The sequence below is a fragment of the Mycobacterium sp. genome, from assembly GCF_032159765.1.
Taxonomy (GTDB): Bacteria; Actinomycetota; Actinomycetes; order Mycobacteriales; family Mycobacteriaceae; genus Mycobacterium.
Genome location: NZ_JAVHWM010000144.1, coordinates 1 through 97,234 on the forward strand (window position 1 = coordinate 1; position 97,234 = coordinate 97,234).

Genomic DNA, 97,234 nt, shown 5'->3' on the forward strand with positions numbered 1-97,234 from the left:
GTTGATGAACGCGACCCGCGCACCCGCTTCGGCGATGCAGGCCTTGAGGTTGACGCTGGTGCGGCGCTCCTCGTCCATGATGCCGAGCTTGACGGTGTTCTGCGCCAGTCCGAGCATCGATTCGACGCGGCCGAACAGCTCGCTCGCGAAGGCCACTTCCTTCGGGCCGTGCATCTTCGGCTTGACGATGTAGATCGAGCCGGCGCGCGAGTTGCCGCGGCGCTTCAGGTCGACCATCGCGATCGTCACCGTGACCACCGCGTCGAGGATGCCTTCGGGGATTTCCTTGCCGCCGTCCCAGAGGATGGCCGGGTTGGTCATCAGGTGGCCGACGTTGCGGACGAACATCAGGCTGCGGCCGGGCAACGTGAATTCGCTGCCGTCGGGAGCCTTGTATTGACGGTCGTCGCTCAGCACCCGGGTGAAGCTTTTGCCGCCCTTGCTCACTTCTTCGGTGAGATCACCTCTGTTGAGCCCGAGCCAGTTTCGGTACCCGAGCACCTTGTCGTCGGCGTCGACCGCGGCGATCGAGTCCTCGAAGTCCATGATCGTGGTGACCGCGGACTCCAGGACGACGTCCTTGATGCCTGCTTTGTCGGTCTTGCCGACCGGGGCCTCCGGGTCGATGAGGATCTCGATGTGCAGCCCGTGATTGGCCAACAGCACCGACCAGGACGGGGAACCGAGCTCTCCGGTGTAGCCGACGAACTTCTCCGGGTCGGCCAGGCCGACGGTTTTGTCGCCTGAGTCACTTTCTGCTCCTCGCGTCCGCACGGCGACGTGCAGCTGGCCGTCCTCCAGCGACAGACCCGTGATATCGACCCATGACCCGGACTCCAGCGGAGCGGCATCATCGAGGAATTTGCGGGCGTACGCGATCACCTTGTCGCCGCGCACCGGGTTGTAGCTGTCGCCCTGTTCGGCGCCGTCGGTCTCCGGGATCACGTCGGTGCCGTACAGCGCGTCGTAGAGCGAGCCCCACCGCGCGTTGGCGGCGTTGAGCACAAACCGCGCATTGAGGATAGGGACCACCAGCTGCGGCCCGGCGGTCGACGTGATCTCGGCGTCCACGTTTGCCGTGGTCACCGCGAAATCCGCAGGCTCAGGCTGCAGATAGCCGATCTCTTCGAGGAACTGGCGGTAGGCGTCCTGGTCGATCGGCTCGATGACGCGCTGCCGGTGCCACTTGTCGATCTGGGCCTGCAGCTGGTCGCGGCGGGCCAGGAGATCCTGGTTCTGGGGGCCGAGATCGGCCACCACCTTGTCCACGCCGGCCCAGAACGAGTCGGGATCGATGTCAGTGCCGGGCAGCGCCTCGTTGTTGATGAAGTCGTACAACACCTTGGCCACCCGCAGGTTGCCGGTCGCCACCCGCTCGGTCATGAATCCTCCCCGAAGCTCGACAGGGTTGTCGTATCGACATAGCTTACCCAGCGGTAACGTCGTGTTATCCGACACGCCGCCGCGAGAGAGGCGTATGAACGCCAGGGATAAATGCGAGGCGTATTTCTTCTGCGCGGAGTGCGGCGAACTGGCGGGGCGTCTTGTGCTGTTACGCGGCGGCGAGCCGTCGACCGAACGGTCCCGGCCGGTCCTCGAGGCGCTCGCGGAAATCGACGCGATCGTCCGGCCCAGGGATCAGGCCGCGCTGGTCATCGATGCGATGTTCAGTCCGGAAAGCCTGCCCGTACTCGACCACAAACTGCCGGGTGTTGCCGCCGCGCTCGACTCGGGTGACGCCGCGGCGCTGTATGCGCTCAGCATGTCCTATGTGCCCTTCTACTGCGACCACTGCGAGGTGTCCTATTGCCAGTGGCACTGGTCGCCGCGCCGGTTCGAGGACGGCGACATCGAAGGCATCGAGGGCAATTGCCCGAAGGGCCATTTCCGCCTGTTCCGCTATTGAATCCGGTTGGCTTCCAACAGAGTCCGGCAGCGGGTGATCAACGCTTGCCGCAGCTCCGCGGCGCGTTCGGCTATCGCCGCCTGGTCGCGAACGTATTCGGCTCGGCCCGAGGCTGATTCGACGCAGATCGGCTGGTAGCCGAATTCGCGCAGGTCGTATGGGCTGGCGCGCATATCGAGAACCCTTGCATCATAGGCTAATTCGAATGCATCCAGCACCACGCCTGAGTCGATCAGCGGAAGGAGCTTGACGCCCCACTTGTAAAGGTCCATCGATGCGTGTACGCAGCCCGGCTGCTCGGTGGCGGGCTGCGCCTGCCGGGTGAGCTCGATGTTGTTGCGCGGGCGCGCGGCGTCGGTGAAGAAACGGAATGCGTCGAAATGGGTGCACCGCAACGGAAGTGACTCGACAACCGCGTCGGTGCCGCCCGCGCCGAGCCGCAAGGGCACCCCGCGATGCCTGACGTCGTCGGCGGGGGACCGGTACACCATCGCCCACTCGTGCAGCCCGAAGCAACCGAAGTGCGGGGCTCGGCCGGCGGTTGCCTCGAGCAGCCCCGCCACGAACTCGATCGTTGCGCGCCGATGCAGCAACAACTTCGGATCGACGGTGATCCCTTGGTCGGTCCGCGTGTACCCGGTCATCACCGACGCGTGCCCGCTCAGAACGACACCGAAGCCGGGGTGCCAGCGCTCGAGTTGCCCGGGCCGCAGCGTGTAGTACGTGAACAGGAAGTCGACTACGGGGTCTGCGACGCCGCCGGACCGCCGCTGCCGGTAGGGCCCCAGGATCGTCGCCACGCGCTTTCGGTGAAGGTCGCGTCGCTGCGTCCAGTCGACCTCGTCGAGAACCTCAGACACGATGCGTTCCGTCGCGCACGGTGCCCACCAGGTCCTCCACCAGATTCTCCATCGTCACGATCGCGACCACGCCGTCCCCTTGACCGGTGACCAGTGCAAGGTGGGCATTGTTGCGACGCAGATGGGACAACGCATCGGGCAACGACAGCGCCTCGGACACCTCGGGCAGTGGCCGCACGGTCGAGCTGTCGACGACGGCGTCGGGATCGTCGACGGCGGGCAGTACATCCTTGATGTGCACGTAGCCCAGAAATTTTCCCGACGCGTCGACGACTGGGAAGCGGGAGTAACCGGTCTCCACGAGGGCGTCGGTGATCGCCGCGACAGTCGGGCCGTCGCTGCCCGGGTCGACCTTCACCGTCCGCATCTTGTCCAGTGGAATCGCGACGTCGGCGACCCTGCGGTTGCGGATCTGCAGTGCCCGGGACAGCCGCATGTGCTCTTCCTGGTCGAGCAGGCCCTCCGAGCGCGACTCGGCGATCATCTCGGACAACTCGACCAGCGAAACCGTGTTCTCGAGTTCGGTCTTGGGCTCGACCCGCAGCGCCCGCACCGCCACGTGCGCACACCAGTCGTAGATCGCGATCACCCAACGCGTCGCGCGCACCCACACGAGATAGGGCGGTACGAGCAGCATCGCGGCGGACTCCGGGCCGGCGATCGCGATGTTCTTGGGCACCATCTCGCCGAGCAGCACATGCAGCACGACGACGATCGTGATCGCGACGACGAATGACACCGTATGCAGCACCGCGACGGGCACGCCGACCAGGTCGAAGGGTTTCTCCAGCAGGTGCGCCACCGCGGGTTCGCCGACGCGGCCCAGCAGTATCGAGCACACCGTGATGCCGAGCTGCGCCCCGGCCAGCATCACGGAGAGGTCCTGCCCGGCGCGAATGACCGTCACGGCGCTGCGCTTGCCCTGTTCGGCAAGGGCCTCGAGCCGGTCGCGGCGTGCCGAGATCAGCGCGAACTCGGCGCCTACGAAGAATGCATTCGCGAGCAACAGCAGCAGCGTCAGCAGAACCGAAAGGATGTCAGCGGTCACCGGCACCGCTTCCGTTGCTCTTCGCGCAAGCGCTCATCGCTTCCTTTGCTCTTCGCGCAAGCGCTCATCGGCGCTCCTGCTTGCCCAGTTCGACGAGATCCAGCTGGTCGATGCGCCTGCCGTCCATTGTGAGCACGGTCGCGCGCCAGATGACGGGGTCGTCGCCCAGATCGGGATCGAAGGCCTTGAGGTCCACCGACTCGCCCGGCGTGGGAATGCGGCCGAGCTTCTCCATGACCAGCCCGCCGATGGTCTCGTATTCGCCCTCGTGACCGCGGAATCCCGTCTGTTGGGCCACTTCGTCGATGCGCAAGAGGCCGGACACCCGCCAGCCGTCGCCCGCGCGAACCACGTCAGGTGTCGGCTCGTCATGCTCGTCGCGGATGTCGCCGACGATCTCCTCGATCAGGTCTTCCATCGTCACCATGCCGGCGATCCCGCCGTATTCGTCGGCGACGAGCGCGGTCTGCAGCCCGTTGGCGCGTATCTGCGCGATCAGCGCGTCGCCGTCGAGCGTCGACGGCACCACCTCGAGTTTGCGGGCCACCGCGGACAGCCGGGTACGGGCAAGTTCGTCGTGCGGCACCAGGAAAACCTGCTTGATGTGAACGAGGCCGATGGTCTCGTCCAGATCGCCTTCGGTGACCGGGAACCGGGAATAGCCGGTCTCCCTTGACTTTGCGACGAGGTCGACCATCGTGTCGCCGGCGTCCAGCGACTCGATCTCGGTCCGCGGTGTCATCAGCTCCTCTGCGATGCGCGAGCCGAACTGCAGCGACCGGTCGACCAATGCCGCAGTGTCTCGATCAAGCGACCCGCGCTCTGCCGAATTCCGCACCAGCGAGCCGAGTTCCTGCGGCGATCGCGCTGAACGCAACTCCTCTGCAGGCACGACGCCGAGCCGGCGAAGGATCCAGTTCGCGGCGCCGTTCGTGAGATGGATCAGCGGCGTGGACAGCAGCGAGAACAGCAGTTGCGGGCCCGCGACAACGCGAGCGGTCGGCAGCGGCCGCGCCACGGCGAGATATTGGGCCATCAGCTCGCCGAAGACCATCGACACCGACGTGGCGATCAGCAGGGCCAGCGCCAACGCGGTCCCGTCGATCCAGTTCGGCGGCACCGACATGGCAGTCAGCACCGGTTGCAGGAGCCGGGCCAACAGCGGCTCGGCGAGGAAACCGGTGATCAACGTCGTGATCGAGATACCGATCTGCGCGCCGGACAACTGGAACGACAGTGTGCGGTGAGCACGCTGCACCAGTCGATCGCGGCGGTCGCCTGCGCGTGCGTTGGCGTCGACGGTGCTGCGCTCCAGCGAGGTGAGCGAGAACTCCGCGGCGACGAAAACGGCTGTCCCAGCCGTCAGAACGACGAACGCCAGCAGGCCGAGCAGGACGACGGTGACGCTCATCGCAGGCTCGGGGGATCGCAGCCGGGCTGCGGCACGTGGTCCCTTTCACTTGGTCACGACGACGCGTCCGCGGCGCCGACGAAGCACTTATGTTATCTCGGCGGGGGGCTCGCGCTCAGCGCACGTCGTCCTACTATCAGGCCATGGATGGCTCGTGACAGTGACGATGGCGGCGCCCCCCGACAAGATCTGGGATCTGGTGGCCGACGTACGCAACACCGGCAAGTTCTCGCCCGAGACCTTCGACGCGGAGTGGCTCGACGGCGCCACCGGTCCCGCACTGGGCGCGAAGTTTCGCGGGCACGTCAAGCGCAACGAGGTCGGGCCCACATATTGGACGACCTGCCGCGTCACCGCGTGCGAGCCGGGCAAGGAGTTCGGTTTCGAGGTGCTCCTCGGCGACAGGCCGGTCAACAACTGGCACTACGGGTTCACCGCGCGCGACGGCGGCACCGATGTCACGGAGTCGTTCCGGATGACCGAATCCGCATTCACCCGGCTGTACGGGCTGAGCCCGATCGGCTATCTACGACGGCGCCGCAACCTACGGGACATGCAGAAGACGCTCGAGGGCATCAAGGCCGTCGTCGAATCGGACTGACCGCCAGGGCGTCACCAACCGCTGGGCAGGGGGTGTCCCTCGGCGAAGCCGGCCGCGGACTGCACACCCACCAGGGCAAGCTCGTGCAGCTCCGCCAAGCTCGACGCGCCGACGTACGTGCACGTGCTGCGCAGCCCTGAGGTGATGTGGTCCAGCAAGTCCTCGACGCCGCCGCGGTCGGGGTCCAGGCCCATCTTCGACGTCGAGATGCCTTCCTCGAAAAGCGCCTTGCGTGCCCGCTCGTATGAGCTGTCAGCCGCGGTGCGCGCGGCCACGGCGCGCTTGGACGCCATCCCGTAGCTCTCCTTGTACGGCTGATCATCGCGGTCGACCAACAGATCGCCCGGCGACTCGTACGTGCCGGCGAACCACGACCCGATCATCACGTTCGACGCACCGGCTGCCAGGGCCAACGCTACGTCGCGGGGATGGCGCACGCCGCCGTCGGCCCAGACGAACCCGCCCAATTGCGAAGCCGCTTGGGCACATTCGTACACCGCGGAGAACTGTGGCCGGCCCACGCCGGTCATCATTCGCGTGGTGCACATCGCGCCGGGACCCACCCCGACCTTGACGATCGTCGCTCCCGCGGTGAGCAGGTCCGTCGTGCCTTCCGCAGACACCACGTTGCCCGCGGCCACCGGCACGCCGAGGTCCAGTGAGGTCACGGCTTTGATCGCGTCGATCATCTTGGCCTGATGGCCGTGCGCGGTGTCGATGACCAGCAAGTCGACGCCCGCCTCGACCAGCTCAATGGCCTTCGCGCCGACGTCGCCGTTGATGCCGACGGCCGCCGCGATCCGCAATCGGCCCTTGGCGTCAAGAGCCGGGGTGTACATCCCCGCGCGCAGCGCGCCTCTACGGGTCAGCACCCCCGCCAGCGTGCCGTCGGGCTCGGTGAGCACGGCAACATCGACCTGGGCGTGCTCGAGCAGGTCGAACACCTGCCGCGGGTCGGTTCCTGCCGGGGCGGTGACGAAGTCGTTGAGAAGGACGTCACGCACCCGGGTGAATCTGTCGACGCCCGCGCAGACGGCGTCGGTGACGAGGCCGATCGGGCGGTCCTCGAAAACCACCACCGCGGCACCGTGTGCGCGCTTGTGAATCAACGCGCAGGCATCGGACACGGAGTCGTCAGGCTCGAGCGTGACGGGGGTGTCGACGACGAGATCGCGGCTCTTGACGAAATCGACGGTGTGCTTGACCACGGTGATGGGCAGGTCCTGCGGTAACGCGACGAGACCGCCCCGGCGGGCGACGGTTTCGGCCATCCGGCGGCCCGCGACCGCAGTCATGTTCGCCACCACCACCGGGATGGTCGTGCCCGACCCGTCGACGGTGGACAGGTCGACGTCGAAGCGCGACGCCACGTCCGAACGATTCGGGACGATGAAGACGTCGTTGTACGTCAGGTCGTAGCGGGGCGGATGTCCCTCGAGAAATCGCACATTGAAGAGTCTAGTGGTGCGCTCCTACCACCGAGCAGACGCAAAATCGCACGATATGGACGCCGGAAGTGCGACTCTGCGTCTGCTCGCGGAGATCAGGCCTCGACCTCGCTGCGGTCGCCGCTCCACAGCGTGTGGAACTTCTTGTCGGGATCGGCGTCGATGCGGCCGTAGGTGTGCGCTCCGAAGAAGTCCCGAAGGCCCTGGGTGAGGGCAGCAGGCAGGCGCTCGGTGCGCAGCGCGTCGTAGTACGACAGGGCTGAGCTGAAGCCTGGGATCGGGATGCCGAGCTGGGTGGCGGTGACGACGACGCGGCGCCAGCTGTCGATCGCGGACTCGATCGCGTCGCGGAAGTAGGGCGCCACGATCAGCGTCGGCAGATCCGGGTCCTCGTCGAACGCTTCCTTGATCCGGTTCAGGAACTTCGCGCGGATGATGCAGCCGCCGCGCCAGATGGTGGCCAGGTCGCCGGGGGTGATGCCCCAGTCGTACTCGGCGCTGCCAGCCTGGATCTGGTTGAAGCCCTGCGCGTACGCGATGATCTTCGACGCGTACAGCGCCCGGCTGACATCGTCGGTGAACTTCGCGGCGTCGCTGGGCTTTTCGCCGAGATCACCGGACGCCAGACCGGTGGTGGCCTTTCGCTGTGTGACCGAACCGGACAGCGCGCGGGCGAACACGGCCTCGGCGATGCCCGTGACCGGGATACCGAGGTCGAGCGCGGACTTCACGGTCCAGCGGCCCGTACCCTTCTGCTCGGCCTCGTCCAGGATCACATCGACCAGCGGCTTGCCCGTCTTGGCGTCGGTTTGGCGCAGCACTTCGGCGGTGATCTCGATGAGGTAGCTGTCCAGATCGCCCTTGTTCCATTCAGCGAACACATCGGCGATCTGTGGGGCCGCCAATCCGAGCCCGTCACGCAGCAACTGGTACGCCTCGCCGATCAGCTGCATGTCGGAATACTCGATGCCGTTGTGCACCATCTTCACGAAGTGGCCCGAGCCGTCCGGGCCGATGTGTGTGCAGCACGGCACACCGTCGACGTGCGCGGAGATCTCCTCCAGCAGCGGGCCGAGCGACTTGTACGACTCGGCGGGGCCGCCCGGCATGATCGACGGGCCGTTCAGCGCGCCCTCCTCGCCGCCGGAGATCCCGGCGCCGACGAAGTGCAGGCCGCGATCGCGCATGGCCTTCTCGCGGCGGATGGTGTCGGTGTAGAGCGCATTGCCGCCGTCGATGATGATGTCGCCCTTTTCGAAGACGTCGGCGAGTTCGTTGATGACGGCGTCGGTCGGGTCGCCCGCCTTGACCATAATCAGGGCGCGCCTCGGCTTCTGCAGCGCCGCAGCGAATTCGGCCATCGTCTCAGTGCGCACGAAGTTGCCCTCAGACCCGTGATCCGCCAGCACCGCGTCAGTTTTTGCTACCGACCGGTTGTGCAGGGCGACCGTGTAGCCGTGATGGGCGAAGTTACGCGCGATGTTCGAACCCATCACCGCCATTCCGGTGACGCCAATCTGCGCGGTGCCGTTGGTGTCTGCGTCTGGAGGCGTCATCGGGTGCCTTTCGTGTTCGGTTGTGGTGCAGGGCTTCTGCGTCGGGAAGGGACTACACCGCGATAAGCCGGTGCAATTCGGTCAGCCAGGGGATCGCCAAAGCGATTGTCGGGACGACCAATACGGCGGCGGCGGCCAGGTACGCGCCCGTCGCCACCAACAGACTGTTCCCACGCCCCCCGAGTCGGCGCACCCGCACCACCGTGCTCGGACCGCCCGCGGCCAGCGCGCCGGACGGCGTCGGGCCTGCGGCGCACGTTACGAGCGCCCGGGCGAGGGGAGTGGGGCCGGCGGCGCGCACCGCGGCGTCGTCGGCCAGCATCTCGACCAGCAACCGCACCGCGTCGAGCGCCCTCGCGCTGCGGACGACGCGCGGAAATGCCGCGTGCACGGCGGTGAACATCTCCAGAACCAGGTCATGACGGGCACGCAGGTGCGCGCGCTCATGACGCAGGATCGCGGTGAACTCCTTGTCGCTCAACGTGTTCAGCGCGCCCTTGCTCACCACGACACGGCTGCGCACTCCGGGCAGGCAGTAGGCCAGCGGTAGCCCGACATCGAGAACCCGTAGATGGGCGGTGCCTAAGGCGCCCCCGTCGCGGCACTCGCCCAGCAGGTCGACGAGCATGCGATGGTGGGCGCGCCGGCGCCGCGTCGCGATCGCCACCTGCAGCACCGCAACGGCGAGCCGCGCGCCGATCAGCACGGTGATGGCGAAGACAGTGATGTAGGTCAGCCAGAGCGGCAGACCGAGTGCGGCGACCTCGCTGGTGATCGTTGCCGTCGGCCGCCCGTCCGGACCTGGCACCAGCAACCGGCTCGCGATCGCGATTCCCGCGCTGAACGCCGACAAGACCGCGGCCACCGCCACCGCCTGCCACAACACCACGGCGGCACGTGGCGCACGCATCGGCCACGACGCCCGCGCCAGCATCTCCGGCACTGGACCTACGAGGAGCAGCGCGAGAAGGGCGAAGGCCAGCGCGGACACGCGGTTAGTCTCCCTCAGCCGGTGTCGGGACTGCTACTCGACGGTTGGTGTTTTTCTTCGAGTTCAGCCAACGCTCGACGCAAGGCCGCGGCTTCGTCAGCGCCCACTCGCTCAACGAAGTAGACCAGCGCCGCCTCGCGACTTCCCGAGTCGGCCGCCTGATCGAGTGCATCGACCATCAGGCCGGCCACGAGTTCGTCGCGACCATGCGTCGGGGCGTAGCGGTGAGCGCGGTCGTCGCGGTGCTGCACGACGAGGTTCTTCTTGGCGAGCCGCTGCAGGACGGTCATGATCGTCGTATACGCGAGATCGCGCTGTGCAGACAGCGCCTCGTGCACCTGGCGGACCGTTTGGGGTTCGGACGACGACCACAGGTGGTCCATGACTGTGCGCTCGAGTTCACCCAACCGCATCAACTTAGCCATGTCGTATTGCTCCTCGCGCCAACAGGGTCATGTCCTGCACGCCTTCGCTCCCAAGCCTACTACTCGGTTACTACCCGGCGTCGTACCTGTCTAGGCCGACACTCTGGCAAAACCCATCGAGCTCCGTTATGGTTAGGCTACCCTAAATTATCATTCGCTCTGCGTAGGAGGTCCCGTGACCGTGCTCGTCGACGATCCACTCGTCGCCGCAATGGTGATCGCGGATCCGCTGCCATTGCACGAATCCAGCCGCCGGCTGCGGGAACTCAATCCGGTCAGTCCGCGGGTCTACGGGGTCGCGGTCATGGCCGACGTCGGTCGGCGGCGCTGGTGGCCGCTGGCGTCTGCCCTCACCTCCGACCGGCTGCGGACGATGTATCTGGGAGCGATCGAGGAAGTCGACGGCCGCGCCGCCGCATCTCAGCTCGCCGCGACGCTGGCGTACACCGTCGTCGGCCGGGTCGCCGCTCTCGTGGTTCTGGAGGGGCGCGCCTGGGATCCTGGTTTGGAAAATCTCTGGGTGCACTCCGACTCGGAAGACGCGATCGACTGGGCGGCCGTCGTCGACGCGACATTGCGGGTGCTGCCGGACGACCCCGCCGGAGACCACAGGGCCGTGCGGCTGCCGAGCGAAGCCGCGCTGGCAATGTGGACTGCGCATCGGTGCCACCGGGCGCTGCAGCCGCTGTTCGAGCATGTGCACGTGATCAGCCGCGGGGCGGTGCCGATTTCGGCGATGTGGGCCCAGGTCGGATCGGCGCTGGTTTCGATAGCGACGCAGATTCCGGTGCTGGCCGCTTCCTGCGAGGTCGCCGGGATGCGCCGGGCGCAGGCGATGCTGGATGCGTTCGTCTCCTTTGGGCTTCCGGTTCGCGGGATCGTGCGGAAGGGCTTGCTTAATTAGGCAAGCCTTACCTATTCTCAATCAAACTGAATCGAAAGGACCGCGCCGGAGTCCTGAGGGCTGCAGTGACTCCCGGTCCATCCAAACCGGGGCCCCGCGGCATTTTGTCGCGGGGTCCCGTCTTTCGGCCGTTCAGCGGCGGTGTAGAACTCCCATGTGTCAACTGCGCCGCCGCCCGACATCAACCGGGGCTTCGACAGCGAGATCGGCCTGGAATTTCTCGAGGTCACGCCCGATGCGGGTCGGGCCCGTCTGACGATCACCGACAAACTGTTGCAGCCGTGGGGGATCGTCCATGGCGGCGTCTACTGCGCGATCATCGAAAGCCTGTGCAGCGTATGTGGACACACGTGGCTGGCTGAGCATGGCGGCGGGACCGTGGTCGGGGTCAACAACAACACCGACTTCCTGCGCGCGATCCGAGGCGGCACAGTCCACGCCGTTGCGGTTCCAATTCATCGCGGCCGCCGTCAGCAGCTATGGGTGGTCACGATCACCGACGAAAACGAGAAGGTGGTCGCGCGAGGGCAGGTCCGGCTACAGAACTTGGAGACGGCCTAGCTCGCCGCCGCTTCGCTCTGCACCGATGCGGCGATCTCCTCCAGTGCCTCTATTCGCGTCCGCGCGAACGCCTGCTGCTCGGTGACCGTCAACTGACCGCGGTTGCGGCCCAGGAACGTCACGGTCCACGACATCAGCGTGGTGATCTTCGTCTTGAACCCGACCAGGTAGACGAGGTGCAGGCCGAGCCATGCCAGCCACGCCAAAAAGCCGCCGAATTCCAGCTTCCCGACCTTCGCGACCGCGTTGAAGCGCGACACCGTGGCCATCGAGCCCTTGTCGAAGTACTGGAACGGTTCGCGCTTGGTCGGGTCGGCGCCCTTGAGCTCCGACTTGATCGCTTTGGTTGCATATTTCGCACCCTGAATCGCGCCCTGCGCCATGCCAGGCACGCCTTCGACCGCCGCCATGTCGCCGATCACGAACACGTTGGGGTGGCCCGGAACGGTCAGGTCCGGCAACACTTTCACCCGCCCGGCGCGGTCGAGCTCCACCGACGACTGCTCGGCCAGCTGCTTGCCCAGCGGGCTGGCCGACACACCGGCCGACCACACCTTGCAGGCAGACTCGATGCGACGGGTCGTGCCGTCGGAGTCCTTGACGGTCAAGCCATTTCGGTCGACGTTGGTGACCATCGCACCCAGCTGAATCTCAACGCCCATCTTCTCCAGACGGGCCGCGGCTTTCTTGCCGAGCTTCTCGCCCATCGGGGGCAGCACCGCCGGTGCCGCGTCCAAAAGGATCACGCGAGCCTTCGTCGAGTCGATGCTGCGGAACGAGCCCTTGAGCGTGTGCTCCGCGAGCTCGGCGATCTGACCCGCCATCTCGACACCCGTGGGGCCGGCGCCGACGACGGTGAACGTGAGCAGCTTCTCGCGTCGCGACTGATCGCTCGATCGCTCGGCCTGTTCGAACGCAGACAGGATTCGGGACCGCAGCTCCAGCGCGTCGTCGATCGTCTTCATGCCGGGCGCGAACTCGGCGAAATGGTCGTTGCCGAAGTAAGACTGGCCCGCGCCGGCCGCGAGAATCAGCGTGTCGAACGGCGTCACGTACGTGTGGCCGAGCAGCTCGGACGTCACTTTCTGGTTCGCCAGATCGATGCCCGTGACGTTGCCGAGGAGCACCTGAGCGTTCTTCTGCCGACGCAGGATCACCCGGGTCGCGGGCGCGATCTCGCCCTCCGAGATGATCCCGGTCGCGACCTGATACAGCAGCGGCTGGAACAGGTGGTGCGTGGTGTTCGCGATCATCTTGATATCGATATCGGCACGCTTGAGCGCCTTGGTCGCGGTCAGCCCGCCAAAACCCGAGCCGACGACGACGACTCGGTGCTTCGGTGCCGCCGTGGTGGCGGGAGTGGCGTTCATGCTGGCTCCTCGACTGCGCAGAGACTGCTTGCACCCTCCACGGTAGTCCGGCCGTCATCGCCAGTCGCAGGCTTTGGCTGTGTGATCCGCCACCCCGAGAAGGTGGCGTGCAGAGGTCAGCTGACCAGCGCGTTGAGTGCCTTGCCAGTACTCGCCACGATGCCGGGTGAGTAGAACGGCATGTTGATGACGACGCCCTTGATCCCGACGTCGAAGACCTTGGTCTTGATCTGGTCGGCCACCGATTCGGCACTGCCGACCACCATGCGCTGAGTCATCTCGGCGGGGACCTGATCGGCTGAGGCGTTGTCGTCGACAAGCGCGGTGATCAGCATGCTGGTCTCGATGGTGTCGGGATCGCGTCCAACGTCCTCGCAGCGCTGCTTCAGTGCCTCGAGCTTGCGGGGGAGCTCGTCGAATCCGGCGATCACGTTGACGTGGTCGAAGTGCTGGGCGGCCAGCCGGAACGTCTTCTTCTCGCCGCTGCCGCCGATCAGCAACGGAATGTGGTCGCGGAAGCGGGGATTCGCCATCGCCTCTTGGGTGTGGTACCAGTCACCCGAAAACGTCGGCCGGTCCCCTTTGATCATCGGCAGGATGATCTGCAGCGCCTCCTCGAGCCGGTTGAACCGGTCGGTGAAGGTGCCGAACTCGAAGCCGAGCTGATCATGCTCGAGTTCGAACCACCCGGTGCCGATGCCCAGGATCGCGCGCCCGCCGCTGATGACGTCGAGGGTGGTGATGATCTTGGCCAGCAGCGTCGGGTTGCGGTAGGTGTTGCCGGTCACCATCGTGCCGAGCTGAACCTTCTCGGTGGCCGTCGCGAGAGCGCCGAGCGCGGTATAGGCCTCCAGCATCGGCTGGTCGGGGCTACCGAGCATCGGCAGTTGGTAGAAGTGGTCCATCACGAAGACGGAGTCGAATCCGCCTTCCTCTGCCTCTTGCGCCTGGCGGATGACCGTTGGGAAGAGCTCGGAGACAGGGGTGCCGTAGGAAAAGTTGGGGATCTGATAGCCGAGTCGAATCGTCACGCTTTCGACAGTAGTCCCGCTACGCAGGCGGCGTGTTGCGTGATCAGCGCCAGTTGGCCAGCGCGCCGTGGCTTGCGTGCAGGGTCTGGCCGGTGATGTGACGAGCCGCCGGCGTCGTCAAAAACAAAGCGAGCTTTGCGATTTCGGCAGCTGCGCTGGCTGGCATGCCGGTAGCGAGCCCGTCGTAGGAGGGCTGTGCGCTCCGGCCGGATGCGACGGTGTTGATCGTGATTCCGCGGGTGCCGAAGTACTCGGCCTGTCCGCTGGTCCAGTCCGACAACGCGGCCTTGACCGCCGCCTCGGCACTGCCAGGCCGCGGGTTCTCCTCGATCACGTTCACGATCGCGCCGCCGGCCTGGATGTGGTCACCGATGGCGTTCACCATCAGGACCGCGGCAAGCACGGTCGCGTCCAGGTTGTTCCGCCACGCGGCGGCGCGTTGACCCAGCGTGTACGCACGCGGATCGCCCGGGTCGAAGGCCGGAGCAGGCACGTTGATGACCGTGTCGAGATGGTGGGGCAGCAGCGGAATCGCCTCGGCCAGACTGGCCGGATCGGTGCAGTCGCACACAACGGCGTCGAGATCCAATTCCTTGGCTGCGACCTCCAGGTCGTCACGGCGAGCGCCGGTCAGGACCACGCGGTGGCCCTCGTCGCGAAAGCCCTCAGCGATCACCCGCCCGAGATCGGTATCGCCGCCGGTGACGAGCACCTCCATCGCATAGCCTCCTCAAACCACGCAAACAACACTGTCGACGCCTGATGTTACTGGACGGTAGCTTGTCCGTGCGTTCGGGCACAAGCGACGCGCCGGGCAGTTGTCGGCGACTCCGCGGCCGCAGGTCCTGATCTGCGCTTTAGGGTTGGTCCGTGACTCGGCTCCGGCTCCGCCGCGGCATCAGCCGATCCAGCCGGTTGCCGGCGTGGCTGTACGTTCCGGCCGCCTTGGGTGTTGCGTTCGTCGCCGTGCCACTGATCGCGATCGCGGTCAAGGTCGACTGGCCGCATTTCGGGGGCCTGATCGCGAGCCCGTCGTCGCGGCTTGCCCTGTTATTGAGCCTGCGCACCGCCGCCGCCAGCACAGCTCTGTGCCTGGTACTTGGGGTGCCGATGGCGCTGGTCCTGGCACGCAATGACGGACGACTGGTGCGTTTTGTCCGGCCGCTGATTCTGCTGCCGCTGGTCCTTCCGCCCGTTGTCGGCGGTATCGCGCTGCTCTACGCGTTCGGCCGGCTCGGATTGCTCGGCAAATACCTGGACGCGGCCGGTATCCACATCGCGTTTTCGACCACGGCGGTGGTACTGGCGCAAGCTTTCGTGTCGTTGCCGTTCCTGGTCATCGCCCTGGAGGGGGCGGCGCGCAGCGCCGGCGGGCGCTACGAGGACGTGGCAGCGACGCTGGGAGCGCGACCGACGACGGTGTGGTGGCGGGTGACGATGCCACTTCTGATCCCCGGCCTGACCGCTGGGGCCGTGCTGGCGTTCGCGCGATCGCTCGGAGAGTTCGGCGCGACGCTGACGTTCGCGGGCTCCCGCCAAGGGGTGACGCGCACCCTTCCGCTCGAGATCTACGTGCAGCGAGAGACCGACGCCGACGCCGCAGTCGCGCTGTCCGTGCTTCTCATCCTCGTCGCTGCGGTGGTCGTGATGGCCGTCGGCGCACGACGGCTCGGCGCGGGACAGCACGCGCAATGACGGGTCTGCAGGTCCGCGCCCAGGTGCGTCAGCGCGGCGTCGACGTCGAATTCGATGTGGCGCCGGGCGAGGTCGTCGCGCTGATCGGGCCGAACGGCGCAGGCAAATCCACGGTCGTGCACACGATCGCCGGCTTGCTGTGGCCGGATCGCGGTCGTGTCCAGTCGGGCACCCGGGTGCTCACCGACACCGATTCGGGAGTGTTCGTGCCCGCGCATGCGAGGCGGATCTGCCTGATGCTGCAGGACGCGCTGTTGTTTCCGCACCTGTCGGTCCTCGACAACGTCGCCTTCGGTCCGCGCAGCCGCCGCGTCGGCCGACGGCACGCGCGTCAGACAGCGCAGCGCTGGCTCGCGCAGGTCGACGCCGCAGAGCTGGCCGAACGGGCGCCGCGTGAATTGTCGGGCGGGCAGGCGCAGCGGGTTGCCGTCGCCCGCGCCCTGGCCGCCGATCCCGACGTCCTGCTGCTCGACGAGCCTCTCGCGGGTCTCGATATCGGGGCTGCCTCGGCGATCCGGACGGTGTTGCGGCCGGTGCTGACGCGCGAAAGCAAGGCCGCGGTGCTGATCACTCATGACCTGATCGATGTGCTGACCCTCGCCGACCGGGTGCTGGTGATGGAATCGGGACGGATCATCGAATCTGGGCCCGCCGCACAGATAGTCACAGCGCCTCGCAGCAGCTTCGCCGCCCGGATCGCGGGTGTGAACCTGGTCAACGGAACGATCTCACCCGACGGATCGCTGCTCGCCGCCGACGGCACTCGGTGGTACGCGCAGAATCCGCCTCCCGGCGGGGCGCGAGCGGTCGCGATCTTCACACCGTCCACGGTCGCCGTGTTCCGCGACGCGCCCCACGGCAGCCCCCGGAATTCGGTGCCGGTCATCGTGGCCGCGTTGGAGGTCAGCGGATCGAGCGTGCGGGTGCGGGCCACGGCGCAGTCCGATGGTTCGCCAGGACTGGCGGCCGACGTCACGGCCGAGGCGGCAGCGGAGCTGCGGCTCGCAACCGGCGACCGGCTGCATTTCGTCGTCAAGGCACATGAGGTCGCGATTCAACCGGTCTGACCCGCCCGGATTCACATCATCTCTTACTTGCGTCACGGCGGTAACACGGTACGTTCGTCATCATGAGAGACCCGGAGGGGAAAACACCACGCACGGGGGCGTGGCGAAGAGTTGCCGTCATTGCACTTGCCGCGGCAGTCACGCTGCCGATCGGTGTGGCCAGCGCTGATCCCGCGCCGCCACCGCCGCCGTCTGACACTGCGAACCCGCCGGCCGACCCGGGTGGTGATCCGCCACCGGCTCCCGGCGCGCCGCCGCCAGAGGTGCCTCCGGGCACCCCGCCGCCGGATGCCGGCGCTCCGCCGGCCGCCGAGCCGGGCCGCGTCAACGTGCCCGCGGGCGGATTCAGCTACGTCCTGCCTGCCGGCTGGGCCGCAGGCGACGCGACGCGAATCAGCTACGGACAGGCGGTGCTGCTGAAGGTGCCGCCGCAGGGCGGAACGCCTCCGGCCGACACCAGCGTGTTGCTTGGCAAGCTCGACCTGCGGTTGTTCGCCGGTGCCGAGCAGGACAACCAGAAGGCCGCGATCCGGCTGGCGTCGGACATGGGGGAGTTCTACATGCCCTTCCCCGGAACGCGGGTGAATCAGGCAACCGACACCTTCGATGTCGCCGGGATGCCAGGCGCCTCGGCGTACTACGAGGTGAAATTCACCGACACGAACAAACCCAACGGTCAGATCTGGGCTGGTGTGGTCGGCACGATCACGCCGCGCCAGGGGGCCCAGCCGGCGCAGAACAACCGCTGGTTCGTGGTCTGGCTCGGGTCGGCGACCAACCCGGTTGACGCGGCCGCGGCGAAGGCACTGGCACAGTCGATCAGGCCCTACACCGCACCCCCGCCGCCACCCCCACCAGAGCCGGGCGCTCCGCCGGATCCGAACGCGCCCCCGGCCGCTAACCCGCCGCCGCGAGTCGGGGTGCCCGTGCCGGTGAATCCGGATACCGCGCCGGGAATGGTCCCCGCGGGATAGCGCGCAGGTCGGCGACGCGTCGATGACGCGGACCATGACGGCCTGGCGGGTGCGCCTGCCCGGCCCCATGACGACCCGGCCGTTGGAGCGCGTCAGTGCTGACGTCCCGCGTCCTGGCAGCGACGAGCTCCTGGTCGCCGTGCGGGCCTGCGGGGTGTGCCGCACCGACCTGCACGTGACCGAGGGCGACCTGCCCGTGCATCGCAAGGGCGTGGTCCCTGGCCACGAGGTGGTCGGCGAAGTCGTCGAAGTCGGCGAGGCGGCTTCGGGCTTCTCAGTGGGTGACCGCGTGGGGATCGCCTGGCTGCGGCACACCTGCGGAGTGTGCAAGTACTGCGTGCGCGGAACCGAAAACCTCTGTCCCTATTCGCTTTACACCGGCTGGGATGCCGACGGTGGCTACGCCGAATTCGCCACTGTGCCGGCTGCGTTCGCCCTGCGGCTGCCCGACGGCTACTCCGACGCCGAGCTGGCACCGCTGCTGTGCGCAGGCATCATCGGGTATCGGTCCCTGCAGCGCGCCGACGTCGCCCCGGGCGGACGGCTGGGGCTCTACGGGTTCGGCGGCAGCGCGCACATCACCGCCCAGGTTGCGCTGGCACAGGGCATCGAGGTGCATGTGATGACGCGCGGGACCGCCGCGCAGGAGCTTGCGCGCGCGCTCGGCGCAGCCTCGGTGCAGGGTGCCGCGGACCCGCCGCCGGTGGCGCTCGACGCGGCGATTCTGTTTGCGCCGGTGGGCGATCTGGTCTTGCCTGCGCTCGAGGCGCTCGACCGCGGCGGCACGCTGGCGATCGCGGGGATCCACCTCACTGACATCCCGGCACTGAACTACCAGCGGCATCTGTTTCAGGAGCGACAGCTCCGGTCGGTGACGTCGAACACCCGGGCCGACGCGCGCGAGTTCCTGGCGTTCGCCCAGCAACACCGCATCGAGGTCAGCCACCCGACGTACCGGCTCGGTGACGCCAATCGAGCCCTCTCGGATCTGGCAGACGGCCGGATCGCAGGTGCCGCGGTGCTGTTGCCCTGACCTTGGGGTCAGGACGCCAAGTGAAACACGAACGCCGCGGCCAGTGCGCCCAAGCCGTTCAGCGACCAGTGCAGCGCGATCGGCGCGATCAGGCTGCCACTGCGCTTGCGCAGCCAGGTGAAGACGAAACCGGCGACCCCGGTCGCCACGACCGCTAACAGGATGCCGATCACCTCGCCGAGAAACCCAGCCCCGAACAGCCTGGTAAAACCCACGTTATTGCTGGTCAAGCCCAGTGACGTGGCGATATGCCACAACCCGAAGAGCATCGACCCGGCCGCCGCGACGCCGCGGAAACCCCACGCCCGGTCCAATGTCCCGTGCAGCGCTCCCCGGAACGCAATTTCCTCCGGAATCACTGTCTGCAACGGGATGATCACCATCGATGCGATCAGTGCACCCGACACCGTCGCGTAGTGGTTGTTCATGAACATCGGCCGCGTCAACGGCAGCAGCGCGCCCACCGCAAGCACCGTGAGGACCAGCACCACGGCACCGACCGCGTACCACACGCCGGTCTTCCAATGCTCTCGGCCCAGACCCAGCTCGGACCAGCCCAGCCCACGGGATTTCAGCAGCACGAGCAGACCCAGCGCGGCAGCAGGCACGGTGGCGACGCTCGCCCACGGCGTCGTGAAATGCGCGATGAGGTTCGTCAGCGCCAGCACCACGACGACCACGGCGATGTCGAGGTAGACACGGAAGTGGTGCAGCGCCGCCAGCTGTGAGACGACTGGGTGAGGCTGTTCAGCCATGCTGACGACGGACATGGTGGCGACGAGTTTACCTGCCCTTCACCATCGCGCGTGCCGCGGATTCACTCCCGCGGACGCAGATGGCGCTGCATTACGCTGACGAACCGTGCTGGAAGAGGCCGTGCCGCAGCCGGGCGATGTGCCGCTGGCCGGAGTACGCGTACTGGACCTCGCTACCGGCCACGGCGACGCGGTGACCCGCTTGTTCGGCGATCTCGGGGCCGACGTCCTCAAGATCGAGGCGCCCGGCGGCAGCCCCGCCCGCCATGCGCTGCCCGCGGTCGCCGGTGCCTCGATCGCGTTCGCACTGCACAACGCCAACAAGCGCAGCGCGATATTGGATCCCGCCCTCGAAGACGACCGCCGGCAATTTCTCGACCTTGTCGCGGGCGCCGACATTCTGGTCGACGACGGCATACCAGGGCAGGCGGCAGCCTTCGGAGCGGCATGCGCGCAACTGGCCCGGCAATTCGATCACCTCGTCGTGCTCTCGGTCACCGACTTCGGCACTACGGGACCGCATGCCGCGTGGCAGGCCACCGATCCTGTCCTGTACGCGATGTCGACCGCGCTGTCGCGGTCGGGCCCGCCGAACGGTGCGCCCGTTCTGCCTCCGGACGGTATCGCCTCGGCGACGGCGGCAGCGCAGGCCGCCTGGGCGACGCTGGCCGCGTACTACCATCGGCTTCGTTGCGGCACAGGCGATTACATCGACTTTTCGCGGTACGAAGGCGTGGTGCAGGCCCTCGATCCGCCGTTCGGCGCGATGGGTCAGGCGGCGTCGGGACAGAAACCGTCCGGCGCCTGGCGCGGCAGGCCGCGCAATCAGGACGTCTATCCGATCTTCGCGTGCGCCGACGGATACGTGCGGCTCTGTGTACTGTCGCCGCGGCAGTGGCACGCGATGCGCGCGTGGCTGGGCGAACCGGAAGAATTCCAGGACTCGCGGTTCGACACGATCGGCGCGCGGTTTTCGGCCACTCGCGAGATCGGCGCGCTCACCGCAAAGTTGTTCGCCGACAAGACCATGGACGAGCTCGTGGAATCCGGGCAACGGTACGGAATCCCGGTCGCGGCGGTGCTGACACCGGCAGAGGCCTTGTCGTCGGAGCACTTTCGCTCAGTGGGTGCGTTGACGACGGTGGAACTTGCGCCTGGGGCGACGGTCGACGCTCCCGCTGGGCCCTTCGTCGTCGATGGTCAGCGGATGGGTTTGCGGACCGCTGCGCCGTCGGTGGGAGCGGATACCGCCGCATGGGCTGGCGCGGCTGTATCAGCCACCGCCAGAGCTCAATCCGGCGACAGGCCGTTCGACGGACTACGGATACTGGACCTCGGAATCATCGTCGCCGGGGGAGAGCTCGGGCGGTTGTTCGCCGACCTCGGGGCAGAGGTGATCAAGGTCGAAAGCGCCGCCTATCCCGACGGTCTGCGGCAGTCCCGTGCGGGCCAGGCGATGAGTGAGTCCTTCGCCTGGACCCATCGCAACGAGTACGGCCTCGGTTTGGATCTGCGGAACCCCGCCGGCGCTGCGATTTTCGCTCGCCTCGTCGCAAAATCGGATGCGGTGTTGGCCAATTTCAAGCCGGGAACGCTTGCTGCACTTGGCTTTCCATACAGCAAGCTGCGAGAGATCAACCCGGGCATCGTTGTTGCCGAGAGCAGCGCCTTCGGCGACACCGGCCCGTGGAGCAACCGGATGGGATACGGACCGTTGGTGAGGGCGGTCACCGGTATCACCCGCCTGTGGACGGGCGACGACGCCCCCGACGGCAGACCGCCATTTCTGGACGCGGTCACGATCTTCCCCGACCATGTCATCGCACGCATCGCCGCGATCGCCGCGCTGGCCGCCGTGGTGCGCCGTGACCGCACCGGTAACGGCGCACACGTACACATTTCGCAGGCCGAGGTCGCGGTCAACCAGCTTGACACCACGTACGTCGCCGAGCAAGCACGGGTAGCCGGGTTTGCGGTGTCAGAGGACCCGACGACGCATCTGGTGTGTCCGTGTGCGGGCGATGACGAGTGGTGCGCGGTCTCGCTTACCGACGACGACTGGTCCGCCGCCGTGGACGCTGCGGGCGGCACCGACCTCGCCGCATGGGCAAAGTCGCTGGACAAGTTCGCTGTCGCCGAACGCCTGCAGGCAGCCGGCGTGCCTGCAGGCCCGATGAACCGAGCCGCCGATGTCCTCGAAGATCCGCAGGTGCGGCGCCGAAAGGTGTTTGCCGACATGGCACATCCGCTATTCGACGTGCCGCTGCCCGCCGAGGTCGGCCCCGCGCCGTTTTGCCACATCCCACCTGCCGAACAACGACCGGCGCCGATGCCCGGGCAACATACCCGTGAGGTGTGCCACAAGGTGCTCGGTCTCGACGCGGCCGAAATCGACAGCCTGATCGACGATGGCGTGCTGTTCGCACCGCCGCCACTACGGAAGTGAGTTGATGTCAATACAATCCAGGACACCGGTACTGATTGCCGCCGGGCAGGTGAACGAGCGCAGCGAGGACGAAGCGCCGGATCCGATCGGTCTCATCGCGGCCGCTGCGCGGGCTGCCGCGAAACCTCTTGTGCTGGAGTCCGTCGACTCCATCCGGATCGTGAGCATTCTGGGGTGGCGCTACCGCAACCCGGGTCTGCTGCTTGGCCCCCAGATCGGCGCGACCCGGTACACCTCCCATTACAGCGGCGCGGGCGGCAACGTTCCGCAGTCGCTGATGAACCAGGCCTGCTTGGACATTCAGCGCGGGGAGGCCGACGTCGTGCTGATCGGCGGAGGCGAAAGATGGCGTACGCGACTGCGTTTGCGCGCCGAGGGAAGAAAACCGGACTGGCCGGTACAGGACGACACGGTGCCGCTCGCCGAGGGCGGCGACGAACTGCAGATGTTCGGGGCCGCCGAAGAGCGGATTAAGCTCCTCCTGCCGGTCCACGTCTACCCGATGGTGGAGGAGGCTCTGCGGATCGCCGCCGGCGAGCGCCCGGATGACCACCGGCGGCGCATCGGCGAATTGTGGTCGCAGTTCAGCGCGGTCGCCGAACAGAACCCGAATGCGTGGGTGCGCCAGCGCTATACGGCGGAGGAGATCTGGCAGCCGCGGCCGGACAACCGGATGATCAGCTGGCCGTACACGAAGTTATTGAACTCCAACAACATGGTGGAGCAGGCCGCCGTCATGATCGTGGCCTCTGCCGATGCCGCCCGGCGGCTCGAGGTTCCATCCGACCAGTGGGTGTTCCCCTACGCGGGAACCGATGCGCACGACACCTACTCGTTCGCGGAGCGGTTCGACCTGCACACCTCGCCCGCGATCAGAATCGCGGGCCGGCGGGCGCTCGACCTGGCGGGCTGCGGTATCGGCGACGTAGAACACGTCGACCTCTACTCGTGCTTCCCGTCTGCGGTTCAGGTGGCCGCCGCGGAACTGGGCCTGCCCGTTGGCGATCCGAGCCGGCCGCTCACCGTCACCGGCGGCCTCACGTTCGCCGGAGGCCCGTGGAACAACTACGTCACGCACGCCATCGGGACGATGCGCGACCGGCTGATCGAGAAGCCCGGCAGCCTCGGCTTGATCACCGCCAACGGTGGGTTCTTGACCAAGCACAGTATGGGTGTCTACAGCACCACCCCGCCGGAGCATGAATTCCGTTGGGAGGACGTTCAATCGGAGGTCGACCGGGAACCGACTCGGCAAGCAGCCGTGGAATTCGACGGCATGGGCACCGTCGAGGCCTGGACCACGCCGTACGATCGCGACGGCAATCCGGAGAAGACGTTCGTCGCCGTGCGCACACCGGCAGACGCGCGAACACTCGCGGTGATGACGTCCTCGGCCGATGTCGAGGCGTCGATCAGCGAAGACATCGCGGGCGCCAAGGTCCAGGTGAACATCGACGGATCCGCGGCCCTGGCCTAAGGGATCAACCGGGCACCGGCGTGTATTCGGGAACGAAGCTCTCGGGCGAGAACGTAAAGCCCTGACGGCTGAATTCACTCTGGCAGGACACCCCCGACTCCTGCACGTTGCAGCGGAAACCGGCCGCCGCCAGCGTCGTGCCGAACGTCAACGTAAGCGGCTTGCTTGCCGGCGGAGAGAACCCGGGTGGTGGCAGCCGCACGAACTCGGGCGCCCCGTCGTTGCCGATTTGAACGGCATTGGGCGCGATGTCCTGGCCGTCGCCGTCGTGAACCGTGGCGGGAGCGCCCGTGATTCCAAGCGCCCCGGCCGCGGACTGACAGCCAGCAGACGAATGGGGGATGATCGCACAGTTCCACTTGCCGCTGGGCGTCGTGAAGTAGTAGCCGTTGACGGTGTCGGTGTTGACGTGGAAATCGAACGCGTTCGCAAGATGCGGATCGAGTCCTTGCGCGGGCTCAGGCTGCGGTGGCGGAGCGACAGCTTCGGGGCGCGGGCCTTGCGGTGTGTTGATGATATTCGAATTCGCGCACGCCGCAGCGAACGTGGCGGCCGCCATGTATACCGCGACTCGTGCTGAGACCACTGCTAGTCGCCGCCCGATGTCGTCAACGGGATCTGCAGGTCGGTCAGCTGCGTCACCGTCGCCGGCTGCCGCGAGCGGATCATTGCCTTGATCTCGTCGACGACGTCCCAGACGTTGACGTTCATCCCCGCCAAGACCCTGTTCTGGGCGTCGAGCCAGAACGCGATGAACTCGCGCTTTTCCACGTCACCCCGGAACACCACCTGCGCGTAGTCCGGCGCGTGACCGACGTACTCCATCCCGAGGTCGTACTGATCGGTGAAGAAGTAAGGCAGTTCGTCGTATTCGGCAGTCCCGCCCAGCATGTTCTCCGCAGCGATGGCGGGCTGATTGAGCGCGTTGGCCCAGTGCTCGGTGCGAATCCTGGTGCCGAAGAACGGGTGCTGCGCCGCTGCGATGTCACCCACCGCGAAGATGTCGGGATCGCTGCTGCGCAGTGCCGCGTCCACCAGGACACCACCGTCGCCGATCTCCAGCCCGGCCTGTTCGGCGATCTCGATATTGGGCGCGGCGCCGACCGCGACGAGCACCGCGTCGGCAGGAATCGTCGTTCCGTCGGCGAGCCGCAATCCCGTCGCGGTGCCAGATGAGGTGGTGATTTCGTCGACGTTGGTCTCGAGGTGCAGATGCACCCCGTGCTCGCGGTGCAGGTCGGCGTACACCTGGGCGGCCTCGGCGCCGAGTGCCCCCAACAGCGGAAGCCGCGCCGCCTCGACGACGGTGACGTCCACACCGTGGCTGCGAGCGCCGGCCGCCACCTCGAGACCGATCCACCCCGCGCCGACGATCGCGAGCGCGGAACCCTCGCGCAGAACCGATTTCAGCTCAGCCGCGTCATCGTAAGAGCGCAGGTAGTGGACACCGACGGCATCGGCGCCGGGAATCCGCGGGCGTCGCGACCGCGAACCGGTGGCAAGCAGCAGTTTGTCGTAGCCGACGGTGGCACCGTCGGCCAGCACGACCGTGTGCGTCGGCCGGTCGATCGCGGTGATCTCCGTGCGGGATCTGAACTCGACGTCCGAATCGCGGTACCAGGCCGAATCGTGAACGGTGAAGTCCTCGAGCGACTTCTTGTCTGCGAGAAACTCCTTGGATAGCGGTGGCCGCTCGTAGGGGAGATGATCCTCCATCCCCATTATCACGATGCCTCCGTCAAAATCGTTGGCCCGCAATGCCTCTGCTGCCTTAGCCGCCGCGAGGCCACCCCCGGCGATCACGAATGTCGACGTCGTTGTCATCTCAACGACGTTACTCGAAGAGCTATCGTTCGACGCGCGCGGACGGGTCCTTCCAGAACTCGCGGATGATGTCGGCGAGTTCGTCTGCGGCGGCCAGGATCGGTGCGATGTGTCCGTCGGCCCCCAGCTCGGCATACGCTGCGTGCGGCATTCGTGCGGCAGCGGTCCGGGCCTGCTCTGCGGTCAGCATCGGGTCCGATCGCGCTGCTAATACCAACGTCGGAACGTCGATCGTGGGCAGCACGTCGGTGATATCCGGGCGGTTGAGCATCACGGCGCGCATCGCGCGGTACATGCCGGTGCGCGGCGCGTTGCGCAGCGCCCGCATCACGAACTCGGTGTCGTCAGGCCGTGAGCGAATGAAGTCCGGTCCGAGAAGGGTTTTGGCCACGCCGTTGACGAGCAGTGGAATTGCGCCCACCCCTCGATACGCCCAGACCATCGGCACGATCTTCGCGCGGTCACCGCGGGTCAGCGCGTGCGCGGGTGTCCCGATGGTCACGAGACTGCGAACCCGCTGCGGGCTCCGCGCGGCGAGCATCAGGCCGACGTGGCCGCCCCACGCGTTGCCGACCCAGTCGACCGGCCCGTCGACGCCTAGGGCGTCGAGCACCTCAAGCGCCGCGTCGGGCACCGCGTCGAAGCTCAAATCCGCTGGGGGCGTGCCACTTTGGCCGTGGCCGGGCCCGTCGATCGAAATCAGGGTGCGATCTGACTGCAGCAGGGGCCGCAACCGGCACCAGGACGTCGAATCGACGAACAGACTGTGCCAGAGCACCGCGGGTGGCCCGTCGCCGTCGACCTCAACGTGCAACGTGCCCACACCGGTCGTCACCTGATCTCGCGTTCGCGTCATGGCCGCTCCATTACTTCGGAAACAGAAGCTTCGGCTTCCGTAGTATTATCCGCAGCCGTGGCAACGTCAAGGGCACTGCCCGCCGATCGGCACGCGATCGGACAGCTGCTGGTCAGGCTGCTCAGCGAGTTCCGCCGCGAACTCAGCGAGCCGATGGCCGAGCACGGCTATGGCGACATTCGCAGGCCGCACCTTCAGATCTGGGGCAACATCGGCTGGAACGGGATGCGGCTCACCGAGCTGGCCGCGAAGGCTGAGCTGAGCATGTCGGCCACGTCTGAACTCGTCAACGAACTCGAGACACTCGGATATCTCGGACGGGTGCCGGATCCCCGCGATGGTCGCGCCAAGCTGATTGTGCCCACCGATCGTGGTCACGAGGCGCTCATGGCCGCCGGGGTGCGTGTCTCCGAGATCGAGCAGCACTGGGGGAGGCTGGTCGGAGACCAGCGGTTCAACGATGCCTGCTACCTGCTCAACGAGCTGCTCAGTGAACTGGCCGCCGAGCGCGACGGCGGGGTCGACTAGACGCCCAGCATGGCCCGAAGCGAGCGTGCGTTGTTCACCGCGTAGCCATGTCCGTCGTTGTTGAAGTAGACGAGCACGTCGCGGCCCTGACCGTCCCACTCGGCGATGCGATCTGCCCACCATTGCAGGTCTGCGTCGGAATATGAACCGGCATAAAGCGATTCGACATCAGGACCGTGCATTCGCACGTACACGGTGTTCGCCGTCGCTCGCAGCACGCACGGCAGGCCGGCGCCACTCATCACCACATACGCTGCGCGGTGCCGCTGCAGCAACTCGTAGACGGCGTCGTCGTCCCATGACGGATGACGCAGCTCGACGGCGACCGGTATCCAGTCCGGCATCAGGGCGAGGAAGGCGTCCAGCCGCGCGTCGTCGCGCTGCTGTTGCGGATGTGTTTGCACCAGAAGCATTTCGCGCCGGTCGCCGAGCTCGCGCCAGCATCGTTCGAACCGCTCCACCCAGGCCTCCGGTGACTTCAGGCGGCGAAAGTGGGTCAGGCCGCGATGAGCCTTGACCGACATCGTGAAGCCGTCGGGAAGTCGCTCACGCCAGCCGGCGAACGTGGCATCCTTCGGCCACCGATAGAAGCTCGCGTTGAGCTCGACGGTGTTGAACTCGGCGGTGTACAACGCCAGGCGCTTGGCAACCGGCGTGCGCTCGGGATAGAGCAGGCCCATCCAATGGTCGTATGACCAGCCGGACGTGCCGATGCGGATCACGCCGCGGAGTCGGGTAGCGATGAGCCGCTTGCGCGAAGAGCAGAAGATTCGGTCAACTCGTCGAGGTCGGGAAGCGGCAGGCCGCAGATCTCGGCAGCCTCGGCCGCGGAAACGCCGAACATGATCAGCACGTCCTGCGTCACCCGGTCGGCGGCGGCGGCGTCGTCACGTTCGGGGTCGTCGGCAAGCAGCTGACCGAGCCCCATCAACGAACCGCCCGCGACCGCCAGCGCAAGAGCGGGATCGTCGACGGTGAACCGGTCCGCTTGTGTGGCAGAGACGATGTCGCGCAATGCCCGCGGCGCCAGCCCGCGGTCAGCCGATATCAATGTCAGCCCGCCGTTCAGCAGCACCCGGCTGAGATCGGGCCGGCGCCGGAATAGCCGGCCGGTGAGCCGGAAGCTGCGCGCGAACGTCAGCGCGGGGTCCTCGCCGTCGTCGGTGAGCCGGTCGAGCAACGCGCCGTGGGCGTCGAGCACCTCGTTCATCGCGGCCGAAAACAGCTGCTCTTTGCTGTCGAAGTGGTTGTAGAAGGAGCCCATGCCCACGTCGGCGGCTTGGGTGATCTCCAGCACGGGCACGTTGAACTTGCCCGCCGCCATGAAGACCTGGGCAGCGCGAACAAGCGCCGCTCGGGTCTGCATCTTGCGCCGTTCCAGGCGGCTCTCCCGAGCTGGGTTTACAGACGTCATAGGCAGATGTTAGCAAGGCATCCTCAATTCTGAGGATTTCGTCAAAACCCTTGACTGACGAGCCCCTCGTAAGTGACGATATCGTCAGTCAACAAAAGGAGAGCTGTGAGCACGTACGTCGACGCCCATTCGGGGCTGCACAGCGAGAAGGGCGCACGGCAGGGGGAACACCCCGGCCGCTCGAAGAATCCACTGATCAAGGTTCGCGACCTCGCCTGGCTGGAGTTCGAGAAGCCCGACCTCGACCGGGCCGAGGCGTTCGCCCACGCGTTCGGGTTCGGGGTGGTGTCGCGGACCGTGGACGAACTACAGCTGCGCGGGTCCGATGCCGGTTCGCCGTGCGTGATCATCCGCCGAGGTGCCAGATCGCGGTTCCTCGGTCCCGCGTTCGTCGTCGCGGACGACGCCGACATCAACCGGCTGGCGGCGGGGACGGGTGCCACGCCGCGCCCGCTTCCCGAATCGATCGGGGGGCTGACCGTGGATCTTGTGGACCCGAACGGGACACCGGTGCGCGTGGTCGCACCGACCAACCTCTTGGCCCAGCTGCCCGGACAGCAGCCGCACATGTTCAACTTCGGCGCCGAGGTGCGACGGGTCAACGCCACCCAGCGGCCGCCCCGCGAACCAGCGCGCGTGCAGCGGTTGGGCCACGTCGTGGTGCAGACGACGAAGTACGCCGAGTCGCTGAACTGGTACCTGGACCATTTCGGGCTGATCGTCAGCGATTTCCTTTTCTACGCCGGTCAGCGTGACCGCGGTCCGGTGATGAGCTTCATCCGCTGCGACCGCGCCTCGACGCCTGCTGACCACCACACGCTGGCGCTGGTTCTGGGCCCGGCGAGCCGCTACGTGCACTCGGCGTATCAGGTGTGCGACATCGACGCTGTTGCCGCTGGCGGGGAACACCTGAAAGCGCTTGGCTACCAGCGGTCGTGGGGGATCGGACGACACGTCCAGGGCAGTCAGATCTTCGACTACTGGCGTGACCCGGACGGCTTCATGGTCGAACACTTCAGTGACGGCGACATGTTCGACGCGTCGGTGCAGCCAGGGTGGGCGCCGATGACAGCATCGGGACTCGCCCAATGGGGACCACCGATCACCAAAGACTTCCTCGGGATCGCGCCGACAAAGGAGACGGCCCGGGAGCTGCGGTCGATGCTGACCGCGATTCGCGACGACAACGAGTTCGACTTCACCCGCCTGCGCGGACTACTGAAAGTGGCACGGACATGAGCATTTCGATTTACCACTCCTCTGACAGTTGGTGGGCGGGGACGCCCGATGGCGTCGCCAAGATCGACACCGCAGCGACGACCACCGCCCAGCTACTCGCCGACCGGCGGCCAATCGAGCAAGCGGCCGCCGGCACGTCGACCATCCCAGTGGAGAGCCTCGAGCTGCGCTCACCTGTGACGGCACCGTGCCGGGTGATCGCGCAGATGACGAACTTCGCGTCGCACGTCGTGGACGCGGGCATGAATCCAAAAGCTGTGCCGCTCACATTCTTTCGCAAAGCGTCGGGTTCCATCAGCGGGCCCGCCGACGACATCGTCAAGCCCGGGCACGTCCGGCTGCTTGACTACGAGGTCGAGATCGGGCTCGTCATCGGGCGCGACATCCCAGTCGGTACGGCGATTACTGCCGACAACCTAGCCGACTACGTCTGCGGGCTGGTGGTGACCAACGACGTGTCCGCGCGTGACGTTCAGTTGACGAAAACCCAGTTCTACGAAGCAAAGTCGTATCCGACATTCACTCCGGTCGGACCCGCGCTGGTACTCCTCGATGCCGACGAACTCAGCAGGTTCGGTGAGTTGCGAATGCGCCTGTGCGTGAACGGCGAACTGCGCCAGGACGCTGTCGTCGACGGCGACATGATCTATCAACCCGTCGAGGCGCTTACGGCGCTCACCCGCTTCCAGCGCATGTCCGTCGGTGATCTCGTGCTGACGGGCACCCCGGTCGGCACGGCGTTGTCCGCTCCGCCGAAACCGGTGCAGAAGATCGCGTCACTGTTGCCCGATGACATGAAGTGGAAGATGTTCTTCAAGGGGCAGGCGAAGAACACCAAGTATCTGCACGACGGCGACGTGGTCGAAGCAACCGTCGTCACCGACGACGGCAAGATCGATCTCGGCACGCAACGCAACGTGGTCAGGTACGGATGAGCCACGCCACCATGCCCGTCGTCATCGTGGGTGCCGGGCCCACCGGAGTCACGGCCGCTACCTTGCTCGCCCAGTACGGGGTGGAGTGCCTGGTGCTGGATCGGTGGGCTGAGATGTATCCGCAGCCGCGGGCCGTCCACCTCGACGACGAGGTGTATCGGATCCTCGGCCGGCTCGGCGTCGCCGACGGGTTCGCCGCAATCTCTCGGCCGACCCTCGGGCTTCAGCTGCGTGACCAGAACATGGCTGTGCTCGCTGAGTTCCGGCGCGATGCCGTCCTGAGCGCCAACGGATATCCGCAAGCCAACATGTTCGATCAGCCGCGCTTCGAAGCGCTGCTGCGAGAGAACCTCATGCGCTGCCCCAAGGCCACATTGCGCTGCGCCGCCGAGGTCACGGAGATCGCCGAGACCGATGGGAGGGTGCTGGTGACATACACCGACCGGGTCAGCGGCGACCAGCATCAGGTAAAAGCTGATTTCGTACTCGGGTGCGACGGCGCCAACAGCCTCGTCCGCACGGCGATCGGCTCGTCGATGGGAGACCTGAAATTTCAACAGCGCTGGCTCGTCGTCGACGTCGAGACCGAAGCCGAGTTGAACCAGTGGGAGGGTGTCCATCAAGTGTGCGATCCGCAGCGCGCCGCAACGTTCATGCGCGGAAGTGACACCCGCTACCGTTGGGAGTTCCGGTTGCTGCCCGGCGAGAAGGCCGCCGACTTCGACAGCGCCACGACGCTCTATCCGCTCGTTCGTCCCTGGATGAACGGCGTTGCGCCGGCTGAGCTGAGGATCGTCCGTGTCGCCGAGTACACCTTTCGCGCCCAGATTGCAGATCGATGGCGGCGAGGCAATGTCTTCCTGCTCGGCGACGCGGCGCATCTGACTCCTCCGTTCATCGGCCAGGGGATGGGCGCGGGTTTGCGCGACGCGATGAACCTGTGCTGGAAACTTGCGGCGGTGTGCAACAGTTGGCTCCCCGCGTCGGCTCTGGAAAGCTATGAGCAGGAACGCAAGCCGCACGTGCGGCACGTGATCCGATTCGCGCTGGCGGTGGGCAGGGCGATGACCGCAGGCGGCGAGGTTGGCAACCTCGTCCGGCGTGTCGTGGTGCCGCGGCTGCACCTGATCCCGGGAGTCCGCGCCAAGGTCGTCGACAGCACGACGCCGCGGCTTTCGCACGGCGCGCTGGTGTTGCCGGGACGCGGGCGACGGCACCTGGCCGGCCGCCTGTGCCCGAATCCCGTTTTGCCACACGGTGAACGCTTCGATGCGGTCGTCGGGCACCGGTTCGCCGTCGTCACCTGTACAGAGCCCAGCGAGAAGCAGCGTGACACCGTGACCCGGCGCGGCGCCGTCGTCGTGACTGCGGAAAAGGGCAGCGACCTCGCGCGGTGGCTGCACTCCGGACGCGCCACGGCGGCCGTCGTTCGCCCCGACGGGACCGTGATGTGTGCCGGTCGCGAGGTCGCCGACGTCTGTTCTGCCGTGCCCGTTTTCGCCCCTGAGAGGACGTTGGCCGATGCGTAGACCAACCGATGTGCCGGCGTACTCGCCCAACGTGTACTCACCGCAGGCGATCGTCGACCCGTACCCGCACTACACGCGTCTGCGTGAGCTGGGGCCGGTGGTATGGCTGCGCAAACAGCGGGTGTACGCGCTGCCGCGGTTCGCCGAATGCAAGGCCGTGCTGCGTGACGACGAGACGTTTATTTCGGGTAAGGGGGTGGCTCTCAATCCCTTTGCGAATAAACTCTCCAAAGGCACCACGCTCAACAGCGACGGCGACGAACACGGTCAGCGCCGTAAACTGGTGGCGCACCGGTTGCTGCCGCGCGCGTTGCGGGCGATGACCGACGACATCGAACGTCAGGCCGATCAGATCGTTGCAGCAGCGTTGGCTCGCAAAGAAGTTGACGGTGTCGCAGACCTCGCCCGCGCGCTGCCGCTGTCGATCGTTCCCGACCTCGTGGGTTGGCCGGAGTACGGTCGTGAGAATCTCCTGCGCTGGGGCGCAGCGACTTTCGACTTCCTCGGCCCACTCAACCGCTATTTTGCGGCGTCGACGGTTGCCAGTCTGCAGATGCTGCGCTTCTCCAACGAGGTGGTGCGGCGCAGGTCGGTGATGGCCGGAAGCATGGGCCACGACATACTCGCCGCGGCCGACGCCGGGGAACTTCCGCGTGATGAGTGCGCGAAGCTGATGGTCGACTACCTTGTGCCGTCGCTGGATACCACGATCAGCGGAATTGCCAATGCGTTGGCGTTGTTTGCGATGGACCCCGAGCAGTGGAAGCTTCTTCGCACCGAACCTGCCCTGCTGCCGAATGCGATCAACGAGGTCTTGCGGTTCGAATCGCCACTACGGGCGTTCACCCGAAAGGTGGCCCGTTCCTCCGGTATTGCGAATACGAGCCTTCCGGCCGGAGCTCGCGTGCTGGTGCTGTACGCGTCGGCGAATCGCGACGAACGGGAGTGGCAGGACCCCGACACGTTCGATATCACACGGGATGCCAACCGGCAGCTGGGGTTTGGGCATGGCGCTCATGCCTGCGCCGGTCAGGGCCTGGCACGCCTTGAGACTCAGGCGATGCTGACCGCGTTGATGAACAGGGTCGAGCGCATCGAGCTCACGGGTAAGCCCACGTGGGCGCTCAACAACATCATCCGGTGCCACAAAGAGTTGCCGTTGCGGCTCATTTCGGCTTGAGGGACTTCGCGTAGCCGGCGCCCCGCGAGACCCAGGTCTGCAGTTGACGTTTCGTCGTCACGCCCTCGGTGGCGACGCGCAGCCACCCGCGCGTCTGGCGGCCGGCCATCACCATGGGGCTGACGTGCTTGCCGTGCAGCAGGTTGGCGGTGTCCTCGGGCGGCACCCGCACCATCAGGCCGCCCTTGCCGCTGGCGGCCACCGCCATGTTGCCGTTGATCAGGAACGCGAGCCCGCCGAACATCCGCTTCTCCTCGACCCCGCGTTCACCGCTGATGAGTTCACGGATCCGGTCGGCGAGGTCCTCGTCGTACGCCATGTCTCCATTTTGCGCGAGCGTGCGTGTCTGCGGCCGACACGCCGACAAAACACCGAAGAATGTGCACGCTCGCGCAGGCAGCGTCTGGCCAGACATCGGTCGAGGGCCATCATCGCCGAGCAGACGCAAACGCCCCTAGTTCCCATCGGAAATAGGGGCGTTTGCGTCTTGTCGCGGTCAGGCAGCGGCTGTTGCCGCCTCAGTGGCCTCCAGCGCCAGCGCGACGATCTCGGCCACGTCGGTCATCGGTCGCACGTCGAGCGCCTCCAGCACTTCGGCGGGGACGTCGTCGAGGTCGGGCTCGTTGCGCTGCGGGATGAACACCGTCTTCAGCCCGGCGCGCTGGGCGGCCAGCAGCTTCTGCTTGACGCCGCCGATCGGCAGCACGCGGCCGTTCAGCGTGACCTCGCCGGTCATCCCGACATCGGAACGCACCTGCCTGCCTGTCGCCATCGACACCAACGCGGTGACCATCGTGACGCCCGCCGAAGGACCGTCCTTAGGCACCGCGCCCGCGGGCACGTGGACGTGGATCTTGCGGTCCAGCGCCTTCGGGTCGACACCCAGCGCTGCAGCATGCGAGCGCACATAGGAGAGCGCGATCTGCGCCGATTCCTTCATCACGTCGCCAAGCTGGCCTGTCAGCTGCAGCCCGGGCTCACCATCGGTCGCACCGGCCTCGATGTACAGCACGTCTCCGCCGAGTCCCGTCACCGCGAGGCCTGTCGCCACACCCGGAACCGCGGTGCGTTCTGCCGACTCCGGCGTGAACCGCGGCCGCCCGAGGTATCCGACGAGGTCGGGCTCATCGATGACGATCGCACTTGCGTCCTCGGCGAGCTTCGTCGTGGCCTTGCGCAGCGCCTTGGCCAGCAGCCTTTCGAACTGCCGCACCCCGGGCTCACGCGTGTAGTCCGCGGCGATCTTGCGCAGCGCGTCCTCCGTCACGGTCACCTCGTCGTCGGTCACTGCCGCCTTCTCCCGCTGCCGGGGCAGCAGGAAGTCGCGAGCGATCGCGACCTTGTCGTCCTCGGTGTAGCCGTCGATTTGCACGAGCTCCATCCGGTCCAGCAACGCCGACGGGATGTTCTCGATGACGTTGGCCGTCGCCAGGAACACGACATCGGACAGGTCCAGATCCAGGTCGAGGTAGTGGTCGCGGAACGTGTGGTTCTGCGCGGGGTCCAGCACCTCCAGCAGTGCCGCCGACGGGTCGCCGCGGTAATCCGAGCCGACCTTGTCGATTTCGTCGAGCAGCACCACCGGGTTCATCGACCCGGCCTCACTGATCGCGCGCACGATCCGGCCGGGCAGCGCGCCCACGTAAGTGCGCCGGTGACCGCGGATCTCGGCCTCGTCACGCACACCGCCAAGGGCGACGCGAACGAACTTGCGGCCCAATGCCCGTGCGACACTCTCGCCGAGCGACGTCTTACCCACGCCGGGCGGTCCGGCCAGTGCCATCACGGCCCCGGAACCCCGGCCGCCGATCACCTGCATGCCACGCTGAGCGCGACGCGCGCGCACGGCCAGGTACTCGACGATGCGGTCCTTGACGTCGTCCAGCCCGTGGTGGTCGGCATCGAGGATCTCTCGCGCGGCCTTCAGGTCCGTGGAGTCCTCAGTGCGGACGTTCCACGGCATGTCCAGCACGGTGTCCAGCCAGGTGCGGATCCAGCCGCCCTCGGGACTCTGCTCACTGGTGCGTTCCAGCTTGCCGACCTCCCGCAGCGCGGCCTCGCGCACCTTCTCGGGCAGATCGGCGGCCTCGACACGGGCCCGGTAGTCGTCGGAGCCGTCTGGCTCGCCTTCGCCGAGCTCCTTGCGGATCGCGGCCATCTGCTGGCGCAGCAGGAATTCCTTCTGCTGCTTCTCCATGCCGGTGCGGACGTCCTCGGCGATCTTGTCGTTCACCTCGGTCTCGGCCAGGTGGTCGCCGGTCCAGTCGATGAGCACGCGCAGCCGCTCGGCCACGTCGGGTGTCTCCAGCAGCTGGCGCTTCTGCTCGGCGGTCAGGTACGACGCGTAGCCTGCCGTGTCGGCCAGGGCCGACGGGTCCGTCAACTGATTGACCATGTCGACGATCTGCCACGCCTCACGCCGCTGCAGCATCGCGAGCAGCAGCTTCTTGTACTCGGCGGCCAGCGCGGTCGTGGACTCGTCTGCTGGGCCTTCTTCGACCTCGGTCACCTCGACCCACAATGCCGCGCCCGGTCCGCTGGCACCGGCGCCGATGTGCGCGCGTTGCTCGCCGCGGATCACTGCGGCCACACCACCGGCGATGCGTCCGACCTGCACGATCGACGCGATCACCCCGTACGACGGGTAGCGGTCGTCCAGCCGGGGGGCGATCAGCAATTTGCCGGAATCGGTGCCCCTGGCCGCCTCAACCGCAGCCCGGGCCGCGTCGTCGAGCGCGATCGGCACCACCATCGACGGCAGCACCACCTGGTCGCTGACGAACAGCACCGGGACGGTAATTGGTTCAGGCATTGGTCCTCCAAAGTTAAGCCTGTTGCGCTCAACCCCGGATACGCGTGGTTTGTTCCCTGCCGAACGCGGTTAGCGAACGGGTGCGGTCACCCGAAAGATCTCGATCTCCTCCGCGACGCCCTTAAGGCGATGGGCGCCGAGGCTATCGAAATGCAGGCCCGAGCCTGCCGACAGGTCGCGAACCGTTCGACTGACAAGCACTTCGTCGGCTCCCGCCATCGCCCCGATGCGCGCGCCGACGTGGATCGCGAGCCCGCTCCACTCGTCGCCGCGGCGCTCGCATTCGCCAGTGTGAACCCCCACCCGGACGCGAATACCTCTGGCGGCAAGCGCGGGAACCAGGTCGAGACTGCACCGCGCGGCCCTGGTCGGGCCGTCGAAAAGCGCGAAGACGCCATCGCCGGTGTGTTTGACGCGCCGGCCGCCGTACTTCTCCAACAGCCAGTCGACAAGCTTGTCGTGGGCGTCGAGCTGACGACGCCACTGGGCATCGCCTTGCGTGCTGATCTGCTCGGTGGAGCCGACGATGTCGGTGAACAACACAGTCGAGAGCACGCGTTCTCCGGTGTCGTCGGCAGGCTTGCCACTGACGAAGTTCACCACTTCGGCCGCCAACTGATCGTCCAACAGCGAGTGCGGGCCCGGTGGCAGCTCGAGGAACCGCGCATTCGTCATCGCCGAGGCAAGCGCTTTGGCACCTTCTATCGGGGCGACATCGTCGCCTTGCCTGCCCATGACCAGGGTCGGCGTGTGGACCGAACTCAGGACACCGCGCACATCGCTGTCCAACAGGGCCTGCCACAGCATGCGGCACATCGCAGGACTGACCCCTGACCGTTGGGCCCGACCGTAGAAGTCGCGGAATCCAGGTACGTCGGCGATCGGGCCGAAGAACAAATCGGCGAGCGCACCTTCACCCCAATGCAATTCGATTTCCTCGAGGATTTCGCGCGACGCGTCGGCCGTGAAGCCCCAGGGGTGGTCCGGTAACTCCTGGGAAAAACGCGCCAGCGCACCGTACAGCGCGAGCGAATCGACTCGTTGCGGATACGTCGCGGCGAACAGGATGCTCATCGGGCCGCCCTCCGACATACCGAACATCGACGCGGTATCCGCGCCGACCGCGTCCATCACCGCTCGCATATCGTCCATGCGCTCGTCGAGCGGCGGCACGTGCGTCACCGGATCCGACAGCCCCGTGCCACGCTTGTCCCACGTAATGAGCCGCGTGCCACGAGCGAGCGCTTCAACAAAAGTTATGAACGGCATCGAGGGGTCGGTCCACAGATCCACGTTGCTGAACCAGCCGGGGTTCCACACGAGTGTGGTGTCGCCCTCCCCAAACACGCGGTAAGCGAGTCGCACCGAGCCGTTTCGGGCGTAGTGCACACCGCCGTCTTTCATGTCCACATCCTGTCAGGCTGGGGTTATTTCGCGGCGGATGCACCGAAAGCCGATGTGACTCATGCCTGTGTCGATCATCTGCGGCCGACGCGCCGCGGGCCGGTAGCGGCGGCAGTAGCTGTCCGCACAGAGGAACGACCCGCCCTTGATCACCTTGCGCGGCACCTTGAACTGAGGTTGCTGTGGGTCGTAACTGTCTGCGGCACAACAGCTTTCGCCTGCACGCGTGTCGGCATACCAGTCAACCGTCCATTCCCACACGTTGCCGGCCATGTCGTACAAGCCGTACCCGTTAGACGGAAAGCTGGCGACGGGGGAGGTGCGCCCGTATCCCGGATCGGGTCGCCACGGGAACTCGCCGTGCCAGTAGTTGGCCAGCCGCTGATCTGGCGCCTCGGGATCGTCCCCCCACGTGAAGGCCGCGCCGGCCAGCCCGCCACGAGCCGCAACTTCCCATTCCGCCTCCGTGGGAAGCGTGAGACCTGCCCACCGTGCGTAGGATTCGGCGTCTCCGTACGCGATATGCACGACGGGGTGGTGCGCGCGTTTTTCAATCGACGAGTGCGGACCCGCAGGATGCCGCCACGACGCACCCGGTGTCCACGTCCACCACTGACTCAGATGCCGCAAATCAACGGGGCCGGCGGTCCGGGTGAAAACCATCGACCCCGGCTGCAGGTTCTCGACGGGCGCGCCGGGGTAGTCGGCCGGGTTCAGCGGACGTTCCGCGACGGTGACATAGCCCGTGGCGTCGACGAACTCTGCGAACTCCGCGTTGGTCACCGCGCAGGGCTGGATCCAGAATTCGTCGACACTGACCTCGCGCACGGGCGCCTCTTCGGGGTAATGCTCGTCGGATCCCACGACGGCGGTTTGCGCCGGAATGCGCACCAAGCCCCGAGACTGCTGGGAGATCGCGTTTTCGCGCCTCAACGCGATCTCCCAGCAGTCTCGAGGTAGGAGTCAGCCACCGAAGACCGTTGTCCAGTCGTTGCGCATGCTGACAACGGTCCAGCCATCCGTCGACGCCTGCTCCAGCGACTTCTCCGCGCCTGCGGTGTAGGCGAATTCGCGTTCGTCATCGTCGTGCAGCACCAGCATGCAGAGCGACGGGCCGGGGCCCGCGGCGGCGTGCTGGAGCATCTGGATGTCGCCGTTGGAGTTGCCCGCCGCCAGGATTGGCCGCCGCCCCGTGCGGCCCCAGATGCGCACGGGCTTGACCGGGCCGTCGTCGAGAAACTCCGGCGTGGACGTGGTCCGCAGGTGGCCGTCGACGAAATCCAGGCCCACCGAACTGCCGATCACCCGCTCGGGGGGAATGCCGTACATCGCACCGGCGACCGGCCGCATGAAGTCGCGTCCTCCGCCGGAGGCGATGTAGCAGGTGAACCCGTTGGACTCCAGGTAGCGCAGCAGCTCCACCATCGGAACGTAGCCGCACTCGGTGTACGGGCGGCCCAACGTGGGGTGCGTACCCTCGGCGAAGAAGTTCTTCACCCGCTCGGCGTGCTCCTCGACCGTCAGCCCTGCATAGGCCGAAAGTATCCCTCCGGCAAGCACTTTCATCGCCGAGTCGTCCCCGTTGTAGTGTTTGGTGACGGCGTCGCCGAACCAGGCCAGATCGCCGTCGGCGGCGGCCTTGTAGGGTTGCCGGTCCTTTAGAGACGGGTCGGCAGTGGCCTGTTCGGCCAGCCTGCGAACGAGGAAGTCCAACTGGATGTAGGCCGGCTTCTCACACCACAGAGTGCCGTCGTTGTCGAAAACCGCGACGCGTTGCTCGGGCGGCACGTCGGTGTTGACGCGCGCGACGAAGTCGACCACCGCCGACTTCGCCGGCCCGTCATTCCAGGACGCTAAGTCAGCCAACGTCAGCCGCCGCGAGACGCAAGGAAGGCCTCCAACTGTTCGACAGCGTGGTTGATGGTGAACGACGCCGGTTCCTGGCGTGGCGGGAACTCCTTGAAGGTCTCCAGGAACTGAGTCACGATCGCCGAGCCGTAGAACATCAAGTACAGACGGTCGATCAGCCAGTCCCAGTAGGTGTTCGACGTGACGTCGGCGTGTTCGAAGGGATCGGTCCGCAGATTGAACAACTTCGGCGCCCGCAACGCGGTGAACGGTTCGAACCACACTTGCAGCGTGCCGGGGCAGCGCTGCTCCATGAAAACGATCTTCCAGTGCTCGGCCCGGATGCCCAGTACGTCACCGTCGTCGGAGAAGTAGATCATCCCGCGCCGTGGGCTTTTCTCGACCTCACCCGTGAGGTACGGAATCAGGTTGTATCCGTCGATGTGGACCTTGTACGTCATGTCTCCGATCGTGAGGCCGGCCTTGAGCTTGTCGACGATGTCCGGGTCGCCCGCAGCCGCGAGGAACGTTGGCAACCAGTCATGGTGCTGCACAATCTCATTCGATACCGAACGGGGCTTGATTTTGCCCGTCCAGCGGATCATCTCCGGTATCCGGAAGGCGCCCTCCCAGTTAGTGGCCTTCTCGCTGCGGAAGGGCGTCGTCGCACCGTCGGGCCAGCTGTTGGCGTGCGGACCGTTGTCCGTCGAATAGATGACGATGGTGTCCTCGGCGATGCCGAGTTCGTCGACCAGGTCAAGCAACTGACCGACGTTGCGGTCGTGGTCGATCATCGTGTCGTGGTAGGGCGACTGCCAGCGTCCGGCCTGTCCCTTGCTCTCCGGCTTGGTGTGTGTCCGGAAATGCATGTGGGTCATGTTCATCCAGACGAAGAAGGGGGTACCGGCGTCGTGCTGGCGCTTGATGAAATCGATGCACGCGGAGGTGGTTTCGTCGTCGATCGTCTCCATGCGCTTCTTGGTCAGCGGTCCGGTGTCCTCGATGCGCTGCTTGCCGACGGGCCCGTACCTATCGTCTACCTCGCCGGAATCATCCTCGGTTGCCCAGGAATGGATCACACCGCGCGGTAGCAGCGCCTTGCGGAGCAGCGGCGCCTCCTCGGCGGTGGGGTAATCCTCGTGTTCGGGTTCCTCCTCGGCGTTGAGGTGGTACAGGTTGCCGAAGAACTCGTCGAACCCATGGGCGGTCGGCAGGTACTTGTTCAGGTCGCCGAGGTGGTTCTTGCCGAACTGTCCTGTGGCGTAACCCATCGGCTTGAGCAGTTCCGCGATCGTGGGGTCTTCCTTCTGCAGGCCGACATCGACACCCGGCATGCCGACCTTGCTCATTCCGGTGCGGTAGACGCTCTGTCCGGTGATGAACGACGACCGGCCCGCGGTACAGCTCTGCTCGCCGTAGGAATCGGTGAAAAGCATTCCCTCATCGGCGATCCGGTCGATGTTGGGCGTGAAGTAGCCCATCATGCCGCGGCTGTAGCAGCTGAGGTTGGAGATACCGATGTCGTCACCCCAGATGACGAGAATGTTCGGCTTTGAATCAGGCATGCGCAATCCCTTTCTTGAATTGTCGGACCTGTGGATGGGCGGCATGCCCTAGTCGGCCGCCAGGAATTCGTTGAGCTTCTTGACGATCTGATCGATGCTGAAGCTGGCCGGCTCGTGGCGCGGCGGGAACTCCTTGAACGTGTCGAGCTTCGGCACCCGCAGCGGTGTGAACGGCTCGGCCCAGATCCGCAGCGTGCCCTGGCAACGTCGCTCCGCGAACACGATCTTCCAGTTCTCGTAGCGCATCGCGACCAGTTCCGCGTCGTCGTTGAAGTAGAAGAACCCCCGCCTCGGGCTGTGCTCGACCTCGCCCATCAGGTACGGCATCAGGTTGAACCCGTCGATGTGGACCTTGTACTCGACGTGGCCGCTGATGAAGGCCGCACGCCTCGCAGTGCAGCTTTGCTCGCCGTAAGAGTCGGTGAAGCGCATGCCTTCGCTGGCGATGCGGTCGATGTTCGGAGTGCGATAACCCATCAGCCCATCGCTGTAGCAACTCAAGTTCGAGATCCCGATGTCGTCGCCCCAGATACGAGGATGTTCGGTTTCCCAGCTGGCATGGGGGACTCCTTCGAGAGATAACCGACCCGCCTACAAATCTACTGATGTATGTGGCTCTACCGCTGACGATTCGATGAGAGTTCGTCAGCCCCGCATCCGCGTGCGCAGATCGTCGTCGAGGGACACCCGGATCAGCGCAGCCGCGAGACGGGATTGACTTCTCGGCGCGAGTTTCGCTAGCTCCTCGGGGTCGGTCGGCAGCCCGAGTTTGCGCGCGGACGTGATGGCCTTCGTGTCGAAGTAGGGTCGCGCCCACGTCCACACGTCCTGTACTTCGCGCAAGAAGATGTCGGCACCCGTGTCGCCGATTCCCTTGAATTCCTTCAACAATTTCTTCGTCGCGGCCGGATCGCGGTGTGCTTCGTCGGCCAAGCGACGGAGGTCACCGCCGTATTTGTCCTTCGCCATAGCCGCCATCTCCGGGAGCCGGCTGGCGGTGCTCTCGTCGTAGCGCGCGTAGCTCGCCCGGCCGAACGCCTTGATCATCGCCGAGCGATCGGCCTTCGAAACGGCCGCAGGGCTACGCAGCCCCAGTGCGAATAATTCCTTTGCCGCCGCGACCGCGATCTCAGCGGAAATCGGCTTGCTCATCATCGAACACAACATCAGCAACTGGAACAGCGGCCGGGGAGTGTCCGTGAGAGTGATGCCCGCCGCAGTCGCGTACGTCGTGCCCGCGGTCTTCAGCAACTTCCGAGCAAGCCCACGTGGGTCGTCGACTGCCATGCGCCTGACGTACCCGGTCCTCGCCGGAGGTGAACCCCCGAAATCGCTCCGTCGTATCTAACGTGAGGGCCCGATGATCCGCCGAGGCAACCGAAAGTGGGTGCGCACCTGCTGCAGCACATCGCACGGATGGCCATCGCTGCGCCCCGACGGGTCGTCGCCGCCGCGGCGCTGCTGACGGTTGCGCTCGGCATCTTCGGTGTGCCCGTGGCTAAAAGCCTGTCCGCCAGCGGTTTCAATGATCCCACCGCCGAGTCCTCGAAGGCCACGGAACTGTTGGCCAACAAGTTCGGCCAGGGTGACGTCCAGCTACTCATCGTGGTGTCGACCCCCGCCGGTGTCGAATCCCAAGACGCCAGAGTGACAGGCTCCGACATCGTCGACCAGCTCCACCACTCATCGCACGTCGCCAGTGTCATCTCTCCGTGGACCTCACCCCCTGCGGAGGCCAGGACACTGGTCAGCAGGGACAACCGATCCGGCCTGATCGTCGCGGGCATTACCGGCGCCGAACGCGACCAGCAGACGTACGCCAAGGAATTGTCCGAAAAGGTGACACAACGCCGCGACGGTGTGACGGTCCAAACCGGCGGCGTCGCGATGCTCAACGTGCAGATCACCGAGCAGTCGCAGCGTGACCTTCTCCTGATGGAATCGATCGCGATTCCGCTCAGCTTCCTGGTGCTCGTCTGGGTGTTCGGTGGGCTGCTCGCGGCTGCGCTGCCCGTGGCCGTCGGCGGAATGGCGATCCTGGGCGCACTGGCCGTACTTCGAGCATTCTCGATCTTCACCGACGTGTCGATCTTCGCGCTCAACTTGAGCGCCGCCATGGGCCTGGCGCTGGCGATCGACTACACACTGCTGATGGTCAGCCGCTTCCGCGACGAGGTGGCCGACGGCGCAGCCACGAACGACGCCGTCATGCGCACCATGACGTCAGCGGGCCGGACGGTGGTGTTCTCTGCCACGACGGTCGCGTTGTCGGTGGCAGTGCTGGTGTTGTTCCCGATGCACTTCCTGAAGTCTTTCGCCTACGCGGGCGTCGCGACCGTCGCATTCGCCGCGGCGTCAGCACTCGTCGTCACGCCGGCCGCGCTGACGCTGCTCGGTGGCCGGCTGGACTCGCTGGACCTCCGGCGCGGCGCGCGTCGCCTCTTGCGCAGACCCGACCCTGCGCCAGTGCCCGTCGAGCACCTGTTCTGGTATCGGTGGACGAAAGTCGTTCTGCGCCATGCAATTCCCATCGGGCTGGCCACGACCGCGGTGCTCGTGCTGCTCGGCTTACCTTTCCTCGGAGTCCGGTGGGGGCTTCCCGACGAGCGCGTCCTTCCCCGTTCGGCGTCGGCTCACCAGGTAGGAGATCAGCTGCGCAACGACTTCGCCGAAAATTCTGCGACCGCTGTCACCGCCGTCATACCCGACGCCGCGAACCTCACCGCTTCCGACGTGGAGCGATATGCCGCCAACCTCTCCCGCGTGCAGGACGTGACGGCTGTCTCCGTCCCCACTGGCACCTGGGTCGCCGGGGCCCCGGTCGGTCCGCGCTCCGCTCCAGCGGGGGATGCTGACGGCAGCATGTTCCTCACAGTCGCCAGCTCGGCGCCGCTGTTCTCCTACCGATCCGAAGCCCAACTCGACCACCTGCACGCGGTGCCGGGCCCGGACGGTCGACACGTCCAGTTCACCGGCGCCGCGCAGATCAACCGCGACAGTGTGGACGCCATCACTTCACGGCTGCCGCTGGTGTTGGGCGCGATCGCCGTCATCATGTTCGTGCTGCTGTTCCTTCTCACCGGAAGTGTGGTGATGCCGCTGAAAGCGTTGGCGCTCAACGTCTTGTCGTTGACAGCCGCGTTCGGCGCCATGGTGTGGATATTCCAGGACGGACACCTGGGCGCGCTGGGAACGACGCCGACGGGCACGTTGGTGGCGAACATCCCGGTGCTGATGTTCTGCATCGCGTTCGGCTTGTCGATGGACTACGAGGTGTTCCTGGTCTCCCGGATCCGCGAGTTTTGGCTCGCATCTCGGCGGACCCGCCCGGACGATGATTCTTCTGCTCCTCGTGTCCGCGCCGACAACAGTGTCGCCCTCGGCATCGCCCGGACCGGGCGCGTGATCACAGCCGCGGCGCTGGTGATGTCGATTTCGCTCGCAGCGCTGATCGCTGCGCACGTGTCCTTCATGCGGATGTTCGGGCTCGGGCTGACGCTGGCCATCCTCGCCGACGCCACGCTGGTGCGCATGGTGTTGGTGCCCGCGTTCATGCATGTGATGGGGCAGTGGAACTGGTGGGCACCGAAGTGGATGACCGCGGTGCACGAGCGCCTTGGCCTCTCTGACGGTCACGCCGCCGGTATCCCGGAGAGCGGGCACATGCACGTCGCCGATTCCCGCCATAGCTAGCGATTGAACCAAGGCCAGCCTTACTACGTGTCCAAAGAGTGGACTCCATGTCTGTCATCGCTGGGGTGCAGGGTTCGCTACCACCCCATCGCTACACGCAGGATGAATTCGCCGATGCCATCACGCGATTCCCCGGCTTCGGGGAGCACGAGCAGATCATCCGCGCCCTGCACAAGAGCGCGAAGGTCGACACCCGCAACATCGTCGTGCCGCTCGATCGGCTCACCTCGCTGAACGACTTCGGCGACGCGAACGACATCTACATCGAGCGGGCGGTGGACCTTGGTTGCGAGGCCATCTCGGCCGCTCTCAACGAGGCCGGCCTGGACGCCGCCGACGTCGATCTTATTGTGACGACCACGGTGACCGGTCTGGCGGTGCCGTCGCTGGATGCCCGGATTGCGATGCGGCTCGGACTGCGACCCGATGTGCGACGGGTGCCGATCTTCGGTCTCGGTTGCGTTGCCGGCGCAGCGGGATTGGCGCGCCTGCACGATTACTTGCGGGGAGCTCCCGACGATGTCGCTGTGTTGCTGGCGGTCGAGATGTGCTCGTTGACGTATCCGGGAGCGGAACCGACGATGGCGACGCTGGTGGGAAGCGCGCTGTTCGCCGATGGCGCGGGAGCGGTGGTCGCGGTGGGCGAGCGTCGCGCCGAGAAGATCAACGCACACGGGCCCGACGTGCTGGCCTCGCGCAGCCGGCTCTACCCCGACTCCTTGGGCACGATGGGATGGAAAATCAGTGCCACCGGCTTCGAACTCCTGCTTCTCCCTGACCTGCCCGAGATCATCGAGCGCTACCTGGCCGACGACGTGACCGCATTCTTGTCGGATCACGATTTGTCGATCGCCGACATCGGCTCGTGGGTGAGCCATCCCGGCGGCCCCAAGGTGCTCGAGGCAATCAACGCCGCACTGGCGTTGCCCGACGACGCCCTCGAGTTGGCGTGGCGTTCCCTGGGCGAGATCGGCAATCTCTCCTCGGCATCGGTCTTGCACATCCTGCACGACACCATCGCCAAGCAGCCGCCCAGCCGCACTCCTGGGGTTCTGATGGCGATGGGTCCAGGCTTCTGCGCGGAGCTCGTGTTGCTGCGCTGGCACTGACGCCGCGATGGTCTGGTACGTACTGCTCATCGCCGCGGTCGCGGCGGAGCGCCTCGTCGAGCTGGTGGTCTCGAAACGAAACCTCAAGTGGAGCTTCGCTCGTGGCGGCAAGGAATTCGGCGCCGCCCACTATCCGGCGATGGTGGCTCTCCACACCGGCCTGCTCGCCGGGTGCCTGGCGGAGGCGATCGGGCTGCATCGGCCTTTCCTGCCGATGCTCGGCTGGCCGATGTTCGTCCTCGTGCTTGCGGCGCAGGGGCTGCGATGGTGGTGCATCGCGACCCTGGGCCGGCAGTGGAACACGCGCGTCGTTGTCATACCCGACGCGACCCGGATCACCTCGGGCCCGTACCGCGTTCTGCCCCACCCGAATTACGTCGCCGTGGTCGTTGAGGGCGTGGCGCTGCCGCTGGTGCACACCGCCTGGATCACCGCGCTGGTGTTTACGGCGGCCAACGCCGCGCTGCTGCACACACGGGTGAAGACAGAGAACGCGGCGCTCGCCGGGCTGCGATGATCGACCTGCTGATTGCCGGTGGAGGGCCGGCCGGCCTGGCCACTGCGTTGTACGCCGCGAAAGCCGGACTCGACGTGGTGGTGGTGGAACGCCGCGTCGGGCCGATCGACAAAGCATGCGGCGAGGGCCTGATGCCGCATGCCGTCGCGCGGCTCGATCGCCTCGGAGTCTCAGTGCACGGCAAGGCGTTTCGCGGCATCAGCTACCTGGACGGCACGCGTTGTGTCAGCGCACCGTTCCGCACCGGGGCCGGTCTCGGCGTGCGCAGGACCTCGTTGCATGCGGCGCTGCTGGACGCGGTGAACAAGGCTGGCGTGCGAGTGGTGCACGGCGAGGTGGGCGAGATCGGCCAGGACGCGGATTCGGTTCGCTGTGGCGAGTTTCGTGCGCGCTACCTTGCCGCCGCCGACGGCCTGCACTCGCCAATCCGAGCGGCCCTGGGCCTCGCTGGAACACCAAGCCGGGTGCGCCGCTGGGGAATTCGTCGTCACATCCAGATTGCACCCTGGAGTGACAATGTGGAGGTGTACTGGTCGGTCGACGCCGAAGCTTACGTGACGCCAGTGGCCGACGACTGCGTCGGCATCGCCGTTTTGACCTCGCGTCGAGGCAGATTCGATCAGCACCTCGACGCGTTCCCCGCGCTGCGCGATCGGATGCAAGACCTGCCGCACGACCACGACCGCGCGGCAGGCCCGCTACGTCAGAAGGCACGACGCCGCACGGCGGGACGCGTCATGTTGGTCGGCGATGCAGCGGGATACGTCGACGCACTGACCGGCGAGGGCCTCGGCATCGCGTTCAGCGCCGCCGAGCTTCTGGTGGACTGCGTCGCCTCGGACCGTCCCGCCGACTATGACCACCGGTGGCGCCGCATGACCCGCCGCTACCGCCTGCTCACGGCAGCGGTGTTGCACGCCAGCACGATTCCGCCGGTGCGCTCGCGCATTGTGCCCGCGGCATCGCGTTTGCCCAACCTCTTTAGTCAGCTGGTCAACCGCCTCGCCGAGTAACCGTCACTCGCGCGGCACGAGGCGCCGCAGCTGCGTCACATGCCGCGGCGAGAGCTCTTCCAGGCACGTCACGCCCAGCAGCTTCATGGTGCGGGCGACCTGGCCCGACAGGATCTCGATGGCCCGGTCGACGCCGGCCCGGCCGCCTGCCATCAGCCCGTACAGGTACGCACGCCCGACCAGGGTGAACCGCGCACCGAGTGCGACCGCGGCGACGACGTCGGCGCCGGACATGATGCCGGTGTCCAGCAGGATCTCGACGTCGCCGCCCACCTCCGACACGACCTGGGGGAGGAGATGGAAGGGCACCGGGGCCCGATCAAGTTGGCGGCCACCGTGATTGGACAGCAGGATTCCATCGACGCCGAGATCGGCCACGCGGCGCGCGTCGTCGACGTTCTGGATTCCTTTCACCACGAATTTTCCCGGCCATTGCGACTTCACCCAGGTGAGGTCCTCGAAGGTGATCGTCGGATCGAACATCGTGTCCAGCAGATCGGCGACAGTGCCCGGCCAGCGGTCGAAGCTGGCGAACGACAGAGGCTCTGTGGTCAGCAGGTCTATCCACCAGCGCGGCCGCCACGCCGCGTCGAGAACGGTTTTCGCCGTCAGCGTCGGCGGAATCGTCATGCCGTTGCGGGTGTCGCGCAACCGGGCTCCGGCCACCGGCACGTCGACCGTGGCAAGGAGTGTGTCGTACCCAGCGCGCGCCGCGCGTTCCACCAGCGCCATCGACTTGTCCCGGTCGCGCCACATGTAGAGCTGAAACCAGTTCCGCCCCTGCGGGTTAGCCGCAGCAACGTCCTCGATGGAGGTCGTCCCCATCGTCGACAGCGAAAACGGAATGCCCGCATGCCCTGCCGCGGTGGCGCCTGCGATCTCACCCTCGGTCTGCATCATCCGGGTGAATCCGGTGGGCGCGATACCGAACGGTAGCGCTACCTGTGCGCCGAGCACGTTCCACCCCGTGCGCACCTCCGACACATCTTGCAAGATCTCTGGATGAAACTCGATGTCGCGGAACGCCTGCCGGGCCCGTTCCAACGAGATCTCGGCTTCGGCGGCACCGTCGGTGTAGTCGAACGCGGCCTTCGGTGTGCGGCGCCGCGCGATCTTCTGCAGATCCTCGATCGTCAGCGCGGCGGACAGCCGCCGTTTGGCTGCGTCGAATTCGGGTCTCTTGAACCGGATCAGTGGCGCGAGATCCCGCGGTTTGGGCACGCGTCGCTTCATCGGTCCGCTCACCACTACTCGCTCGCGGCCAGCGTCCGAATCACACGGCCACGTCGTTCTTCGATGAGCCGGCCAAACTCTTGGAGCAGCAACGGCTTTTGCTGCAGCACACCTCCGATGTGCTCGCGGCCGATCTGCACCACGGTGACCTCCCCGAGCGCCTGAGTGTTGGCGATGACCGGCTGCCGGGTCAACGCCGTCTGCCCCAGGAACGAGCCCGCATTGAGTGTCGCCAGCGCCACCGGCGAGCCATCGTGACTCGGCACGGTCACCCGCACACGCCCTTTCACGATGAAGCTCATCTGCGCGGGCACATCGCCGACGTACTCGATGATCTCGTCGGCGCCGTACCTCACCACTGTCGCATGCGGCATCAGCTGCTCCTGATCGGCTGAACTCAGCCGCAGCGAGGGTGCCACCACGGTGCGCAGCGCATCCTCGACGGCGTCGGGAGTGCTGAAGTCGTCCTCGGCTTCGTCGAGGTGCAGCCCGTCGCGCCGCGAGGCATACCAGATCCATCGCAGGAACATCGCTTTGGCGTCTCCGTCGTCGCCGGGAGTCCGCAGTGGGATGCTGGTCCGGTATTCAAGGCCCCCCAGCGGCACCGATTTGGCTTGAGCTCCGGGTCGGAGGAAGGGAAGTCCGTCCGCCGCCCGAGAAAGCATGGCGCACACCCGGTCCGGCGGATCATTGATCGCAAAAGTGGTCGTGACCTTCAACTTGTAGGTCCCAGGGGGGCGGCTCAAGTTGGTGAACGAGGCGACCGCAAGGACCGCGTTCGGCGTGATCTGCAATCCGCTGCCGGTGTCGATATGAACTGCACGCCAATTGACTTCGATGACCCGCCCCCGTGCGGCAGAGGTTTGCACCCAGTCGCCGAGGCGGAATGGCTGCTCGAAGAGCATGAGTAATCCGGAGATGATCTGCCCCACGGAATTCTGCAACGTCAAGCCGATGACGATCGAGGTCACGCCCAACGCGGTGAACAGACCTCCGATGTGCGCGCCCCAGATGTACGAGAAGATGATTCCCAGGCCGACGGCAATCAGGACGAAGCGTGCGACGTCGACGAAGATCGTCGGCATGCGTTTGCGCCACGTCCCCTCGGGGGCCGCTTGGAACAACGCGGCGTTGACACCCGACAGCAACAGCACCAGCACCACGAAACCGAATAGTGTCGCCACCAGCTTGACCGGTGTATCTCCGGTGGGGATCCGAGTCGCGTTGACGAGCAGAAGAAGCAGCGCCCCCAGCGGCAGAAGATAATTACGCAATAGACCGACGGGCCTGGCCAGTCCGCTCTTCTTCCGGATCAGTGCGTTCTGCCATTCGGTGAGAACGACGAGACCGACGGGCAGCCCGATTGCGACGCCGACGGCCCAGTAGAACCACGGGGAGTTGAGGACGTTGGTCATTCTTCGCGCTCCCTGACCTGCCAGACGGTTTGCTCGGAGCCGTCCACGGTGATCGTGCCCGCCGGAGTGAATTCCCTAGTGTCGCCGATTGTCTCGTAGACCTGCTGGGTGACGTAGATTCCGGGCTGAGACGAGCCGCTTTGAATCTGGTACGCGAGATTGACTGCTGCGCCCCACATGTCGTAGAGGATCGAGGACTGGCCCACCAGCCCGCTGCTGACTCGTCCGGTGTCGATGCCGGCGCGCAAGCTCAGGCGATGGCCGGTTTCACCGTTGAACCGGTCGATGATGCGCTGCGTCTCCAGCGCGAAATCCACTGTCCGCCTGACATTGTCCAGGTGCGGGACGTTCAGCCCACAGCTGGCCAGGTAACCGTTGTGCACCGTGCGCACGCGTTCTACGCCCAGGTCTTCTGCGGCGGCGTCCATTTGACGGGCGAGCTCGTTGATGATCGACAAAGCCTCATCTGAGCTCAGTTCGGCCTGCAGCTCGTCCAAGCCGACGATGTCGGCGAAGATCACGCTGACGTCCTGGTGGTCTTGGGCGATGATCGCTTCGCCCTGCCGGTAACGCTCGACCACCCGCTCCGGCATCAGCGACAACAGCAACCGGTCGTTCTCCCGGCGCTGCTCGTTGAGCAGCTCCTCCTTGACGGCGAGATTGCGGCTCATTTCGTTGAAGGCCCTTGTCAGGTCGCCTATTTCGTCCCGTGTTTCCACCGGGATCTTGACTTCGTAGTCACCGGCACTGATATTCCGAGCACCCGCCTCGAGTCTGCGGATGGGTCGCACGAACACTTGGGCCGCGAACGTCGCAAGCAAGCAGACAACGAAAATGACTCCGACAGTGGACAACACCATGATTCTGGCGAACTCGGACTCACGCGCGAAGGCCTCCGAAGTGTCGATCTTGGCCACGATCGACCAATGCAGGCTGGTTCCTTGGATGTCAACGGGCGCATACGCCTGCAAGGTCTCCTGGCCGAGATAGTCGCGGGCGACCATGGTGCCCGACTGCCCACGTTGGGCGGCACGCGTGGCATCGCTCGATACAGGCTGAATCAGCGTGGTGCTGCCCAACCGGATCGCCGCATCGGCAACGTCGGGATGCGTTCCCGCCTGTACGACATCGCGCTTGTATTGGTCCGGGTTTTCAAGGAACAACCTGGAGTCAGACCGCATGAGGTCGTCGGGGCCGGCGAGGTAGGCCTCGCCGGTCTCACCCATGCCAGACTTGGCCCACTGCTTGTCGAAGGTCATCAGCCGGTTGATCTTCGTGATCGGGAATTGCAGTGCCATCACACCGTCGGTGTGACCGTCGACCCCGACCGGGGAAACCATCCAGGCCGTCGGTTGGCCTTCAGCAGGCTGGTAGATCTCGAAGTCGGTCATGGCGACGAAGTCGTCGGAATTCGATGCCATGGCTTTGTCGTAGGCGCCGCGCAGCAGCGAACCGCTGTACGGTCCGGTCAGGATGTTGGTGCCGAGATCCACGTCTTTGTAGGCGGTGTAGACGACATTTCCCTGAGTATCCAGGAGCAGGACGTCCTGAAATTCGAATCGGTTCACGATCTGCCGGAAGAAGTCTTGATACTTCTCGTTCGCCGCCGACCACGCGCTTCCGTCGCGCGCATCGTCCATCGTCAGAGCGAAATCGTCGTCTCTTCGCTGCGCGGTATAGTTCGCCTGCAGGTACCTCTGCGCGTTCGATTTCGGTAGCACTGCGTTCAGATCCGGCTTGATGTCGCTGTACTTCTCGACTTCCTTGATGAAGGTGTTGTTATAGAAGTCGACGATGGCCTGCTGCTGCTCCGGACCGATCGACGCGCTGGCGAGTTGGTCGAAGCCCGCGATGAAGGCCTGCAGGGCGGGCACAGCGACAGCCCCGTGGGAATAGACGATCAGCGAATTCTTCAGGTCGTTGATTTCACTCGCGAGCGTCCTCGACTGTGATTCGCGTTCCTCGGTCAACCGATTGAAGACCTGTGCCCGCATGGCTTCGCGGCCGGCGTGGTAGGCGATGAACATCACGACCGCGGCCGCAATGATCGTGCACAGCACCATCATCACGACCAACTTGGACTGGATGGACACCCGCGACAGCAGCCTGCGGGGCCGTAGCCGGCTCAACCGGCGCTGTTCCTCGCCAGCCGATTCTTCGGTGTCCGGCCCCCCGGTGGCCCGTTTCTCGGTCGGCGATTCGGTCACCGCGGCGTCGTCGTCAGACGATGACGGCATCAGTTTCCTTCCGCTGGCGGCGCGGCGCTTCCGCAGCAGACTAACTTGAAAACCAATCGCCGATATGGAGGACAGGCTGTGAATGGCGCCCGGGTCTTGCTCGACACACTGGTCGGCCGCGGAATCGACGTGTGCTTCGCCAACCCAGGCACGTCGGAAATGCATTTCGTCGCGGCCCTGGACGCTGTGCCAGAAATGCGCGGTGTGCTGACCTTGTTCGAAGGCGTCGCCACGGGAGCCGCCGACGGTTACGCCCGCATCGCGGGCAAACCCGCGGCCGTGTTGCTACACCTGGGGCCAGGGCTGGGGAACGGACTGGCCAACTTGCACAACGCCAGACGCGCACGCGTGCCGGTGATCGTCGTCGTCGGCGACCACGCGACGTATCACAAGCGCTACGACGCTCCGTTGGAGTCCGACATCGATTCGTTGGCACACACGGTGTCCGGCTGGGTACGGCGCAGCGGCGCCGTCGAGGACGTCGCGGGCGACACCCTCGAAGCGGTGACCGCCGCGACCGCGCCCCCGGGCCGGGTGGCCACGCTGATCCTGCCCGCCGACGTGTCGTGGACCGACGGCGCCGAACCAGCCTCTGCGGAACGCCAGGCGCACGCTCCAACGAACCCGCCCTTCGACGCGGCAGCATTGCGTGCCGCGGGGAAGGCATTGGCCGAAGGCTCGCCCGACTCTTGCTCTTCGCGCGAGCGCTCATCGACCATCTTGTTCCTTGGCGGCGACGCCACAGGCGAAGCGGGCCTGATCGCGGCGTCGCGTATCGCGGCGGCGACCGGATGCGGATTGCTGTGCGAGACCTTTCCCACCAGGCTGACCCGAGGCGCCGGCCTGCCTGCGATCGACCGGCTGGGCTACCTCGCGGAGGCCGCCACGGCGCAGCTCGACGGCGTCAAGCATCTGATCCTCGCCGGTGCCCGCTCGCCCGTGTCGTTCTTCGCCTATCCCGGCAAGCCGAGCGATCTCGTCCCGGCGGGTTGCGACGTTCACGTACTCGCCGAATCCGGACAGGCAACCGGTGCGCTGACCGCCCTCGCCGAGGAGATTGCCGCGGATGCGCAACCAGTCCTGGCAGCGGCAGCCAGGCCCGCTCTGCCCACCGGCGCGCTGACGGGCATGAGCGTCGCGGAGGCAGTCGGCGCGCTGCTGCCCGAGGACGCGATCGTGGTCGACGAATCCAACACCGCCGGCATGACGTTGCCTGCCGCGACGGCCGGGTCGCCTCGACATGACTGGCTCACGTTGACCGGCGGTGCGATCGGGTACGGCTTGCCCGCTGCCGTGGGCGCCGCGACCGCCGCACCGGGCCGCAAGGTGCTGTGCCTGCAAGCCGACGGCTCGGCCATGTACACCGTGTCCGCGCTCTGGACCATGGCCCGTGAGCAGCTCGACGTGACCACCGTGATTTACAACAACGGTGCGTACGACATCCTGCGAATGGAACTGGGCCGGGTCGGCGCGCAGGAAGACGGCAGCGCACCCGGCAAGAGGGCCGAGGCCCTGCTCGACCTCGACCCGCCCCGGATGGATTTCGTCGCGCTCGCCGGCGGTATGGGCGTGCCCGCCCGCCGTGCAACCAGCGCCGAGGAATTCGTCGCTGCCCTCTCCGACGCGCTGGCATCCCCGGGCCCGCATCTCATCGACGCGATGATCCCCTCGCTGTTTAGGTGAGAACGTGTCGGATCCATTCGATCTTCAGCGGTTCGTAGGCGCGCAGGCGCCCGTGTACGACACCGTTCTGCGTGAGTTGCGCGCCGGGTTCAAACAAAGTCACTGGATGTGGTTCATTTTCCCGCAACTCAAGGCGCTGGGCCGCAGCTCGACGGCGGTGTACTTCGGGATTTCGGCTCTCGCCGAAGCCCAGGCATACCTCGCCCACGCCCTGCTGGGCCCCCGCTTGCGCGAGTGCGCGCGGATCGTCACCGGGATCGACGGCTTGTCGGTCAACGATATCTTCGGATCGCCCGACGATCTCAAACTCCGGTCCTCGATGACTCTGTTCGCGCACGCGGCGACCGATGACGCCGACTTCGTTGGGGTGCTGGACAAGTTCTATTCCGGCGAGCAGGACCCTGCGACGCTTTCCCTGTTAGCTCAACGGCCGCAAAATTAGCCAGCCGTGAGGCGCGACTGCCGCCTCGTCGACCTCCGCCTGTGCAGGTGCAGAGTCGCCGCCGAGCACGTGCGCTGACCGAAACCCCAAGTCGCGCATGCTTACCGGCAATGGCTCGTCGTCGACGTTCAACGCGACGAGCAGCGACTCGTCGCCCGCCCGGGTGGAGTACACGTAACGGCGGTTGTCCAGCAGCAGCGACGTCGTCGTCGCCCGGTGCAGCCACGGGTGACGGCGCCGCAGCCCGATCAGGAACTGGTGCAGACGGAACACATCCTCGGCGGCGGGATCCACACGCGCCGGTTCCGGAGGGAATTCCGGCCGCACAGCGTCGTCGCCGCCGAATCGATCCTCTTTCACTGCGCGATAACCGTATTCGTCGCCGGCGTAGATACTCGGAATGCCGCCGGTGGTCATCAAAACCACGACGGCGTGGGGCAGATGTCGCGGGTCGGTCAATGTGCTCGCGATGCGCGTGACATCGTGGTTGCCCACAAACGTCAGCGGAGCGAAGACCTCGAGAAAGTCGTTCTGGCGCTGCAACGCCCAGTCGAGCTCGTGAAAGTTGCCGTCGTTCAGGGCACTCCAGATGGCCTTCCACAGCTCGTACTGTGTGACCGAGTCGAAACCGGCGTCGCGCACCCGCGCGGAGTAGTCGCCGTGAATGACCTCGCCGACGAACCAAGCGTCCGGATGCGTTTCGCGGACAGCGGGGATGACCGCCGACCAGAACCAATCCGGCATCGCATAGGCCGCGTCCAACCGCCATCCGTCGGCACCGCGGCTCAGCCAGTGGCGCATCACATCTGAGACGTAACCGACCACCTCCGGGTCTCGATGGTTGAGGGTGATCAGCTCGCCGTGTCCCTCAAACGTGTGAAAGCCGTTGCGGCCGTTGCGAAACCACGATGGATGAGAAAAGTCTTGACCGACGTGGTTGAACACGCCGTCCAGAAGGACGCGCAGACCGCGCCGGCGCGCCTCGGCGATGAGGAAATCGAAGTCGGCGTCATCGCCGAGCCGCGGATCAATGCGGTAGTGGTCGGTGGTGTCGTAACCGTGGGTGCGCGAAGCGAAAATCGGCCCCAGCGCGATGCCGGAAGCGCCCAGCTCGATGGCGTGATCGAACCACCCGGGAATGCGGCGCAGTCGGTGCTCATCGGGCGGGGGAGGTGGGTCGGCGGGGTACGCGCCGACAAAACCCAGCGGGTAGATCTGCCACCAGATCGCGTGCTCTACCCATGCAAGCGACACGGGTGCGCAGTTTACGCACCCAGCCGTCACCACCACCGCGAGCGTGCGAGTCTGCAGGCGACACGCCGCTTCTAGACGGGAGTCTGCGCACGCTCGGCTTGTCCGAGCGAGCAATGACATGTTCTAGTGCAGGAATGCTGGAGTTCACCCGAGAAGACCTGTCAGCGGCCGAAATGGACCGGCTACGACGGATCTACGAACCGCTGACGAAGTCGGTGCGCGCGTTGATCGACGCGACCATCAGAACCGAGATGGACGAAGCCACCGTGTCGGAAGTGACCGCGCAGATCGACGCCGCCACCACACAGTTACGCACCAGACAGCTGGATGGCCCCTACGGCGTGAGGTACACCTACGAAGGCACCGGCATGGCGTGGGGCAATCCGGTGATCGGGGTCCGTAACCCAATCGCCCCGCCGGTCGACCTCCAGTTCGGCGATCCAGGCAAGGTCTGGGCGGATTTCCACCTCGGCGCCGCGTACGAGGGACCACCGGGGCACGTCCACGGCGGCGTGTGCGCTTTAGTGCTCGACCATGTGCTCGGCGAGGTCGCAAGCGGCGGCCTGACCCGGCCTGCGTTCACGGGCACGATCAGTTGCCGGTACCTTCGCGCGACGCGGCTCGGCGATCTGCACACCGAAGCCACCATCGAGCGGATCGACGGGGTCAAGACGTTCGCGGTCGGACATCTCGCTGACGAGGAGGGCATCACCGTGGAGGCCGAGGGAGTGTTCATCATCCCGAAATGGGCTCGCTGAACGACGCGGAGGTTTCCATGGAGCCCGACATGGACGTGGTGCGTCAGGTCCGCAAGGCCGTCAACGACATTCGCGCCACGGTCCGACTACTCAGTGCCACAGGGCATTCCGGCGACGCCGCAACAATCGCGCGCAAAGCTAGCTATCAGCTCGACTGCCTCACGGAGATGCTCGACCTGCCTCCGCAGCGCCGCCAGCCGTGGTCCTACTTCCAGCCGCGCATTGCCGAAGAGTTCGGGGAATGACGGAAGTGATTGCTGTTCAATGGCTTTCAGCGAGCTCCAGCCGCTCGTCGAGTGCGCGATCCGGGTCCTCGCCATTGGTCGCAGCGATGATCGCGCGCACCGTGCGCCTGCAGCGCCCGCAGTCCGACCCCGCACCGCATGCTCTGGCGACCTCGTTGCACGTCCGCGCGCCGCATGCCACCACGTCAGCCACCATGTGGCTCGTCGCGCCGGTGCACAGACACACAAACATGGCTTAAGCCAACAGGTTAGGCTAACCTCTGTCAAGAAGACGGAGGACACCCGCGCCGAGAATGCGCCGCGGGGTGTTTGTGTGCACTAGATTTGTCTTCCATGCAAGGTGACCCCGACGTTCTGAAGTTGCTCAACGAGCAGCTGACCAGCGAGCTGACCGCGATCAATCAGTACTTCCTGCACTCCAAGATGCAGGACAACTGGGGCTTCACCGAACTCGCCAAACGCACGCGGGAAGAATCGATCGAGGAGATGCACCACGCCGAGTGGGTCACCGATCGCATCCTCATTCTCGATGGCCTGCCCAACTATCAGCGGCTGTTTTCGCTGCGGGTGGGGCAGTCATTGCGTGAACAGTTCGAGAGCGACCTCGCGGTCGAATACGAAGTGAAGGCACGCCTGGCACCGGGAATCATCATGTGCCGCGAGAAGCAGGACTCCACGAGCGCAATCCTGCTCGAGAAGATTCTCGACGACGAAGAAAAGCACATCGACTGGCTCGAGACCCAACTGCAGCTGATGGACAAGCTCGGCGAGCCGCTCTACGCCGCTCAGTGCGTTTCGCGACCGCCCGGCGCGATCGGATAGCAATTAGCCGGCGGGTATCGGCGATGCCCGGCCGGGCGCTAGCTTCTCAACGTCGGGTTGCGCTCGATCACCGCCTGGCGACGAGCACAGATGCAACCAACCACAGCGCGCCGCTGACTGGCCGGATCCCCGCCGGGAAGGACACCCAAACCTTTGCCCTATCGCGCCGCTGGCAGGAGACGACCGGATTCGTCGGACCAGTCCCGTTGCACGAGTATCCGGTGCGCGATCCGATCGAGCGCCGCCTGCACCTCGTCGCGGTCGGGCCTGCCCTCGAACGTCGGCGACTGCTCAAGCTTGTCCACCCAGTACTCGACGAGCCCCGACGACAACACGTCGACCTGGCTCCTACCGGCCTGTGTGAGCCACAGATTCTCGCCGTTGCGTAGCGCGTAGCCGCGCCCGACCAGCCGATCGAACGTCGGCTCAAGCACCTCCTGCGGTACCCGCAGCTGGTCGGCGATGTCGTTCAGCCGCGCCGCCCCGAGGACCTGGGCATGGCGGTTGATCCGCAGCAGCGCCCATGATTCCGCGATGTCGAGCTCACACCCGACGCGCTGACACAGCGCGCGCAACCGCACCGCCGGGCTGTTCCGCATCATCCGGCCGATCGCGTTCTCCAGCAGCACGTCCGGCGATTCGCTGGTGGGCATCGCGAAGCCCTCACCGAGATCGAGGGCGGAGACGGCTTCCCTGTCGTGCAGCGGCACCTCTTTGAGCATGAGTGCCAGCACAAAGCCGACCAGGGCCACCGGCGCCGCACACAGGAACACGAGATCCAGCGATTCCGCGTAGGCGTGCACCACCGGTGCGGCGACGTCGCGCGGCAGTTCATGCAGCGCCTTCGGGGACTGGGCCGCGGCCGCAGGGGCGCCGCTGGCCGCCAGGGCCGGGCCGATACGTTGCCCAAGGAAGTTGGTGAAGAGCGATCCAAAGATCGCCGCACCGAATGAGCTTCCGATGGTGCGGAAGAACGTGACGCCGGACGTCGCGACGCCGAGGTCGGCGAAATCGGACGTGTTCTGCACGATCAGGACGAGCACTTGCATGCACATGCCGATGCCGGCGCCCAGAACGAACAGGTACAGCGACTGAAAAAGTGTGGGTGTCGCCTCAGTCATCCGGGACAACAACACGAACCCGATACTCATGATCAGCGTGCCCGCGACCGGGAAGATCTTGTACCGGCCCGTGCGCCCGACGATCGCGCCGCTGCTGATCGACGTGAGCAACAAGCCAGCCACCATCGGCAACGTGCGCAGCCCCGATGTCGTGGCCGACACGCCGTCGACGAACTGCATGAAGGTCGGCATGAACGTCAGCGCGCCCAACATCGCGAATCCGACGACGAAGGACAACACGCAACACACGGTGAAGACCGGGTTGGCGAACAGCCGGGTCGGCAAGATCGGCTCCGCCACGCGAGTTTCGACCCAGACGAAGATCACCAATGCGAGCGCCGACGCCGCGAACAGCCCGATGATCACGGGCGAGGTCCACGGATAGGTGCTGCCGCCCCAGCTGGTGGCCAGCGTCAGACCCGACGCGCCGAGACCGACGGACAGGATGCCGGCGTAGTCGATCTTGGGCTTGCTCCGTTGTCCCAGAGCGGGAATCGCCGCCGCCGCCACCAGGAGGACGATCGCGCCCACAGGCACATTGATCCAGAACGCCCACCGCCAGGTCAGGTGGTCAGTGAAGAAGCCGCCAAGCAGCGGGCCGACCACGGTGGTCACCCCGAACACCGCGCCGAGGGCGCCCTGGTATTTGCCCCGCTCTCGCAGCGGGACCACCTCGCCGATCAGCGCGGCGGCGGTCACCATGATCCCTCCGCCGCCGATGCCCTGGAGGGCCCGCGACCCGACGAGCATCTCCATAGAGGTCGAAAGCCCGCACAACACCGATCCGATGAGGAAGAACACCACCGCGGCCTGGAAGACCAGCTTGCGGCCGAACAGGTCACCCAGCTTGCCGACCACCGCCGTGACGATCGTCGACGCAAGCAGGTAACTCGTCACGACCCACGATTGGTGACCGGCACCGCCGAGATCGGCGACGACGGTGGGCAGTGCGGTGGCGACGATGGTCTGGTCCAACGCGGCCAGCAGCATGCCTAACAAGATCGAGGTGAAGATGAAGTTCCGACGCTGAGGGTCGATCAGCGCGTTACCGGCAGGCTGGACCTGTTCGATAGCCGAGCTAGCCATATCGTGCAGCCTACGGGCCGGGCGTCGTCAGTCGCTGCTGCGCCAGCCCGCCACGCCGACCACGATCATCCGCAACTGCTTGACCGCGATGCGTTTGATCTCCTCCTGCGCGGCCACGTCCTGGGCATCCTCGATCGCCTCGGCCACCACGATCATCGCGTTGACGAACAGTCCGGCCAAGACATTCAGGTCTTCGGTGCTCCAACCGTTCAGCCCCGGGAAGCGGGCCAGGTCGGTCGCCAGCTCGGAGGTGATCAGCCGGATCTCGGTGCGGATCGCGTACCGCAGGACCGTCACGCCACTGGACCGCTCGCGGCCGATGAACCGCCAATGCTCGCGCTGGGCCGCGACGCTGCCGACGACGATCTCGACCGACGACTCGATCACCCGGTTCGGGTCGAGCTTGCCTGCGCGCGCCGAGCGCAGCATGTCGCGGAGCATGCGAAAGGATTCGTCGATCAGAACGAGGCCCAGCGCCTCCATCGACTCGAAGTGCCGATAGAACGCGGCAGGCACGATGCCCGCCTCACGGGTGACCTCGCGCAGGCTGAGTGCGCTGAAGCTCCGGTCGTCGAGCAGTTTGAGCGCGGCAGCCACGATCGCGCGGCGAGTGGCTTCCTTGCGTTCCTCGCGGGTGACTTTCGGGTGGGAAGTGGATCCGGATCGCCGGGATCGTGAAGTAGGCGTACGACTGTTCACTATTGTGAAGCCTACCACAACCTGGTGTTTTGCATTGACGTCATGGTAGTTCCTAACTCATGGTGTACATATGTTCACTCAAACGCTTTCCAGGCGGGTACTGGGTTCGCCCCTCCTCGACCTGCTCACCGGCCCACACGGGGTCGACCGCTACACCGAACTCGTCGAGCCGATCTGGTCGCAGGGCGACGCCCGCGCGCGGATCGTCTCTGTCCAACATCGCACACCTCGCAGTGTCACTCTGACGCTGGCACCCAACGGCGCGTTCAGTGGATTCAAGGCCGGCCAACACGTCAACCTCTCGGTCGAGATCGACGGCAGGCGCCGCACTCGCTGCTATTCGCCCGCGAGTGCCGAGGGCGCGCCGCTCATCGAGCTGACCGTCGGGCTGCACGACGGCGGCCTGGTGTCGACGTACCTGCACCGCCATGCCAGACCCGGCATGGTCGTCGGCCTCGACGGGGTCGGCGGAGAGTTCGTCCTGCCCGATGTGCGTCCACGCCGCATCTTGTTCGTGTCGGGCGGAAGCGGGATCACCCCGGTGATGTCGATGCTGCGGACGCTGGCCGCCGAGCGTTTCGACGGCGAGATCGCCTTCGTGCACTATGCCCGGTCGGCGGACGAGGCCTGCTACCGCGAGGAGCTTGCGTCCATTCCCGGCGTGCGCGTGTTGCACGGGTTCACCCGGTCGGCCGATCGCGGCGACCTGACGGGCCACTTCGATGCCAGTCATCTGGACGCAGCGATGGCGTCCCCGGATGCGGTCTTCGTTTGCGGGCCGCCCGCGCTGGCCGCCGCCGTGCGCGAATGCTGCGACGACGTCAGCGCCGAAACGTTCGTGCCACCCGTGTTCGATGCACCAGCAGACGGGGTGGGCGGCCAAATCACGTTCGCAGACAGCGGCATTGACCGCGTCGACGACGGCCGCCCGCTGCTGGAGCAGGCTGAGGCGGCCGGCTTGACACCCGAAAGTGGATGCCGCATGGGCATCTGCCATACCTGCACGCGCCGCAAGACCCGCGGTGTCGTGAGAAACCTCATCACCGGCGCGGTGTCGACCACCGACGAGGAGGACGTGCAGATCTGCGTGTCCGCTCCCGTCGGCGACGTCGAACTCGCGCTCTGACCCGGAAAGGACACACCAATGACGACACTTAACAACTCCCCGGCGCGAGCCCGCGCACCCCAGGGAACCCCCGAACAGACCGAAGCCTTTGGCCGTGAACTCGACGCGCTGAAGGAGCGAGTGATCGCCGATCTCGGCGAACGCGATGCCACCTACATCCGCCGAGTCATCAAAGCCCAGCGGGCACTGGAAACCGGTGGCCGGGCGCTGCTGATGGCGGGGATCCTTCCGCCCGCATGGCTTGCAGGCACCGCGATGCTCGCATTGTCAAAGATCTTGGACAACATGGAAATTGGCCACAACGTGATGCACGGCCAATACGACTGGATGGGCGACCCGGCCATCTCCAGCCGCAACTTCGAATGGGACACCGCATGCCCTTCCGATCAGTGGCGGCATTCGCACAACTACATGCACCACACCTACACGAACGTCGTCGGCATGGACCGCGACATCGGTTACGGCATCCTGCGGATGAGCGAACAGCAGCGCTGGCGCCCGTACTTTCTGGGCAACCCGGTCTACGCGTTCCTGCTGATGGTGCTCTTTCAGTACGGAGTGGCCCTGCACGAGCTCGAGACCGAACGCATCAAGTCCGGCGAGATCTCACTTGCGGACAAGCGCGAGATCCTCGATGGCATCTGGCGCAAAACCAAACGGCAGATGCTTAAGGACTACGTCGCGTTCCCGCTGTTGGCCGGCCCGTTCGCGCCGGTCGTGTTGGCGGGCAACCTCACCGCGAACCTGATCCGCAACATCTGGTCGTTCATGATCATCTTCTGCGGCCATTTCCCAGAGGACACCCAGGAGTTCTCGATCGAGGAAACAGCCAAGGAGACCAGGGGAGCATGGTATCACCGGCAGATCCTCGGCTCAGCGAACCTGAAGGGCGGCAAGCTCTTTCATATCTTGAGCGGCAACCTGTCGTTCCAGATCGAGCACCACCTGTTCCCTGACGTCCCGGCCCATCGCCACGCAGAGATCTCGGCCGAGGTGCAGGAGATCTGTGAGCGCTACGGCGTGTCCTACAACACCGGTCCACTGCACCGCCAGTTCGGCACCGTCGTCCGCAAGATCCTGAAACTGGCGCTTCCGCCGGCGCAGCGCGTCGCCGAGCTCGTGCCGTTCGTCAGGCGCGAGCAGACATCGTCCGCGGCTGCCTGACCCTCGAAAACTAGAACGTGTTCCAGATCCGGCTCATGCGGCGTAGCATCGCGTGTCATGAGCCGGATCGGAAACTACCCCGACGATGACCTGATCAGTTGGTTTGCCGCGTCACCTGAACTCGGCGGGGCGATCAACAAATTCCAGCAAGCGGTCTATCACAAGAGCCGCCTGCCGCTGCGGGTTCGCGAGATCGCCCGCATGGCGATCGCGCTGGACAACGAGTGCATGGTGTGCGAGAACACCCGGTTCGGCGAAGGCCCCGCCGAGGGCGTCGACGAGGAGTTCTACGACCACGTGCCGGAATGGCGGACCTGGCCGGGGTACAGCGAGCAGGAGCGGATTGCCGCGGAATTCGGCGAAAGGTTCGCCTCCGACCACAGAGGGCTGCGCGACGACGAGGAGTTCTGGGCCCGCTGCAAAGAGCACATGTCCGACGAGATCCTCGCCGACCTAGCGCTCTCCTGTGCGCTGTGGATCGGGATGGGGCGAGTGCTTCGCACGCTCGACATCGGGCAGGCCTGCAAGATCACGGTGTGAGCCGCACGTCGACTGCCACTCCACCCTTCTCGTCGCGTCGCGCCACGGCGTGACCGGCTCGTTCGCTGCCGTCGAGCGTGATGGTAAGCGGCGCACCGTCTCCCGTGAAGTTCTTCCACCAGGTCTTGGCATCCGGCATCGACACTCCGATCACGATGTCGTCGCCACGCCGCCGGTATGCCACCGGCAGACTCACCTCGCGGCCCGACCGTCGACCGGTGTAGGTCACGTTCGCAAAGGTGCCGCCGAGATATTTGCCCAACCATGGCGACTTGGTCAGCGCCACCACCGGGGCATTGAAGATTGGTCCGGCACGCATGATCAGTCGAGTTACCTTCACATCGAAAAGCCTACCGCCCAATCGAGTTCAGACCCTGAGACCAGGAGCCGCGTATGAGCTATCAGACGATTCTCTACACCACCGACGAGCAGATCGCGACGATCACGCTCAACCAACCGGACGAACTGAACACGATCGTGCCGCCGATGCCCGACGAGGTCGAGGACGCGGTCAACTCCGCCGTGCGCGATGAATCGGTCAAGGTGATCGTGTTGCGCGGTGCGGGCCGGGCGTTCTGTGCCGGCTATCGAACGGGCAGCGGTTTCGGTTACGACGACCAGTTCAGCACCGACGGCCGCTGGGATCCCGGCAAGGACATGATGCTCACCACCGCGGCGGCCACCTCGCCGCACCAGAAGTTCATGAGCATCTGGCGGTCACCGAAGCCGGTGATCGCGCAAGTGCACGGCTGGTGCCTGGGCGGCGGCAGCGATTATGCGTTGTGCGCAGACATGGTGATCGCCAGCGAGGACGCGCAGATCGGCACGCCGTATTCACGGGTGTGGGGGGCCTACCTGTCCGGTATGTGGATCTACCGGCTGGGCCTGACCCGCGCCAAATACCACGCGCTGACCGGCAGGCCACTGTCCGGCCGGGAGGCGGCCGACGTCGGGCTGATCAACGTCGCGGTGCCGTTCGCCGACCTCGAGGCCACCGTGCGCGCGCAGGCCGCCGAGCTCGCGTCATTGCCGATGGGGCAGATCGCCGCTCAGAAACTCATGGTCAACCAGGCCTACGAGAACATGGGGCTGGCGTCGACGCAGACGCTGGGCGCGATCCTCGACGGGATCATGCGCAACATTCCGGAGGCGCACGCGTTCATGGAACATGCTGCTGCACAGGGTGTTTCGTCGGCTGTCGCACAGCGAGACGGCAAATTCGGCGACTACAGCCAAGCGCCGCCCGACCGTAAACCCGACCCCAGCCACATCATCGAGCCCTAGTCACATCGGACGCGAAATGGAATTCCATGCACTTGTTGCGGCCGGATTGCTACATGGAATTCCATTTCGCGGACGGAAGTGCATTACTCAGGCCCCGTGGCCCGGCTCGAGGTCGCGCACGTCAGAGAACGTCACCAGCTCGTCGAAGCGCTCCGGCGCGAAACCCGCGACCGGCTCGAGCAGATGCCCGACATGATCGCCGACATCGAAACGGTTGAGGATGCGGCCGGCGAACCATCCGACAGCCCCGCCAAGTATCGGCAGATCCTCTGGGCCGCTGCTCCATTCGCACCGGTCGAACTTATTGACGCGATCGCCCGTCTCACTACCGAAGAGCCGCGCCAGATCCCGGTGTTGGCGGGGCAGCAGGTGCACAGCGAGATGCGTCGCGCGCTCGGCCACCCGGAAGGTGTGATTCTTCTTCGACAGACCGGCGAGGAACCGTGACGGGCTGATGCTGACCTGACTCGCGAAGCCCACGAGACAGCCGCCGAGTTCGCCATCGGCTCGGGTGGTGACGACGAACATCGGGTAATTCAACAAGCCGACGAGTTCGTCAAAGGCTGAGTTATCACTGTCGCCGGCCATCGCCATCCGCTCAAGTTGTGTGTCGCGGGTGTTCACTTCATGTTCAAGTATGCGTTGACGTCGCGTGGCGCTTCGCACATGCGGTCATCATCTGATGAGTCCGATGCGCGTGGTTCAGGTCGCCAACTTTTACGGGCCGCGGTCGGGGGGCTTGCGGACCGCGGTCGACAGGCTTGGCGCGGAGTACTGCGCGGCAGGACACGACGTCTTCCTCATCGTTCCGGGTTCTACCCCCTCACGAACACTACTACCCACTGGTGTGACGCGAATCTCGGTGCCGGCCAGGTCAATTCCGTTCACCGGCGGCTATCGCGCGGTGATGCCGGGACCCGTCAAGCGCATCGTCGAGGAAATCGGGCCGGACGCACTCGAGGTGTCCGATCGGCTCACGCTGCGCTCGATGGGCCGGTGGGGTCACCGGCGCAATGCGGTCACGGTGATGATCTCGCACGAGCGGCTCGACCGGCTGGCCGGGATCATCCTGCCGAGCCGCAGCGCCAGACGCCTGGCCGATTTCGCGAACCGGCGCACCGCCGCGAGTTATGACATGGTCGTCTGCACCACGGACTTCGCGCGCGAGGAATTCGACCGTATCGACGCGCGCAACGTCGCGACCGTTCCGCTCGGTGTGGATCTGGACACCTTCCACCCACGGCACCGGTCAATCGGGCTGCGGCGCCAGTGGGCGGCACCGGGACAGTCTCTGTTAGTGCACTGCGGACGGCTTTCCGTGGAGAAGCGAGCCGACCGCAGCATCGATGCGCTTGCCGCCCTTCGTGATTCCGGCGTCGATGCTCACCTCGTGGTCATCGGGGAGGGGCCGATGCGCCGCAAGCTCGAACGCCAAGCCGCGGGGTTGCCGGTCAGTTTTACGGGCTTCGTCGACAACCGCGGTCAGGTCGCTGCGATGCTGGCGTCGGCCGACGTCGCGCTCGCGCCCGGGCCGCACGAGACATTCGGGCTCGCTGCGTTGGAGGCGCTGGCCTGTGGCACACCAGCGGTGGTGTCGCGCACATCGGCGCTGCGCGAGATCGTCACGGCCGACAGCGGCGCGCACGCAGCCAACGATCCCGACTCGATCGCGCAAGGTGTGATCGACATCATCGGCCGGCCCTTGCGACGACGGCGCCGCGACGCGCGCAAGCGTGCCGAGCTCTTCACCTGGCAGCGGGCCGCCAACGAGATGCTGGGCATCTTCGATCCGGCCGATCAGTCCGAGACACCGCCGTTTTCCGCCTGAAAACCGACCTACGGTTCTGCGTGCTCGCGCCATCCCTGCAGAATGAATCGGATGACGCACCAAGCGGACGCAGCGCCGTCGATCGCCGGGCTCGAGGCCAGTGGCATCGAGACGATCATCGGGACTGTCGTCAATCCTGCGGGTCTCATCCACGCCAAGACCGTGCCGCCCCGTCGGTTGAACGCATTCGCCGAACCGGGTTTCGGCGCCAGCCCGGTCTGGCACGTGTTCGCCATCGACCAGACCGGTATCGCTATGACGCCGAACTTCGGCGTCATAGGCGACCTGCGAATCCGGATCGACCTGACGGCACTTCGGACCCTCGGCCAGGGGCTGGCCTGGGGGCCGGGATCGTTCTTCGACCAAGATGGCCAGCCGGTCCCGACGTGCAGCCGCGGCACCTTGCAGCGCATCGAGGACCGGCTCCGGGCACGCGATCTGGAAGCTCTCGTCGGTCACGAGATCGAGTTCGTTCTCGTGGACACCGACGGCGGCCGACTGCCGTCGTCTCTGTGGGCGCAGTACGGCGTGGCCGGCGTGCTCGAACACGAGCAGTTCGTTCGCGACGTCACCACCGCTGCCGCGGCCGCCGGCGTTGGAGTCGAGCAGTTCCACCCCGAATACGGCCTCAACCAGTTCGAGATCTCGCTGTCCCCGCTGTCGCCGGTGGCGGCTGCGGACCAATTGGTGCTGATGCGGCTGATCATCGGCCGCATCGCCCGCCGCCACGGAACTCGCGTCTCCTTCTCGCCTGTGCCGTTCGCCGGAAGTGTGGGATCTGGTGCCCACCAACATTTTTCGCTGACACAAGACGGCACGCCCCTGTTCTCCGGTGGGACCGGGGTTCACGGCATGATCGAAGACGGCGAGCACGCGATCGGCGGTATCCTCGCCGGACTTGCCGAGGCGCAGGGCGTGCTGAGCGGGTCTGTCGTGTCCGGATTGCGGCTGGAGCCTGGATTCTGGTCGGGTGCAAGCGTGTGCTGGGGCACCGAGAACCGCGAGGCCGCGGTGCGGTTTCTCGTCGGCGGCCCTGGTAACCCGCACGGCGCCAACGTCGAGATCAAGCCCATCGACGCGTCCGCGAACCCCTACTTCGCGTCTGCGGCGATTCTCGGACTTGCGCTCGACGGCATCGAATGGCGCACCGCGCTGCCCCCGGAGGTGCCGGTGGATCCCAGCGGCCTGTCAGATGACGAGGCCGTCCGCGCAGGCGTCGTTGTCCTGCCTACCGATCAGGCGACGGCGATATCGGCGCTCGAGGGCTCCAGCTGGATCCGCGGCATCCTCGGCGACTCCGCCGTCGACGCGATCGTTGCGGTGCGGCGCTACGAGCACGACAAGTACGGCACGCTGGACCCCGAGGAGCTGACCGCCAAGTTCCGCATGGCGTGGAGCGTGTGACATGCGGGCCGATACCTCGGCGCTGGCCGAGCATGTCGGCCATCTGCGACTGGTCGATCACCACGTGCACGGCTGCTGGATACACGCTGCAGACCGGGCCCGCTTCGAGAACGCACTCAACGAGGCGAACACCGACCCGCTCGCCGACTTCGACTCCGGTTTCGACACCCAGCTGGGCTTCGCGGTCCGTGCGCACTGCGCGCCACTGCTCGGCCTGCCGCCGCATGCCACCCCCGACGACTACTGGAAACAACGCATGGAATTCGCTGAAAGCGTTCTGGCGCAAGAGTTTCTAGCTGCAGCAGGCGTCTCCGACTGGCTGGTGGACACGGGTCTTTCCGACGGCGTCGCGGATCTGGACACCATGGCCGCCCTGTCGGGCGGACGCGCCCACGAGGTGATCCGCCTCGAGCAGATCGCCGAGCTCGCCATCGCGGACGGCAGCGATTACGCCGACGCATTCGACAACCGGCTGTCCAGGAAAGCGGTGACGGCCACGGCCACCAAGTCGATCCTCGCGTATCGCGGCGGCTTCGACGGTGATCTGTCGGAACCCACGCCGAAGGAGGTCGCCGACGCCGCCGCACGGTGGCGCGACAGCGGCGGTGGGCGGCTCACCGACCGGGTGATTCTGCGGTTCGGACTGCACCGGGGGATACGGCTGGGCAAGCCGCTGCAATTGCACGTCGGACTCGGTGACCGCGATTGCGACCTGCACAGGACGAACCCGCTTCTGCTGCTGGATTTACTGCGCGACATAGCTTCTGAGTCAGTCTGCCCACCGATCATGCTGCTGCATTGCTATCCGTTCGAACGCGAAGCCGGCTATCTCGCGCAAGCGTTCAACAACGTCTACGTGGACGGGGGGCTCGCGATCAGCCATCTCGGTGGACGCGGGCGCGGCGTGGTGGGCCGGCTGCTTGAGCTCGCGCCGTTTCGCAAGATCCTGTACTCATCGGACGGGTTCGGCCCCGCGGAGCTGCATTTTCTGGGAGCGGCTCTGTGGCGCAATGGAATTCGTGAGGTGCTGCAGCAATTTGTGGACGCGGGGGAGTGGAGCGAGGCCGACGCGATCCGCGTCGCCGACCTGATCGGCCATCGAAACGCCATCCGCGTATACGGGCTCGAGACCGACGAGCGGGCCGCATGATCGAGGAAGCCAAGACATCGACCACACTGCGGTTCGCGGTACTGCTCACCCTCACCAACGGGTTCCTCGACTCGTACACCTACATCGTGCGGGGCGGCGTCTTCGCCAACGTCCAGACCGGCAACGTGATTCTGTTCGCGATCGACATGCGCCACCGCCACTGGGGCAATTCACTTGCGCATCTGTGGCCGATCCTGGCTTTCCTTGCAGGAGTCCTGCTTTCAGCGCACATCAAGTCGGGCCGCGCCCAGAAACTGGTCGAGCACCCGCTGCGGTGGGTGATGGCGTTCCAGACCATCGCGTTCACGATCGTCGGATTCGTGCCGACGTCGGTCCCCAACAGCTTCGTGACGATTCCCATCTCGTTTCTGGCCGCCATGCAGTTCACGCTGTTCCGCAATATCGGGAATCTGACGTATGTTTCGGTGGCCACGACCGGAAACCTGATGAGGTTCGTCGAATCCGGATACTCGTTGTTCGCCGACAAGGACCAGTCGGCTCGACTGGGGTTCAAAGTCTACGGAGTGTTGATCCTTGCCTTCGCCAGCGGCGCCGTGGCGGGGGCATTCGGCAGCGAGGAGTGGGGCGTCCGCGCGGTCTGGCTCCCCGCGGCATTCCTCGCCGTCACGCTGCTGCTGTTCATCATCGACGAGCGGGAAGGTAAAGAACCCTAATGAACGGGTATTCCTTGCGCGATGAGCACCTCACCGGCCCCAGCGGTCCTGTTCGACATCGACGGCACCCTCGTCGACTCCAACTATCTGCACGTGCACGCCTGGGTGCGGGCGTTTCACGACGTCGGGATCGCGGCTGACACCTGGCGCATTCACCGGGCAATCGGCATGGACGGTTCGACACTCGTCGACACGTTGTCGGATCACGCCCCCGACGACATCCAGAAGCGCCTGAAGGATCTGCATTCGCGGTACTACGAGGAACTTATCCCGCTGCTGCGGGTGCTCCCTGGTGGGCGGGACATCCTGGAACGCGTGGCATCAATGGGCCTGCAGGTGGTGTTCGCCACGTCGGCACCCGAGGACGAGCTGGCGGCGCTTCGTCGCGTCCTCGACAGCGACGATCTCGTCGCGGCGATTACCTCCTCCGAGGACGTCGACACCGCGAAACCCGACCCAGACATCATCGGCGTGGCATTGGACCGCGCGGGCGTGACAGCGGATCAAGCGATGTTCGTCGGCGATGCGGTGTGGGATGCGAAAGCCTGTGCCAGAGCTGGCGTTTCCAGTATCGGGCTGCTCAGCGGCGGAACGTCGCGCGACGAGTTGACCGACGCCGGGGCAAGTGCCGTCTTCACCGACGCCGCCGACCTGCTGGCGCACATCGACGACACCGCAATCGGCAAGCTTGTCACCCCGTCGTGAGTTCCCAGCCCATGTTCTTGGCGAACGCCAGCGCGTCGTCGGACGCCGTGCCCAGGCTCGCGCAGCGCTCGATGTAACCCTTCAGCATGACCATGAAGTTCATCGGGTTGTAGGCGTCTTCCTCGTAGCTCCACAACCCGTCGCCCGCGTACTTCAGCAGGGTGATGTTTCCGGCTTCGTGAATGCTGCCGTCGCCGGGGTCCTTCATTCTGTTCAAAACTTCGGAGAACACCCAGCCCTTCTCCTCGTCGATGGCGTGCCACGAGGTGGGGAACCATGGCATCTCGCTGCCAGGGAACGTGTTCATCGTGGACGTGATCCATTCGCGAATCTGCTCGCGGCCCTCGACATTTCCGAACGCGTGCTCGACGTAGCGCGCGTCCTCGGTGAACTCGTCGGCGTAGCTCGACCAGTCCCAGCTCTTGCCGATCTCGACGACCCGTCGCTCGTGCTCTGCAAACGCGGACTCAATTTCCTCGCGTGACCATTGACCCATGCAAATGATGTACCACACCGACATCGGCGGGCAACGTGGACTGAGCGACTTTCCCCTCGCTGCGCTGGACCGTTGTCAGCGCGGCTTGCTCGGTGACGGCGACGGCGTGCTGGAGGGCTGCTGCACCTGCGGGCTGAGCGAATACACGTGGTCCGGCGTGAGCACCTTGGTCACCGCGTTGGCGAGGGAAGTGCTGGGCTCGTTGCCCTGATAACTGATGTCGGTGTTGCTCAGGATGACGAGGGTCTGCTGCGTCTCCGGTTGATAGACCACGACGCTTTGATATCCGGGAAGACTGCCGTTGTGGCCGATCCAGCCCGCGAGGTTGAAGATGCCAAGGCCGTAGCCATCCGGCGGTGGCAAGCCTAGGGCGCTCACCGTCTGCAGGCGTTGCTCCTGCACGTGGGGTGAGAGCAATTTGCCAGTGGCCAAAGCGGGCGCCCAGGTGTGCAGGTCACCCAATGTGGAGATCATCGCACCGGCCGACCATGCCCATGACGGATCCCAGTCGGTCGCCGTGGTCTCCTTGCCGTCCGCTGTCTGGTTGGTGTAGCCCTGGGCGTGCGGGTCCCCAAACGCGCTGGTGGTGGGAAAACTGGTCTGCGACATGCCCAATGGGGACAGGATGTGGTCGTGGATGTAGTCGGGCAGCGGTTGGCCGCTCACTTTTTCGACGACGAGTCCGAGCAGAATCGTGTTCGTGTTGCAGTACTGGAAATTCTCCCCGGGCGCAAAGGTTGTGGGCTGCGAGAACGCGTAACCGAGCAGTTGCTGCGGTGAGAAGGGCCGTCGGGGGTTGGCGAAAAACGCCTGCTGGAAGTCAGGGCTGTCGGTGTAGTTGGCCAGACCGCTTTGCATCCGGGCCAGCTGCCGCAGAGTGATGGCGTCCCCGTGCGGTACACCGTCGATGTACTTGGCGATCGGATCGTCGAGCCCCACCTTGTTCTGGTCCACAAGCTGCAGGACACCGGTAATCGTGAATGTCTTTGTCACGCTTCCGATCCGGCTGTAGAACGACGTCTGCATCGGCGCTCCGGTCGCCTTGTCCGCGACGCCGTATGCGTGCTCGTAGTAGCCGTTGGGTCCCCAGATGCCCAGAATCACGCCGGGCACCGACGCCGCCGTCATCGCCTGCTGCAGCGCGTCGTCGATCTTGTGCTTGATGTCAGGGTTCAGCTCTTTCGGCGATTCTGCGGTCGACGACGCCGAGGTGCCCTGCGTGGACGTCGGCCGGCTGCACCCTGACACCGCCAAGACGGCGATCACGACAACACCCACGAGAAACGTTCGTAGCCAACGGACTAGGCCCGAGCGGTCCGTCTTCATGCGAGATCCCATCGTCGTGGACTTGGCAGGACCATTATTCGTCACGCGCCGGACAGCAAATCCTCAGGGTGTGACGACAGCCACACGAGGGTAAGCGGAGAGTATGACCACTACCGATCACAGATCTCCAGCTGTCCAGGAACAGGCCAAGCAGCACGCCGACGCAGCGCGCGCACGAATGGACGAGCGCCGCGCCGACCAGGAGGGCGGCGTCGGTGGTTGGATCGCCGAGCGTGCCGGCGAGTGGGATTTGAGCGGGTTCGACGAGACCACGATGCAGCGGCAGAAGTTCTTCTGGAACACGCTCGTCGACTACTGGTTCCGGATGGAGTTGGACGGGTGGGAGAACATCCCCGAACCGCCCGCGCTGCTGATCGGCATTCACTCCGGCGCGCCGTTCGTCTGGGACGCGTGGACCGTCGGCATCCAGTGGTGGCGCCGGTTCGGTCAAGAGCGACAGCTGCACGGCACCGCCCACGACGCGCTGATGGCGATCCCGGTGATCGGCCGCTACTTCCGCGCGATGGGCGTGTTGCCTGCAGCACCGGACTCGATCGCGACCGCCCTTGCCGAGGGTAGGGACGTCGCGCTCTGGCCGGGCGGCGAGGTGGATTCGCTTCGGCCGTGGAGCGAACGCGATCAAGCCAACCTGGCCGGCCGGACCGGGTTCGTCAAGATGGCGATCCGCGCAGGCGTGCCGATCGTGCCGATCGCGACGGTCGGGGGAGCAGACGCGATGCCGGTGCTGTTCCGAGGCGACAGGCTGTCCCGAACTCTGAGGCTGGACAAGATGTTGCGGCTGAAGGTCTTTCCCCTGGCGGTGTCGTTGCCGTGGGGCATCGCTCCTGCGATGCTGCCGCAGTTCCCGCTGCCGGCGAAAATACGGACCCGGTTCATGCCCGCCATCGAGTTGTCTCACGACCCCGAGCGCGCCGACGACGACGACTACGTGGAGCACATGTACGGCGAGGTCCAGGGAAGCATCCAGCAGGGCATGGACGCGCTGGCCCGCAAACGGGCGCTTCCGCTCTTCGGCTAGCCCTGGCAGTACGAGCGGGTCGCAAAGTCCAGAGCCTGCCGGTACAGCGGGTCGAGTTGCCGGGCCTGCGCCGTTGCGGCGACGGCGTCGTCGCGCGCAGCCACGCAATCCGCGGAGTGCAACAGCTCCCATTGGGCCGCGATCTCGGTGACCATCCTTCTGTTGAGGACGTCGATCTGCGCGCGGGAGGACGACAGGTCCGGCGCCGTCGATGGCGCGGCCTGCGGATCGAGCTTCCATTGCGCGAACCGGCCGTACTCGACGCCCTCGGTTGCGCCGATCTGGTCGCTGAACACCTGGCTGACGTAGCCCGGATCGACGTGCTGTGCGAGCGCGTCGGCTCTGACCGCGGCCAATACCTGATTCACTCTTGCCGGGTCTTCGATGCTCGCCTTGGACTGCCACTTGACCGCCGCCACCGGGTCCGCAGTCATCAGTCGTTCTACTGCCGCCCCGACTAGCGCCGAAAGCGGGTTGGGCTCCGTCGCGCCGGCAGGTGGCGCCGCGATCGCACCCGTGCTCAGTATTAAGGCACAGACGGTCCTCCGGACTCTGGTCACACCCCATTTTTAACAGGCGCAACAGTGTTATCACCGCTGTAACGACATGTCGGCCGAGGCGATATGCCGGTATACGGCCGGGGGATGAGCGCGCGATGGAGGTCGTAATGAATCGCAGGTGGGGAAGCCGGTTGGCGGCGGGATTGGTCGCTGCGGCCGTGCTGCCAGGACTAATTGGCCTCGCGGGAGGTTCGCCACCGGCCGCGGCCTACTCCCGACCAGGTCTGCCGGTCGAGTACCTGGATGTGCCGTCGCCCTCGATGGGCCGCGATGTGCGGGTCCAGTTCCAGGGTGGCGGTCCTCGTGCTGTCTACCTGCTGGACGGGCTGCGGGCGCGTGACGATCAGAACGGCTGGGACATCGAGACTGCCGCGTTCGAGTGGTACGACAAGTCGGGCATCTCGGTAGTGATGCCGGTGGGTGGCATGTCGAGCTTCTACACCGACTGGTACCAGCCCGCGGCCGGCAACGGCACCACCTACACCTACAAGTGGGAGACGTTTCTGACCTCCGAGCTACCCAGGTGGCTCGCGGCGAACAGAGGCATCAGCGCGACCGGCAACGCGGTGGTGGGCCTGTCGATGTCGGGCAGCTCCGCGTTGATCCTCGCGGCCTACCATCCGGGCCAGTTCGTCTACGCCGGCGCCCTGTCCGGGTTCCTCAACCTGTCCGACGGCTTCTGGCCGATGCTGGTCGGCCTCGCGATGAACGACGCGGGCGGGTTCAGCTCACTCGCCATGTGGGGCTTGCCCCGCGACCCGGCATGGCGGCGCAATGACCCGACCGTTCAGATCGGCAGGCTCGTCGCCAACGGCACCCGGATCTGGGTGTACTGCGGCAACGGCAATCCGTCGGACCTCGATGCGGGCCAGGGCGACGCTGTCGTGCCGGCGCAGTTCCTCGAGGGCCTGACGCTGCGGACCAACCGGATGTTCGCGCAGCGGTATCAAGCTGCAGGTGGCCGCAATGGAGTGTTCAACTTCCCGGCGAACGGCACCCACAGCTGGGGGTACTGGGGTGGCCAGCTCCAGGCCATGAAGCCGGACATGCAACGTGTGCTCGGCGCCACGCCGACCAGCTGACTGTTTGACCGCACACCTTTGCGGGCAGTCCATCTCTGAGCGCAAGCGAACTATCCGCGAGATTGGACCCCGACGTGAGCAAACAAGACACCGACCAGGCGGACGCCCCGGCACAGAGTGCCGACGAAAAGAAACTCGGGGACTCCGATCAAAAGGGCGCCGACACCGAAGAGAAAAAGACCACGGAGTCCGCCAATGAGGCGGGTGACGACTCGTCCTCGGAAACGACCAAGGACGAAGACGGGGTCGAAAGGTACGGATCGGGGCAGGTAGCTGAAAAGCCGGACGTCTCGGATGAGCATAAGAAGTCGGCCGAGGAAATGGCTCAGTCGTACATGGAGGAGCGTCCGACCACCGTGCTGCCCGGCTCGGACGGCACCGTGACCGGAACAGCGGTAAACGACTGGATCGACGACGACGGCAACCCTGTACACGGCGATATACACGAGGATCTCCAAGAAGCCGCTGAGCGCGATCGCAAGCGCAACGAGCAGGCTAAATCCGGAGAAGACGACGACAAAGCTGATGAAGCCGAAGCCAAAAAGAGCCCCAAGGACGAAGACGCCGGCAAGGACGGCTGACTAACGGCGGCAATGCCGTTGCTCGGACGCAGCGCAGCGCTGAGCAGCCGACGGCAAACTCTCAGCCAGACTCTCGTACCATCAGGGTCGAGTTTCATACAACGAACCCGATCGCGGGAAGCCTGTAGGGATTGACATTGCCAGAGACCCCATCGACATCATCGACCCTGACGCCGCACTTCGAGGACGTGCAGCACCACTACGACCTGTCAGACGATTTCTATCGGCTGTTCCTCGATCCGACGCAGACATACAGCTGCGCGTACTTCGAACGCGAGGATATGTCGCTCGAAGAGGCACAGCTCGCAAAGATCGATCTCGCTCTCGGCAAGCTGGGCTTGCAGCCGGGGATGACCCTGCTCGACATCGGGTGCGGCTGGGGCGCGACCTTGAAGCGCGCGATCGATAAGTACGACGTGAATGTCGTCGGCCTCACATTGTCGAAGAACCAGCAGGCGCACGTTCAACAGCTGTTCGACTCCTCACCGAGTCCGCGCACCAAGCGGGTGCTTCTGCAGGGCTGGGAACAGTTCGACGAGCCCGTCGACCGGATCGTTTCGATCGGCGCCTTCGAGCACTTCGGCGCTGACCGCTACGACGCGTTCTTCACCAAGGCCCACCGCGTGCTGCCGGCCGATGGCGTCATGCTGCTGCACACGATCATCAAGCCCAGCGACGACGAGTTCGCTGAGCGCGGATTGCCAATCACGATGACGCACTTGCGATTCTTCAAGTTCATCATGGACGAGATCTTTCCCGGCGGTCAGCTGCCCAATGCCGCAGCCGTGCAGGAGCACGCGAGCAAAGCCGGCTTCGCGATCACGCGCCAGCAGCAGCTGCGTCTGCACTACCAGCGCACGCTCGAGATTTGGGCCGCCGCGCTGGAAAGCCACAAGGACGAGGCGATCGCTCTGCAGTCCGAAGAGGTCTACGACCGGTACATGAAATATCTGACGGGCTGCGCAGAGCTGTTCCGCGACGGCTACACCGACGTGTGCCAATTCACCTGCGAAAAGTCCTGACCCTCCCGTATCCCGCGAGCGTGCGTGTCTGCAGGCGACACGCCGGTGAAATCGCAAAGTATCCGCACGTTCACGCCGAACTGGTGGTGATCGTTTCGGCACCGCGCTTCGCTGGGTTTCGCGCGAGCGTGCGTCAACTCCTGCCGTGTGCGGCGTGTCGGGCAACAGACACGCACGCTCGCGGGGTTCGGACGGTTTAGGACGACAGCCAAGTCAATTCGGCGGGAAGCTGGCTGCACCAGTACGACGGGTCGTGACCGCCGGCCGAAAAGCTCCCCGCTGCGGGCTTGCCCAGCTGTGCGACGAACTGCCGGCTCGCCGCGTAGAACCGGTCCTCGGTACCGCAGTCCACCCGGATCGGGATCGACGCCAGCTCGGAGCGCCCGAAGACGGTGTTGTTGGCCCAGTCGTACGAGTTGTCGAAGGCGCCGTCGTCCGTCAGCAGATATGAGGTCCACAGTGCCGGACTTACGGCACAGATCCCCGCGGTCCGCGCCGCGCCCAATCGAGCACCGAGCAGCAGCGCACCGTAGCCGCCCATCGACCAGCCGAGGAACCCCACCCGCGAGGTGTCATAACCCTTGGCGGCAAGCATCGGCAACAGCTCGGTCAGCACCATCGCCCCGGAGTCGGTGCCCGAGGCTCTGCGATGCCAGTACGTGTTGCCGCCGTCCACGCTGACGACGGCGAATGGCGGCACGCCGGCCCTGACCACCTTGGCCAACACGTCGGGCACCCCGAGGGCCATCACCGACGCCGCGTCGGCGTCGTGTCCGTGCAGCGCGACGACGGGGCGCAGCCCGTCGGCGGTTCCCGGCGGTCGCGCGATCGCCCAATTCGTCTCGACGCCACCACGCGCCGCCGAGACGAACGAGCCGGTGAGAAGCTTCGCAGCCGACGACGCCGCCGGAGACGGATCTAACGGTACGGGCCCGTTAGCGCGAGAAACCGTGGGCTGCAACAGGTTCCCCAGCGCATATACACCGGCTGCCAGCCCTCCCGCCCGCAAGACAGCTCGTCGTGTCGCCCGCGCCATGCGCGCAATCATTTCAGTGACACGCCGCTTGCGTTGAAACGCTTTGGCATCAAAGCGATCACATTCTGCAAACCATCAGCCCGGAAGGGGCCTCAGCACAGTTTCCAGTCGTCGGCCTCTTTACGAAGGTCGAGGGTCTCGCTCATGGTGTCCTGGTTCGAGAACGTCTCGGTGACTTCGACCTGGGCACTGGCGCTGTGGATGCCGATTGAGTCGATCGCGAAGTGGACCGTTCCTGTCTCGTTACGTTGTTGTGTGAACTTCGACTCGGTGTTGGTTTTCTTGTTGCGGATCTGCGCACACGAATGGCTCATGAAGCCGGCATAGTCGAAGCTGTTCCAGGCGTCCTCGATCGCCGACAATGTGCCGCGGATCTGGTCCTCGTCCGTCTGCGGCGCCGAACCACCTAGCGCCCACGGACTCGGTCGTGCACGCGAGTCCGCGGCGTCCCTATTCGTGGTGACGACGAAGGTCACCACCGCCACGACGACGACGGCAACTGCGGACGCGACGGCGATCATCACGTTGCGGCCGGTATGACTCGGCCAAGGCACAACCTCGTCTGCGTCCATCGGGTATGACAGCGTCGGAAGGGACGCCGGCGGCCACGACGGATCCGGTGTCCAGCCGCTGGGCGGGGGATTGAAACGCATCAGGCTCACCGTCGCAAAGTCGGCTCAGCGCGGCCTATTAACGCCTAAACGAACCGCTCACTTTGTGCAGTCTTTCCAGCCACCGTTCTCCTTGATGAGATTGAGCGTCGCTGACCGAGACTTTGGCTGCGTCGCGAGCTTCACGTCCACTTCCACGTCGGCCTTGTCGCCGTTCACCGTGACCGAGTTGATTTTTATCGTCATGTTTCCCCCTTTCGACCGCAGGCTCTTGAACTTGGCCTCGGTGTTTGACGAATCCTCGGTGACGTTGTGACAGGACAGATTCTGGATGCCGTTGTAATCGGAGTTGTTCCAAGCCGTCTCAAGGCCTGCCACGACGTCGCGGATCTGGTCCTCGTCTGATTTCGATCCGCCGCCCAACACAAGGACGAGCGTCACCACCAATCCGATGACTAGCGCTGCGGCCACTCCCACCCAAATGAGCATCGTGCGGTTGCTGCGGTGGGGCGGCGGAGCGAACTGGCCCGGGCCTGGAGCGGGGTGCTGCCACTGAGGGGCGCCTCCCGGGTATGCCGGCGGTGCCATAGGCTGCGGGCCCGTCTGGGGTTGGGGCACCTGAGCCTGAGGCGGTGCGGAGTCGTCGATCCAGAATTGCCACCCGGCAGGCGCGGGGGGCCATGCCGGATCCGGAGTCCAGCCAGGCTCTGGAGACCAGCCTGGTGCCACGGGCCAATTCGGTGGTGGATTGAAGCGCATCGCGTTCCCCTTCGGTGAAGTCAGCTCAGGCTATGGCACCATCGGCGCTAGGGCGGCGAGTGCACCCGATATTCACCCCAAGCCTAATCAACCGACCAGCCGTTTCCCCTTGAAACAGCTTCAGCGGCCGCCGCGCCGGGCCGACAGGAGAGTTACTGACGCCATGACCGAGTGGAGCGGCGAAGAGTACGCCTCGATCAGCGACCTGCAACGGTCGATGGCCGAAGAAGCCGCCGCATCGCTCGACTTCGCAGGCGACGAAACGGTTCTCGACATCGGGTGCGGCGACGGGCACGTCACCCGAGCGTTGTCCGGCCACGTGCCCGAGGGCTTTGTCGTGGGAGTAGACCCGTCGCAGGGCATGCTCACTGAAGCGGCGCGACATCATCAGGACGGGTCGTCAGCGCCGGCGTTCGTGAGAGCGGACGTCCGGCGTCTGCCGTTTGCCGAACGGTTCGACGTCGCAGTGTCATTCAACGCGCTGCACTGGGTGCCGCAACAGCTTCAGGCACTAACCGAAATCAGCTCAGTCGTGCGCAGGGGCGCACGACTGTTGATTCAGATGGTGTGCGCCAGCGAGCGACCAAGCGTCGAGGCCGTCGCGATGACCGTGTGCGAGCGCCCTCGATGGGCACCCCGGTTCAGCGCCTTCGCTGCGCCGTTCGTTCACGTGGATCCCGCAACCTACGGGGACCTCGCCGCGGAGGCCGGGTTCACCTGACCGGCATTGACGTCACCGACCGCCAGTGGGACTTCGGATCGCGAGAACATTTCTCCCGCTGGTGTGCAACCGGAAGCGCGGCGTGGACCGATCGGTTGACGATCGACGAACAGGCGGAGTTCATCGACGAGCTGGTGAATTCCTATGAGCCAGTGGCCGGCCAGCCGGGGCTGTTCCTCTTCACTCAGATGCGCGCCGCGTTTGTAAAGCACTGAGCGCGCAAGCCCAACGGCACACGCCACCAGCGGTTACCGCGTCTGAAGCTCTTCGGCGATTACAGTGCGAATAGTTGCTACGCCGTCAAAGGGGTCTTGCATGCCAAGAGTGCTTCGGTGCGGAATCGTCGTGCTGGCGACGATGGTTCTGTTCGCGACGGCGCCGGCCGGCACCGGCATGGCGGCCACCACCCCCGGCGTTGCGGTGGCCGGTGTGACGCCGTCGCGAGGCGACGTCGTCGGGGTCGGCATGCCCGTCACCGTGCGGTTCACCGCGCCGGTCATCAACCGCGCCGCGGCCGAGCGATCAATCCACGTCGAGTCACCCGGGAGCCTGAAAGGTCAGTTCCGTTGGCTCAATGACAATGTCGTGCAGTGGGTTCCGGTCGGCCTGTTGCCCGCGCACAGCCACATCGAGGTCAGTGCCTACGGGTTCTCGACGGAATTCGAAACCGGGGCCTCGGTCGTCGGCGTCGCCAGCATTTCCCAGCACACCTTCACGGTCAGTATCGACGAACAGGTCGCGCGCGTGATGCCTGCATCGCTGGGCAAACCGAAGTACCCGACGCCGGTCGGCTCGTTCACCGCTTTGGAGAAACAACGCACGGTGACTTTTGATTCGCGAACCATCGGTATCCCGTTGAATTCGCCTGACGGCTATGTGATCAAGGGGGAGTACGCCGTTCGCGTCAACTGGGGCGGCGTGTACGTGCACTCCGCGCCGTGGTCAGTGGGGTCGCAGGGTAAGGCGAACGTCAGCCACGGTTGCATCAACCTCAGCCCCGACAACGCCGCGTGGTACTTCGACAACGTCAACATCGGGGATCCGATCGTCGTCAACGGTTAACGATCAGGCGTCCCGTCCTGCGTGGAGGCTCTTGGCTGTCGGCGAAGTCGGCACCGTCGCAGGATCAGGCGCCGTTCGCAGCACGTGGTCGGCGGTGTTCGCGCAGACCACCGTGAACCAGTAGTGCTCGTTCTTGAAATGATGAAGCCGGTGGTGACGCCAAATAGCCTTATACATACGGGTTTTCGGCTTGTAATCGCTGTGGATGAGGTAATGGCACCATTCGTAGCCGAGCCCGATCACTCCGACGCCAGCCAGAAACGTCAGACCCAGTCCGGTCCGCGGGAACACCAGCAGAGCGACGGCGACAAAGGTCGGCACGGCCCCGAGCAGGGTCTGCCACGGAATGAAGATGAGTGGCACATCACGCGGGTCGACATGGTGCTCACGATGCTTGCGTGCCAGCAAGGTGTCGACCGTGACGCCACCGATGCGCCGCGGGCGCCAATGCAACACGACGACGTGAATGATCCACTCGACGAATGGGAAGATCCCGATCAGGATGAGTACGACAAGCCCGTCGGTGATCCGGTAATCACCCACGATCACGCGCGCGGTGAGCGCGGCGACCAGCGTCACCCCGATCATCCACGGCGACGGGTGTTTCCAGAATTCGCGCAAGGCATCGGCCAGTGTGAATGCCTTGCGCGCGGTACGCGCCGGTGTCGTGGTCATCGCTGATTATCCAGGCTGCCGAAGGCGGCGATCAGCGCGGTCGTGCCGGGTTCGAGCAGCTCGCGCGCTGCCTCGACGGCGCGGCCGGAATCGCCTTTCGTGATCGCTGCGGCCAGCTGCCGATAGGCTTCTGGGCGGCCGACTTCGGCCGCCATCACCGCGGCCAACGCCGGCAGCGCCGGCTCATAGGCAGCGCGAAGTGTGTTGTACATCAACCGAAACACGATCGAGTCGGCCGCGTCGACCACATGGTCCCAGAACGTCAGCGCACACCGCTGCCGCTCGACGGGATCCGTCTCCGACTGCAGCTCGGAGACCGAATCTTCCAGTAATGCAGCAGTTTCCGGGCCGCGGCGCTGCGCCGCCAGCTCTGCGGCTTTCGGGCCGTTGTGCAGACGGGCCTCCAGGATGCTGCGGGCCACGGTGATGTCGAGCTCGCCGCCGGGAAGCAGCAGGCGCGGCAGGAGATCGAGTCCGGCATGCCGCCGAAAATCACGGACGGTGGTCGAATCTCCTTGGCGGACCTCGACAATGCCCGCCGCCGACAGGCGCTTGAGTGCCTCCCGAACCGCGGGCCGCGACACCCCGAGAACCTCGGAGAGCCGACGCTCGCTCGGCAACGCTTCTCCTGGACGCATCTGACCGCTGAGCACTTCCTCAACGATCTGCTCGAACACATCCTCGGGTACTGACCGACGACTGATGGGCTGAAGGGCCATGACCCAACGATGGCGCATCATTGGCAAGACGTCAAGTGGTCAGACCAGTTAAGGTGACGCCCGTCGCGACGCCCCTATTGCCGGCGGGTAGGCTCTGGCCCGACGCAGCTGGATTACCACCTTTGTCCCGGCCCGTTTGTCGCGCCGCCAGCGAGTGCCGGTACGTAAGGAGTGCGAACTGGACACCGTACTCGGACTGTCGATGACCTCGACCGCCGTCGGTCTGGTCCTCGTCGAAGGCCACGAGGCCGACGGCGAGATCATGGACCAGGACGCATTCGACGTCCCGACGCGTCGAGGCGCGACCGCGATCAGCAGTTCCGACTACGTGGCGGGCGCCTTGTCCCGGACTCGTGCGATAGCCGAGGGCAGGCGACCGTCGGCTATCGGCGTGACATGGAGCGACGACTCCGAGCTGGAAGCGTCGCTGTTCCTGAAGTCGCTGACCGAAGCCGGCTACCAGAACATCGTCGCCGTGCGCTCTCCCGAGGCCGGCGAGGCGCTGGCGAGGGGAATCGGGCGGGCGGTGGGCTATCAGGCGACCGCGGTCTGCCTGCTCCAGCCCGAGTCCATCGTCGTGTCGATGGTGAACACAGATGACGGGGCGGTCCAGACTGTCGAGCACCTCCAAAAGGATATCGGCAGCGACGTAACTCGTTGGCTCACTAGGGTTTTCGATCTCAACGGGTGGGACCCGGAGTGCCTCATCGTCGTCGGGCCCGATGCCGACCTCGGCGAGTTCACGAAGCGGCTCGAGCGCGCTCTGGGTATACCGGTTTTCGCACCGGCGGAGGCGGAGTTCGCCCTTGCCCGCGGGGCTGCTCTCGCGTCGGCGCAAAGCCCTGACGGAACCGCTGCGAGCGGACGTCGGTCGCGGCGTGCCAGGAGAGCGGGCTCAGTGGCCCACACCACCGCGCTGGCGATGCTGGTCGGCGGGACCGCGACCTTCGTTGTGTCGGTCTGTCTTGCAGCCGGCCTGAAGCTGACGGCGACCTCCAGCGAGACCAAGCCCAGCACGCCACCAGCGGCCACGCCGACGGTGGCGGCGACTCTCGGCGAGGCGGTGCCGGCCTCAGCGCTTCCTTCCGTCCAGCCGTCTCCGGCGGACATCGGGATCGAACCAGAACAGCAGCCGAGCACCCCTCCGCCCGAGGACGCACAGACCGCTGGTGCCCCCGCGCAGGACCAGATAGCTCTCGACAGTGCCCCGCCCGACGCCGCGCCGCCAGCAGCGCCTGAACCGCCCCCCGCTGATCCGCCGCTGCCGCCCCAAGGTCAAGACTCCCAGGCGCCGCTGTTGACGCGAGTGCTCGAGCACGTGCCCGGCCTGCATCCGGACTCAGCGCCGCCGGCGAACCAACCCCCGGCGCCTCCCGAGAGCCCGGCGCCGACGCCCTAGCGGATCCGGCGCACGTTCGTCAGTCTGAAATTCACTGTGCGACGCGGCTCTTGCCCGTGTAGTCCACCTGCCAGTGTTTGATCCCGTTGAGCCAGCCCGACCGCAGCCGCTCCGGCGTGGAAATCGGTGTGATGTCTGGCATTTCGTCGGCGATCGCATTGAAGATCAGGTCGATCGTCATCCGTGCCAGGTTGGCGCCGATGCAGTAGTGCGCACCGGTGCCACCGAACCCGACGTGCGGGTTGGGATCGCGCAGGATATCGAACCTGAACGGGTCGTCGAAGACGTCCTCGTCGAAGTTGGCCGAGCGGTAGAAAATCACCACCCGGTCGCCTTTCTTGATTTTGACGCCGCTGAGCTCGGTGTCTTCGAGTGCGGTGCGCTGAAATGAGGTGACCGGGGTAGCCCAGCGGACGATTTCGTCGGCCGCGGTTACCGGCCGCTCGCGCTTGAACAGCTCCCACTGATCTGGAAATTCGGTGAACGCCATCATGCCCTGGGTGATCGAGTTGCGCGTGGTTTCGTTGCCGGCCACCGCCAGGATGATAACGAAGAAACCGAATTCGTCGTCACTGAGCTTGTGCCCCTCGACATCTGCCTGCACCAGCTTGGTGACGAGGTCGTCGCCAGGGTTTGCCCCTCGCTCCGCGGCCATCTGCATGCCGTACATGATCAATTCGACCGATGCGGCCATCGGGTCGTTGGTCGCGAACTCCGGGTCCTGGTCGCCGACCATCTGATTCGACCAGTCGAAGAGCTTCTTGCGGTCTTTTTGCGGCACACCCATCAGGCCGGCGATCGCCTGCAGCGGGAGTTCGCACGACACCTGCTCGACGAAATCGCCGGAGCCCTCTGCCGCAGCCGCCTTGGCAATGGCGTGTGCCCGCGCACGGAGCTCGTCGCGCAGGGACTCGATGGCGCGCGGCGTGAACGCGCGAGAGATGATCTTGCGCAGGTGGGTGTGGTGCGGCGCGTCCTGGTTGAGCAACACGACCTTGCCCCGTTCGAGGGAATCGGGATCGGCGTCCTCGCGGTACCGGGGTAGCGCGGTCTTCGCGTTGCTGGAGAAGACATCACTGCGCCGTGAGACTTCCTTGACGTCCTTGTGCTTTGTCACCACCCAGAAGCCGCTATCGCCAAACGGGCCGGCCCCCTCCGTTTGTTCGTTCCACCAGATCGGCGCGCTTCGTCGCATCTCGGCGAGCTCCTCGATCGGGAGCCGTTCGGAGTAGATGTCCGGGTCGGTGAAGTCGAATCCGGGCGGAATATTCGGGGTCGGCATCGATGCACTCCCTTGGTAGAACGTGTTCCTGTTTTTCGCTTAAGGCATTGCTACACCACGAACCGCCCTCACGTCACGGGGGGATTGAGGATAGGAGAGCAATTAGTCCAATTAGTCCCCCGATGAGCGGCTTGCGCGAAGAGCAGGGATCTGCCCGCTTGCGCGAAGAGCAACAGATGTCGCTTCGTCCGCGGGTAGAAAGGCCTCGATGCTCAGCTCGGCCGCGGTCAGATCGAGCGCCGTGCCGAACGTGGTGACCGTGCTCAGGAACGTCAGCAGCCGGCCGTCGGTGGTGTAGAGCTCAAGCGGCACGGCGACGCCGCCGAGGTCGCGGACCTTCTGCATGCCGCCGGGGTAGGACTCGATCTCAGCGAGCAGCGATGACAACTGGCCGCCGCCGTCGATAGCCACCTCGCGGCGAAGCCGGCCGACGACGTGATGGCGCCACTGCGCCAGGTTGCGGATGCGCGGCGACAGGCCCTCGGGGTGCAGTGCAATCCGCAGCGCGTTGGGCTCTTCGAGCAGATGTGGCGCAACGCCGTCGAGAAACAGCGCGGCACCCGCATTCAACTGAAGCACGCGCCAACCGCGATCGACGGCCAGGCAGGGAAACGGGTTGTAGGCCGCAAGCACCTGACCCACGCCGTCGGCGACCGCGGCCATGTCAGGATCGTCGAGCGAACGCTCCGCATAGGCGGGGGCAAGGCCGGCCGCGATCAAGAGCCGGTTCTGGTCGCGTGCGGGCACGTCGAGCGCGGCGGCAAGGCGCAACACCATCGGGCGGCTGGGGACCGACCGTCCGGTCTCGATGAAGCTGACGTGCCGCGACGACACGTCGGCGGCGAGCGCGAGGTCGAGCTGGCTCATTCGGCGCCGACGACGCCAGTCACGCATGAGATCGCCGAACGCCGACGTCTGCACCTCGGCCTGGGTCATGGCACAAGTCTGGCCCTGTCCTGCCATCAGGACCACTACCTCGCAGGTAATTGCAATGGCTACCTACGGGCGGCACTCTGGGAGACAAGGGAAAGGAGAGGTGATGCGGACCAGGACGACGGGCGCCGCCCCGATCCCGCGGTGGCTGCGGCTGGTGATGATCTCTGACCGCGCCGGCTCGTCGTGGTACGTCGGGCTCGGCTTCTTCTTCGCGCCGGTACTCGCGCTGGTGTCGCCGTGGCCGGCGGTCACCGTCGTGGTGTGGGTGCTGATCGGTGTCTTCGGATTGTGGCTTGGCGTGCTCGGTATCGCGATGGCCACGGGCCTGGCGATGCTCCTGCGGACGGGCGGCGAAATTCCCGAGGACTACTGGTGGCAGCTGGTCGGCGACAAGCCGAAGTCGGTCGCGCCCTAACTTCCCGGGCGCGCAGTCGGGTTCGGCGTCGGGGGGGCCTCAGCCGAGAACGACTGCGGCTCTTTGTATTCGACTACTGCCTCGCGCCTGATCAGGGTGTCGCCCGACGTGATGACGAGCTGCTCTGTCCCGAGCTGGTAATCGATTCCATCGTTGTGGGCGAGAAACTCGCGCGGGCCGAGACTTTCGGCAGGGACGTTCAACGTCGCACCATCGCTGCGCCGCACTCCTCGATACGTGTAGGCCTTGGCCGGATCGACGCAGATCGCCACAAGTGAACCCGCGGTGCGAACGATCGCTGCCACAGCCAACGGCGCGCCACACCTGGCGTTGGATTTCAGAAACCCTCTGTCGTCGGACGGGATGGCTGAATTCGTCTGAGCCCCCGCCGAAGTGGTCACCGGTGCGGCACCGGCAGAGGGAAGTGAACCCGGCACTCCTGCCTTCTCGGTGATGTGGACGAAGGCTGCGGCGGCGACCACCGCACCGATTCCCGCGAGGGACGCGAGCCGTCCTGGGGTCGAGCGAATGTGGACCACTGTCCATGCATACCGCGCGAAGGGACTGAGTTCAGTTACGAATTCGGCACAACTTGGCCGGGCTCACACGCAACCGCTGACGGTGACTCGCCGTCCGACACTGCCGCACACGGTCACGTTCGGCCTCGGTGGTGGTGGCGGGGGCGGCGGGGCGACGTCCTCGGGCATCGGCGCGTAGTACTCCGGCGGCGGTGCGTAATACGCGATGGTGTCCGCGAGGTCCGCGCATCCGCCAACCGATACGCGTCGACCGCCGACGCTGCCGCAGACATCCGCGGCACCTACCGCCGGGGTCACGATCACGTTGAACGCGCCGAAAACTGTCCCAAGCGTCAGCACAGTGGCGACCGCTGTTTTCCACGACGACATCGCGTGAGTATATCGACGCATGCGTCAGCAGAAGGTCAAACCGAGGCGGCCTCGTTGAGTTCGTTGAGCGTGTTCGTCGCCTCGAGGTATTCCTGAACCCAGCGTTCGATCACCGTCGCGGTCTTCTCGACCTTGACGAACTGGCCGACCACTTGGCCTACCGGATTGAAGGCGACGTCCACGGTCTCGTTCGGGTACTTGTGCGTGGCCGCGACCGCCATGCCGGAGACCATGAATTGCAAAGGCATTCCCAGTGGTTCGGGGTTTCCGGGCGTCTCCCACGCCTCGGTCCAGTCATTGCGGAGCATCCGCGCGGGCTTACCAGTGAACGACCGGCTGCGCACGGTGTCGCGGCTGCCGGCCTTGATGTAGGCGGCCTGCTGCACGGGAGTGTTCTCGGATTCTTCGACCATCAGCCACTGCGAGCCGGTCCACGCGCCCTGCGCGCCGAGTGCCAGCGCCGCCGCGATCTGCTGGCCGCTGGCGATGCCGCCTGCCGCGAGCACGGGCACCGGGGCAACTTCCTTGACAACCTGCGGCCACAGCACGATCGAGCCGACTTCCCCGCAATGGCCGCCGGCTTCGCCGCCCTGGGCGATGATGATGTCAACGCCGGCATCCGCGTGCTTGCGCGCCTGCGACGGCGAGCCGCACAGAGCGGCCACCTTGCGTCCCTCGTCGTGGATGTGCTTGATCATCTCGACCGGCGGTGTGCCGAGCGCGTTGGCGATCAGCGTCATCTTCGGATGCCGCAGCGCCACGTCGACCTGCGGCGTCGCGGTCGCCTCCGTCCACCCCAGGAGCCGCAACGCATTCTCGTCGCTGTCGTCGGTGGGTACCCCGTGGTCCTTGAGGATCTTCTTCGCGAAGTCGAGGTGATCCTGCGGGACCATGTCCTGCAGCATTTTGGTGAGCTCTTCGGGCGACAAGTTGGCGTCCATGCCCTCGTACTTGTTCGGGATCACGATGTCGACCCCGTAGTTATGGTCGCCGATGTGCTCGTCGATCCAGTTCAGCTCGATCTCAAGCTGTTCCGGCGTGAACCCGACGGCCCCGAGCACACCGAACCCGCCGGCTTTGCTCACCGCGACCACGACGTCGCGGCAGTGGGTGAAGGCAAAGATCGGGAACTCGATGCCGAGCTCGTCGCAGATGGCCGTATGCATCAGTCGCTCCTTCACGGGCGGGATCACCGAACTGAAACGTGTTCTAGTTTAGTACCGCCGAGTTCGCCGCCTCTACGGGGGTGCCCAGATCACCGCCCCGCGTCTGGTTCATATCGGTTCGAACAATGCCACATGCGTCACTTGAGTCGCAGCAGTAACGCCCCTACCTTCGGCCGTGGACTTCCGAAAAACACAAGGATGGGATTTCACATGTCTCGTATTGGCACTCGCATCGCGACGATCGCGGCTGCAGCCGGGGGGATCGCTGCGGCGTTCCTCGCGTTCAGCCCCGCCGCGTCGGCCGACCCGGTCGCGCCGGTGGTACCTCCCGCGCCGGGCGTTGACCTCGTTTCACAGCTCGCCAACGCACCGGCGCTGGCGGGCCAGTTTCTGCAGAGTGCAGCAACGATGCTGCAGAAGCCTGCGGCCACTCCGGCCGCGCCCGCTGTCCCGCCGCCGACGGCAACTGCGTCGCTGAACATGCCGCAGCTGCCGACAACCGCGCCGCTGAACCAAGCGGTGGGCACCGTCCCCCCGGCCGGCGTCCCCGGGGCGTCATCGCAGATGCCGCTGCTCAACCAGCTGCCGCTGCCCGGCAACCTCGCCTCGATCGCGCAGAACATCCCCGGTCTGGGCACCAGCCCGAACGCGATCCCGTCAATCCCGGCGCCGATGTCGACGGGCCCGATGACGCCGCCCGCGGGACCGGGCGAGACCGCGCTGCCGCCCAATCTGAATCCGTTCTCCGCCCTTCCCTGACCCCCGAGTCAGCGCAGCCGCCTGCCACCACCGACCGGGCAGGCGGCTGCGTTACGTTGCGTGAGTGGATGAACAGACGTACTTGCAGCACGACGGACTCGCGCTGGGGCAGTTGGTCCGCTCCGGTGACGTCGACGCCACGGATCTCTTGCGTGTCGCCCAGGCTCGCGCCGACCGGCTCAATCCCAAGATCAACGCGATCTGCGCACGGCTGGACGACCGTGCCGAGAAACAGCTGACGGAAGCGCCGACCGCGGACGCGAGGAGCAAAACAGCCAAGGGATCGTTTGCCGGTGTTCCGTTTCTGCTGAAGGACCTTCACCAGGAACTCGCAGGGACCACGTCGACCAGCGGCTGCCGCGCGCTGGCGAATACCGTTGCGACCGACACGAGCACAGTGGTCGCGCGTTGGCTCGATGCCGGCGTGGTGATCTTCGGCAAGACGAACGCACCGGAGTTCGGGGCGAAGGGCGTCACCGAGCCCGCGCTGTTCGGGCCCACCCGCAATCCGTGGAATCTCGACCGCACGCCCGGCGGCTCGTCGGGAGGTGCCGCCGCGGCGGTGGCCGCGGGCATCGTCCCCGTGGCCGGCGCAAGTGACGGCGGCGGTTCTATCCGCATCCCGGCCGCGTGCAACGGCCTGGTCGGGTTGAAGGCGGGACGGGGTCTGCTGCCGTCGGGTCCAAACGCGAGTGATCCGCTCAACGGGCAGGCAACCGACGGGGTGATCTCACGGTCGGTGCGCGACACGGCCGCGATGCTCGACGTCCTCGCCGGCCCCGATTCGGTGTCGGCGTTCGCGCCTGCGGCTCCTGATCACCCGTTCCTCGAGGATCTCGACCGGCCACCGGCTCGTCTGCGCATCGGGTTCACCACGTATTCGGCAATCCGCGGGACACCCCACCCCGAGGCCACCCGCGCGATGGAGGCCGCTGCGCAGCTGCTCACCGACCTCGGGCACGAAGTCGACGAGATCAAGCCGTCGTGGGACGACCACCAGCTGGCCCGCGACTTCCTCACTGTCTGGTTCGTCAACGTGGCGAGCGAGGTCGCCCGGGTCAAACGCGAAACCGGTTCGGGGGATGAGGGTTTCGAGCAGGACACGAGGCTGATGGCGGCACTCGGCCGGACGACCAGCGGTGTCGATCTGCTGGCCGCGCAGGAGCGCAGGCACGACTACATCGCCGCGCTTGCGCGGCTGCATTCCGACCGTGACCTCCTGATGACGCCGACGCTCGGGGAACCACCCATCCGGGTCGGGTCTTTGGACCTGCCTGCGCTGCTGGAGCGAGCAGCCGGAGTCATCCTGAAGACGAGGACGACGAGGGTTCTGGAGCTGACCGGCATCGCCGATCAGATCATCCGCAACAACCTCGGCTGGGTGCCCTACACGCAGCTGGCAAACATCACGGGCCGCCCCGCGATCAGCCTGCCGCTGCACTGGAGCGCCGACGGACTACCGATGGGGGTGCAGTTCGTTGCGCCCTTGAGCGGCGAACGGTTGCTTTTGCACCTAGCGCGTCAGCTCGAATTGGCCGCACCATGGGACAATCGTCGCCCCGCACAGTTCGCGTAAGCGCTAAGCGCTTGCGCGGCAGCTGATTTCCATGCGGCCTGAATCGCGCACGGGAAAGCTGACACTGACATAGCCGTTGGCTGGATCGCGGACGTAGTCGACGTACGGTTGAGTCTCGGGCATCTCGGTGTTGTCGGCCACCACCAGCGCACCCGGCGACAGTCGCGGCTCCAGGAGCTTCAGCACCGGGGTGTACAAGTCCTTCCAGCCGTCCAGGAGCGCGAAACCCACTGGGCCGTCCAGTGTTTGGAGGGTGTCGAGTGCGTCACCCTCCAAGACGGTGATCAGATCATCCAACCCGGTCTCTGCGAAGGTCCGCTTCGCGGCGGCCACTTTCGCGGCACTGAGCTCGGTGGTGATCACCCGGCCCGAGCCGTTGTCGCGCACGGCGGCAGCGAGGTGGATTCCGGAAATGCCGAGCGACATGCCGAACTCGACGACGGTGTCGGGTCGGCTGGCGCGTACCAGCGCGTACAGCAACCGGCCGGCGTCAGGGTCGACCGGAAGGTAGAAGTCGCTCAGCGCGTCGGCCCTTTCCTGGGCAGTGGAAGCGCCGGTGACCAGCGCGTCGTGTTTCTCGTACAGCGCGGTCATCTGCTCCTTGCTCTCGCGGTACATGCGTTGGAGCGCATGGGCGACATTCGGGTCATCCAGTGTGTTGGTCACGACGTCGAAATTAGCAGCACCACGAATCCAAGCATCAGCCCGAAACAGGCCACGTGATCGGTGAAGACCATCCGCGCGAGTCTGCTCTGATCCTCGGGTGTGTCCTCCCGCGTGCCGAGCCGGACCGCGTTGCGTACGGTGCGGGCAAGCGCCAGCAGTATCGGCGCGCCGGCGAGCGCGAAGAATGCCGCCAGCAGCCACGCGGGATCCTGGCCTGATGCCGCACGAAATGCCAACGCGCCCAGCAACGTCACCATCACAACCGAGATGAGGAAGCTCATCGGCCGCGACGTGGTGGTGGCGCGGCGGTAGTAGCCGGCGATCGCCCCCAGCACGGGCTCGGGCAAGGCAGTCACGTGGCGGTGCCCGACGACCTGACTGTCGAAAATCAGGTCCATCCACAGCACGGCAAGCAAGAACCCGGAGCAGACGGTCTGCAGGAGTGTGGCCACGCTCATCAGGCGCGGCGCAGTGCGGTGCTCACGACGTATCGTGCGACCGCAGCCACTCCGAGACGGGTATTGCGGGGCGCGGGCCTGACGAGTCGCAAGACCGGCCAACCCCGCTGCGCAGCCTTCGCCGCAAGCCCTGGACGAGGATTCACCGGCCGCGGATTGCCGACCAGTGACATCAGCGCTACGTCTTCGTCACCGTCTGCGTAGAAGTAACTCTCTTGCAGATCAACAGCATTGGCATTGCAGAACCTTTGGACCGCGGCAGCCTTCTCCGGCCCCCAGATGACGGGCTTGACGATTCGTCCGGTCAGCGCGTCGCCGCTGTCGAGCTCGAAGTGGTTGCACAGCACTTCGGTGATCTGCAGGTGGCGCGCCACAGGCTCGGCATGAATCGTCAGCGCCGACGAACTCAGCACCACCGTGTGGCCCTGGCGCTGGTGCGCCGACACGATCCCGGCCATGTGCGGGTAGACGCGGTGCGCGACGTCGTGCACGAAGAGCTGCTCACCGAGCTCGTCGAGGTCGCAGAGCAGTTGACCTCGCAGGTATCCCGCGGCACGCACCAGCAGCCGCTCGAACTGCATGCGGCCCAGGCGGTACCTCAGGGAAGCTTCAAGAACGCCGAGGATCTCGCCGATAGAGGCCTGCCTGCGCTTGATCCGGTCGCTCGCGTGAGCCGTTGCCGTGAACCCGGCGACCAGCGTTCCGTCCAGGTCGAAAAACGCCCCGATCTGCGGGCCTGCCGGACCCGCGGCGATGGCCGCCACAGCGTCGGGCACCGGTGCGACCGGCGGTGACGGTGTGGCCATGATCGAAGCTTAATGACCACGGCAGACAACCGGCCTCCTGCGACTTGTTACCGTGCGCCGAGATAGGGACGCAACCACGAGGAGATCGCATGGCCATTCGTGTCGCTCACGTCGGCACCGGAAACGTCGGTCGTCTCGCGCTGAGGGGGCTGCTCATCAACCCCGAGTTCGAACTGACCACGCTGTGCGTCTCGTCTGATGCCAAGGTCGGCAAGGACGCGGCCGAACTCGCGGGCCTGTCCGGGCACGTCGGGGTGGCTGCCGTCAACGACCTCGACGCGGTGATCGCCGCCAACCCTGACTGCGTCGTGTACTGCGCGATGGGGGACAACAGGTTGCCTGCCGCAATGGACGACGTCCGCCGCATCCTGGCCGCGGGCATCAACGTCGTCGGGTCGTCGCCAGTGGTGTTGCAGTTCCCGTGGGGAGTGCTGCCGGACCAGTACATCGGGCCACTCGAGGACGCTGCGCGGCAAGGCAATTCGAGTCTGTTCATCAACGGCGTCGACCCGGGTTTCGCCACCGACCTGATTCCGCTCGCCCTGGCAAGCACGTGTCAGCGCATCGAGCAGGTCCGCTGCAGCGAGATCGCCGACTACGCCACCTATGACGGCGCGACAGTCATGTTCGACGTGATGGGCTTCGGCAAGTCGCTCGACGAAGTGCCGATTCTGTTCCAGCCCGGCGTTCTGGGCATCGCGTGGGGATGCGCGATCCGCCAGATGGCCGCCGGCCTCGGGATCACGCTCGACGAGATCACTGACTCGTGCGAGCGCGAGCCGGCGCCAGAGGCATTCGACATCGCGGCCGGGCATGTCTCCGAAGGCACGGTTGCCGCACTGCATTTCGAGATCCGGGGCATGGTCGGGGGAAAGCCGGCCATCGTCGTCGAGCACACCACGCGACTGCGCGAAGACCTGCGTCCCGACTGGCCACAACCGGCGCAGCCCGGCGGCTCCTACCGCGTCGAAATCGTCGGGGAACCGTCGTACACGGTCGACGTCTGCCCGACGAGCACGAAGGGCGACCACAATCACGCTGCGATCGTCGGAGCCGCCGGGCGGATCGTCAACGCCATTCCAGCCGTCCTGACCGCGGAGCCGGGAATCAGGACGACACTGGATTTGCCGCTGGTGACGGGCAAGGGCGTGTTCGGATTGCAGGAGACCCTTTCTGAAACAGGTTCTAGTTCCTGAGGTAGCGTGACGCGTCATGGGACGCGTGGACGGAAAAGTCGCACTGATCAGTGGCGGAGCTCAGGGCATGGGCGAGGCTCATGCGCGCATGCTGGTCGCCGAAGGCGCCAAGGTGGTGCTCGGCGACATTCTCGACGACAAGGGCAAGGAACTCGCCGAGGATATCGGCGACGCCGCGCGCTACGTCCATCTCGACGTGACGCAGCCCGACGACTGGAAAGCGGCTGTTTCCACCGCAATCGACGCGTACGGCAAGCTCAATGTGTTGGTGAACAACGCAGGAACCGTCGCCCTGGGGCCCCTGAAATCCCACGACCTGAAGAAGTGGCAGCAGGTGCTCGACGTCAACCTCACAGGGACCTTCCTCGGTATTCAAGCGGTGATCGACCCGATGATCGAGGCCGGCGGAGGCTCGATCATCAACGTCTCGTCGATCGAGGGGCTGCGCGGCGCCGCTTGGGTACACGGGTATGTGGCGTCCAAATGGGGTGTTCGTGGCCTGACGAAATCGGCAGCCTTGGAGCTCGCACCGCAGAACATCAGGGTCAACTCGATCCATCCCGGGTTCATCCGCACGCCAATGACCAAGCATCTGCCCGACGACATGGTGAAGGCCCCGCTCGGCCGCGCAGGCAAGCCCGAGGAAGTGTCGACGTTCGTCGTCTTCCTCGCCAGCGATGAGTCGTCGTTCTCCACCGCGTCCGAGTACGTCATGGACGGCGGCCTCGTAGCGGACGTGCCGCACAAGGAATTCTGAGCCCGCTACCGCACGCCCTCCATCCGGCGGCTCACCCACGGCGAGAGCGCAACGACAACGCCACCCGCGAGAATCGCGACTGCGCCCGTCACGCCGAAATAGGCGAACTCGTGGGCCGGGTCGTAGTAACGCGCGAGCACTCCCGACATCGACGTGCCGAACCCGACCGAGAAAAAGTACAGCGCCATCATCTGCGAGCGAAACGCCTGTGGCGCAAGCTTTGTCGTCACCGACAGGCCGATCGGCGAGATGAGTAGCTCGGAAACCGCGAACACGCCGAAGATCGCGAACACCACCAGCGCGGGAACGGCCTTGCCGGTCGTCGGGGCCATCGGCAGGAACAACAGGAACGCGATACCCATGCCGATCACGCCGTAGGCGAACTTCCGCGGGGTCGTGGGCGCGCGCGTGCCCAGCCGAGTCCAGAGTGCTGCGAACAACGGAGCCAACGCGATGATCCAGACCGGCTCGAATGAGCTGACCCAGCTCGGCGGCGCCGGCCAGCCGAAGATCGACCAGTTCACCCGCTCGTCGGAATACACAGTCAGGACGGTGAAGATCTGCTGGAACAGCGACCAGAACACCGCATTGGCAACGAACAACGGGATGAACGCACGCACTCGCGTGCGTTCGGTCGCCGTCACCCGCGGACTGTTGAGCATCGTGACGAAGTACGCCACGGCTGCCACGACGATGACGCCTGTGGTCACTTGGGACAGGTTCGACAGGGTGACGACGCGCAGCGCCACCGCGGCGGCGATCACGGCGACGCCGGCGATGAGCAGCACTACCGCCCACTTGATCGCGCTGCGCGGCAGGGGATTCGGCACCTCGCGTCCGTGACTACCGAGGTTGCGGCGGAAGACGACATACTGAACGAGCCCGGTGGCCATGCCCACCGCGGCGGCGCCGAAGCCGACGTGAAATCCGATGTGTGACTGCAGAAGCCCTGTGATCAACGGGCCGATGAACGCGCCCAGGTTGATCCCGAGATAGAAAAGGGTGAATCCGCCGTCGGCGCGTGGGTCGTCCTTGTCGTACAACGTCCCCAGCAGCGACGACGCATTTGCTTTCAGCGCACCGCTGCCGAGCGCCACCAGAACCAACCCGATGCCGACACCGACCAGGCCGGGCACCACTGCCAGCACGATGTGGCCCGCCATGACCACGACACCGCCGTACAACACCGTGCGCTCCATGCCGAGCACCCGGTCAGCGATCCACGCGCCGAGCACAGTTGACAGATAGACCAGCCCGCCGTAGGCGCCGACGATGCCGGTACCGGTCGCTTTCGACAGGCCCAGACCGCCGTCGGTGACCGAGTAGTACAGGTAGTAAGCCAAAATGCCCAACATCCCGTAGAACGAAAACCGTTCCCACAGTTCGACTCCGAACAGGTTGGTCAACCCGATCGGGTGTCCGAAGAACGTGCGCTCGGCGGGGGGCGCGGAGTCCTGCTCAGCTGCTGGCATGGGCGAACGTTACCGTCGGCTCGTCACGTTCTGGCGCTCCAACGCGAATACGGCCCAGATCCCCGGCACTCCCTTTAGCTGATACTCGCCTCGTCCGATGAACGTGCGACGGGAACCAGTAACGATCTCGCGCACGGTCGACGACACGAACACCTCACTCGCGCTGGCCAATGCGGCGACCCGCGCACCGATGTGCACCGCCATGCCCGCGACGTCGGTTCCGCGCACCTCGACCTCGCCCGCGTGGATCCCCACCCGAACTTCGATGCCGAGCACCTTGACCGCGTCGACGATGGCGTCCGCGCAGTCGATCGCGACGCTTGGGCTGGTGAAGGTCGCGACGAATCCGTCACCGGCCGTGTTGACTTCGCGACCGCCGAACCGACGCAGCTCGTGACGCACGATGCTGTCGTGTTTGTCGAGCAGGTCATGCCAGCGGTCGTCGCCGAGCGCGCCGGCACGCTGCGTCGAGCCGACGATATCGGTGAAAACAATTGTGGTGAGCACCCTTTCGGCGTCGGCGCCACCGCGCACACCGGTGACGAACTCCTCGATCTCGTCGAGCATCGGCCCGGCGTTGCCCACCCAGTACGGCACGTCCGCACCGGGCAGCTCGACGTAGTGGGCTCCGGGGATGTGCGCGGCGAGGTAGCGGCCGTGCCCGACGGGTACGAACACCGCGTCTTCCCGGTGCACGATTAGCGTGGGCACGGTGATGCTCGGAAGCAGATCGCGCACGTCGACGTCGGCGACGACCTTGGACAACGCGCGGGCCATGCTCGGCGAGGCCGCGCGATTGCCGGCGCGATCCCACCATGTCCGGAACGTCTCGTCGTCGGCGACGCTTGGCGCGAGAATGCGAAGCACGTCGACGCCTTGCTCGACCGCGTCGGGCTCCATTGCCAGCGACTGAAACGGTTCGGACAGAGTCGGTTTGGCGCCGATTTGGTAGTCCTCGGCCCACAACGCGCGCGCAGCGCCGTTGACGAGAACCAAGTTCCGCACCCGCTCAGGATGAGTGGTGGCGACGGTGATGCCGGTCGGAGCCGCCCAGGTCGGCGCGAAGATCGTCGCTTGCTCGGATCCGACCGCGTCCATCACCGCGATCACGTCCTCGGCCCAGAAGGCGGCGCTGATCACGTCGTTCGACGGCAGGCGTGACGACAGCCCGAGGCCGCGCTGGTCGTACCGAATCAGCCGGCCGAAGGAGGCCAGTCGGCGATGGAAGCGATACATCGACGGTTGGTCATCGACCGAGTCGATCGGGATGGACGGGCTTGGTATCACGACGATGTCAGCCGGCCCATCGCCCAAGACCTGATAGGCGATCTCGTTGTCACCGTACTTCGCGTATCGCGTTCGTGGAGCTTGCGCCACGGCGACAGGTTATGCCCCGTTAGCATTCGCGGGTGGCCAAACTCGAGTTGTCCCGAGAACTGACGCTGAGCCCCGACGAGGCATGGGACCATGCGTCGAACCTCTCCGAACTCGGCGATTGGCTCGTGATGCACGAGGGGTGGCGCTCCGACCTGCCCGACGAACTCGAGGTGGGCACCACGATCGTCGGCGTCGCCGGCGCAAAGGGCTTGCGCAATCGGGTCACCTGGACGGTGCAGAAGCTCGATCCGCCGCGGTTACTCGAGATCACCGGCGCGGGCGTCGGCGGCACCAGATACGCACTGAAGATGACCGTCGCTCCCACCGCGTCCGGGTGCAGGTTCACCGTGCGAATCGATCTGGGCGGCAAGCCCTTATTCGGACCGATCGGAATGGTGGCCACCCGCGCGGTCAAGGGTGACATCGAGCGTTCGATCGAGAAGTTTGAAGAGCTCTACGGCTGACGGCGTTCCGGCG

At 65.7% G+C, this 97,234-nt stretch carries 97 protein-coding genes and 1 pseudogene; 46 read left to right on the forward strand and 52 right to left on the reverse strand.

What is annotated here, in order from left to right:
* Positions 1 to 1,383: malate synthase G (locus tag QOH60_RS17165; protein WP_526422499.1), on the reverse strand; the 1,383-nt coding region annotated here is incomplete at its 3' end.
* A gap of 94 nt (positions 1,384 to 1,477) precedes the next feature.
* On the opposite strand from QOH60_RS17165, the gene QOH60_RS17170 reads away from it, so the two are divergent.
* Positions 1,478 to 1,906 carry a hypothetical protein gene (locus tag QOH60_RS17170; protein WP_526422501.1) on the forward strand — a complete coding sequence of 143 codons (429 nt, stop codon included), beginning with the start codon at positions 1,478 to 1,480 and terminating at the stop codon, positions 1,904 to 1,906.
* Here QOH60_RS17170 and QOH60_RS17175 read toward each other — a convergent pair.
* From QOH60_RS17175 to QOH60_RS17185, 3 genes are all read right to left on the reverse strand, one after another.
* A complete protein-coding gene (locus QOH60_RS17175) occupies positions 1,900 to 2,766 on the reverse strand; it encodes a 3-methyladenine DNA glycosylase (RefSeq protein WP_526422503.1) in 867 nt (288 codons plus the stop codon). The genes QOH60_RS17170 and QOH60_RS17175 overlap by 7 nt on opposite strands.
* Entirely contained in the window at positions 2,759 to 3,814 is a 1,056-nt protein-coding gene (locus tag QOH60_RS17180) for a CBS domain-containing protein (protein ID WP_526422505.1), read from the reverse strand. Before QOH60_RS17180 ends, QOH60_RS17175 begins: the two co-directional genes overlap by 8 nt.
* Before the next feature lie 64 nt (positions 3,815 to 3,878).
* Positions 3,879 to 5,225, reverse strand: coding sequence for a CNNM domain-containing protein (locus QOH60_RS17185; RefSeq protein WP_526422507.1), 1,347 nt, complete (start codon positions 5,223 to 5,225; stop codon positions 3,879 to 3,881).
* A 166-nt stretch (positions 5,226 to 5,391) separates the two neighbouring features.
* On the opposite strand from QOH60_RS17185, the gene QOH60_RS17190 reads away from it, so the two are divergent.
* Positions 5,392 to 5,826, forward strand: coding sequence for an SRPBCC family protein (locus QOH60_RS17190; protein ID WP_526422679.1), 435 nt, complete (start codon positions 5,392 to 5,394; stop codon positions 5,824 to 5,826).
* An 11-nt stretch (positions 5,827 to 5,837) separates the two neighbouring features.
* Here QOH60_RS17190 and QOH60_RS17195 read toward each other — a convergent pair whose 3' ends face one another.
* From QOH60_RS17195 to QOH60_RS17210, 4 genes are all read right to left on the reverse strand, one after another.
* Positions 5,838 to 7,274, reverse strand: a complete 1,437-nt coding sequence (locus QOH60_RS17195) for a GuaB1 family IMP dehydrogenase-related protein (RefSeq protein WP_526422509.1) — start codon at positions 7,272 to 7,274, stop codon at positions 5,838 to 5,840.
* 95 nt (positions 7,275 to 7,369) lie between these two features.
* Entirely contained in the window at positions 7,370 to 8,830 is a 1,461-nt protein-coding gene (gene gnd / locus QOH60_RS17200) for an NADP-dependent phosphogluconate dehydrogenase (RefSeq protein ID WP_526422511.1), read from the reverse strand.
* Positions 8,831 to 8,882: 52 nt separating this feature from the next.
* On the reverse strand, positions 8,883 to 9,821 hold the full coding sequence (locus QOH60_RS17205; RefSeq protein WP_526422513.1) for a M56 family metallopeptidase: 939 nt from the start codon (positions 9,819 to 9,821) through the stop codon (positions 8,883 to 8,885).
* Between the two features lie 14 nt (positions 9,822 to 9,835).
* Entirely contained in the window at positions 9,836 to 10,246 is a 411-nt protein-coding gene (locus tag QOH60_RS17210; RefSeq protein ID WP_526422515.1) for a BlaI/MecI/CopY family transcriptional regulator, read from the reverse strand.
* Positions 10,247 to 10,421: 175 nt separating this feature from the next.
* Between QOH60_RS17210 and QOH60_RS17215 the strand changes: the two genes are divergently transcribed.
* Both QOH60_RS17215 and QOH60_RS17220 read left to right on the forward strand, forming a co-directional pair.
* Positions 10,422 to 11,150: an iron reductase gene (locus tag QOH60_RS17215; protein ID WP_526422517.1), complete on the forward strand. Its 729-nt coding sequence runs from the start codon at positions 10,422 to 10,424 to the stop codon at positions 11,148 to 11,150.
* 156 nt (positions 11,151 to 11,306) lie between these two features.
* Complete coding sequence (locus QOH60_RS17220; protein ID WP_526422519.1) at positions 11,307 to 11,711, forward strand: PaaI family thioesterase; 405 nt, start codon at positions 11,307 to 11,309, stop codon at positions 11,709 to 11,711.
* Here the strand turns inward: QOH60_RS17220 and ndh are convergent.
* The 3 genes from ndh to QOH60_RS17235 form a co-directional block, all read right to left on the reverse strand.
* A complete protein-coding gene (ndh, locus tag QOH60_RS17225; protein WP_526422521.1) occupies positions 11,708 to 13,081 on the reverse strand; it encodes a type II NADH:quinone oxidoreductase Ndh in 1,374 nt (457 codons plus the stop codon). The two genes, QOH60_RS17220 and ndh, sit on opposite strands and share 4 nt — an antisense overlap.
* Positions 13,082 to 13,197: 116 nt before the next feature.
* Positions 13,198 to 14,112: an LLM class F420-dependent oxidoreductase gene (locus QOH60_RS17230; RefSeq protein WP_526422523.1), complete on the reverse strand. Its 915-nt coding sequence runs from the start codon at positions 14,110 to 14,112 to the stop codon at positions 13,198 to 13,200.
* 43 nt (positions 14,113 to 14,155) lie between these two features.
* Positions 14,156 to 14,830, reverse strand: coding sequence for an SDR family oxidoreductase (locus QOH60_RS17235; protein ID WP_526422525.1), 675 nt, complete (start codon positions 14,828 to 14,830; stop codon positions 14,156 to 14,158).
* 179 nt (positions 14,831 to 15,009) lie between these two features.
* Here QOH60_RS17235 and QOH60_RS17240 point away from each other — a divergent pair, with 179 nt between their 5' ends.
* The 4 genes from QOH60_RS17240 to QOH60_RS17255 all read left to right on the forward strand — a co-directional run bounded on the left by QOH60_RS17240 (position 15,010) and on the right by QOH60_RS17255 (position 18,881).
* The gene (locus tag QOH60_RS17240; RefSeq protein WP_526422682.1) at positions 15,010 to 15,807 is read left to right on the forward strand and encodes an ABC transporter permease; all 798 of its coding nucleotides are present in this window, start codon (positions 15,010 to 15,012) and stop codon (positions 15,805 to 15,807) included.
* Positions 15,804 to 16,874 (forward strand): sulfate/molybdate ABC transporter ATP-binding protein, encoded by a 1,071-nt coding sequence (locus QOH60_RS17245; protein WP_526422527.1) that lies wholly within the window; start codon positions 15,804 to 15,806, stop codon positions 16,872 to 16,874. Before QOH60_RS17240 ends, QOH60_RS17245 begins: the two co-directional genes overlap by 4 nt.
* A gap of 62 nt (positions 16,875 to 16,936) precedes the next feature.
* Complete coding sequence (locus QOH60_RS17250) at positions 16,937 to 17,848, forward strand: APA family fibronectin-binding glycoprotein (RefSeq protein WP_526422529.1); 912 nt, start codon at positions 16,937 to 16,939, stop codon at positions 17,846 to 17,848.
* Positions 17,849 to 17,870: 22 nt separating this feature from the next.
* Positions 17,871 to 18,881, forward strand: a complete 1,011-nt coding sequence (locus tag QOH60_RS17255) for a zinc-binding alcohol dehydrogenase family protein (RefSeq protein ID WP_526422531.1) — start codon at positions 17,871 to 17,873, stop codon at positions 18,879 to 18,881.
* An 8-nt stretch (positions 18,882 to 18,889) separates the two neighbouring features.
* On the opposite strand, the gene QOH60_RS17260 is transcribed toward QOH60_RS17255, so the two are convergent.
* Positions 18,890 to 19,636 carry a CPBP family intramembrane glutamic endopeptidase gene (locus tag QOH60_RS17260; RefSeq protein WP_526422533.1) on the reverse strand — a complete coding sequence of 249 codons (747 nt, stop codon included), beginning with the start codon at positions 19,634 to 19,636 and terminating at the stop codon, positions 18,890 to 18,892.
* Positions 19,637 to 19,742: 106 nt separating this feature from the next.
* On the opposite strand from QOH60_RS17260, the gene QOH60_RS17265 reads away from it, so the two are divergent.
* Both QOH60_RS17265 and QOH60_RS17270 read left to right on the forward strand, forming a co-directional pair.
* The gene (locus QOH60_RS17265) at positions 19,743 to 22,082 is read left to right on the forward strand and encodes a CaiB/BaiF CoA-transferase family protein (RefSeq protein ID WP_526422535.1); all 2,340 of its coding nucleotides are present in this window, start codon (positions 19,743 to 19,745) and stop codon (positions 22,080 to 22,082) included.
* 4 nt (positions 22,083 to 22,086) lie between these two features.
* Complete coding sequence (locus QOH60_RS17270) at positions 22,087 to 23,559, forward strand: acetyl-CoA acetyltransferase (protein ID WP_526422537.1); 1,473 nt, start codon at positions 22,087 to 22,089, stop codon at positions 23,557 to 23,559.
* A gap of 4 nt (positions 23,560 to 23,563) precedes the next feature.
* Here the strand turns inward: QOH60_RS17270 and QOH60_RS17275 are convergent, their stop codons facing one another.
* From QOH60_RS17275 to QOH60_RS17285, 3 genes are read right to left on the reverse strand one after another with little or no spacing between them, the layout of a single operon-like run.
* Positions 23,564 to 24,145, reverse strand: a complete 582-nt coding sequence (locus QOH60_RS17275) for a hypothetical protein (protein WP_526422539.1) — start codon at positions 24,143 to 24,145, stop codon at positions 23,564 to 23,566.
* Positions 24,146 to 24,147: 2 nt separating this feature from the next.
* Positions 24,148 to 25,383 (reverse strand): NAD(P)/FAD-dependent oxidoreductase, encoded by a 1,236-nt coding sequence (locus QOH60_RS17280; protein WP_526422541.1) that lies wholly within the window; start codon positions 25,381 to 25,383, stop codon positions 24,148 to 24,150.
* Between the two features lie 22 nt (positions 25,384 to 25,405).
* The gene (locus tag QOH60_RS17285) at positions 25,406 to 26,239 is read right to left on the reverse strand and encodes an alpha/beta fold hydrolase (protein WP_526422543.1); all 834 of its coding nucleotides are present in this window, start codon (positions 26,237 to 26,239) and stop codon (positions 25,406 to 25,408) included.
* Positions 26,240 to 26,335: 96 nt separating this feature from the next.
* Here QOH60_RS17285 and QOH60_RS17290 point away from each other — a divergent pair, with 96 nt between their 5' ends.
* Positions 26,336 to 26,767, forward strand: coding sequence for a MarR family winged helix-turn-helix transcriptional regulator (locus tag QOH60_RS17290; RefSeq protein WP_526422684.1), 432 nt, complete (start codon positions 26,336 to 26,338; stop codon positions 26,765 to 26,767).
* Here QOH60_RS17290 and QOH60_RS17295 read toward each other — a convergent pair.
* Both QOH60_RS17295 and QOH60_RS17300 read right to left on the reverse strand, forming a co-directional pair.
* Positions 26,764 to 27,489 carry a DUF72 domain-containing protein gene (locus QOH60_RS17295; RefSeq protein WP_526422545.1) on the reverse strand — a complete coding sequence of 242 codons (726 nt, stop codon included), beginning with the start codon at positions 27,487 to 27,489 and terminating at the stop codon, positions 26,764 to 26,766. The genes QOH60_RS17290 and QOH60_RS17295 overlap by 4 nt on opposite strands.
* The gene (locus QOH60_RS17300) at positions 27,486 to 28,181 is read right to left on the reverse strand and encodes a TetR/AcrR family transcriptional regulator (protein ID WP_526422547.1); all 696 of its coding nucleotides are present in this window, start codon (positions 28,179 to 28,181) and stop codon (positions 27,486 to 27,488) included. The genes QOH60_RS17295 and QOH60_RS17300 overlap by 4 nt, the downstream gene beginning before the upstream one ends.
* Before the next feature lie 105 nt (positions 28,182 to 28,286).
* On the opposite strand from QOH60_RS17300, the gene QOH60_RS17305 reads away from it, so the two are divergent.
* The 4 genes from QOH60_RS17305 to QOH60_RS17320 are packed head-to-tail and all read left to right on the forward strand — an operon-like array spanning position 28,287 to position 33,064.
* Complete coding sequence (locus QOH60_RS17305; RefSeq protein WP_526422549.1) at positions 28,287 to 29,420, forward strand: VOC family protein; 1,134 nt, start codon at positions 28,287 to 28,289, stop codon at positions 29,418 to 29,420.
* Positions 29,417 to 30,355, forward strand: a complete 939-nt coding sequence (locus QOH60_RS17310) for a fumarylacetoacetate hydrolase family protein (RefSeq protein WP_526422551.1) — start codon at positions 29,417 to 29,419, stop codon at positions 30,353 to 30,355. The genes QOH60_RS17305 and QOH60_RS17310 overlap by 4 nt, the downstream gene beginning before the upstream one ends.
* On the forward strand, positions 30,352 to 31,884 hold the full coding sequence (locus QOH60_RS17315) for an FAD-dependent oxidoreductase (protein ID WP_526422553.1): 1,533 nt from the start codon (positions 30,352 to 30,354) through the stop codon (positions 31,882 to 31,884). Before QOH60_RS17310 ends, QOH60_RS17315 begins: the two co-directional genes overlap by 4 nt.
* Positions 31,877 to 33,064 carry a cytochrome P450 gene (locus tag QOH60_RS17320; protein WP_526422555.1) on the forward strand — a complete coding sequence of 396 codons (1,188 nt, stop codon included), beginning with the start codon at positions 31,877 to 31,879 and terminating at the stop codon, positions 33,062 to 33,064. The genes QOH60_RS17315 and QOH60_RS17320 overlap by 8 nt, the downstream gene beginning before the upstream one ends.
* On the opposite strand, the gene QOH60_RS17325 is transcribed toward QOH60_RS17320, so the two are convergent.
* The 8 genes and pseudogenes from QOH60_RS17325 to QOH60_RS17360 form a co-directional block, all read right to left on the reverse strand.
* On the reverse strand, positions 33,051 to 33,383 hold the full coding sequence (locus QOH60_RS17325) for a TfoX/Sxy family protein (RefSeq protein ID WP_526422557.1): 333 nt from the start codon (positions 33,381 to 33,383) through the stop codon (positions 33,051 to 33,053). The genes QOH60_RS17320 and QOH60_RS17325 overlap by 14 nt on opposite strands.
* Positions 33,384 to 33,560: 177 nt before the next feature.
* Positions 33,561 to 35,876: an endopeptidase La gene (gene lon, locus QOH60_RS17330; RefSeq protein ID WP_526422559.1), complete on the reverse strand. Its 2,316-nt coding sequence runs from the start codon at positions 35,874 to 35,876 to the stop codon at positions 33,561 to 33,563.
* Positions 35,877 to 35,945: 69 nt separating this feature from the next.
* Complete coding sequence (locus QOH60_RS17335; RefSeq protein ID WP_526422561.1) at positions 35,946 to 37,280, reverse strand: adenylate/guanylate cyclase domain-containing protein; 1,335 nt, start codon at positions 37,278 to 37,280, stop codon at positions 35,946 to 35,948.
* Between the two features lie 12 nt (positions 37,281 to 37,292).
* On the reverse strand, positions 37,293 to 38,213 hold the full coding sequence (locus QOH60_RS17340; RefSeq protein WP_526422563.1) for a formylglycine-generating enzyme family protein: 921 nt from the start codon (positions 38,211 to 38,213) through the stop codon (positions 37,293 to 37,295).
* A 30-nt stretch (positions 38,214 to 38,243) separates the two neighbouring features.
* Positions 38,244 to 39,152, reverse strand: a complete 909-nt coding sequence (locus tag QOH60_RS17345; protein ID WP_526422686.1) for an HAD family hydrolase — start codon at positions 39,150 to 39,152, stop codon at positions 38,244 to 38,246.
* Positions 39,149 to 40,693 carry an arylsulfatase gene (locus QOH60_RS17350; protein WP_526422565.1) on the reverse strand — a complete coding sequence of 515 codons (1,545 nt, stop codon included), beginning with the start codon at positions 40,691 to 40,693 and terminating at the stop codon, positions 39,149 to 39,151. The genes QOH60_RS17345 and QOH60_RS17350 overlap by 4 nt, the downstream gene beginning before the upstream one ends.
* A gap of 351 nt (positions 40,694 to 41,044) precedes the next feature.
* Positions 41,045 to 41,253, reverse strand: a pseudogene (locus QOH60_RS17355) (sulfatase-like hydrolase/transferase); the annotation flags it as partial.
* An 85-nt stretch (positions 41,254 to 41,338) separates the two neighbouring features.
* Positions 41,339 to 41,980 (reverse strand): HhH-GDP family DNA glycosylase, encoded by a 642-nt coding sequence (locus QOH60_RS17360; protein ID WP_526422567.1) that lies wholly within the window; start codon positions 41,978 to 41,980, stop codon positions 41,339 to 41,341.
* A 108-nt stretch (positions 41,981 to 42,088) separates the two neighbouring features.
* On the opposite strand from QOH60_RS17360, the gene QOH60_RS17365 reads away from it, so the two are divergent.
* From QOH60_RS17365 to QOH60_RS17380, 4 genes are read left to right on the forward strand one after another with little or no spacing between them, the layout of a single operon-like run.
* On the forward strand, positions 42,089 to 44,386 hold the full coding sequence (locus QOH60_RS17365; protein WP_526422688.1) for an MMPL family transporter: 2,298 nt from the start codon (positions 42,089 to 42,091) through the stop codon (positions 44,384 to 44,386).
* Positions 44,387 to 44,433: 47 nt separating this feature from the next.
* Entirely contained in the window at positions 44,434 to 45,495 is a 1,062-nt protein-coding gene (locus QOH60_RS17370; RefSeq protein ID WP_526422569.1) for a type III polyketide synthase, read from the forward strand.
* Positions 45,496 to 45,502: 7 nt separating this feature from the next.
* Entirely contained in the window at positions 45,503 to 46,012 is a 510-nt protein-coding gene (locus QOH60_RS17375) for an isoprenylcysteine carboxyl methyltransferase family protein (protein WP_526422571.1), read from the forward strand.
* Entirely contained in the window at positions 46,009 to 47,025 is a 1,017-nt protein-coding gene (locus tag QOH60_RS17380) for an NAD(P)/FAD-dependent oxidoreductase (RefSeq protein ID WP_526422573.1), read from the forward strand. Before QOH60_RS17375 ends, QOH60_RS17380 begins: the two co-directional genes overlap by 4 nt.
* A gap of 3 nt (positions 47,026 to 47,028) precedes the next feature.
* Here the strand turns inward: QOH60_RS17380 and QOH60_RS17385 are convergent, their stop codons facing one another.
* The 3 genes from QOH60_RS17385 to QOH60_RS17395 are packed head-to-tail and all read right to left on the reverse strand — an operon-like array spanning position 47,029 to position 51,910.
* Entirely contained in the window at positions 47,029 to 48,258 is a 1,230-nt protein-coding gene (locus QOH60_RS17385; protein ID WP_526422690.1) for an alpha-hydroxy acid oxidase, read from the reverse strand.
* A 14-nt stretch (positions 48,259 to 48,272) separates the two neighbouring features.
* The gene (locus QOH60_RS17390) at positions 48,273 to 49,673 is read right to left on the reverse strand and encodes a mechanosensitive ion channel domain-containing protein (RefSeq protein ID WP_526422575.1); all 1,401 of its coding nucleotides are present in this window, start codon (positions 49,671 to 49,673) and stop codon (positions 48,273 to 48,275) included.
* Positions 49,670 to 51,910, reverse strand: coding sequence for an adenylate/guanylate cyclase domain-containing protein (locus QOH60_RS17395; RefSeq protein WP_526422577.1), 2,241 nt, complete (start codon positions 51,908 to 51,910; stop codon positions 49,670 to 49,672). Before QOH60_RS17395 ends, QOH60_RS17390 begins: the two co-directional genes overlap by 4 nt.
* A 78-nt stretch (positions 51,911 to 51,988) precedes the next feature.
* Between QOH60_RS17395 and QOH60_RS17400 the strand changes: the two genes are divergently transcribed.
* Positions 51,989 to 53,593, forward strand: a complete 1,605-nt coding sequence (locus QOH60_RS17400) for an acetolactate synthase large subunit (RefSeq protein ID WP_526422579.1) — start codon at positions 51,989 to 51,991, stop codon at positions 53,591 to 53,593.
* 4 nt (positions 53,594 to 53,597) lie between these two features.
* Positions 53,598 to 54,035, forward strand: coding sequence for a DUF1810 domain-containing protein (locus QOH60_RS17405; RefSeq protein WP_526422581.1), 438 nt, complete (start codon positions 53,598 to 53,600; stop codon positions 54,033 to 54,035).
* On the opposite strand, the gene QOH60_RS17410 is transcribed toward QOH60_RS17405, so the two are convergent.
* Complete coding sequence (locus QOH60_RS17410; RefSeq protein WP_526422583.1) at positions 54,012 to 55,289, reverse strand: alpha-amylase family glycosyl hydrolase; 1,278 nt, start codon at positions 55,287 to 55,289, stop codon at positions 54,012 to 54,014. The two genes, QOH60_RS17405 and QOH60_RS17410, sit on opposite strands and share 24 nt — an antisense overlap.
* A 134-nt stretch (positions 55,290 to 55,423) precedes the next feature.
* Here QOH60_RS17410 and QOH60_RS17415 point away from each other — a divergent pair, with 134 nt between their 5' ends.
* Entirely contained in the window at positions 55,424 to 56,047 is a 624-nt protein-coding gene (locus tag QOH60_RS17415; protein WP_526422585.1) for a PaaI family thioesterase, read from the forward strand.
* The gene (locus tag QOH60_RS17420) at positions 56,035 to 56,292 is read left to right on the forward strand and encodes a hypothetical protein (protein WP_526422587.1); all 258 of its coding nucleotides are present in this window, start codon (positions 56,035 to 56,037) and stop codon (positions 56,290 to 56,292) included. Before QOH60_RS17415 ends, QOH60_RS17420 begins: the two co-directional genes overlap by 13 nt.
* A 16-nt stretch (positions 56,293 to 56,308) precedes the next feature.
* Here the strand turns inward: QOH60_RS17420 and QOH60_RS17425 are convergent, their stop codons facing one another.
* On the reverse strand, positions 56,309 to 56,524 hold the full coding sequence (locus QOH60_RS17425) for a (2Fe-2S)-binding protein (protein WP_526422589.1): 216 nt from the start codon (positions 56,522 to 56,524) through the stop codon (positions 56,309 to 56,311).
* 101 nt (positions 56,525 to 56,625) lie between these two features.
* Here QOH60_RS17425 and bfr point away from each other — a divergent pair, with 101 nt between their 5' ends.
* A complete protein-coding gene (gene bfr / locus QOH60_RS17430; RefSeq protein ID WP_526422591.1) occupies positions 56,626 to 57,114 on the forward strand; it encodes a bacterioferritin in 489 nt (162 codons plus the stop codon).
* 158 nt (positions 57,115 to 57,272) lie between these two features.
* Here bfr and QOH60_RS17435 read toward each other — a convergent pair whose 3' ends face one another.
* Positions 57,273 to 59,321 carry an MDR family MFS transporter gene (locus QOH60_RS17435; protein WP_526422593.1) on the reverse strand — a complete coding sequence of 683 codons (2,049 nt, stop codon included), beginning with the start codon at positions 59,319 to 59,321 and terminating at the stop codon, positions 57,273 to 57,275.
* 27 nt (positions 59,322 to 59,348) lie between these two features.
* A complete protein-coding gene (locus tag QOH60_RS17440) occupies positions 59,349 to 60,020 on the reverse strand; it encodes a TetR/AcrR family transcriptional regulator (protein WP_526422595.1) in 672 nt (223 codons plus the stop codon).
* 70 nt (positions 60,021 to 60,090) lie between these two features.
* On the opposite strand from QOH60_RS17440, the gene QOH60_RS17445 reads away from it, so the two are divergent.
* The 3 genes from QOH60_RS17445 to QOH60_RS17455 are packed head-to-tail and all read left to right on the forward strand — an operon-like array spanning position 60,091 to position 62,850.
* Positions 60,091 to 61,146, forward strand: coding sequence for a ferredoxin reductase (locus QOH60_RS17445; protein WP_526422597.1), 1,056 nt, complete (start codon positions 60,091 to 60,093; stop codon positions 61,144 to 61,146).
* An 18-nt stretch (positions 61,147 to 61,164) separates the two neighbouring features.
* Positions 61,165 to 62,310 carry a fatty acid desaturase family protein gene (locus tag QOH60_RS17450; protein ID WP_526422599.1) on the forward strand — a complete coding sequence of 382 codons (1,146 nt, stop codon included), beginning with the start codon at positions 61,165 to 61,167 and terminating at the stop codon, positions 62,308 to 62,310.
* 57 nt (positions 62,311 to 62,367) lie between these two features.
* On the forward strand, positions 62,368 to 62,850 hold the full coding sequence (locus tag QOH60_RS17455) for a carboxymuconolactone decarboxylase family protein (RefSeq protein ID WP_526422601.1): 483 nt from the start codon (positions 62,368 to 62,370) through the stop codon (positions 62,848 to 62,850).
* Here QOH60_RS17455 and QOH60_RS17460 read toward each other — a convergent pair.
* The gene (locus tag QOH60_RS17460) at positions 62,840 to 63,169 is read right to left on the reverse strand and encodes a hypothetical protein (RefSeq protein ID WP_526422692.1); all 330 of its coding nucleotides are present in this window, start codon (positions 63,167 to 63,169) and stop codon (positions 62,840 to 62,842) included. The genes QOH60_RS17455 and QOH60_RS17460 overlap by 11 nt on opposite strands.
* 74 nt (positions 63,170 to 63,243) lie before the next feature.
* Between QOH60_RS17460 and QOH60_RS17465 the strand changes: the two genes are divergently transcribed.
* Positions 63,244 to 64,134, forward strand: a complete 891-nt coding sequence (locus tag QOH60_RS17465; protein ID WP_526422603.1) for a crotonase/enoyl-CoA hydratase family protein — start codon at positions 63,244 to 63,246, stop codon at positions 64,132 to 64,134.
* 87 nt (positions 64,135 to 64,221) lie between these two features.
* Here the strand turns inward: QOH60_RS17465 and QOH60_RS17470 are convergent, their stop codons facing one another.
* A complete protein-coding gene (locus tag QOH60_RS17470; RefSeq protein WP_526422694.1) occupies positions 64,222 to 64,722 on the reverse strand; it encodes a flavin reductase family protein in 501 nt (166 codons plus the stop codon).
* 103 nt (positions 64,723 to 64,825) lie between these two features.
* On the opposite strand from QOH60_RS17470, the gene QOH60_RS17475 reads away from it, so the two are divergent.
* Genes QOH60_RS17475 through QOH60_RS17495 form a run of 5 tightly spaced genes read left to right on the forward strand, consistent with a single transcriptional unit; the run spans position 64,826 to position 69,895 of the window.
* Positions 64,826 to 65,962, forward strand: coding sequence for a glycosyltransferase (locus QOH60_RS17475; protein ID WP_526422605.1), 1,137 nt, complete (start codon positions 64,826 to 64,828; stop codon positions 65,960 to 65,962).
* A 51-nt stretch (positions 65,963 to 66,013) separates the two neighbouring features.
* A complete protein-coding gene (locus tag QOH60_RS17480) occupies positions 66,014 to 67,366 on the forward strand; it encodes a type I glutamate--ammonia ligase (RefSeq protein ID WP_526422607.1) in 1,353 nt (450 codons plus the stop codon).
* Position 67,367: 1 nt separating this feature from the next.
* Positions 67,368 to 68,516, forward strand: coding sequence for an amidohydrolase family protein (locus QOH60_RS17485; RefSeq protein WP_526422609.1), 1,149 nt, complete (start codon positions 67,368 to 67,370; stop codon positions 68,514 to 68,516).
* A complete protein-coding gene (locus QOH60_RS17490) occupies positions 68,513 to 69,190 on the forward strand; it encodes a YoaK family protein (RefSeq protein WP_526422611.1) in 678 nt (225 codons plus the stop codon). The genes QOH60_RS17485 and QOH60_RS17490 overlap by 4 nt, the downstream gene beginning before the upstream one ends.
* Before the next feature lie 21 nt (positions 69,191 to 69,211).
* Positions 69,212 to 69,895, forward strand: a complete 684-nt coding sequence (locus QOH60_RS17495) for an HAD family hydrolase (protein ID WP_526422613.1) — start codon at positions 69,212 to 69,214, stop codon at positions 69,893 to 69,895.
* Here the strand turns inward: QOH60_RS17495 and QOH60_RS17500 are convergent.
* Together QOH60_RS17500 and QOH60_RS17505 are read right to left on the reverse strand one after the other, a co-directional pair.
* Positions 69,882 to 70,391 (reverse strand): nuclear transport factor 2 family protein, encoded by a 510-nt coding sequence (locus QOH60_RS17500; protein WP_526422615.1) that lies wholly within the window; start codon positions 70,389 to 70,391, stop codon positions 69,882 to 69,884. The two genes, QOH60_RS17495 and QOH60_RS17500, sit on opposite strands and share 14 nt — an antisense overlap.
* A 75-nt stretch (positions 70,392 to 70,466) precedes the next feature.
* Positions 70,467 to 71,717, reverse strand: a complete 1,251-nt coding sequence (locus tag QOH60_RS17505) for a serine hydrolase domain-containing protein (RefSeq protein WP_526422617.1) — start codon at positions 71,715 to 71,717, stop codon at positions 70,467 to 70,469.
* Positions 71,718 to 71,820: 103 nt separating this feature from the next.
* On the opposite strand from QOH60_RS17505, the gene QOH60_RS17510 reads away from it, so the two are divergent.
* The gene (locus tag QOH60_RS17510) at positions 71,821 to 72,756 is read left to right on the forward strand and encodes a lysophospholipid acyltransferase family protein (RefSeq protein ID WP_526422619.1); all 936 of its coding nucleotides are present in this window, start codon (positions 71,821 to 71,823) and stop codon (positions 72,754 to 72,756) included.
* Here QOH60_RS17510 and QOH60_RS17515 read toward each other — a convergent pair.
* Entirely contained in the window at positions 72,753 to 73,316 is a 564-nt protein-coding gene (locus QOH60_RS17515) for a chorismate mutase (protein ID WP_526422621.1), read from the reverse strand. The two genes, QOH60_RS17510 and QOH60_RS17515, sit on opposite strands and share 4 nt — an antisense overlap.
* A 107-nt stretch (positions 73,317 to 73,423) precedes the next feature.
* Between QOH60_RS17515 and QOH60_RS17520 the strand changes: the two genes are divergently transcribed.
* From QOH60_RS17520 to QOH60_RS17530, 3 genes are all read left to right on the forward strand, one after another.
* Positions 73,424 to 74,398 (forward strand): alpha/beta hydrolase, encoded by a 975-nt coding sequence (locus tag QOH60_RS17520; RefSeq protein WP_526422623.1) that lies wholly within the window; start codon positions 73,424 to 73,426, stop codon positions 74,396 to 74,398.
* A gap of 74 nt (positions 74,399 to 74,472) precedes the next feature.
* A complete protein-coding gene (locus QOH60_RS17525; protein ID WP_526422625.1) occupies positions 74,473 to 74,979 on the forward strand; it encodes a hypothetical protein in 507 nt (168 codons plus the stop codon).
* A gap of 137 nt (positions 74,980 to 75,116) precedes the next feature.
* Positions 75,117 to 76,001: a cyclopropane mycolic acid synthase family methyltransferase gene (locus QOH60_RS17530; RefSeq protein WP_526422627.1), complete on the forward strand. Its 885-nt coding sequence runs from the start codon at positions 75,117 to 75,119 to the stop codon at positions 75,999 to 76,001.
* Between the two features lie 196 nt (positions 76,002 to 76,197).
* On the opposite strand, the gene QOH60_RS17535 is transcribed toward QOH60_RS17530, so the two are convergent.
* The 3 genes from QOH60_RS17535 to QOH60_RS17545 form a co-directional block, all read right to left on the reverse strand.
* Positions 76,198 to 77,049 carry an alpha/beta hydrolase gene (locus QOH60_RS17535; RefSeq protein WP_526422629.1) on the reverse strand — a complete coding sequence of 284 codons (852 nt, stop codon included), beginning with the start codon at positions 77,047 to 77,049 and terminating at the stop codon, positions 76,198 to 76,200.
* 80 nt (positions 77,050 to 77,129) lie between these two features.
* On the reverse strand, positions 77,130 to 77,690 hold the full coding sequence (locus QOH60_RS17540) for an Rv0361 family membrane protein (RefSeq protein WP_526422631.1): 561 nt from the start codon (positions 77,688 to 77,690) through the stop codon (positions 77,130 to 77,132).
* A gap of 57 nt (positions 77,691 to 77,747) precedes the next feature.
* On the reverse strand, positions 77,748 to 78,137 hold the full coding sequence (locus tag QOH60_RS17545) for an Rv0361 family membrane protein (RefSeq protein WP_526422633.1): 390 nt from the start codon (positions 78,135 to 78,137) through the stop codon (positions 77,748 to 77,750).
* Between the two features lie 433 nt (positions 78,138 to 78,570).
* On the opposite strand from QOH60_RS17545, the gene QOH60_RS17550 reads away from it, so the two are divergent.
* Positions 78,571 to 79,128 carry a class I SAM-dependent methyltransferase gene (locus tag QOH60_RS17550; protein ID WP_526422635.1) on the forward strand — a complete coding sequence of 186 codons (558 nt, stop codon included), beginning with the start codon at positions 78,571 to 78,573 and terminating at the stop codon, positions 79,126 to 79,128.
* A gap of 315 nt (positions 79,129 to 79,443) precedes the next feature.
* Complete coding sequence (locus tag QOH60_RS17555) at positions 79,444 to 80,190, forward strand: L,D-transpeptidase (protein ID WP_526422637.1); 747 nt, start codon at positions 79,444 to 79,446, stop codon at positions 80,188 to 80,190.
* 3 nt (positions 80,191 to 80,193) lie between these two features.
* On the opposite strand, the gene QOH60_RS17560 is transcribed toward QOH60_RS17555, so the two are convergent.
* Entirely contained in the window at positions 80,194 to 80,865 is a 672-nt protein-coding gene (locus QOH60_RS17560) for a sterol desaturase family protein (RefSeq protein ID WP_526422640.1), read from the reverse strand.
* Positions 80,862 to 81,584, reverse strand: coding sequence for a FadR/GntR family transcriptional regulator (locus QOH60_RS17565; protein ID WP_526422642.1), 723 nt, complete (start codon positions 81,582 to 81,584; stop codon positions 80,862 to 80,864). Before QOH60_RS17565 ends, QOH60_RS17560 begins: the two co-directional genes overlap by 4 nt.
* Positions 81,585 to 81,738: 154 nt before the next feature.
* Between QOH60_RS17565 and QOH60_RS17570 the strand changes: the two genes are divergently transcribed.
* Entirely contained in the window at positions 81,739 to 82,983 is a 1,245-nt protein-coding gene (locus QOH60_RS17570) for a DUF7159 family protein (protein ID WP_526422644.1), read from the forward strand.
* A 31-nt stretch (positions 82,984 to 83,014) separates the two neighbouring features.
* Here QOH60_RS17570 and QOH60_RS17575 read toward each other — a convergent pair whose 3' ends face one another.
* Together QOH60_RS17575 and QOH60_RS17580 are read right to left on the reverse strand one after the other, a co-directional pair.
* Complete coding sequence (locus QOH60_RS17575; protein WP_526422646.1) at positions 83,015 to 84,265, reverse strand: cytochrome P450; 1,251 nt, start codon at positions 84,263 to 84,265, stop codon at positions 83,015 to 83,017.
* A 111-nt stretch (positions 84,266 to 84,376) separates the two neighbouring features.
* On the reverse strand, positions 84,377 to 85,201 hold the full coding sequence (locus QOH60_RS17580) for a helix-turn-helix transcriptional regulator (RefSeq protein WP_526422648.1): 825 nt from the start codon (positions 85,199 to 85,201) through the stop codon (positions 84,377 to 84,379).
* A 103-nt stretch (positions 85,202 to 85,304) separates the two neighbouring features.
* Between QOH60_RS17580 and QOH60_RS17585 the strand changes: the two genes are divergently transcribed.
* Positions 85,305 to 85,616, forward strand: coding sequence for a hypothetical protein (locus QOH60_RS17585; protein ID WP_526422650.1), 312 nt, complete (start codon positions 85,305 to 85,307; stop codon positions 85,614 to 85,616).
* On the opposite strand, the gene QOH60_RS17590 is transcribed toward QOH60_RS17585, so the two are convergent.
* The 3 genes from QOH60_RS17590 to QOH60_RS17600 all read right to left on the reverse strand — a co-directional run bounded on the left by QOH60_RS17590 (position 85,613) and on the right by QOH60_RS17600 (position 87,690).
* Positions 85,613 to 86,155: a hypothetical protein gene (locus QOH60_RS17590; RefSeq protein WP_526422652.1), complete on the reverse strand. Its 543-nt coding sequence runs from the start codon at positions 86,153 to 86,155 to the stop codon at positions 85,613 to 85,615. The two genes, QOH60_RS17585 and QOH60_RS17590, sit on opposite strands and share 4 nt — an antisense overlap.
* A gap of 63 nt (positions 86,156 to 86,218) precedes the next feature.
* The gene (locus tag QOH60_RS17595) at positions 86,219 to 86,524 is read right to left on the reverse strand and encodes a hypothetical protein (RefSeq protein WP_526422654.1); all 306 of its coding nucleotides are present in this window, start codon (positions 86,522 to 86,524) and stop codon (positions 86,219 to 86,221) included.
* Between the two features lie 35 nt (positions 86,525 to 86,559).
* A complete protein-coding gene (locus QOH60_RS17600; protein ID WP_526422656.1) occupies positions 86,560 to 87,690 on the reverse strand; it encodes a nitronate monooxygenase in 1,131 nt (376 codons plus the stop codon).
* A gap of 210 nt (positions 87,691 to 87,900) precedes the next feature.
* Between QOH60_RS17600 and QOH60_RS17605 the strand changes: the two genes are divergently transcribed.
* Positions 87,901 to 88,449, forward strand: coding sequence for a hypothetical protein (locus tag QOH60_RS17605; RefSeq protein WP_526422658.1), 549 nt, complete (start codon positions 87,901 to 87,903; stop codon positions 88,447 to 88,449).
* A 64-nt stretch (positions 88,450 to 88,513) separates the two neighbouring features.
* A complete protein-coding gene (locus QOH60_RS17610; RefSeq protein ID WP_526422660.1) occupies positions 88,514 to 90,025 on the forward strand; it encodes an amidase in 1,512 nt (503 codons plus the stop codon).
* A gap of 3 nt (positions 90,026 to 90,028) precedes the next feature.
* On the opposite strand, the gene QOH60_RS17615 is transcribed toward QOH60_RS17610, so the two are convergent.
* The 3 genes from QOH60_RS17615 to QOH60_RS17625 are packed head-to-tail and all read right to left on the reverse strand — an operon-like array spanning position 90,029 to position 91,955.
* Positions 90,029 to 90,691 carry an O-methyltransferase gene (locus tag QOH60_RS17615; RefSeq protein WP_526422662.1) on the reverse strand — a complete coding sequence of 221 codons (663 nt, stop codon included), beginning with the start codon at positions 90,689 to 90,691 and terminating at the stop codon, positions 90,029 to 90,031.
* On the reverse strand, positions 90,688 to 91,143 hold the full coding sequence (locus tag QOH60_RS17620; RefSeq protein ID WP_526422665.1) for a hypothetical protein: 456 nt from the start codon (positions 91,141 to 91,143) through the stop codon (positions 90,688 to 90,690). The genes QOH60_RS17615 and QOH60_RS17620 overlap by 4 nt, the downstream gene beginning before the upstream one ends.
* A gap of 5 nt (positions 91,144 to 91,148) precedes the next feature.
* The gene (locus tag QOH60_RS17625) at positions 91,149 to 91,955 is read right to left on the reverse strand and encodes an HAD family hydrolase (protein WP_526422667.1); all 807 of its coding nucleotides are present in this window, start codon (positions 91,953 to 91,955) and stop codon (positions 91,149 to 91,151) included.
* 89 nt (positions 91,956 to 92,044) lie between these two features.
* On the opposite strand from QOH60_RS17625, the gene QOH60_RS17630 reads away from it, so the two are divergent.
* The gene (locus QOH60_RS17630; RefSeq protein ID WP_526422669.1) at positions 92,045 to 93,151 is read left to right on the forward strand and encodes an NAD(P)H-dependent amine dehydrogenase family protein; all 1,107 of its coding nucleotides are present in this window, start codon (positions 92,045 to 92,047) and stop codon (positions 93,149 to 93,151) included.
* Between the two features lie 16 nt (positions 93,152 to 93,167).
* Entirely contained in the window at positions 93,168 to 93,908 is a 741-nt protein-coding gene (locus tag QOH60_RS17635) for a glucose 1-dehydrogenase (protein ID WP_526422671.1), read from the forward strand.
* A 5-nt stretch (positions 93,909 to 93,913) separates the two neighbouring features.
* Here the strand turns inward: QOH60_RS17635 and QOH60_RS17640 are convergent, their stop codons facing one another.
* Entirely contained in the window at positions 93,914 to 95,380 is a 1,467-nt protein-coding gene (locus tag QOH60_RS17640; protein ID WP_526422673.1) for a peptide MFS transporter, read from the reverse strand.
* A gap of 9 nt (positions 95,381 to 95,389) precedes the next feature.
* Positions 95,390 to 96,757: a bifunctional lipase/adenylate cyclase LipJ gene (gene lipJ, locus QOH60_RS17645; protein ID WP_526422675.1), complete on the reverse strand. Its 1,368-nt coding sequence runs from the start codon at positions 96,755 to 96,757 to the stop codon at positions 95,390 to 95,392.
* A 32-nt stretch (positions 96,758 to 96,789) separates the two neighbouring features.
* Here lipJ and QOH60_RS17650 point away from each other — a divergent pair, with 32 nt between their 5' ends.
* A complete protein-coding gene (locus QOH60_RS17650; protein WP_526422677.1) occupies positions 96,790 to 97,221 on the forward strand; it encodes a type II toxin-antitoxin system Rv0910 family toxin in 432 nt (143 codons plus the stop codon).
* Positions 97,222 to 97,234 lie beyond the last annotated feature (13 nt).

Excerpts from the sequence above, each read along its gene's own strand:
- QOH60_RS17250 (WP_526422529.1), top strand. The coding sequence starts at position 16,937 with ATGAGAGACCCGGAGGGGAAAACACCACGCACGGGGGCGTGGCGAAGA.
- QOH60_RS17500 (WP_526422615.1), bottom strand. The coding sequence starts at position 70,391 with ATGGGTCAATGGTCACGCGAGGAAATTGAGTCCGCGTTTGCAGAGCAC.
- QOH60_RS17540 (WP_526422631.1), bottom strand. The coding sequence starts at position 77,690 with ATGCGTTTCAATCCCCCGCCCAGCGGCTGGACACCGGATCCGTCGTGG.
- QOH60_RS17535 (WP_526422629.1), bottom strand. The coding sequence starts at position 77,049 with ATGATTGCGCGCATGGCGCGGGCGACACGACGAGCTGTCTTGCGGGCG.
- QOH60_RS17560 (WP_526422640.1), bottom strand. The coding sequence starts at position 80,865 with ATGACCACGACACCGGCGCGTACCGCGCGCAAGGCATTCACACTGGCC.
- QOH60_RS17420 (WP_526422587.1), top strand. The coding sequence starts at position 56,035 with ATGGGCTCGCTGAACGACGCGGAGGTTTCCATGGAGCCCGACATGGAC.
- QOH60_RS17460 (WP_526422692.1), bottom strand. The coding sequence starts at position 63,169 with ATGCGTGCCGGACCAATCTTCAATGCCCCGGTGGTGGCGCTGACCAAG.
- QOH60_RS17475 (WP_526422605.1), top strand. The coding sequence starts at position 64,826 with ATGCGCGTGGTTCAGGTCGCCAACTTTTACGGGCCGCGGTCGGGGGGC.
- QOH60_RS17455 (WP_526422601.1), top strand. The coding sequence starts at position 62,368 with ATGAGCCGGATCGGAAACTACCCCGACGATGACCTGATCAGTTGGTTT.
- QOH60_RS17280 (WP_526422541.1), bottom strand. The coding sequence starts at position 25,383 with ATGACAACGACGTCGACATTCGTGATCGCCGGGGGTGGCCTCGCGGCG.
- QOH60_RS17480 (WP_526422607.1), top strand. The coding sequence starts at position 66,014 with ATGACGCACCAAGCGGACGCAGCGCCGTCGATCGCCGGGCTCGAGGCC.
- QOH60_RS17465 (WP_526422603.1), top strand. The coding sequence starts at position 63,244 with ATGAGCTATCAGACGATTCTCTACACCACCGACGAGCAGATCGCGACG.
- QOH60_RS17490 (WP_526422611.1), top strand. The coding sequence starts at position 68,513 with ATGATCGAGGAAGCCAAGACATCGACCACACTGCGGTTCGCGGTACTG.
- QOH60_RS17285 (WP_526422543.1), bottom strand. The coding sequence starts at position 26,239 with ATGACGCGAACGCGAGATCAGGTGACGACCGGTGTGGGCACGTTGCAC.
- QOH60_RS17600 (WP_526422656.1), bottom strand. The coding sequence starts at position 87,690 with ATGCATACGGCCATCTGCGACGAGCTCGGCATCGAGTTCCCGATCTTT.
- QOH60_RS17335 (WP_526422561.1), bottom strand. The coding sequence starts at position 37,280 with ATGAAAGACGGCGGTGTGCACTACGCCCGAAACGGCTCGGTGCGACTC.
- QOH60_RS17255 (WP_526422531.1), top strand. The coding sequence starts at position 17,871 with ATGACGCGGACCATGACGGCCTGGCGGGTGCGCCTGCCCGGCCCCATG.
- QOH60_RS17625 (WP_526422667.1), bottom strand. The coding sequence starts at position 91,955 with ATGGCCACACCGTCACCGCCGGTCGCACCGGTGCCCGACGCTGTGGCG.
- QOH60_RS17260 (WP_526422533.1), bottom strand. The coding sequence starts at position 19,636 with ATGGCTGAACAGCCTCACCCAGTCGTCTCACAGCTGGCGGCGCTGCAC.
- QOH60_RS17325 (WP_526422557.1), bottom strand. The coding sequence starts at position 33,383 with ATGGCGTACGACGAGGACCTCGCCGACCGGATCCGTGAACTCATCAGC.
- gnd (WP_526422511.1), bottom strand. The coding sequence starts at position 8,830 with ATGACGCCTCCAGACGCAGACACCAACGGCACCGCGCAGATTGGCGTC.
- QOH60_RS17445 (WP_526422597.1), top strand. The coding sequence starts at position 60,091 with ATGTTCACTCAAACGCTTTCCAGGCGGGTACTGGGTTCGCCCCTCCTC.
- QOH60_RS17210 (WP_526422515.1), bottom strand. The coding sequence starts at position 10,246 with ATGGCTAAGTTGATGCGGTTGGGTGAACTCGAGCGCACAGTCATGGAC.
- QOH60_RS17585 (WP_526422650.1), top strand. The coding sequence starts at position 85,305 with ATGCGGACCAGGACGACGGGCGCCGCCCCGATCCCGCGGTGGCTGCGG.
- QOH60_RS17575 (WP_526422646.1), bottom strand. The coding sequence starts at position 84,265 with ATGCCGACCCCGAATATTCCGCCCGGATTCGACTTCACCGACCCGGAC.
- QOH60_RS17360 (WP_526422567.1), bottom strand. The coding sequence starts at position 41,980 with ATGGCAGTCGACGACCCACGTGGGCTTGCTCGGAAGTTGCTGAAGACC.
- QOH60_RS17630 (WP_526422669.1), top strand. The coding sequence starts at position 92,045 with ATGGCCATTCGTGTCGCTCACGTCGGCACCGGAAACGTCGGTCGTCTC.
- QOH60_RS17485 (WP_526422609.1), top strand. The coding sequence starts at position 67,368 with ATGCGGGCCGATACCTCGGCGCTGGCCGAGCATGTCGGCCATCTGCGA.
- QOH60_RS17370 (WP_526422569.1), top strand. The coding sequence starts at position 44,434 with ATGTCTGTCATCGCTGGGGTGCAGGGTTCGCTACCACCCCATCGCTAC.
- QOH60_RS17545 (WP_526422633.1), bottom strand. The coding sequence starts at position 78,137 with ATGCTCATTTGGGTGGGAGTGGCCGCAGCGCTAGTCATCGGATTGGTG.
- QOH60_RS17270 (WP_526422537.1), top strand. The coding sequence starts at position 22,087 with ATGTCAATACAATCCAGGACACCGGTACTGATTGCCGCCGGGCAGGTG.
- QOH60_RS17550 (WP_526422635.1), top strand. The coding sequence starts at position 78,571 with ATGACCGAGTGGAGCGGCGAAGAGTACGCCTCGATCAGCGACCTGCAA.
- lon (WP_526422559.1), bottom strand. The coding sequence starts at position 35,876 with ATGCCTGAACCAATTACCGTCCCGGTGCTGTTCGTCAGCGACCAGGTG.
- QOH60_RS17390 (WP_526422575.1), bottom strand. The coding sequence starts at position 49,673 with ATGACCAACGTCCTCAACTCCCCGTGGTTCTACTGGGCCGTCGGCGTC.
- QOH60_RS17605 (WP_526422658.1), top strand. The coding sequence starts at position 87,901 with ATGTCTCGTATTGGCACTCGCATCGCGACGATCGCGGCTGCAGCCGGG.
- QOH60_RS17320 (WP_526422555.1), top strand. The coding sequence starts at position 31,877 with ATGCGTAGACCAACCGATGTGCCGGCGTACTCGCCCAACGTGTACTCA.
- QOH60_RS17495 (WP_526422613.1), top strand. The coding sequence starts at position 69,212 with ATGAGCACCTCACCGGCCCCAGCGGTCCTGTTCGACATCGACGGCACC.
- QOH60_RS17520 (WP_526422623.1), top strand. The coding sequence starts at position 73,424 with ATGAATCGCAGGTGGGGAAGCCGGTTGGCGGCGGGATTGGTCGCTGCG.
- QOH60_RS17450 (WP_526422599.1), top strand. The coding sequence starts at position 61,165 with ATGACGACACTTAACAACTCCCCGGCGCGAGCCCGCGCACCCCAGGGA.
- QOH60_RS17300 (WP_526422547.1), bottom strand. The coding sequence starts at position 28,181 with ATGACGTCTGTAAACCCAGCTCGGGAGAGCCGCCTGGAACGGCGCAAG.
- QOH60_RS17350 (WP_526422565.1), bottom strand. The coding sequence starts at position 40,693 with ATGCCTGATTCAAAGCCGAACATTCTCGTCATCTGGGGTGACGACATC.
- QOH60_RS17565 (WP_526422642.1), bottom strand. The coding sequence starts at position 81,584 with ATGGCCCTTCAGCCCATCAGTCGTCGGTCAGTACCCGAGGATGTGTTC.
- QOH60_RS17310 (WP_526422551.1), top strand. The coding sequence starts at position 29,417 with ATGAGCATTTCGATTTACCACTCCTCTGACAGTTGGTGGGCGGGGACG.
- QOH60_RS17415 (WP_526422585.1), top strand. The coding sequence starts at position 55,424 with ATGCTGGAGTTCACCCGAGAAGACCTGTCAGCGGCCGAAATGGACCGG.
- QOH60_RS17185 (WP_526422507.1), bottom strand. The coding sequence starts at position 5,225 with ATGAGCGTCACCGTCGTCCTGCTCGGCCTGCTGGCGTTCGTCGTTCTG.
- QOH60_RS17510 (WP_526422619.1), top strand. The coding sequence starts at position 71,821 with ATGACCACTACCGATCACAGATCTCCAGCTGTCCAGGAACAGGCCAAG.
- QOH60_RS17470 (WP_526422694.1), bottom strand. The coding sequence starts at position 64,722 with ATGGCCGGCGACAGTGATAACTCAGCCTTTGACGAACTCGTCGGCTTG.
- QOH60_RS17385 (WP_526422690.1), bottom strand. The coding sequence starts at position 48,258 with ATGAAGCGACGCGTGCCCAAACCGCGGGATCTCGCGCCACTGATCCGG.
- ndh (WP_526422521.1), bottom strand. The coding sequence starts at position 13,081 with ATGAACGCCACTCCCGCCACCACGGCGGCACCGAAGCACCGAGTCGTC.
- bfr (WP_526422591.1), top strand. The coding sequence starts at position 56,626 with ATGCAAGGTGACCCCGACGTTCTGAAGTTGCTCAACGAGCAGCTGACC.
- QOH60_RS17380 (WP_526422573.1), top strand. The coding sequence starts at position 46,009 with ATGATCGACCTGCTGATTGCCGGTGGAGGGCCGGCCGGCCTGGCCACT.
- QOH60_RS17425 (WP_526422589.1), bottom strand. The coding sequence starts at position 56,524 with ATGTTTGTGTGTCTGTGCACCGGCGCGACGAGCCACATGGTGGCTGAC.
- QOH60_RS17505 (WP_526422617.1), bottom strand. The coding sequence starts at position 71,717 with ATGAAGACGGACCGCTCGGGCCTAGTCCGTTGGCTACGAACGTTTCTC.
- QOH60_RS17635 (WP_526422671.1), top strand. The coding sequence starts at position 93,168 with ATGGGACGCGTGGACGGAAAAGTCGCACTGATCAGTGGCGGAGCTCAG.
- QOH60_RS17435 (WP_526422593.1), bottom strand. The coding sequence starts at position 59,321 with ATGGCTAGCTCGGCTATCGAACAGGTCCAGCCTGCCGGTAACGCGCTG.
- QOH60_RS17395 (WP_526422577.1), bottom strand. The coding sequence starts at position 51,910 with ATGCCGTCATCGTCTGACGACGACGCCGCGGTGACCGAATCGCCGACC.
- QOH60_RS17315 (WP_526422553.1), top strand. The coding sequence starts at position 30,352 with ATGAGCCACGCCACCATGCCCGTCGTCATCGTGGGTGCCGGGCCCACC.
- QOH60_RS17245 (WP_526422527.1), top strand. The coding sequence starts at position 15,804 with ATGACGGGTCTGCAGGTCCGCGCCCAGGTGCGTCAGCGCGGCGTCGAC.
- QOH60_RS17375 (WP_526422571.1), top strand. The coding sequence starts at position 45,503 with ATGGTCTGGTACGTACTGCTCATCGCCGCGGTCGCGGCGGAGCGCCTC.
- QOH60_RS17555 (WP_526422637.1), top strand. The coding sequence starts at position 79,444 with ATGCCAAGAGTGCTTCGGTGCGGAATCGTCGTGCTGGCGACGATGGTT.
- QOH60_RS17170 (WP_526422501.1), top strand. The coding sequence starts at position 1,478 with ATGAACGCCAGGGATAAATGCGAGGCGTATTTCTTCTGCGCGGAGTGC.
- QOH60_RS17190 (WP_526422679.1), top strand. The coding sequence starts at position 5,392 with ATGGCGGCGCCCCCCGACAAGATCTGGGATCTGGTGGCCGACGTACGC.
- QOH60_RS17595 (WP_526422654.1), bottom strand. The coding sequence starts at position 86,524 with ATGTCGTCGTGGAAAACAGCGGTCGCCACTGTGCTGACGCTTGGGACA.
- QOH60_RS17580 (WP_526422648.1), bottom strand. The coding sequence starts at position 85,201 with ATGACCCAGGCCGAGGTGCAGACGTCGGCGTTCGGCGATCTCATGCGT.
- QOH60_RS17640 (WP_526422673.1), bottom strand. The coding sequence starts at position 95,380 with ATGCCAGCAGCTGAGCAGGACTCCGCGCCCCCCGCCGAGCGCACGTTC.
- QOH60_RS17235 (WP_526422525.1), bottom strand. The coding sequence starts at position 14,830 with ATGGAGGTGCTCGTCACCGGCGGCGATACCGATCTCGGGCGGGTGATC.